The sequence below is a fragment of the Pseudomonas duriflava genome (genome assembly GCF_007830155.1).
In the GTDB taxonomy this organism is placed as follows: Bacteria; Pseudomonadota; Gammaproteobacteria; order Pseudomonadales; family Pseudomonadaceae; genus Chryseomonas; species Chryseomonas duriflava.
Map to the genome: position 1 here is coordinate 1 of NZ_VLKY01000001.1, position 115343 is coordinate 115343.

Sequence of the window (115343 nt, forward strand, 5' to 3'; positions counted from 1 at the left end):
ATAGGTCGGGTGTGTAAGCGCTGTGAGGCGTTGAGCTAACCGATACTAATTGCCCGTGAGGCTTGACCATATAACACCCAAACAATCTGTAAAGATTGCCTACGGGAAGACGCCTAAAGCCGAAAGCTTGCGAACCCGCAATTACCTGATCACATACCCATTCGAGGAAGCAACTAACAGCGATTCCTCACCCGAATTGCTTGACGACTATAGAGCTCTGGAACCACCTGATCCCATTCCGAACTCAGAAGTGAAACAAAGCATCGCCGATGGTAGTGTGGGGCCTCCCCATGTGAGAGTAGGTCATCGTCAAGCACCTATACCCAAAACCCCCAGGCCTAACAGCCCGGGGGTTTTGTCTTTTCAGAGCCCAGAACTGAGCGGCAAAGACGGCTAACCTGGAGCAGGCTTGCTTCGGCTTTTAGAGAGAATTGTATGGCGATATCGGCACTTCTAATTTGTTTGGCTGATGGAAAGTTTCATTCTGGCGAGCAGTTGGGCAGGCTTTTAGGTATTAGCCGCAGTGCTGTTTGGAAGCAACTGCAAGCTATTGAAGAAAAGACCGGTCTAACCTTTTTTAAGGTTCCAGGTAAAGGTTATCGGTTGGCAGAGCCTCTTGAGCTACTAACTCCCCATCTTATTAAGTGTGTTGATTGGCCCGTCTCGATATTAGATACAATCGACTCTACTAATGCTGAGGCTTTACGGCGTGTATTAAATGGTGCTACGCAGCCTCCCTTTGTGCTTTTGGCTGAGCACCAAACGTCAGGTCGAGGTCGTAGGGGACGCCTATGGGTTAGCCCCTACGCCAAAAATATTTATCTTACCCTTGCGCTGTCTATTCAAGGAGGAGTTAGGCAACTCGAAGGGCTTAGCCTGGTTGTTGGGTTGGCTGTAGTTATTACCCTTCGGAAAATAGGGCTTAAAGACGTTGGGTTGAAATGGCCTAACGATATTCTTTTGCATAATCGCAAGCTGGCTGGTGTACTTGTCGAGATCTCAGGCGATCCGGCTGATATCTGTACCGCTATTATTGGCATTGGTTTGAATGTGAATATGCGAAGTGCCGAGAATATTGACCAGCCTTGGATATCCTTACATGAAGCCATTGGGCATCCAGTCTCACGAAACGAGTTGGTTTCTGGATTATTAGAGGAATTACGCGTCTTGCTAGGGCTTCACCAAGAGCAGGGTTTCGCTGAGCTTGGGAAAAGATGGGAAGAGAACCATCTTTGGCAAGGTCGTGAAGTGGTATTGTCTTCTGGAGTTCATCAGGTTAACGGAACAGTCCTAGGCATAGGCTTAGACGGATCGCTTAGGTTGAATGTAGACGGCCATGAAAAATCCTTTAGTGGTGGCGAGCTCAGTTTGAGATTGAATAATGATTCTTGAGCTTGATTGTGGAAACAGCTTAATTAAATGGCGTGTAGTTAACGCTGACAATAAAGTAGCTTCTTCGGGGGTTGTTCACTCGGATTCTGAGCTTGTTCAGGTGCTCCTAGAGTCGCCTTCCTTATCTCTAACGTCTTGCCGGCTTGTTAGTGTACGTAGTGAAGAAGAAACCGATGAGCTGATTGAGCAATTGAACAGTCAGCTTGGGCTTGTTTGTCTACAGGCCAAGCCCGCTGAAACACTCTTGGGCGTTGCCAATGGTTATGAAGATTACAAACGCTTAGGTATGGATCGTTGGCTGGCAGTACTAGGAGGTTTCAAGCTTGCTGGTGATAAAGCTTGTTTAGTTCTCGATTTAGGTACAGCCATTACAGCTGATTTCATTGATGCGGATGGACAGCATCGAGGCGGTTTCATCTGCCCGGGAATACCGCTGATGCGGCGTGAGCTTCAAACTCATACCCGGCGGATTCGATATGATCCACAATTCGAAGGTGCGAGCGGGCACCCCCTTCCTGGACGTACGACGGCTCAGGCTGTTGAGGGCGGGTGTGTTTACATGCTTAGAGGATTTGTACGTACTCAGCATGAGTTGGCTATCGAACTGCTTGGGTCTGATGTAGCTATATTTTTGACCGGAGGAGATGCTGAATTGGTAAAGGATGTGATTCCAGGTTCACGTATAGTGCCGGATCTGATTTTTGTCGGTTTAGCCTTTGCCTGTCCTGTTGGCTCAATATGATGAAATGGCTTTTCGTGTTTTTGTTAGCGTTAAATGTGTTTTATTACGTTTGGAACCAGCAACAGACACCTCTTCGCGCAAAGGAGGTTACCCCGCTAAGCTTGTACAAAGGTGATCAAAATAACATTCGTTTGCTGCACGAGCCTGAAACCCCTTCATCGGAAGCCATGCCTAGGCAGTGAGCAGGAAGAGTTTAATAGGTCTCTCTTAGTAGAGAGCTTGGAAGGCTTGTGCAGGTGAATATTCATGCTGACCTTGGGTAATCTGTTCATTTTCATGATGGCCGCTGCGGTGTGTGCTTGGCTATGGCATTCACATGGACTGCGCGAGCGTACTTTAGCTTTAGCTAAAGAGCATTGCGCCAAACGTGGCGTAGAGCTCTTGGACGAAAATGTGGCCTTTCGCCGTTTCGGTATTATGCGAGACGTTAAAGGACATAGGCGCTTTGCTCGATTTTACGATTTTGAGTTCACCTCAACAGGCGAGCAGCGCTTAGCAGGGAGCATAGTCATGTTTGGAGCAAGACTTGGTTTGATTGAGTTTGCGCCTTATGCAGTTCCAGATCAGCCGCATATACCCAATGATCCACGTATTGTAGATATGGCTTCATGGAGAGAAGCACGTGAAAAAAGAGGAGATGAACGCCGCCGAGTGGATTAAATAGTTCCCAATTGGCTGCGTATGTAGGAGCTGTTTCACGGTTTATGTTATTTACTTCCTCGTAACTAGCCTGCATCTCGCTTGCTATCTTCGCTATAGGCTTGGGGCTTCTGGTCTGTCTTCGTATCAAGAGTAATTTGCCTTAAAACGGATAAGTTGTACGGGTCCTATTTACCTGTGCAGATAGAAAATAGGGCGCGTCTATCCGATACGTTTGAAGAGTTTTTTTACCTTGTGCGACTATGCAGGGCGACTCGTGTGGTATCGCGCCAGCGATCGTATTCAGGACGAAGTCAGACTGTCTGGACATGACTGGGCAGAAAGAACAATAGCCCCTGACTGTGGAGAGCGCACCATTGCGTAACAATATCATTTCGATCAAGCCGCAAAACCAGGAAGACCGGGAAACACTTGAAGCCCGACTGAGCTTTCTTCAAAAAGCTTCACTACGTCTTTTACACCGTAATGGCAGCAAAGCGACGCTTCTCGTGTTGGAGCGATGGCGTTCGACAGAGGACGATATTCAAGTTGTCTTTACCCCCGGGATTGTCGAGGCATTAGGCGAGAAGTTGGACGGCCGACAGTTGTTAGACGCAGCCATGAGCGCTGCTCGGTAATCCGCTTGGCTTGATCAGTCCCGGTTTCTGGATTCGCTTGCCTTAGATGTATGGGCTATTGATTGATCATTCTGTTGGTTGGGCTGGAAATTATCCGTCTGGGCTCTGGATTCAGACAGGGCTCAGTTGGAGCGCTATGAAACTTTAAAATTGAGGTGTCGACGAGTAGTTGCTCCAGGCTGATTTTCCAGTGACAGCTGAATTTATTATGTGCCTACAGCAGGCCTCTCATTTTGAAGTTTTCTTATAGGCTACGCTCAGCAAATCAGCCTATTCGATTGTAAGCTGATGAAGCCATAATCGTGTAATGCTCTGGTATGTCTTGTGGGCACGGTCGAACCCAAGCGTCATTCATTAGTATTGTTTTTTCATACGATAGGGTTATAGCGTGAAGTCTTGGGCTAGAGCACATGTCTACCATTACTCCTCTAGCTGAATTCAAGGCGTAGAGGAATCTACTGCCCTTAATATCTGGATTTTCTCCAAAGCCTTTAGTTTGCCAATATTTTTCTAAAAAAATATTTTTAGAAAAATAATCCTTTATTCTAAGCTCAGTTTTTACAATTCTACTTTTTAAGAAATCTGCTTATTCTTTTGCAGATAACTGCATTTGCTGAAAAATGCACGCATTATCAAACGGTTTAGAGCGCTAACATCAATTGATGCGCTGCTGTAACGATTCATCAGAAAGGATACCAAATGCTTGATACTGATCCATCGCAGGCTTCCACGGTTATGGTTCCTGATAGCGTAGAGGCGTTACAAAAGTCGATTGCGGCGGAATATGAGTCTCTGCCTCGACAACTCAAACGCGTCGCCACTTACATGAGTCAACAGAGCGACCGTGTTATGGTTGATCGGATCAGCGATATTGCTCGGCAGTGTGAGGTTCATCCTTCGGCTATTGTCCGTTTTTCGCAGCGCTTTGGGTTCAAGGGCTTTAGCGAGATGCAGGCCTTGTTTCGTGAGGCCTATACGCACAAAGCAACACCGATTCAGAACTATCAGCAACGTATTCGGCGCATGATTGCCAATAAGTCACAGATGGCTACTGGCGTCGATTTGGCTCAGGAATGTATTAGCGCTACACGTTCTGGTCTAGATCGCTTGGCTGAAGAGCTGGATGACAAGGCCTTTGAGAAAGCGGTGGGTTTGTTAGTAAATGCAGAGAATATCTATGTGGTTGGCGTGCGCCGGTCGTTTGCCGTAGCACATTACTTTGTTTACAACTTGCAGCACACAAACAAGCGTATCCATCTGGTGTCAGGGCTAGGGGGCAGTTATCGCGAGCAAATGCGTAGTGTCAGCTCGAATGATTTAGTCGTAGCTATTAGCTTCACCCCTTATGGAAAGGAGAGTCAGCAGTGTGTTCGTATTGCCCAACATAACCAGGCGAAGACATTGATTATTACAGATAGCCAATTATCTCCTCTGGCGAAGCGGGCCAATGCGTTACTGCTAGTCAATGAGGGGAGCGCCTTTGCCTTTCGCTCGTTAAGTGCCACTCTATGCTTGTGTCAGGCCTTGTTCATTGCGTTAGCGTATCGTTTAGAAATGAAGGTTGATGAGATGCAGGAGCCCATTGGGTTCGATGATTGAACATCTTTCTTCAATAACTTGGCGTGGGCACTAAGTAGAGATGATATTGCCTAATGCTTACCTGTTCCTAACAAGACGAGGCATATCATGGCTACCGAGCACTCAAAACGTACGACTTCAGAGTCACCTGAAGAGGCAAGCAAAGTAGGAGAGGCTAATAAGACCTTGAATCAGCAAGGTGAGCAGCGCCGGACCAAGTTCAATGAGCCTGAAGATCCGCAGGCTCAGCGGTCGAAATGATTCTATGATGGCCGAATCTTTTACTCTTGAGCGCTTTGTAATGGCCCAAGACCCTTTATGGGGGCGGGTGCTTTCTGAGTTGCAGGCAGGCAGTAAACGCACTCACTGGATGTGGTTTGTTTTCCCACAGATTCAGGGCCTTGGTTATAGCGATATGGCGCGGCGCTATGCTATAGCCTCTGGTGAGGAGGCCAGGGCCTACTTAAACCATTCGATTTTGGGGTCGCGGTTGCGTGAGGCGACTGTAATTGTAAATAGCCTTGAGAACTTCAGCGTGGAGCAAATTTTTGGTTATCCGGATAACCTTAAATTTCATTCTTCCATGACATTATTTGCTCAGGTAACCGATGGCGACGATATATTTACTCGTGCGCTGGATATCTATTTTCAGGGTAAACAAGACAACGCTACGTTGATGCGCTTGTAACACGTCATGCGGGTATTTCCTGAATAGTTGAATCGCATGACAGGCGTTCGCTAAAGCGCTGATTGGTTGCAATATGTCGGAGGGAATGGAGTTAAGTGCGATGCCTGTTCGATCCCTTCCTCAGGTGCGTAGCCCTGGCGTATCGGAGGATTTCTGACCAAGCGTTTTCTCTATTTCAGGTTGTTCAATACCATCCACCCACCATTTTAAGTGCGCGCTTACTTGGGTCTGTGGGGCATAGCCGAGCTTATTACGTACCGGACACGAACCGTTTTCCGTAGCTTTGGCCTCTCCAGCCTGCCGAGAGCGATTATTACCCGCTTTACCGTTTGACTGAACGATCATTTCAAAGCGTATGCTTTCGCCCTTGCCTCGAAAGCATAACTCCACGGCAGCTTGTTGGGGCGTAACGGCCTCAAGGTTGAGTGATGCTTCAACATTGGGGGATGAAGTTGCAAGTAACCAAGCGGTCATAGGCAATACAAGTAATCTTGACATAATAGTAGTAGGGCCGAGATATGCCGACTGTTATTGAGGGCGGCTTAAGATGTCAGGCCACCTTTAGGTAAGGCTAGCGTTATTCAACGCTAGCCTGTGCAGCAACTGGCTTACTGTTGGGTAATGGTTGCGCTATTGCCATTGCCTGTTTGAGAGATAGTTGCCGCAGCGCCAAAGCCGAATTGACCACCTTGCGTAATCATGGCCTGGTTTGCTACACCATTCTGCGCCACGACTGCCATGGCCCCAAGTTGAGAGTCGAGCTGTTGTACTGTAGCAATGTTGTCACTGCCATTTTGCGTGACATCTACATAATTACTGTCTCCTGTTTGGGTGGCAGTAACAGTGTTGCCAGTCCCCGTCGAAGAGCCCGCCAGAACGTTTCCTCGTCCCTCAACTGTGCTGCTGAACGTGTTGCTAGAGCCATCCTGATCGAAGTAAAGCTCGTTGAACTTGCCGTCCTGCTGAATATTCATCACGTTATTGTCGCCACGCTGCGACAACGTTGCGAACTCAGGGCCGCTATAGCCATCCTGAATGAGGGATGCCGTGTTCGAGGTGCCTTCCTGGGTAATGGAAGCCGTCTGGCCATCACCGGTCTGCGTCAACGCAATGTTGTTGTTGTCGCCTGTTTGAGCCAACGTAGCTGAGTTGCCGATGCCGACTTGCGCGGTCTCGACGCGATTGTCGTTACCGGTTGCAGTTGCGGTGAATTGATTAGCGTAGCCATCCTGCGAAACGATATGGCTATTATTATCACCTTGCTGATAAATACTAGCGTAGCCGCCGGATGACATGCCATAGGCCGATCCACCGCCCTGAGTAACTTCGGCTAGGTTGTTATTGCCCACTTGCTCGATCTGGGCGATGTTATCGTTGCCAGTCAATTGATATATCTTGGCTTCGTTGACGTCGCCAGCCTGGGTGACCTGGGTTTGGCTGTTGTCTTGCGCCTCCTGATAGATAGAAGATGTGTTATCGCCGCCCTGCTGATACGTTGTAGCGGTGTTGTACGTACCGTCTTGATATTGATAGGAGGAACTGCGCGAGGCACCACTCTGGGTTACGGTGCCTGTATTACCAGTACCCAACTGCTCTTGGATGCTACTGCTTTGTAGAGATCCGTCGAGTTGTTCCAGTGTGGCCGAGTTGTTATCTCCTGACTGACGGGTTTCTGCCGTGTTCATTTCAGCAAAGGATTGAGCGCTGAAAGCGATCAGAATGGCAGCGGCGAGCGGCTTAAATGTATGCATGATTCTTCCTTTTTTTACTGCTTTAAAGCCCTGGCGAGGGCTTGATCCAATAAGATGCAAACGGGAGTACGGTTTTTAGGAACTCAGTACTGGCTTACTGTTACGCTCTGGTGGCTGCCGTATTGAGTGACATTAGCCTGCTGGCCTGTTCCGCTCTGCTCGATAGAGGCGTTGTTATAGGCGCCATATTGAGTAATCAGGGCAACATTTGTAGAACCGCTCTGGGTGATATCGGCGTTGTTTGCATACCCGGCCTGGGTAATGATTGCCGTGAGATCAGAGCCTTGCTGCAGAATAGCGGCCTGCTGATCGCTACCTTGTTGAGCAATGACGGCACGTGAGGCAATACCTTGCTGGGTCAGTGTCGCCTCGTTGCCATTACCATTCTGTGTTATGGCTGCCGTTAGACCAGTAGCTGAAGCATTAGCCAGGGCGCGCATGTCGATAGTGCCGGCGAGGTCTGAAGTAGAGGCAAGATCGAAATTATCGACTAGGTCAGCAGCATAAAGAGGGGAGAGGGCAAAGCTCATGCCACTTAGGGCGAGCAGTACTCTTGAGCATAACCGTTGCAATACTTTCATGGCTAAATCCCTATATAGCACTGGCTGAATTGTTGGCTTTGTTGCAATGGCTGGGTATCGCTCTAAAGATTGAAAAAGAAATGTTTTTGGTCTGTTAAAGGATTAATCCTTTGCTGGAGTGGTGTCGTGCTTCTATGTTTTAGAAACGGGCTATCCGAGTAGACTATTGCGTCCTGACAGCAAGGCAGGAAGATGATAGATGGCTAGATCGCCGAGGCCGGGCTTGGCTAGCACTCGGCGAATTTTTCGGTGCAACTCAGTTTTGAGTAATCAACGCTACGTTTGCAGTACCATCCTGACGTATGACGGCCGAGGCTGGAACGAGTGCGTTGATGTCCGACACCTGGGAAAGGGTGGCCTGGTTGGTTGTACCTGTCTGGATGATCGCGGCATCGCTGAAACTGTTCTCTTAGGTAACCGTGGCCTGGTTGTCATTACCGGTTTGCAGCACTTCAAGCGTGTTAAGCGATCCGCTCTGTACCAACTCGACTATGTTGTTATTACCAAGGGAAGAGCCCGTAAGGCCCAAGTTACGGCCTATGCTTTCAGCCGTTAGACTATTGCCATTCCCGTTCTGCTCGAAATAAAGCTCGTTGTTCAAGCCGACTTGACTAGTTGTAGCGACATTATCATCGCCAAATTGAAGTACGTTGGTCGAAGAGGCCTGGTAACCGGATTGGGTTATGGAGGCATCGTTGCGCTCGCCAGACTGGACTACGTCAGCCTGCGAGGCGATCCCGCTCTGGTTGAGCGCTACCGTATTTTGGTGGCCATACTGAGTTAATCGACCCATTTCGCCAGTGCCGGTTTGTGAGATGTCGATTCGGTTGAGGTCGCCCCACGTGGTATTGAATGCCCAGTTGTTTATGCCTGTCTGTACGGCGGTCAGTTCGTTCGAGCTGCCGCGATGGTAAAGGCCGATAGACCCGGACGTTGCTCCCTCGGGTCCACCTTGAGTGATCGTCGCTCGGTTGGCATAGCCGGTCTGGTCGACATCTGCTACGTTGGCCTCCCCATTGATTTGCTGCACAAATGCATAATTGAATGTGGTAGCGCTTTGGTCGACAGCAACCCGGCTATTGCTCTGGTCGACCTGTTCTACATGGGACTGGTTATCATATCCGCCAATCTGGTAGGTCTCTATTTGATTACTGGAACCGCTTTGATATTGATAAGAAACCTGACGGCTGCCCTCCGTTTTATCGACTACCGCCTGATTGCTTGACCCATGTTGCTCTTGGCGGCTGTAGCTGCCTTCTCCACCTTTACCCTGTAGCGCTGTGGCTGAATGATTATCCCCGGTTTGATAGATCTCAGCCGTATTGTTGGCCGTCAGTGCCTGAGCGCTTATGGCTATGAGCAGTGCTGCTGTCAGGGGGTTAATGTGATGCATGATGAATCCTCCGTTGATTTCATGAACATCGATTAACGCGTGAGAGGGCAGGCAACCGGCCTGCTAGCGGTGTTGACGGACGACTACGCTCTGGTAATTGCTGTATTGTGTGACCGTACTGTTAAGCCCATCACCTACCTGTTCTATATAGGCTTCGTTGTAGGTCCCGTATTGAGCAATCTGAGCGCTACTACCGGATCCTTGTTGAGAGATATAGGCGTCATTGCCATAACCTGCCTGAATGATGATGGCTGTAAGTTCAGTGCCATTCTGGAGAAGGGTGGCCTCATGAGAGCTCCCCAACTGAGAAACAAGCGCCTGGTTGTTGAGTCCGATCTGGTTCAGTACAGCTTGGTGATCCGCACCGTTTTGCACGATATAGGCGACACGATTAGCGTTTCTCAGATCGATGCCATCAAGGGCACGGGGAGTGCGATATTCCATCGGAACCAAGAGGTCCACATCGTCGCCAAGATCAGTCGCATACAGGCTTGTTGCGAGGCAGGAGGTGCAGATTAGTAGATGAATTGGCCAAACCAGACGCATGGCAATGTCCTATATCACGCTGTGTTAAGCGTTTTATAGAATACTTATCGCCAGGTTTATGGGTTTTGGCCATCGCCTAAAAGAGTGAAAATTATTTAAAGGGCGAGGAGAAGGAGTTAAGCCGAGCCTGTGCCGAAGGGTTCTCAATAGGCAGAGTGCGAATTTTTCTTGCTCATGCGCGGAGGAACCGGATCGAGTCCACCAGGATGAAAGGGATGGCAACGTGACAGGCGGCGCATGGATAGCCAACTGCCACGCACTACGCCATGGATTTGCAAGGCCTCGATGGCATAATGAGAACAAGATGGATAAAAGCGGCAGCGTGGACCAAGCAAAGGGCTAATGCCAATCTGATAACCACGCAGCAGGCAGATAAGGACTTTTTTCATCTTTATTCTCGGCAGAACAGAGCGGGGCGATCTTTGTTAGTCATAGTGTAATTAGTGTGCTGCGGCAATAGGCGAGCGGCCATATCCCCTGCAGCCAATAACCAGAAAGATATGTTACGGCAACGGCCTGTAGCGACAGGTCGGCGCTAGCGCGACAATGGCACCTCGCTCATTTTTAGTTGGCTGGCCATGAATATCGATACCCGAATCAAGTTCCGTCATCTCTTGTGCTTTCTCGAAGTGGCTCAACAGCGCAGCTTCGCCAAGGCCGCTCATGCAGTTTCGGTTTCCCAGCCAGCTATTTCAAAAACACTTAAGGAGCTCGAGGATATCCTCGAGGTGCGCCTGTTCGACCGTGCGAAAACTGGCGTGGTTTTGACTCAGTCTGGCCAGGACTTCATGCGTTATGCCGGGCCTTGTGTCCAGGCCTTGCGTGACGGAGTCAGTTCAGTGCGCAGTGGCAGCGTACAAGGTCAAGTGGTTAGGGTAGGTGTTCTGTCGACCGTTGAAAGCCAGGTCATGCCTGAGGTCATTCAGCGTCTGCATGCCCGCTACGCTGCGCTGACGATTAGTGTAACTACAGGCATGAGCGCCTATTTATTGAATCAGTTAAAAGTTGGTGAGTTAGATGTGGTCGTGGGACGTATGACCGACAGTCCGGAGATTCAGGGGCTTAACTTCGAACATTTGTATAGCGAGTCGATGACACTGGTGGTTCGCCCGGGCCATCCTGTATTACAGGATGAGAAAATCGATCGGCAGCGGCTGGCTGACTACCCCTTAATTTTGCCATTGTCAGGCACTACCATCCGTCAATATGCAGAAAGCTTCTTTGTGCAATGTGGTATTCCGCTCACTCAACAGCGTCTAGAAACGCTTTCTCCGGCCTTGAGTCGGCGGTATGTGTTGCAAAGCGATGCGATCTGGATCGCGCCACTTGATGCCGTGCAGATCGATATCCAGGCCAAGGCGCTGATGGAGTTATCGCTGGGTATTCAGGAGCCGGGAGGGTCGATCGGCTTGTGCCGTAACAGTACGGTACCTTTGCCGCTGGCTGGGCAGTGGTTCTGCGAGACGCTGCGAGAAGTAGCGACAGAATTAGTAGCGCACCGGGCCGCTATTCATAACCATTAGGTTATGGTGGTTTGACATCATTTCAATTGGCGAGGGCGTGACACTACGCCACACTGAGTTACCACCCGCCTGATGGGTGAAGCTCTCCGTGGAGTACATGATGAATAATAATTCCAATGATACGCGTTTTGTCGCCCGTGACCGTAGTTGGCATCCTCAGGCCTATACGCCGTCCTACAAATCTACCGTACCTCGTTCGCCTAGGCAGGCCTTGGTCAGCATTCAGCAGACTGTATCCGAGCGTACCGGTCCTGATTTTTCGCACTTGCAGTTTGGCAAGCACGACAATGACCTGCTACTGAATTTCAATAACGGTGGACTGCCGCAGGGTGAGCGGATCATTCTGTTCGGACGTATCGTCGACCAATTCGGCAAACCCGTCCCGAATACGCTGATAGAGATCTGGCAGGCCAATGCCGGTGGCCGTTACCGGCACAAGAACGACATTTATCTGGCACCGCTTGATCCGAATTTCGGAGGCGTAGGCCGTACCCGTACGGACAGCGAAGGAAATTATGTTTTCCGGACGATCAAGCCAGGCCCTTATCCCTGGCGTAACGGCGCAAACGATTGGCGTCCCGCCCATATTCACGTGTCGATCATGGGGCCGTCGATTTCAACGCGGCTGATTACCCAGTTGTATTTCGAAGGCGATCCGCTGCTGCCAATTTGTCCAATCGTGAAGTCCATAGCGAGCCCGGATGCGGTCCAAACGTTGGTTGCACGCCTGGATATGACCATGGCTAATCCCATGGACTGCCTCGCTTATCGTTTTGACATCGTCACTCGCGGCGCACGTCAGACCCATTTCGAGAACCTGTGAGGAGGCCATCATGACAGCGACTTTTCTGCCGGAAACCCCTTCACAAACAGCGGGTCCCTACGTTCATATTGGATTGGCACTAGCGGCTGCTGGCAATCCTACCCGCGAGTTGGAAATCTGGAACGAGTTGGCCAAGCCTGACGCGCCCGGTGAGCATATTTTGCTGACCGGACAGGTCTTCGATGGCAATGGCAACTTGGTACGTGACTCGTTCCTTGAGGTCTGGCAAGCCAACCATGAGGGCATCTATGACCCGATTTACGATCAGAGCAAGCCATTCAATGGTTTTGGTCGTACGGCTACGACGTTTGATTCGGGTGACTGGACTGTCAAAACAGTAAAGCCTGGCAAGGTGCTCGATAGTTTAGGACGTCCCATGGCGCCACATATCAATCTGGCGCTATTCGCTCGGGGCATTAATATCCATTTGCAGACCCGTATCTATTTCGAGGATGAAGGCGAAGCGAATGCGATTTGCCCGGTGTTGAATTTCGTCGAACCTCCGCGGCGTCCTACTTTGATGGCCAAGCGGTTTGATGATAATGGGCAAGTGGGCTACCGTTTCGACATCTATCTGCAAGGTCCGCAGGAAACTGTCTTTTTCGACTTCTAATGGCTACGCCTGAGCTTCTTAATATTGGTGAGCGGGTTCGGCAGCATTTTGCTGCTGAGCTGGCCTCTCGTAACTACACTGCCGATGCCGCCCAACAGGCGGCATCGGCGCATCTGGCTGATTGGTTGGAGCGCTTTCTATCCTCCCGTAAATCTTGGCTTCGGCGCCACTCGGCTGGTGTTTATATCTGGGGCGATGTCGGCCGTGGCAAGAGTTTTGTCATGGATGCCTTTTTTGCAGCCGTACCAATTGCCGAAAAGCGTCGCGTGCATTTCCATGCTTTTTTACAAGAGCTGCAACGGCGAATGCGTGATTACGCTGGCCAAGCCGATCCGTTAGCCCTGGTCGCCCGGGAGATCGCTCGCGATGTGCGGCTGATGTGCTTCGATGAGTTCCATGTGCATGACATCGGCGATGCCATGCTATTGGGGCGCATGCTGAAGGTATTGGTTGACGAGGGAGTTGGGCTAGTCATGACGTCCAACTACAAGCCTGAGCGGCTATGCCCTAATCCCCTTTACCGAGAACGCTTCAAGCCTGTTATTGCTCTCATCGAACAGCGTTTCGATATTTGCGCTCTGGATGGTGGCATCGACTATCGGCAGTGGACTAACGAAAATACCGTCTGGGGGCGCTATGTGTGGCCGGAGTCTAAGGGTGGGCAGGCGCGTGTGCAGGCATTACTGGATTTTTCGGAAAATGCCGTGACCGATACCACCTTAAATGTTAATCATCATCCTCTAAAAGTAAGCGCCTATGAGGGGGAGCGGATCTGGTTCGACTTTCATGATCTTTGTGGTCAACCCCATTCAACGGCTGACTATATATGGATCATCGAGCAGTTCCCGCAACTGGCGATTAGCGGCCTGAATACCCTGGCAGGCGAGACCGAAGCGGTTCGCCAGCGCTTCTTGAATCTGGTGGATATCGCCTACGACCGAGGGGTCTATCTCATTTTATGTAGCGAAGTGCCTATGGATGAGTTAGCAGGGGAAAAGACTATCGACTTTTCTCGCACACTGAGTCGTTTGAGACAATTAAAGCCAGAGGCGCTCTAGTCCAAAGACAAGTGAGACGCTGTGTGACCGCGCCACAAGCGAAGCCTCTACCCATTTGGTGAAAAACGTACGCTCATATATAGCGTCTCTTACGTCTTAGCCAGATAAATCCGAAATTTCTCGAAATCCTATGGTAGATCGAAACGCCAGACGCTTATAGCAACCAGTTTTGCAAGCGTGAGGCAATCTCTACAAACGGATCTTATTGCGATTATCGACCAGTTGATTCGATAATCGCCCAACTGATTTTGGCTACTGACTGGAGCGATACGTGATGGATAACACGCGTGATTCCTATTCCTTTGGCGCTCCACCCATTATCGCTTCGCCTGCGAAGCGTATCGACGCGTTTACGGGCGATCCCAATTTCATGACTTCACTGGCGCGTGGACTGGCGGTCATTCACGCCTTTCAGGAGCGTAAGCGGCATCTCACCATCGCTCAGATCAGCCACCGCACCGAAATTCCCCGTGCTGCCGTACGGCGATGCCTGCACACCTTGATGAAGCTAGGTTACGTCACTACAGATGGGCGCACCTATTCGCTTTTGCCCAAGGTGTTAACGTTGGGCCATGCTTATTTATCGTCCACACCCATGGCGCTGACCGCCCAGCCGATTCTGGATCGCCTGAGCGAGCAGTTGCACGAAGCCTGTTCGGTAGCCACGCTGGAAGGAGATGAGGTGCTCTACATTGCTCGTTCGGCTACTCCTCTACGGCTGATTTCAGTTGACCTTAGTGTAGGTAGCCGGTTGCCTGCCTATTGCACGTCAATGGGGCGCATTCTGCTGGCCGCATTGGACGATGCGGCGCTGAGCGACTATTTAGAGCGGGCCGATCTGCAGATCAAGACCAGTCGGACTTTGCATACGCCGGAAACCCTGCTGCCCTGTTTGGCACAGATTCGGCGACAGGGTTGGTGCATTGTCGATCAAGAGCTGGAGGTTGGGCTGCGTTCGCTGGCGGTTCCCATTCTTGACGCCTCTGGCCAAGTCATGGCCGCTATGAACGTTGGCACACATGCCAGTCGTATTACACGACAGGAGCTGGAGAGCCGCTTTTTGCCGCTTCTCTTGAAGGCCAGCCAGGAGTTGAGTGCCCGGCTATTTCATTAAGAACGTGTCGAGTACATGGGCGGTCCGCTGCCTATGACGTTATTGAAAGCAAGAGCGCTTGAAGATTATTGAATCGAATTTACTAGGGCATGCTGATTTATTCAGTCAGGCTTTCGGCTGGCCTGCTTACCCTGGGCTGTCAGCCACAATCAAAGAGGCTTCCAGATCCTATTAGTCATAGGTCCGATCTGTCTGTGCGATAAACGAACAAATATTCGATTATCGCATTGTCTGGTTGCGCCAAGAAGCATACTGTTCCTTCCATTCTGCATTCAGCTGTAAGTCGACTAAGCCGGCTCTGCTTTTTGAAGCAGACGCTCGATTTCGTTTACCCGCCTGAAGAAGATTTTATAACAGCTAACGGTCAGTGACGCTTCCCGGCACTGACTTGAGCCGCCAAACCGGGCGTTGGCCTGCGCCTGTATACAGGCACAGACGACTCGTCTCGGGACCAGGAGACCTATGATGCGTGACGTATTCATTTGCGATGCCGTTCGTACCCCTATTGGCCGCTTTGGCGGTTCGCTATCCAGTGTGCGTGCCGATGATCTGGCGGCTATCCCCCTGAAAGCGCTGATGGAGCGCAATCCCGGGGTGAACTGGGCAGAGGTCGATGAAGTGTTTATGGGCTGCGCCAACCAGGCCGGGGAAGACAACCGCAACGTGGCACGTATGGCATTGTTATTGGCAGGCCTGCCTGAAAACGTGCCGGGTGTTACGTTAAATCGCCTGTGTGCCTCAGGTATGGATGCGGTTGGTACTGCGTATCGTGCTATTGCAACGGGTGAAATGGAGCTGGCCATTGCGGGTGGCGTAGAGTCCATGTCACGTGCTCCCTTTGTCATGGGCAAGGCCGATACGGCGTTTTCACGTAATCAGAAGATTGAAGACACCACTATTGGATGGCGTTTCGTCAATCCGCTGATGAAGCAGCTGTACGGTACTCACTCCATGCCGGAGACAGCTGACAACGTGGCGGAAGAGTACAACGTGTCCCGCGCCGATCAAGACGCCTTTGCTCTACGCAGCCAACAGCGCACCGCGGCATCCCAGGAGAGCGGCTTCTTTGCCGAGGAAATCGTACCGGTCCGCATTGCTCACAAGAAAGGCGAAACTATTGTTGATAAGGACGAGCATCCACGTCCTGACACGACGCTGGAAATGTTAGCCAAGCTCAAGCCGGTCAATGGTCCGGATAAGACGGTGACCGCTGGTAATGCTTCGGGCGTGAATGATGGTGCGGCCGCTATGATCATCGCCTCGGCTGAGGCAGTGCAGAAGTACGGTCTTACGCCCCGTGCCCGTATCCTGGGCATGGCCAGTGGCGGCGTGGCGCCTCGTGTGATGGGTGTTGGCCCGGTGCCAGCCGTACAGAAGTTGCTTGCCCGTCTGGAAAAAACTATTGATGACTTCGACGTGGTTGAACTTAATGAGGCCTTTGCCAGCCAGGCACTGGCTGTAGTACGCGGCTTGGGCCTGCCGGATGACAGCGAAAAAGTGAATCCCCAAGGAGGCGCCATTGCTTTAGGCCATCCGTTGGGTATGAGCGGCGCACGTCTGGTCATGACAACCGTACATTGGCTTGAGAAGAACGATAAGAAACGTGGTTTGGCCACTATGTGCGTAGGAGTAGGGCAGGGCTTGGCCCTAGCTGTAGAGCGACTGTAAGACTGTTCGTGACATGGACTGAGCAAAGCGTCTTGTGATCTTGCAAGGCGTTTGTTTAACCCGTGTCGATGGTAATGCGTCTGAGCAAGGAGCGAAATCTTTTGTAACAGGTCACATCAAAGCTCGCAGAGCCAGTATTGCTCTGGTTCTGCCTGTACGGTGGCCAAGCCGCTGCTATATGCAGGCTAGGCGACTCGAGTTGGTACGCATGGTAATGCCATGCAGCACCAAGGATTACTCACCTATTACAAGAGTGCATAAATGACTACTTCTTCTTACACGTTGGAGGAGCGCCGAAAGCGAATCTTCGCTATCGTTGGTGCGTCGTCCGGTAATCTTGTCGAGTGGTTCGATTTTTACGTCTACTCGTTCTGCTCCATCTATTTCGCTCACGCCTTTTTTCCTTCTGACGATCCGACTGTTCAACTTCTGAATACGGCAGGCGTGTTTGCTGCCGGCTTCCTAATGCGCCCAATCGGTGGCTGGATTTTTGGTGGTGTCGCAGATCGCTACGGTCGGCGTACATCCATGATGATTTCCGTACTGATGATGTGTGCAGGCTCCTTGGCGATCGCCTGTCTGCCTACCTACGACAGCATTGGCTTCTGGGCGCCGCTCCTGTTGCTGTTGGCTCGTTTATTCCAGGGGCTCTCGGTTGGCGGCGAGTACGGGACGACAGCTACCTACATGAGTGAGGTAGCTCTAAAGGGTAAACGTGGTTTCTACGCGTCTTTTCAATACGTCACCCTGATCGGGGGACAATTGCTGGCCGTGCTGGTTGTTGTCGTCCTTCAGCAGCTTCTTACTGAAGAGGAGCTTCGCGCCTGGGGCTGGCGAATTCCTTTTGCCATTGGCGCTTTCGCTGCCGTCATCTCTTTACTGTTGCGCCGTTCTCTGGAAGAGACCGCAACCCAGGAGAGCCGCTCTGCCAAAGAAGCCGGTTCCCTGGCCGGCCTCTTCAAGCATCACAAGGCGGCGTTTTTTACCGTGCTGGGGTATACCGCCGGCGGCTCGCTAATCTTTTACACATTTACTACGTACATGCAGAAGTATCTGGTAAACACGGCCGGTATGAATGCCAAGACAGCCAGCGGCATCATGACGGGGGCTCTGTTTGTCTATATGGTCCTTCAGCCATTATTTGGAGCCTTGTCCGACCGTATCGGCCGGCGTGCTTCGATGCTATGGTTTGGTGCGCTGGGCGCATTGTGTACTTATCCGATCCTGCTCACCCTGAAGTCTACTAGTAACCCCTTCGCCGCCTTCGGCCTGATCATCGTGGCTCTTGCCATCGTCAGCTTCTATACCTCGATCAGTGGTCTGGTGAAAGCTGAAATGTTCCCACCAGAAATCCGTGCGTTGGGCGTAGGGCTGTCCTATGCCGTGGCTAATGCGCTGTTTGGCGGTTCAGCCGAGTTCGTGGCACTGAAGTTCAAGTCCATCGGCCATGAGGAGCTGTTCTATTTTTACGTGTCCGGAATGTTGGTAATCGCCTTCCTGGTGAGCCTGCGTCTGCCACGCAAGGCCAGTTATCTCCATGACGATCATTAACAACTCATAAGAAATACCTGAGGAAAGCTCATGACGCACAGACCTGGCAATTACCTGTTTGACGCCTACTTTACCCAGGCGGCCATGCGGGACGTGTTCAGTGATACCGGCCGTATCCAGGGAATGCTTGATTTCGAAGCTGCTCTGGCACGTGCCGAGGCGTCCGTAGGGGTGATCCCTCAGGACGCTGTAGGCCCGATCGAGGAGGCCTGCCGGGCTGAGCGTTATGACTTCGACGCGTTGCGTGAAGCTATCCTTAACTCAGGTAATTCAGCCATTCCGCTAGTGAAAGCGCTCGGGCGTGAAATCAAGCGTCAGAGCCCCGAGGCTGAGCGTTATGTGCATATGGGTGCAACCAGCCAGGATGTAATGGATACGGGGCTCGTCTTACAGTTGCGCACGGCTTTGAAACTGCTCGAGGTTGATCTGGCAGAACTGGCCGAGACGCTGGCAGAGCAGGCGCAGCGTTATGCCGAAACGCCTCTGGCAGGACGGACCTGGTTGCAGCATGCCACGCCGGTCACCCTGGGTATGAAGATTGCCGGTTGGCTGGGGGCTCTTACACGCCATCGCCAACGGTTGGTGGAGCTCGAGCCACGCCTGTTTACGCTTCAGTTCGGAGGGGCGTCGGGTACTCTGGCGGCACTCGGAGAACAGGCGATGCCGGTAGCCGAAGCGTTAGCCAGAGAGTTGGACCTTTCTCTGCCCGAGCAACCCTGGCATACCCACCGTGATCGTCTGGTCGAAGTGGCTAGCATATGCGGAATGATTGCCGGAACATTGGGTAAATTTGGCCGTGATCTAAGCCTGCTGATGCAGACCGAGGCAGCCGAAACCTTCGAACCGGCAGGGCAGGGACGTGGCGGCTCCTCGACCATGCCGCACAAACGCAATCCGGTTAGCGCTGCGGTGCTGATCAGTGCCGCTACGCGCGTGCCGAACCTAGTAGCAACAATGTTTGCGTCTATGCCCCAGGAGCACGAGCGCAGCCTGGGGCTGTGGCATGCCGAATGGGACACCCTTCCTGACATCGTCTGCCTGACCTCTGGCGCTTTGCAGCAAGCCTTGCTGGTAGCGAAAGGGCTCGAAGTCGACGCCGAGCGGATGCGCCAGAATCTGGAGCTGACCCATGGCCTGGTTCTGGCTGAAGCCGTCAGCATTGCTTTGAGTCAGCGGATTGGGCGTGAGCAGGCGCACCATTTGGTAGAGCAGTGCTGTCGCCGTGCCGTGGCTGAACGGTGCCATCTACGTGAAGCCCTGGGCCGAGACGAAGAAGTTTCGGCTGAGTTTTCTTCTGAAGAACTGGATCGTTTACTTGATCCTGCCCATTACCTCGGCCAGGCCCGTACATGGGTAGAGCGTGCTTGTGCCGAGCATCAGTCATTCATGCGTGCGCGCTAGGAGAAATAATCCGTGGCAACTATAAAAATCGCCGGGGGCGAACTGAATTATCGTCTTGATGGACGCGAAGATGCACCGGTTCTGGTGCTCTCCAACTCGCTGGGGACCGACCTGCATATGTGGGACGACCAGATTCCAGCCTTTACCGAGCATTTTCGTGTCTTGCGCTATGACACCCGCGGGCATGGCAGCTCTTCCGTGACACCAGGGCCCTATACCATTGAGCAATTGGGCAAAGATGTAATTGCCCTGCTTGATGCATTGAACATCCAGAAGGCCTATTTCTGTGGCCTTTCCATGGGGGGATTGATTGGGCAATGGCTGGCAGTGAACACAGGTGACCGCATCCGGCGAGTAGTGCTCTGTAACACAGCAGCCAAGATCGGTAATGACGACGTGTGGAACACTCGGATCGATACGGTACTAAAAGGTGGTCAAAAGGCCATGCTTGATCTGCGCGACGCTTCCATTGCTCGCTGGTTCACTACAGATTTCGCTGAGGCCGAGTCTATTAAAGTCAAACGGATTACAGACATGCTGGCGAATACGTCGCCGGAAGGTTATGCCGCTAACTGTGCGGCAGTTCGTGACGGCGATTTCCGTGACCAGCTTACAAGCGTCACGATTCCTGTGCTCATCGTAGCCGGCACGCATGACGCGGTGACCACGCCTGAACATGGTCGCTTCATGCAGGAGCACATTGCTGGTGCCGAGTATGCTGAGTTCAGCGCGGCGCACCTTTCCAATGTACAGGCTGGTGATGTATTTACTCAGCGAGTATTGGCTTTCCTAACTGCTTAAAGGTAAATCACCATGGATGAACGCGAACGTTATGAAAAAGGCATGGAAGTACGCCGTGCCGTCTTGGGCGATGCTCATGTTGATCGCAGCCTCAAGAACCTGACGCCTTTTAATGAAGAGTTTCAGGAAATGATCACCCGGCATGCTTGGGGGGATATCTGGACCCGTCCTGGCTTGCCACGTCATACCCGGAGCCTTATTACCATTTCCATGCTGATCGGTATGAACCGTAGCGAGGAATTGAAGCTGCACCTGCGCGCAGCGGCCAACAATGGCGTCACGCGTGACGAGATCAAGGAAGTGATCATGCAGAGTGCGATCTACTGCGGAATCCCTGCGGCCAATGCTACTTTTCACTTGGCCGAGTCCGTATGGGATGAGTTAGGCGTAGAGTCGCGTTAGTCTTGAAGTGAAAAGGCCTCGCCAAGAGGGCGAGGCCTTTTCATTACAGTAAGGGGTTCATTTGCCGGTCCAGCTGATCCAGCAAGCGCATGGCCGGTAGGCAGCTTTCAACAGATGATTCAGGCTGTCGTCCTTCTCTAATCGCTGCAAAGAACTCACGATCCTGCAGGGCAAACCCATTTCCTGACAGTGGAATTATATGGCCCTCGTGGTTCTTCAATTCGTCACGAAACACATGCAACGTATCTTCTTCGCCAATATAGCGATAGAAGCTGCCAAACGGCCCACGGTTATTAAAGGATAGGCTCAATGTTGCCATAACGCCTGACACCGACCGCATACCAATAGTCATATCCATAGCGATACCCAGCGTCGGATGGCGCGGACCTTGAATCCCCCAGACCTGAATTTCTGAATCCTCAAGTAGCCAGGCGAACAAATCCACGGTATGACAAGCATGGTGCCATAACAAGTGATCCGTCCAAGTGCGCGGTTGGCCATGCATGTTGCGGTTATCGCGCCGGAAAAAGTAGGTTTCGGCTACCAGATGCTGAAGGTGAAATTCGCCTGCCTGGATACGTCGTCTGATTTCGCGGTGTGAAGGGTTGAACCGACGCGTATGCGCGATCATACAGATCTGGCCGGAAGCGCACGTCTGTTTTGCCAGTGCTTCGGCCTCCGACAGACTTAGGCTCATGGGTATCTCAACCAATACAGGCTTGCCGGCCGACAGCGCTTGTGTCGCCTGTTGCGCATGCAAGGGGCTGGGTGTGGCAAGAATAACGGCGTCGAGGTTTTCTCGTAGAAGACAGAGCTCATAATCCAACGAGTAGTTTGGAATGCCCCATTCGGCTGCAAAGCGAGCCGTATCATCTGGCAGTCCGCCGGCTAGGCAAACAACCTCAACATCGTCGAGGCCTTGCAATGCCTGCATATGGGTGGCAGCGATGGCGCCTTCGCCTGCCAGCAGGACACGTATAGGGCTGGATGTCGTCATCAGTTATTTCTCCCTGTAAGGCCTGAATAAAAAAAGCCTGTCACAGGGACAGGCTTTTTGTGGCACAGAAAACCTTACAGCAGGGACAGCGGGTAGCTGAAGATCAGGCGGTTTTCGTCGATGTCGTTGTTAGAGCCGAAATCACGACGGAGCATGGTGTTTCTCCAGCGCATGTTCAGGTTCTTGAGCGGACCGCCCTGGAAGGTATAGGCCAGGTCAAAGTTGCGTTCCCACTGAGAGCCATCGTCTGTAGTAGACGTATGGATATTATCCCCATGACCGTAACGCGCCATAAGCGCTAAACCGGGGATACCCATCGCTGCAAAGTTGTAATCGTAGCGGAGCTGCCAGGAACGTTCTTTGGCATTGTCGAAGCTCTGTACGAACATATCGTTAGCTAGAGTGCCGCCGCTGGTTCCTGCAAGGCTTAACCAGCCGTCGTCACCGCTAACTTTCTGCAGGCCCACGGAAACTTTGTGACCACCGATACCAGCGGACAGCATGGCGGTAACAAGCTTGTTATCCAGATTACCGGCGAGAGCACTGCCCTCTTCTTTGCCTGTAAAATAACCAAGATTTGCGCCTAAAGTCCAGTCACCAAATTTCTGAGCATGGGTCAGGTTATAGAAGTTTTGCTTATATACATCTTCTAGTCGTGCATGCCACAGGCCGACCATTGTCTTTTTTTCATTAAAAGTATATTCACCGCCAACATAATTAAAACGATCTGATTCTGCATTGGTGAAACGGCCAGGAGTCATATCTTGCATATCAGATGAGTTACGCAAACTCACCTGACGGATCTGGGCACCATAGAAGGTAAAGCCGTCTAGCTCTTTGGACGTAATGGTTGCGCCCTGGAAGGTCTGAGGCAACAAGCGACCATCGTTAAAGCGCAGAACCGGAACGTTAGGCATCAGCTCGCCTACACGCAGTTCGGTCTTGGAAACCTTGGCTTTAAAGGTGGCGCCTACACGGCCGAAATCGTCGGCTGCTTCTCCTGCCAGCTGTCCGGGGCGACGTGTACTTGTAGGTAACAGCTGTGTTCCAGAGCGATCAGCACTACTATCAAGTTTGAAACCGTATAGCGCAGTAATATCAAGACCAAAACCAACCGTACCCTCTGTGAAGCCAGAATTCGCTGTGAAAATGAAGCCCTGGGCCCATTCTTCCTGCTTGCTCTGCTGAGTACTGCTGCTATTACGGAAGTCCCGGTTGAAATAATAGTTCCGGGCCATCACATTGACTTTGGCATCCTCAACGAATCCGGCGGCACTAGCAGTAGCCGGTAGGCCCAATGCGAGAGCAAACGGTGCGAGGCCTAGTAGGGTAGGGGCGGAAAGATAGCGTAACGTCATTTTTATATACTCCCATGAGTTTTAATAACCGCGCCTGAGCGAAATTTTTGAACTTGATATACTTCAGGAGCGGAATGGCCCTCCCTCAGGGCCATCGTGTTCGGCATTAACGCGCAGCCGAACCTTGGCAGTAGCTGTAGGCTATCTGCAAAGTTGAAAATACGTCGAGGATATAATGCAAGTATGAAGGTAATGCTACAGAGTTCATGATGAGCATTCAGGGATGATTCCATTATTAGTCTTGTTGGAATTCAACCGAGCTGGCGTGCTAGCTAAGTTGGTCATGTGATGGTGGCGATAATGCAATCGCTTCGTCAAAAAATGCAAGACAGATATCTGCGTTAAATGCCCCTAAGTTAACCGTTTGGTCTATTCAATAGAATATATATCCACATAAAAACGGCATATAGGACAGTGTCTTGATCAGCATCACCTTCTTGGGCGGTTATCGAACGCGATTAACCGTTTGGTACATTTTGCCGTTGCGGCCTATAGTTACCCTAAGAATAATTCCGGGCTACTTCATATTGAGTCATGAAGACTGGTCTTGACCTAGAGGGTCTTGTCCTTCCCGCTGTGACTCCGTCGCGTTGACGTATTGGATTTGTCCACCAAGAGGAGCTGAACATGCAACGCTCGATTGCCACCGTCTCCCTGAGCGGCACCCTACCTGAAAAGCTAGAAGCTATCGCGGCAGCGGGTTTCGACGGGGTCGAAATCTTCGAAAACGATTTGCTTACCTTTGGCGGCAGTCCTCGAGAGGTCAGGCAGCTCTGTGCGGACCTTGGCATCGCAATTACACTGTTTCAGCCTTTTAGGGATTTTGAGGGATGTCGTCGTGATCGACTAGCACGCAATCTAGACCGGGCTGAGCGAAAGTTCGATCTCATGCAGGAGCTAGGTACCGATCTTGTGCTGGTGTGCAGCAACGTGGCAGCAGACTCTCTGGGTGACGAGAGTATCCTGATTGATGATCTGCGACTTTTGGCCGAACGCGCAGGCGCTCGCGGGTTGCGGGTGGGATACGAAGCGCTGGCCTGGGGGCGTCATGTAAACACGTGGCAACAGGTCTGGAGCATTGTGAGGCAAGTCGATCATTCCAGTCTGGGTGTGCTGTTAGACAGTTTTCATACCTTGTCGATCAAGGGCGACCCTTCGGGTATCGCCGAGATTCCGGGCGATAAGATCTTTTTTGTGCAAATGGCCGATGCTCCTGTTCTTGCTATGGATGTCTTGGAGTGGAGTCGGCATTTCCGCTGCTTCCCAGGCCAGGGGGAGTTCGATCTTGCAGGTTTTCTCGTACCCATCATCCGTACGGGCTATACCGGGCCGCTATCGTTGGAAATATTCAATGACGGCTTCCGTGCAGCGCCACCGCGAAGCAATGCAGCGGATGGTCTGCGTTCGCTGCTGTATCTTGAAGAAAAGACTCGTGAGCGTTTAGCCAGTGAGAATGCAGCCAAGGCCATTCCAGATATCTTGTTCGCGCCAACGCCAGCGCTTGAACTGGATGGCGTCGAGTTTCTCGAGTTTGCTGTAGATGATCCGCTGCGAGCCGATCTTACCCAGTGGCTGACACGCTTAGGATTTGCCAAGGCTGGAGAGCATCGTTCAAAGAAAGTATCTCTATTGCGGCAGGGCAGTACCAATATTGTGCTGAATGCCGAACCCTATTCGTTCGCGCATAACTTCTTTGATGTCCACGGTCCGTCTCTGTGTGCCATTGCACTGCGTGTCAGTGACGGCGCTACAGCCCTGGAGCGCGCCTGCCAGTATGGCGCTCAACCTTACCGCGGGCTGGTTGGCCCTAATGAGCGTGAAATTCCGGCCGTACGTGCGCCGGATGGCAGCCTGCTCTACTTTGTGGATCCGGGCATGGATGGACGGTCTATTTATGACACCGACTTCAACTTGGGCGAACCGGCTGTTCAAAATGGCCTCAACCGAGTCGATCATGTAGCCATGGCATTACCGTCCGAAAGTCTTGACAGTTGGGTGCTGTATTACAAGAGTCTGTTCAATTTCAAGGCGGATGATGAAGTCGTCCTGCCGGATCCGTATGGGCTGGTCAAGAGCCGTGCATTGCGCAGCCCGTGCGGTTCGGTCCGTCTGGCCTTGAATATTTCGGAAAACCGCAATACGGCAATCGCACGAGCTTTATCTAGCTATCGCGGGTCGGGCGTTCATCATGTCGCGTTCGAGTGTGACGATATCTTTACTGCGGTTAACCGGGCGAAGGATGCCGGCGTACCTCTGCTGGAGATTCCACTCAATTATTATGATGATCTGGCAGCCCGCTACGACTTCGATGATGACTATTTAAGCAAGCTAGCCTATTACAATGTCCTTTACGACCGTGACGCGCAAGGCGGTGAGCTGTTTCATGTCTATACCGAGCCGTTTGCGGAGCGCTTTTTCTTTGAACTTTTGCAGCGCAAGAACCAATACAGTGGCTATGGTGCCGCCAATACTCCGGTTCGCCTCGCTGCCATGGCGCAGGCGCATAGCCACAAGAGTCAGCCACGTTTTTAATAGGCGGGCCGCCTGTTTGCCTTATAGCGTGCGGCCTATTTAATAATAAAATTTCCATGTTTCTTTTTGAGCTCCGCCCATGACGGAAACCCTAATTGTTACAGAGCCTGCTGATGTACGACCGGCTGCTGGTCGCCTGCCACGTAAGAACAATCCTGAAGAGACCAAGCAGCATATTCTTTTGGCTGCTGTGGCCGAATTCTCAGCGAGCGGGCTCAGCGGAGCACGTGTCGATACCATTGCCGAGCGTACACGTACATCTAAACGCATGATCTATTACTACTTCGGTAGCAAGGAGCAGCTGTATTTCGCTGTGCTGGAAAAACTCTATGGAGAGATACGCTCCACCGAATCGCACTTGCATCTTGATGAACTACCGCCTGTAGAAGCGATTCGCCGTCTAGTCGAGTTTACGTTCGATCATCATGATCACAATGTGGACTTCGTACGGATCGTCAATATTGAGAACATTCATCACGGTAACCATATTCGGCAGTCGGAAGCCATCACATCGGTGAACTCTTCAATCGTTCAAACGATCGCGCGCATTCTTCAGCGTGGGGTAGAGGAGGGCGTTTTCAGGTCAGACTTGGATCCGCTTGATGTACATATGATGATGAGTTCGTTCTGCTTTTACAGGGTCTCGAACCGCTACACTTTTTCTACCATTCACCAGACCGACCTCACTGCGCCTGCGACCCGTGATCGGCACAAAGCGCTGATCTGTGAAGTGATTCTGCGCTACGTCTGCCTGTGATGCAGAAACGCTTTTTCTGACCTTAAATGAAAAGGCCGCAGTTTAAACTGCGGCCTTTTTGTATCAATTACGCGAATATTACTGACCCCGTACTTTGGCGACTTCCTCGTACATGGTCTTGACCAGTGCAGGATCTACATCAACAGACAGTTTCTCGATAACTGGCTTGGTCTTCTCGCGGAAACGATCCATCTCGGCAGGAGAGATTTCATTTGTGGTCATGCTGCCCTTCAGGGTTTCGTAGGCCTTGTCCTGTGCCTCGGCCGATACGCTGCGTTGGTATACTTGCGCCTCGGCAGCCGCCTCGGTGATTACCTTGCGTTCGTCTTCGTTCAGCTTGTTCCAAGACCTTTCACCGATGATGAAAGATTGCGGGTTGTAGATGTGACGGGTAACGGACAGGTACTTCTGTACTTCATAGAACTTGGTACCGAGGATAACAGTGTTGGGGTTTTCTTGCCCGTCGACGGTCCTTTGCTCGAGACCGGTATAAACCTCGGGGAATGGCATAGGAACAGGGTTGGCGCCTAGGGCAGAGAAGGTTTCCAAATAGCTGGGCGACTGGATGACACGAATCTTCAGACCTTGCATGTCTTCCCACTTGGTTACCGGACGCTTGCTATTAGTGAGGTTACGGAACCCAAGATCCCAATAACCCAAGGTGCGAAGCCCCTTGCTTTCCAGGCGTTTGGACAGTTCCTGGCCAACAGGACCGTCAATAACGGCCTGGGCTTCCTTGGCATTGTTGAACAGGAATGGGAAGTCCAGGATCGCATAGTCTTTGACCTGGGCGGATAAAATACCGGCGTTAAGCACGGTCAGGTCCAGCGTACCGCCTTGCAGGGCCGATACGGTCTGAAGGTCACCGCCCAACGTACCGCCAGGAAAGAGACGCACCTTAATCTTGCCGCCGCTCTTTTCCTTCACGAGATCAGCAAATTTCTGTGCACCCTGGCCTTGGGGGTGCTCTTTCACATTCTGGAAGGCAAAGCGCAGCGTCTGATCACGCACTTCAGCAACTGCCGCTCCGGCAAATAACAAGCTGGCAGCACAGGCACTGGCTAGCAGAGTCTTAATTGTTCTCATGTGAAACTCCTTCATTGTTTTTCTTCTACACAAGTGAATGTTACCGGGCATGGCTACCCGGCCAGGAATTTGAGTGGGCCTAACACCAATTGCGGGAACAGGACCAGCAAAACCAGAACGACCAGTTGCGCTAGCATGAACGGCCAGACACCGCGGACGATTTCATTCATCTGCAGTTTCGACACACCGCAGACAACGTTGAGAACCGTGCCGACCGGCGGCGTAATCAAACCGATGGCAGTATTGATCAGGAACAGCACACCAAAATACACCGGGTCAATGCCTGCCTGAACCACAGCGGGCATCAGGACTGGAGTCAGGATTAGGATGGTAGGCGTCATATCCATCACGGTCCCTACCAAGATAATCAGCAGCATGACCAGCAGCAGTAGAAGTGTAGGGTTGTCCATGAACGGTTCGAGCAGGTCGGCCAGTTGTCCGGGTAGGTCAGCAATGGTGACCAGCCAGGACGACACCATGGCTGCGGCGACCAGCAGCATAACCACAGCGGTGGTTTTGGCAGCGCTCAGTACTAGTTCATACAAGTCGCTCAGTTTAAGTTCACGGTAAATAACTGTGGCCACGAAGAGGGCGTAGACGGCTGCCACGACGGCTGCTTCAGTCGGTGTGAAAATACCGAACTTCAAGCCGAAGATGATGATGAAAGGCAGGCCCATCGCCCAGCTACCATCCAACATCGCCTTGAGGATTTCCTTCTTCGATCGCTTGGGTGGTGTCTCAACCGCTTCCTTACGCGCTACCCACCACCAGGCTACCGCCAGAGCCGCGCCCAGCATGATGCCGGGCACAATACCCGCTAGGAACAGCTTGGAGATCGACACGCCAGAAGCTACGCCAAAGACGATGAAACCAATGCTTGGCGGAATGATGGGGGCAATGATGCCTCCCGCCGCGATAAGACCGGCGGATCGCTCGCGGCTGTGACCGGCCGAGACCATCATGGGTACCAGCAAGGCCGCCAGGGCAGCGGCATCGGCCACGGCAGAGCCGGAGAGCGAAGCCAGCAGGCAGGACGCGATAATAGCGACGTAACCCAGGCCACCTCGTTTGTGGCCGACCATGGCCATGGCAATATTTACGATGCGCCGCGACAGGCCGCCAGCGTTCATGATCTCGCCGGCCAGCATGAAAAAGGGGACTGCCATAAGGGGAAAGCTGTCAGCTCCATTAAGCAGGTTCTGCGCGATGATCTGGGCATCGAACAGATCCAGGTAATACATCATGGCCATACTGGCGAGCAGTAGGGCAAAGGCGATGGGCATGCCAATCGCCATACCGCCAGCGAGAGAACCCAGGAAAATAGACAGAATCATCAGTGAGTCTCCCTGGAGGCGGTTTTAGGCGTCGTAGCGATATGAGTATCTTGTTGATCGGTTACAGGCTGAGAGACGTAATGATCGAGAGGGTGGAGCAGAACAACATAGAGTTCATACAGCATGATCCCGAACGACGTCACTCCAAAGATCAGGCCAGCCGCGTAAAACAGCGCCATCGAAAGACCCGAAGCAGGCGCTACAACATCCTTGTTGATCACTGCCTGTTGCCAACTGCCCTGAACCACCAGCCACAATATGTACAGGACCAAAAGGTGGGCTACGGTGAGGCAAACGCGCTTTCCAGCCGTAGGCAGTGCTCGAATCAGACTGTCCATACCGATATGGGAGCGCTCCTTCAGGCCGAGAATGGCACCGAGGAATACCATGTAAACGAAGAACCAGCGGGATAGTTCTTCCGAGACACTGATACCGGAGTTAAAGGCATAGCGTAGGACGACGTTGCCGAATACCAGTATCACCATGCCGAGCATGCAGATGACTAGTAGTACCTTGATCAGGTGAAAATACAGGTCGACTAGTTTTGTCATGATTTAGCTCGCTTACATAACGGCCTTGCCAGCCGCCCGGTAGATACCGGACAGGACCCAATGAGCATAGAGATGGCATATATCATAGGCATCATGACACTCATATACCCTGAGGCGTTCGGGAGGGGTTCGCTCTAAGCACAACGGCAGCACGATCATGACATTGGTAGCCGGTAAGACGACTTAGGAATTTGACGGCATTCATTTTTATTGTCCTGTCTAAAACGAGGCGCTGCGACAGGGCAGCGCCTCTGTATGGCATTATTTGCCCATGCTGGCGAAATGCGCCTGCATGCGCTCGGCGTTGGCCTCCGTGCCGGTAAACAGTTCAAATGCCTTTACGGCTTGAAAAACGGCCATACGGCTACCATCCAATGTACGGCACCCTAAGGCGCGCGCTTGGCGCAATAGTTCGGTTTCGAGTGGGAAGTAGATAATTTCTGCTACCCAAAGGTCTGCTCGCAGCAAGTCGGCGGGAAGTGGCATGCCGGGAAGTTTAGCCATGCCGACTGGCGTTGTGTTGACCAATCCCTGAGCCGCCTGCATAGAAGCAGGCAGATCAGTACCTAGCTTGGCGCAGGTGGGTCCGAAAATGGCCTTTAGGTTGTTGACCAGCTCTTGGGCCTTGGTGATATCCACGTCGAATAGGGTCAGCTCCTGCACGCCTTCACGAATCAAGGCATGCGCAACGGCCGCGCCAGCACCGCCTGCGCCCATTTGCACGACCCGCTCGCGGGCTGCATCAGGCAGGCCACGGCGAAAGCCTTCGGCAAATCCCAGGCAGTCGGTATTATGGCCGACCCGCTTACCGTCTTTAAGGACGACGGTATTGACCGCGCCAATACCCAGTGCCTCTTCAGACAGCTCATCCAGCAGGGGAATAACGGTCTGCTTGCAGGGAAACGTAATATTCAGGCCGGTGAAGCCCATTCGTTCGGCAGCGGTTAGCAAGTCTGGCAACGCCTTGGGTTCAAGGCCCAGGGCATCCAGATCGATCAGGCGATACAGGTAGCGGATGCCTTGTGCATCGCCTTCGTGTTCATGCATGGCAGGTGTGCGCGACGACTGAATACCTGCACCGATCAGTCCAGCAAGAACGGAAGAAACGTGTTTTTCAGACATAGCTGCTACTTACTCTGTAATTGACCAAAATACTCGACCGCCATGCGGTATCCCTGGATGCCGAATCCACAGATGACACCGAGCGCAATGGGCGATACGAAGGAGTGATGACGGAAGGCTTCACGCTTGTGGACATTGGAAATATGAACTTCGATGACAGGCAGCTCCGCAGCGGTCAGTGCATCGCGGATGGCAACTGACGTATGGGTCCAGGCCGCCGGATTGATAATGATTCCGGCAAACCGGCCACGTGCCTGATGAATCCAATTAATGAGTTCACCTTCATGGTTTGTCTGGCGAAACTCGAGGGTCATAGCATGCCGGGCTGCGGCTGCGTGGCAGAGCGCCTCGACATCGGCAAGAGTTTCGTGACCGTAGGTAGCAGGCTCACGCATACCGAGCATATTGAGATTAGGGCCGTTAAGCACCAGAAGAGCCTGTGGCATCTAAACAACTCCGTCTTATTTTTATAGTGAACAAGGGCTTGATACAAAATGTACTAACTGGTTAATCCAGTCAATAACCTTGCGCGCTGAAAAAACTGGCTTGGCCTACATAAAAGATGGGTGATGCAAAAGGAAGGATTGGAAGGAGTTCAGTAACTCATTGAGAATAGAGCCGTTTTGTAGTGTAGAAGCAATACGTTACGAACTGTGATAGGTTGCATTAAATGTTCGTTTATCGCGCAGATAAAGCAACGAGAAACAGGTATAGGGAGCCTCGCCAGAGGGCTAGCTGTCGAGACTCCCATAGGTTTACTAAATAGTATTCGTTGCCTTGGGCGTGTCTTCTCGACCTCCCCATTCCGTCCAGGAGCCATCATAGAGCGCACCATCCGGCAGGCATGCTACCGCCATGCCTAACAACAGCACGGCGGCCGTCAGGCCACTACCACAGCTGGTTACTACAGTACGCGTCCCGTCGACACCCGCCTGGATAAAGCGCTCTCTCAGCGCTTCTGGCGATTTGAATGTTTGATCAGCTTCCAACAGTTCATTGAACGGTAGATTAGCGCTGCCGGGAATATGCCCCGCAGCCAAGCCTACACGTGGCTCGGGTACACGGCCTTCGAAGCGGGCTGCTGCACGTGCATCAAGTACATGCTCGGCGCCGCTAACTAGGTTGGCCTTGAGATCACCCAAGCCGCGTAGCAATCCCGTACGCAGGCTGGCATTGAAGTGGGCTGGAGCGACAGGGGCGGCTTGCCCGCTGTCGAGGGAACGATTTTCCGCTCGCCATTTGGGTAGACCACCGTCCAGCACAGCCACTTGGTCATGACCAAATAACCGGAACATCCACCAGACCCGCGCCGCTGAAAACAGGCCTTTTTGGTCATAGACGACGATACGGGAGTTGTTGCTCACACCAAGCTCGCTGACCATACGGGCGAAGCGGCCTTGAGACGGAGCCATATGCGGTAGAGCGGTATCCGGATCGGAAAGGGCTTCTATGTCGAAGAAACGCGCGCCTGGAATATGGGCGGCGGCGTATTCGACCTGGGCATTCTGGGGTTCGCTCGGCAGATAGGCACTGGCATCGAATATCACCATGTCTTCAGCGCCAAGTGTATCGGCCAGCCAGGTGGTACTGACCAGAGGACCAAATGTCATAAATCGTCTCCATGCAAATGAGCAGACCCGGCAAGCGAGGTCGCCCCTTACCGGGAATCCATTGGCATCCTATCCTGAAAGAAGGCTAGAGGGTCGCAGGACTACCTTCAGCCGGACGCAGGGGATGTTTCACGTCAGTGCAGACGATGGGGTAAGGTAGGCGTATGGTCGAAAGGGACTCTAGTCCCTTCGTATTGTCGAATCCAGGAGCGGCAGGTGTCGCCCTTTTTCAGGAATGCGGTAATGAGTGATTCAAACGCGAGTCAGGGCAGGGCTCCGGCCATCAAATGGCAGCTGGGGCGTATCGTCGATGAGTTGCAGGAAGCACGCAATGAGTGGCGGAGCCAGTATGGCCGAACGCGTGAACTGGGCAGCCGTGAGCTACCGTCACGTGTTGTTATCAGCGAAATCATGGAATCCTTGTGCAGTGCCCTGTTTCCGTTGCGTTTGGGGCCGAGCGATCTACGGGCGGAAAGCGAGAATTTCTTCGTAGGGCATGTGCTCGACCGCGCACTTAATGCCCTGCTGGGGCAGGTTCGGCTGGAACTCTGCTATGCGGCGCGGCAGCAAGGCATTTCAGAGTGCTCTGTTGATGAACCGGCCCAGCGTATCGTGCAGGATTTCGCCCTGGCCTTGCCAGACTTGCGTCGCTTGCTCGATAGCGATGTGCTGGCCGCCTATAGCGGTGACCCGGCAGCGCGCAGTGTGGATGAGGTACTGTTGTGCTATCCCGGTATCCTGGCGGTAATTTATCACCGGTTGGCGCATCAACTGTATAGTTCCGACTTACCTCTACTGGCACGTATCATTGCTGAACTGGCGCACTCCGCAACAGGGATAGATATCCATCCGGGCGCAAAAATCGGACGTAGCTTTTTCATCGATCACGGCACAGGCGTAGTGATCGGGGAGACTGCAATCATTGGGGAACGGGTACGGATTTATCAGGCTGTGACTCTGGGAGCCAAGCGGTTTCCAGCCGATGAGTCGGGTAACCTACAGAAGGGACATCCGCGTCATCCAATTGTAGAGGACGATGTGGTTATCTATGCCGGTGCGACCATTCTTGGCCGGATTACTATCGGTAAAGGTTCGACGATCGGCGGGAATGTCTGGTTGACTCGGAGCGTGCCGGCTTACAGCAACGTAACGCAAGCCAATCTGCAGGGGTGCTCTAGCGTAGACCAATAAGTGGATAAGGGCTGGTTATACGTTGCCGGCTGGCATCATTTCTTATCGATGGTGTTGTCATTTGTTCGACTATTGCTAAACAGTCGCGGAACGATAAAGAAGATGCAAAGGGCCATTACAGTACAGTATATGGCTGACAGCTCGCGGCCTGTACCGGCTGCCATGCCAATGGCAGCCGTCAACCAAATGCCGGCTGCCGTAGTCAGGCCCTTTACGTGGTTCGGGCTTTGGCTCTTGATAATCGTTCCTGCACCAAGAAAGCCTACGCCAGTAACCAGCCCTTGAATAACCCGACTTAAATCCTCGCTGTCGATACCTGCTAATTCCGGCGCTAGTACAAATAAGGCTGAGCCGAGAGCCACCAGCATATGGGTACGAACACCTGCGGCCTTGCCAGCTTGCTCGCGCTCAAGGCCAAGTATTGCCCCTAACATCGCCGCCAAGGTCAATCGCAAAACGAGTCGGGTCGCCTGCTCGGGATCGCCGAGGTCAGCCAACTCTTCTTTCAAGGTATTCCAGACGATTTCCCTGGTGTCAGTCATGGGCATTCCTTCTACACGGTAAACTATCTGGACCTGACCTTAGGCCGGTTAAAGCACCTCGCTTTATTCAGGGAACAGGTGTGAGCCGGTTAAGTGTATTGAGCGTAAGAACCTGACACACTCAACCGGCGCGGCTGAGGCCTCTCACGGTGATATGGGGTCGCTGGCCGGAAAGGTTTCTTCTACCGCCTCGTCCAATTGATCCTCATCGACCTCTCGATTATCAAGGTCTTCATGCTCAATGTTCTCATTGGCAGGAACTTTCTGATCGTCGCTCATAGATACTTTCTCCCATACAGACCCTTTCAAGGGCATTACCGGATTAGGCTCTATGGGAGGGGTAAGGTTCTTTCCGTCCATCATTCCCTAACGATTCATGCCATGCTGGCGATACGCACGTTGGCCCTTGTCTTTTAGAGACAGCGTCCACACGTCTATGGACATGTTGAGGCTTTTCGCTGGCACAGATAAGCACTTGGCCGACATGACGCCGGTAGCTTTCTGTAATAGCCACCCCGGTCATGCTCACGATGTTGGATGCCTTGATGATGGGGTGATCTGTAATCACCTGTTATCCATTTTTAACAAGACGGTGGGGATAGATGGAATTCAAAGATTATTATGCGGTACTGGGTGTGGACCCAGGAGCAGATGAGAAAGCCATCAAGACGGCTTACCGCAAGTTGGCTCGCAAATACCATCCGGATGTAAGCAAGGAATCAAATGCCGAGAGCCGGTTCAAGGAGATTTCCGAGGCGTATGAGGTTCTGAGAGATCCGGGTAAGCGTGCCGAGTATGATCAGCTCCGGCGCTATGGTCAGGCAGGTCAGGCGTTCGAGCCGCCACCTGGATGGCGGCCCTCGGGTGGTTTCGAGGATCTGGACGGCAACGTGCATTTCTCAGAGTTCTTTGAGTCTGTTTTTGGCGCACGCCCCGGAGCGTCGGGAAACACTCGTTGGGAGCATTCTGGCGGACGTCGAGGGCAGGATATGGAAATGGAGTTGCCGCTGTTTCTAGAAGATACCTTGTCTGACGAGCCAAGAACCCTGAATTATCAGGTGCCTCGCTACAGTGCAGACGGGCGTCGCCTGGAAAACGTGCAGAAAACCCTTAACGTACGTATTCCAAAAGGCGTGGCTGATGGAGAGCGCATACGGCTTAAAGGGCATGGCGCACCGGGGCGAGGTGGGGCACCGGCCGGTGACCTGTATTTAGTTGTTCGCCTTGTGCCACATCCTCTCTTTGATGTTGACGGTCACGACCTGATCCTGACTGTTCCGCTGGCACCGTGGGAGGCTGCGTTGGGTACCCGGATCACGATTCCTACCTTGAGCGGCAAATTGCAAGTCACCATACCGGGCAACAGCCAATCCGGGCAACGGCTAAGGCTTAAGGGCAAAGGGCTACGCAACCGCGCCGGCGGTGCGGGCGACCTGTATGTCGTCATCAAAATCGTAATGCCGACAACTCAGGACGAGGCAACCCAAAAACTCTGGAAGCAACTCGCCGATAAGGCTTCGTTCAACCCCAGAAGTGAATGGAGGGATTAAGATGACAACCGTGATCTTGGAGTTTGGTCTGGACGAACTCAGCCGTCTGGTAAATACACCACCGACCCGGGTCATAGAAATCGTTGAGCATGGGATTGTCGAGCCGAGCGGACAGGGTCCTGACCGATGGATGTTTGATCTGTCAGCGTTGCACACCGTGCGCCGTGCCGTGCGGCTTCAACGGGAACTGGAGCTGGACTGGGCGGGGATTGCACTGGCTATCGATTTGCTAGACGAGGTAGAGCGGTTACGTACCGAAAACCAGCGGCTCAGGCAGCGACTCGCGCGGTTCATGCTTCAGGAGTGAATCAGGGCAGGATAAAGGGCTGCGGTAACGGACCGCAGCCCAGCCATCAGGTTAGAACCAGCGGTCGTTGCGTTTGCGTCGTCCGGCAAAGGACGGCAGGATCAGACCGGCAAGCAGACCGGCCCCAGCAATGCTGCCGCCATAAACAAAGTAACGCATTAGAGCATCTTGATTCTCATCGCCAAGACGTGCCTTGACGCTACGGAGTTCTGATTGGGCCTCGGTTAGTTCATTGTCCAGTTTGCGGCGAGTATCTTCCAGTTCGTCAATGCGCGCCTTTCTGGCTTCCAGGGTTTCCTGCATACCTTGAACGCGGCTTTTCCAGCCGTCGTCGATAGTCTTGAGCTGGGCACTGAGTTCGTTAACCTGCTGCTGCAGCTGTGGGACGTATTCGCGCGGACCTGGCTGTTCTTGCAAGTCTGATGAGCGAATCCAAACCAGATCACCACCTTCCCCGCGGATCTGGCTGTAATCCCCTTGGGTACTGACCAGCTCGACTTTCTGGCCGGACTTAAGCGCCCCGACGATTCGATAGCCATCGGTCGGTCCGCTTCTGACATAGGTGCTCAACGTGTCGCTTACCCAGCGATCACCTGGGACGGCATTTTCCTGTGCATGGGCTTGCCCCAATCCACCAAGCAAGGCAGCACTTAGCAAATAGGTGCTGAATCGGGTTCGTGTTGCCTGCATGCGTGTACCCTGGGAAAGCAGGGGAAAGCGAGAAACCAGGCGGGATAGAAAAGTTTGCATAGGCATGTGAACGGTCATGTTTTCGAAATAGAAAAGGCGCTCAATAAGAAGAGCGTCCTCATAAAAAGTGGCCGTACCCTAACAAGGCCTGTCTATACCATCAACGTAACGCGTTAGCGTTCGTGATTGGTGATCCAATTCAAGCTTTGAATTGAGAAACCGCTAGCAGCTGCCAAGCTCGTAGTACGCCTTTTTGTTTCAGCATGAATCCGGCTTGCCTGTGACAGGAACTGCATGCAGTGAGGCAAGCGAAAAGAAGGCCATGGTAATCGCTTGGGGCGGTGGACGAAAGGCGTCGTCCGTCATAAGAGCCTTACTCATGATCTGCTGCAGGTCAGTGATACCGTACCTCGACGGCTGCTCAGGTGAGCCGCCGAGGTCTTGTTCCGGTCCAGTCGGCCGGATGTTGAAGAGGCTCTAAGGCCTGTTAGTGCCGACGCCGCCGACGCTGCATCCATACGATCAAGGCAAATAGGGCAAACCCTGGAACCCACATAAGCTCCTTGGGCCAGCCCTCGGTAGGAACGCGTACAGCCATGATCTGCTGGTCGAATTCCAGCCCTGCCGCAGCGGCCGGACTGCCGAAGGCCACCGTGTCGATCAGTATTTTGCCGTCCTGTTCGTAATACTCGATACCGAGATTTTCCAACCGCTCCTGGCCGTTGCTACCCTCCGGAATTGTCAGCAGCACGCTGAGTTCACGGGGATCGCCTACCGCATCCTCACCCAGGATACGTAGCCGCACCTGAGTTCCAGCATGGGTATCGTCCAGGGCTTGTACCAGTTGCGTAGGTTCGAAGTCCTGATAGGGCGGATGTACCATATCCATCCAAAAACCAGGGCGGAACAGGGTGAATGCCACAAGCAGCAGCAATACACTTTCATACCACCGGCTTTTGACCAGAAAGTAGCCCTGTGTACCGGCTGCAAAAATCAGCATGGCAATGGTTGCGACGATAAAGATCAATACGCCATGCCAGAAGTCTACGTTAATCAACAGCAGATCTGTGTTGAAAATGAACAGGAACGGTAGCGCGGCGGTTCGCAAACTGTAGTAAAACGCGGTAACACCGGTTTTGATCGGGTCACCTTTGGACACAGCGGCCGCTGCGAACGAGGCGAGACCTACCGGCGGCGTCACATCGGCCATGATGCCAAAGTAGAAGACAAACAGGTGGACCGCGATGAGCGGTACGATCAAGCCGTTCTGTTGACCCAGGGCAACAATAACTGGCGCTAGCAGGCTAGAGACTACGATGTAGTTTGCTGTAGTCGGCAAGCCCATGCCCAGGATCAGGCTGAGGAAGGCGGTAAGCAGCAACATCAGCAGCAGATTGCCCATCGACAGGAGTTCGACCAGATCAGCCAGTACCAGGCCAACACCGGTCTGCGAGACAGCCCCGACAATGATCCCCGCTGCGGCCGTAGCAATGCCAATACCGATCATGTTGCGCGCCCCGGCGATCAGGCCTTCCCGAAGATCTACGAGACCGTCAGCAAACGTGCCGTGATCGTGACGACCATCCTTGCGTAGCCAATTGAGTAACGGCCGCTGGGTCAACAGAATGATGACCAGAATGACGGAGCCCCAAAAGGCTGAAAGGCCAGGGGAGAGCCGCTCGATCATCAGGCACCATACCAACACGATGACAGGCAGCAGGAAATGCAGGCCGGACAGCAGGATAGGTTTTGTCTGAGGCAGGGCTTCCAGCGGAGTATCCGGGTCCTCTGGCGGCAGCGGCGGATTACTCGCCGCTATCTTCAACAGGCCCAGGTAAACCACGGCAACAAGCCCGCCGATTACCCAGATTGCCGCGTCGCCTAAGGCCGGCTTAAGCCAGCCGAGCCCGTAGTAAACCGCCAGAGAAAGTCCGCTGATCAGCGCGACGCCAAAGGCGAAGCCCATCAGGCGTTGGAGCCAGGACCGCGTTTGTTGATGGCGAGGCAGGCCTTGAAGTCCTAATTTAAGGGATTCAAGGTGAACAATATAGAAAAGGGCAATATAGGAAATCAGCGCTGGCAGAAAGGCGTGTTTGATAACCTCCGTATAGGGAATACCCACGTACTCAACCATCAGGAATGCGGCGGCACCCATGACTGGCGGCATGATCTGCCCATTAACCGAGGAGGCTACTTCCACGGCGCCGGCCTTTTCGGAGGAAAAGCCTGTGCGCTTCATCATTGGGATAGTGAAAGTACCGGTAGTAACAACGTTGGCGATAGACGAACCGGAGATCAGACCCGTCAGGCCGGACGATACGACTGCTGCCTTGGCTGGGCCTCCTTTCAGATGCCCCAGCAGGCTGAAAGCCAACTGAATGAAGTAATGCCCGGCGCCTGCACGCTCAAGCAGCGCACCAAACAGCACGAACAGGAACACGAAGCTGGTGGAAACACCCAGGGCTATGCCGAAGACGCCTTCCGTCGTGATCCATTGATGATTGGCCAGAGCAGTGAAACTCACTCCCCGGTGTGCCAGCAGGCCAGGCATATAAGGGCCCGCCAGGCTATAGATCAGGAAGGTCAAGGCAATGATGGCAAGGGCCGGGCCGAGGGCACGGCGGGTGGCCTCCAGTAGCAAGGGCAGGCCAATGCAAGCTGCGACTAGATCGGCTGTTGTCAGATTACCAGGACGTTGCGACAGTTCCTGATACATGACAAAGAGATAAGCTGCACTGGCGGCTGCGATGAGCCCGAGCGCGAGATCCACCATGGGTACGCGGTTGCGTGGCGAGCGTTTGAAGGCCGGGTAGGCCAGAAACGCCAGGAGCAGGGCGAACGTTAAGTGAATCGACCGGGACTCGGTGTTGTTGAATACGCCAAATCCCAAAATGAACGGCAAGGGAGAGGCAATCCAGAGTTGAAACAGCGACCAGAGTAAGGCAAGCCCGGCAATAACGCTGGCCATGAAACCCTGCGGACTCCGGGCGCCCACATCCTGAGCGACCAGTTCTTCCGTAGAGAGGTGTTTTTCAGACATAGGCTAACCTGTTTGTAGCATTCGGACATAGAGAGCCCTTCCAACCTGCGTTGGAAGGGCTCTCTTGACTGTAGTGTGTCTAGCGCCCTGCAATTACTGATCAAGGCATAGAATAAACACACCCATTCGATCAGGCGCTAAAAACGAAACCGCGACATAGGCCGCGGTTCGTTGGCGCAGTCTGACCTTAGAGCCAGCCGCGCTCCTTGTAGTAGCGCTCAGCTCCCTCATGCAAAGGAGCAGTCAAACCGACCTTGATCATGTCTTCGGCCTTCAGATCGGCGAAAGCTGGGTGAAGCTTCTTGAAGCGATCCAGGTTCTCGAATACAGATTTGACCAACTGGTACACCACTTCCGGATCCGTTTTGGCGCTGGTGGACAGCACGGCCTTGCCGCCAATGGATGGGGTGGCTTTGTCACTGCCCTTGTACAGGCCCGCTGGAATCTCCGCCTTGGTGTAGTAGCTTTTTTCGGCCAGTAGCTTGTCGATATCCGGGCCGGTAACAGGTACCAGGACAGTATCAACTGTTGTGGCCGCTTCTTGAATAGCACCGTTGGGATGACCTACGAAGTAGGTCATTGCATCGATATTGTTATCGCCCAAGGCGGCGGCTTGCTCGGCAGGCTTGAGTTCGGAAGCCAGGGAGAAGACCGATTTATCCCACCCTTTTACGCGCATGATTTCTTCGATCGTATCGCGCTGGCCGGAGCCGGGATTACCAATATTGACGCGCTTGCCTTTAAGGTCGTCGAAGCCGTTGATATTGGCCGACTTGCGGGCCAATACGGTGAACACTTCGCTCTGCATGGAAAAGACGGCGCGGAGATCTTCCATCGGACCTTCGTTCTTGAAGGGTTCGAGGCCTTTCATTGCCTTGAACTGATGGTCCGATTGCATGATGCCAAAATTGAACTCGCCGTTGCGGATACCGTTTACGTTGGCAACGCCGCCACCGCTGGACGGAGCGTTGCACTTGATGGTTTCTTCAGCAGCACGATTGAGGAAGCGGCAAATGGACTGGCCTGCAACATAGTACACACCTGTCTGGCCCCCCGTACCGATCGTAACGAACTGCGTGGCGGCCTGGGCGACACCGCCAAGAGATGTACCAGCCAAGACAGCTGTTAAGGCCCATGCCAAGGATTTGCCTTTCATGCGAAGTGCTCCTTTTCTTAAGATTCTACTTTTGATCGTTCTTGTGAAGCGACCAAGGCGTTTCTTTATAGTGCAATCGGCACCGTTGAGGAATCGTTTTATCGCGTATCGTCAAACAACGGCCTACTTGAGAGCAAACTTTCAGGTAGGCCAATACCCTCGCCAACCATGACTTATAGCCGGCACGGTGGTACGCATCAGAGTTTGAAAAAGTAGTAGAGTGCAGTGGCAGATGCACGAAATACCAAGGCCCGCATAGTGGCCTGGTCAGTGCCAAAACGTGCGCTGGTGAGATGATTTCTGGCGTTTCCCGTATAGGTGCGATCTCTTCTGAAAAAAGCAGGCTTCGATCCGCTAGCGTTTGGACCGCTTGGCAATGTCAGCATCGCCTCTGGACTCATGACTTCACAACTAGCCGGAAAGCCTAGCACCTCAAAGCCACTGGCTCGCTTGGCTTGGTAGAGCTTTCCAGGGCCTCCAGGTGTGGGGCCAGCCCGCACCTGGAAACGACTTTTATAGGGCACCAGTATGCAGGCGGCCCCGTCAATAGCTTTAGGGGAGTAGGATGAAATGTCGCGCTCAAGTGATATATCCAGAGTGCACCGCGGGAAGCGGCGTGTTCTCAACGCTGCGGAAACAGGTACAACGCAGCGTAATGCAGAAGCATGATGGTCTTGCCATCCTGAATCTCGCCGTTACGAATCATGGCCAGTGCCTCGTCGAACGGTAACTCCAGCACTTCGATATCTTCACCCTCATGGGCCAAGCCGCCACCGGCGCTTTTTCTGGCGTCAATGTCGTATTCGGCCGCAAAGAAGTAGAGTTTTTCCGTCACCGAACCGGGACTCGTGTAGGCCTCGAAAAGTCGGGTGACGTCATGCACGTGATAACCCGTTTCCTCCTCGATTTCTGCGCGAATACGCTCTGCCGGGTCGGCGTCGTCGAGCAACCCGGCAGGCGTCTCGATCAGAAGGCCCTCGGTACGCGGATCCATCTGATAGACCGGAAAGCGAAACTGGCGGATCAATACAACTGTCCGGCTCGTCAAGTTATAGAGCAGGACAGTTGCGCCGTGGCCGCGGTCATACGTCTCGCGAGTTTGCTGTTGCCAGGTGCCATCGCTGCGCAAAAAGTCGAAGGTGTTCTTCTTGAGTACACCCCAATCATCGGAGAGCAGCTTGGTAGAAGTCAGGCGAACACGGGAGGGAGCATTGGTCATCGGAAATTCTCGTAAAGGCTCTATGGCAGAGCATAGCGGGATTACCAGAGTAAGCCCAAGACGATACCACCTTATGCTATGTCATCAGAGAACCAAGGAAATCCAGCCCTAAAGTCAGGAAAGCAGCGATTCCAAGAGAAATAACGGTAAGGGTTTTGCCCCACCAAACACTCCATTTCATCAAGCCTGCAACGATGCCGACGGCACAAAACAAGAGGCCGAGTTTAAGCAACGCTGCTGCCCAGACGATGACTTGCTCAAGTAGATGCCACAATTCATTCAAGTCGATATACATCATAAATTCCGTCGTGTTTCGACGGATATACTCTATCGAACTCTAGCTTTGGCTGCTGATAACTACTGCCTTCAGGCGGCACTGATCGCTCGTTAAGCAAGCGGTAAGGAAACTCTGCGTATGCTGTCTTGAGATATTGACAGGTTTACATACGGAGAAAGCGGCATGGGAATGGGTGACGAACTCATGGCGGCAGGGCAAGCCCGTATGCATTATCAGCAAAGCGGGCAAAAGGTACTGTTTGTGGATCGTGACGGGGCGCCGCGCTGGTCAGAGATCTGGGAGCACAACCCGTATATTCTTAGGCAGGCAGAAGCCGGGTGTATTCAGCTATGTAACGCGCCGAAAAGCCGCCCTTACATTCGGGACAAGAATAAGAAAACCTGTGCCTGGCAACCGTTTCCCCTTGTAGCCGCCGAGGTGTTTTTTACGGAGGAAGAATTAGCCTTTGGTCAGGCGCAAGCGCAAGGAGCCATTGTTGTCGAGCCGCATACCAAAGTGCCCGACTCGAACAAGGCATGGCCCTGGGAGCGGTGGGAACATCTCGTTAGCTATGGATTCGATTTTGTACAGCTTGGCCCAGTGGGTACGCGTGTTCTGCCAGGTGTTCGGCATGTCGTGACCTCAACCTTTCGAGAAGCTGTTGCAGTACTGGCCCATGCCCGCGCTTTCGTAGGGGCTGAGGGTGGACTCCATCATGCGGCTGCAGCCGTTTCCACGCCGGCTGTCGTGCTGTTTTCCGAGTTCATCTCGCCACGGATTACCGGTTATCCAGAGCATATCAATCTGTATGAGGGAAAGAGCCTCTACGGCAACGGTGCGCGGTTACCCTGCAAGCAATGCCGTCATTCGATGCTGGCTATTTCGGTCGAGCAGGTCGCCCAGGCTATAGAAAGTATCTTGCGATCGACACGCCCGGCGCAGCCATTCGGTTCTCAATATGCTCGGCTTGAATCATCCGATGCCTGACGGAAACGTATGGTCTAAACAATCGACCATTGGCTCACCCAATAGCGCATAACGTCCACTACCAGTGGTGTTTGCCTGAAAAACTCGGTGTAGTACACGATTTCCTTTCTGGATGGGCTGTGATGCCAACCTGTAGGCTGGCAGACTGCCCGTTCGTCATCGGCTCGTTGGGCATCATGCAATTACTCAGTTCACGTCAGATTCTCTTATCGAGTTGGTTCGTTATTCTTGCCAGTCTCATGCTCGTCTTTCCGCTGGGCCTGGTTCCCAGCCTGTTTGCCGGGCTGCTGGTTTTTGAGCTGGCCAATATGCTGGAGCCGCGTCTGCAACTCCTGATTCCCGGTAACCGGGCGCGGATTGTGGCAGTTGCCTTGCTCGTTACGCTGGTCGTCTGTGTGCTGGCTGTCGGCTTTGCCGGAGCGATCAGTTTCGTACTGCATGAGGTAAGGAATCCCGGCAGTCTGATTGACAAATTCATGGTGCTGACTGAGCGCGCCCGGGGACAACTGCCCCTTTCTGTCGATAAGTACTTGCCGGCCAGTGCCGAAGAGCTGCGCCGTGCTGTCAACGAGTGGCTGGTTGCGCATCTGAGCGAGTTGCAGATGGTCGGAAAGGGAGCAGTACATACCTTTGTGACCATGCTGATCGGCTTGATTCTCGGGGCAGCGGTGGCCCTGCAGCGCAAGCGCAGTGTGGCGGACGAGCGCCCGTTAGCGTCGGCCCTGCTGGACCGAGTGTCGCTGCTGTCCCAGGCTTTTCATCGCGTAGTCTTCGCTCAGGTCAAGATCTCCGCCATTAATACAGTGTTGACAGCCATCTTTCTGGCAGGCGTGCTTCCGTTGTTCGGGATTCACTTGCCACTGACCAAGACCCTGATCGTGCTGACCTTTATCGTCGGGTTGCTACCCGTGATTGGAAATCTCATTTCCAATACGTTCATCCTGATCGCTGGGTTGTCCGTGTCGTTATGGGTTGCGGTCGCGGTGGGCTGTTACCTCGTGACCATTCACAAGTTGGAATACTTTCTGAATGCCCGCATTGTGGGCGGCCAGATCAATGCCCGCTCCTGGGAGCTGCTCCTGGCGATGCTGGTATTCGAGTCGGCCTTTGGTTTGCCGGGGCTGGTTGCTGCGCCAATCTACTATGCTTATGTGAAGAGTGAGCTGATACGAGCCGAACTGGTGTAGCTGTTTCCTGTACTAAAGAGAACGGGTGTTACACCCGGGCGGCTATAGCCCTTGTAAGGGAAATTTCGATGCCCAGGCGCAAGGCTTGGAAAGCTGGAAGTAAAAACCCATATGTAGCTGTAGACGAATCAACAGGAGGTCGACATGGCCAGCGGTTGGGCGAACGACGGTGCAGTACAGGAACAGATCGACAGTACGATTGAGGATGCCATCCAGCGGGCCCGCAGCCAGCTGGCGCAAGGCGAAAGCTTGACCCATTGCGAAGAGTGCGACGCCGAAATTCCCAAGGCGCGCCGTGAGGCTGTTAAAGGCGTGCGGTTGTGTATCGTCTGCCAGAACGCGCACGATCATGAACAGGCCAAATTCAGCGGCTACAATCGGCGCGGCAGTAAGGATAGTCAGCTGCGCTGACCTAACAGCGCGCCCGGCATTCTCTTTCTAAAAGAGGATGTATCTGCGTGTCAGCCTGGTTATGGCTTGGCTACATGCCAGACGCCGCCCTTGCCCTCACCGTCCCGATCACCTGGCTCCATGTCCCTGGCGTAGGTGTAAAGTGGCTTGCCTTTATAAGACCATTGGCTTATGCCGTCTTCTCGCGTGACCACACTCCACTTTCCAGAGCCTGTTTCGCCCGCCATAGCCTCTAGTGGAGGCCAGTTTTCGGCACAGGTGGAATGGCAGGTCGATATACCCTCTGAATCCTTATCGTAGGTATAAAGCGTCATGCCCTCGCTATCGACCAACATGCCATCTTTGTCCTGGGCCGGAGCGGCTATCAGGACAGTGGAGGCTGCAAACAGGGTTGCCGCAAAGAGGTAACGGATAAACATGACAGGCTCCTGACGTCGGCTGCGAGTTGGAAGCAGCCTTCGCCTCAAGGATAGGAAGGGACTTGTTCATTCGGTCACGACCATTCACTGTTTCAGTCTAGTTCATCGTGCAGTCTGTATAGGGTGTTGCCTTTGTATAGGTTGTGATTGAAGGCGTAACGCATCACTCGAAAAGATACAGGGCGGCGTGATACAGCAGGGTGATGGTCTTGAGGTCCTGGATCTGCCCTTGTTGAATAAGGCCGAGCGCTTCATCGAGTGGCATTTCTAATACCTCGATATCTTCTCCTTCATCAGCCAGACCGCCGCCCTCATCCTGGCGCTTACTCGCGTCATATTCCGCTACAAAGAAGGATACTTTTTCTGTTATCGAGCCGGGGCTGGAAAACGCGTCGAATAGGGGAGTGACGTGTCCAATGTCGTAACCGGTTTCCTCTTTGATCTCGCTTCGGATACGCGTGTCAGGCGATTCGGCCTCGTTCTTGCCTGCTGGCGTTTCAAGTAGCATGCCGTCTGGGACACCATTGACATAGGCGGGAAAGCGGAACTGCCGGGTCAGGACAACCGTGCGGCGTGCCCGGTTATAGAGCAGGACAGTTGTGCTGTCGCCCCGGTCATAGGTTTCGCGCGTCAACTGCTGCCATGTCCCATCGCGGCGGCGGTAGTCAAAGATGGTTTTCTTGAGTGTGGAGAAGTCGTTGGAAAGCGTTTGGCTGTCCACGATGCGAATGAAGTCAGTGTTATCGGTCATGGCGCGCTCCCGTAAAACCCTTCAGACCGTGGCGAATGGAAAACGGCGTAGGCAGTCGTCGGAAACCGGTGCGCTTAACGGCGTGCATGGCTGACTGGATCGTAAGCTATGCACGCCTGCGATGCGTTAGAACAGGAAATACCGCTGGGCCATCGGTAGTACCTCTGCCGGCTCGCACCATAGCAACTGCCCATCCGCCTTTACCTGATAATTCTGGGGATCGACCTCAATGGTAGGCAGATACCCGTTGTGGATCAGGTCGGTCTTTTTCACGGTACGGCAGCCTTTCACTACCCCAATCTGCTTTTTGAGACCCAGCTCGACGGGAACGCCTGCATCAAAGGCTGCCTGGCTGATAAAGGTCAGGCTGGTGGAATGACGCGCGCCGGCAAAGCTTGCGAACATTGGTCGATAGTGCACCGGTTGTGGCGTAGGAATAGAAGCATTGGCATCGCCCATGAGGCTGGCTGCGATGGCGCCACCCTTTAGAATCAGCGAGGGCTTTACGCCAAAGAAGGCGGGACGCCAGAGAACCAGATCCGCCCATTTTCCTACTTCAATGGAGCCTACCTCATGACTGATACCATGGGTAATCGCCGGATTGATGGTGTATTTGGCGATGTAGCGCTTGGCTCGAAAGTTATCGTTGCCAGGACCGTCTTCCGGTAAAGCGCCGCGCTGCTTTTTCATCTTGTCAGCAGTCTGCCAGGTGCGGGTGATCACTTCGCCTACGCGGCCCATGGCCTGGCTGTCAGAGCTGATCATGGAAAACGCGCCCAGGTCGTGAAGAATGTCCTCGGCAGCGATGGTCTCGCGGCGGATGCGGCTTTCGGCAAAGGCCACATCTTCAGCGATGCTCGGGTCAAGGTGGTGACAAACCATGAGCATGTCCAAATGCTCGTCGATGGTGTTCCGAGTGAAGGGGCGCGTCGGGTTAGTGGAGCTGGGTAACACATTGGGGAAGCCGCAGGCCTTGATGATATCCGGCGCATGACCGCCACCCGCTCCTTCGGTGTGGTAGGTGTGGATGGTTCGATTCTTGAAGGCGCCCAGGGTCGTTTCGACAAAGCCGGATTCGTTCAGTGTGTCGGTATGAATCGCGACTTGAATATCGTATTGGTCCGCCACCGCGAGACAGTTATCGATGGCTGCCGGTGTGGTGCCCCAATCTTCGTGCAGCTTGAGGCCGATGGCGCCGGCCTTGATCTGCTCTACTAGCGGCAAGGGCAGGCTTACGTTGCCCTTGCCGGTAAAGCCTATGTTCATGGGAAAGGCATCTGCTGCCTGAAGCATGCGCGCCATGTGCCAGGGGCCGGGCGTTACCGTAGTGGCATTGGTGCCGGTGGCCGGGCCCGTGCCGCCGCCGATCATGGTGGTTACACCGCTCATGAGCGCTTCTTCGATCTGCTGAGGGCAGATGAAGTGGATGTGGCTGTCGATGCCGCCCGCAGTAAGGATCATGCCTTCACCGGCGATCACTTCGGTCGCGCCGCCAATGGCAATCGTGACGCCAGGCTGGATATCTGGGTTACCGGCCTTGCCGATAGCAGCGATGCGGCCATTCTTGAGGCCCACGTCAGCCTTTACGATGCCCCAGTGATCAAGAATCAGGGCGTTGGTTATAACGGTATCGACTACATCGGCCGCACAGCGCTGGCTTTGGCCCATGCCATCACGGATGACCTTGCCGCCCCCGAACTTAACCTCCTCACCGTAAATCGTGTGATCTTCTTCCACCTCGATCCACAGGTCCGTGTCGGCCAGGCGAACCTTGTCGCCTGTGGTGGGGCCGAACATGTCGGCATAAGCTTGGCGGGAAATTTTCATATCGCTCATCCTGATCCTGTTAGAGGCGGCGCTATGCCGGACCCTTCCTGTACTTCATGTATGAAGAAAGACAGATATCGCGTGGCTCGGGCTATGCGCTCCGGCTCATGTTGCGAAGCGCATCCTCCGGGTGAGCGCAGCGATACCTGTCACACCAGATCACGGCTTACAGCCGTCCCATTACGCGTCCGGCAAAACCGTATACGGTTCGTTCGCCCGCTAGCTCTACTAATTGCACATCTCGGGACTGCCCCGGCTCGAAGCGCACCGCCGTTCCGGCAGGGATGTTCAGGCGCATACCACGGGCCTGAGCTCGGTCAAAAGCGAGCGCATCATTGGTTTCGAAAAAGTGATAGTGGGAGCCCACCTGAATGGGGCGGTCACCCGTATTTGCCACGGTCAGGCTCAGCGTACGGCGACCAACGTTGAGCTCGATGTCGCCATCGGCAATTTTATATTCACCCGGAATCATGCGGTGCTCCTATGAAATAGAGAGAATAGAGTCCGGTGTCTACTCACCAAGAGGCTCCAGTTTTAACTGCATGAACGTCAGATCCAGCCAGCGGCCGAATTTCTTGCCAACTTCCGGCATCTGCCCGGTGGTAACGAATCCGAGGCGCTCGTGCAGGCGGATCGAGACGGCATTTCCACTTTCAATGGCTGCCACCATCATGTGCAGGTTGACGTTACGGGCGCAGGTGATCAGTGCCTGCATGAGCTGGGGACCAATCCCCTGACCGCACTGGTCGCTGCGCACATACACCGAATGCTCGACGGTATGGCGAAATCCTTCGATCGTGCGCCAAGTGCAATAGCTGGCGTAGCCGATCACCGCACCGCTGGCATCATGGGCAACCAGTACCGGAAATTTCTGGGCCGTACGGTCCGCCAGCCAGGCGCGGCGGTTATCGAGGTCTACCAGCGTCTCGTTCCAGATGGCTGTGGTGTTTTCCACAGCATCGTTGTAAATCGCCAGGATGCCGGGCAGGTCGGCCTCGCTTGCCGGTACGATGGAGCAGGTCATGGCTACCTCAGGCAATGGGTTGGTGTACGGTCACAAGTTTCGTGCCGTCAGGAAAGGTGGCTTCTACTTGAATTTCCGGGATCATTTCTGGCACGCCTTCCATAACCTGGTCGCGGGTCAACAGGGTAGTGCCGTAATGCATCAACTCGGCTACGGTCTGGCCATCTCGAGCGCCTTCGAGCAGAGCCGCAGAAATGAGCGCCATGGCTTCCGGGTAGTTGAGCTTGAGCCCACGAGCCAGCCGGCGTTCGGCAACAAGACCAGCCGTGAAAATAAGCAATTTGTCTTTTTCGCGAGGTGTCAGGTCCATCAGGTACTCCAGATTCTGGGAGGGACGGCACTGCGGCCCAGCAGGGCGGGGCGTAGCAGGGTCCAGAGTTCGATCAGCCAGGCACGAGCCGCCAGTGCTTCATGGCTAAGGCAGCGGGCTACAAGCAGGCCGGGTAGTTGGGTCAGGTCGCCGCGGCCATGACAAGATACCTTGCGGCAGTCCTTGAGTAGGGCTTCGTCAATGTCGCCGGTTATCAGCAGCGTGGCGAAAACCGGATGACCATCGAGACCGATAGGTGAGTCGAGTAGTCGGTCGCCGCCCTGGAGGCGCTGGCGCTCATGCCAGAGCGGTTGACCCTCTCGGTAGATATCCAGATGCGCCTGGAAATGCCCCTCGGCAAAGCGCTCCGTGCTGGCAGGACGGCCAAGCGCTACCATGTCCCAGTACAGGAGGCGGGCGTCACCCTGAAGGTGGATTCGGGTCGCGAGTTCAGCGCGGGCGCCAGAGAAAACAATGGTTTCCTGCGGTAGCCATTCCAGCGTGGCTCCCGGCTCGACATGGAAGTCGAGTTGCTGAAAGGCTGCTCCGGGCGCGCGATACCACTTGGCCGCCCCTGGACTGGTTAGCTGCGTCCAGGCGTTTTCGCCTACGCGAACAGCTATGTCCAGCCGGTCGCCGCCGGCAATGCCACCCGGAGGGTGAACAATGATGTGCTGGCAGACCTCGGGTCCTTCGGCATGCAGGTGTTTCTGTACGCGCAAGGGGCCGCTATGACGTCGGGTGACCGGGCGCGTCCAGTCATCCTGGCGCGCATAGGCGAGCTCAAGCTCGGCATGCCACGCAGGGGTAAACAGGGCAGGAGCAATAGCTGAATTCATCGGACTCGGTCAGGGGCAAGGAAAGGGCAGTGTATAAGTTTCATCCAGACACTCACATCAACCTGGCGAAGATTGCCGCCATTGCCGTGGGCTGACGCCAAACCAGCGGCGAAACGCACGGGAAAAGGCGCTGGTTTCAGAATATCCGAGGAGCGGGGCTAATTCGGAAATAGGCAGTCGCTGGCGCAGATAATGCAGAGCTAACTCACGGCGTTCGTCTTCGATAAGGGTCGTGAAGCAAAGATTACGCTCACGCAGGCGGCGTTGCAGCGAGTGGCTGGAAAGCCCTAGCGATTCGGCAATTAATTCCAGGCTCGGCTCGCCTTGAATGAGTGCATGGCGCACCTGCGTACGGGTTTCCTGCACCAGATCGGGTGCGCAGCGGCCACGGATACCCAGTTGCCGAATGGCGTCCTGGACAACGCTTAACAAAATGGCATCCCGCTCAGGCATCCGATGTCCTGCCAGGTCGCGTTTAGGCACGACCATGGCATTACAAGGTTGGCTGAACAAGATGGGGGCATCGAATAACCGGCGATGCTCTTGCCAGGCTTCCGGACGGGAGTGTTCGAAATGAACGGCACGCGGCGCCCAGGTGGGACCGAGCACATGGCGAATCAGGTTGAGCACCATGCCCATGGTCAATTCGGCATCCTGGCGTTTACCCAGAATGGCCTGATGGCGGACCTGATACTCGAAGCGGTAACACTCGCCAAAGTCGACGAGGCGGATCAGGGTGCTCTGCTGATGAAACGGAAAGGCCAGGGCGAAATTGCGCAACGCCTGTTCGAGAGTGTCCGAGCAGAGCCCGACGTAACCCAGCAGACCCAAGGCATGAGGCTTGAATTGCTGACCGTAATAGAGCCCGAAGTTGTCGCAGCCGGATTGTCCGGCGGCCTCTTCCAGTACTCGGCAATAGCTAACCAGATCAAGACTCAGCGCGGGGTGGAGCAGTTGTTCCGGGTCGATACCCGAGACGCCAAAGATCCGGTCTACATCACCGCCATGGCCTGCAATAAAAGTGTCCAGTCCGCTTGCCGCTGCCGACAGAACGCCAATGTTGCCGGCCGAAGCGGTGAGTGCATCGGAAAGGGGCGCATGTCGGGTGAGGGGCAGGGTCATACTGGCGAGCCATGGATGCCGATAATACGGACACGTAGCAATTGTCATGCCTCGCTTGGCAGGCATGAAAGCTGCGCTGATAACTTGATCAGATTCAATGGCTTGGCGCCATTTCGGTGCAAAAGCGAGGCGCTTATGCGGTTCTGCACGACAGTGGTGCACGAGCAAGTGAGACGGTGCGTAACACCTGACGCAAGTTGACCGCACGCATCAGAAGCTGTCTTTTACGGTCAAGTCGTACGCGTTTGACGTGGTTATGCTCGAAAACAGGGTAGACCTATGTCCCTTTCCAGGAGACTGACGCAATGACAGCAGCACAACTCAAACCCACCTTGGGTACGCTTCATTTATGGGGTATCGCCGTAGGCCTGGTGATTTCAGGGGAGTACTTCGGCTGGAGCTACGGTTGGGGCGTAGCCGGTACGCTGGGCTTTCTGGTCACGGCGTTAGTCGTGGCGGTTATGTACACCTGCTTTATCTTCAGTTTTACGGAGCTGACCACCTCCATTCCCCATGCCGGCGGTCCGTTTGCCTACAGTCTGCGTGCTTTTGGCCCCACCGGCGGCATGATTGCCGGTTTGGCCACGCTGATCGAGTTTGTCTTCGCACCGCCTGCCATTGCCATGGCTATTGGGGCTTATCTGAATGTTCAGTATCCCTCGTTAGACCCGCGTTGGGCGGCGGTGGGGGCCTATGCGATTTTCATGACCCTGAACATTCTGGGCGTAAGCATTGCAGCAACCTTCGAGTTGATCGTGACCGTACTGGCCGTGGCTGAACTCCTGGTCTTTATGGGCGTGGTAGCGCCCGGCTTTAGTTTCAGCAATTTCGTTCTGAACGGCTGGGCCGGTTCCGATACGTTTGGAAGCGCCGCCATTACCGGCATTTTTGCGGCGATTCCCTATGCTATTTGGTTCTTCCTGGCAATCGAAGGCGCTGCCATGGCGGCTGAAGAAGCTAAGGACCCGAAGCGAACTATTCCCAGGGCTTACATTGCGGGCATTCTCACATTAGTGACCCTGGCCATTGGTGTCATGGTCTTTGCCGGCGGAGTTGGTGACTGGCGTGAACTGTCGGGTATCAATGATCCATTACCGCAGGCAATGAAAGCGGTAGTAGGTAATGACTCTACCTGGCTTCACATGCTGGTATGGATCGGCCTGTTTGGTCTCGTGGCGAGCTTTCATGGAATTATCATGGGCTATTCTCGGCAGTTCTTTGCCTTGGCCCGTGCCGGTTATCTGCCAGCAGGCCTGGCCAAGCTGTCGCGCTTCCAGACCCCACACCGCGCCATTTTAGCCGGCGGCGTGATTGGCATCGCGGCGATCTTCAGCGATGGAATCGTGAACCTGCAAGGCATGAGCCTGACCGCCGCCATGATCACCATGGCTGTCTTCGGCGCGATCGTCATGTACATCATGAGCATGCTGAGCCTGTTCCGTCTGCGCAAAATCGAGCCGAACCTGGAGCGCACCTTCAGGGCGCCGGGCTATCCAATCGTGCCGGCTATTGCATTGGTTCTGGCCATTGTCTGTTTGATTGCCATGATCTGGTTCAACGGGACCTTGGCCTTGGTCTTCCTGGGGCTAATGACAATCGGTTTCGTGTATTTCCGGTTGACCGGGCATCAGCGCCAGGCTGCCATACCGGACAGTCTGTTGTCACAGCCTTGAGCAGGACGCGCCCGTCAACAGCTGGCGGGCCTCTTTCCGCGGTAAAGGAGGAGTGGGTGAATGGCTGATTTTGTACATACCATCGGGCAGCAGACCTGGCGATTCGATAGTCTCAAAACGCTTATGGCCAAGGCCACCCCGGCACGATCCGGCGATTACCTGGCGGGTGTCGCTGCCAGTAGCGATGTGGAGCGGGTGGCCGCACAAATGGCGCTGGCCAACGTACCGCTCATACACTTTTTGAACGAAGCGCTTATTCCCTACGAGACCGACGAAGTCACGCGCCTGATTATGGATACCCATGATGCGGCCGCGTTTGCGCCGGTACGTCATCTCACCGTAGGCGACTTTCGTAACTGGCTGTTGAGCGATGCCGCTGACGAGGCCAGTTTACGTGCACTGGCACCAGGGCTCACGCCAGAGATGGTAGCCGCCGTTTCAAAGATCATGCGGGTACAGGATTTGATCCTGGTTGCGCAAAAGGCCCGGGTCGTCACCTGTTTTCGTAATACGCTGGGGCTGCGCGGACGGCTGTCGACCCGCCTGCAGCCCAACCATCCCACGGACGATCCCGCCGGGATTGCTGCCAGCATTCTGGACGGCTTGCTCTACGGCAATGGCGATGCCGTCATTGGCATCAACCCGGCTACCGACAGTACCAGTGGTATTTGTGAGCTGTTAAAGATGCTGGATGCGGTCATTCAACGGTATGAGATTCCCACGCAGTCATGCGTCCTGACTCATGTCACGACGTCTATTGAGGCCATCGAGCGCGGCGTACCGCTGGATCTGGTGTTTCAATCCATTGCCGGTACCCAGGCGGCCAATGAGAGTTTTGGTATCAGCCTGGAGTTATTGCAGCAGGGCTATGAAGCCGGGCTTTCCCTCAAGCGCGGCAGCGTAGGCGAGAATCTCATGTATTTCGAGACGGGGCAGGGCAGTGCGCTGTCAGCCAATGCCCATCATGGTGTTGATCAGCAGACTTGCGAAGCGCGAGCCTACGCCGTAGCCCGCCAGTTCAAGCCGCTACTGGTAAACACAGTGGTTGGTTTCATCGGCCCGGAATACCTTTACAACGGCAAGCAAATCATTCGCGCCGGGTTGGAGGATCATTTCTGCGGCAAGCTCCTGGGTGTGCCCATGGGCTGTGACATCTGCTACACCAACCACGCCGAAGCGGATCAAGACGACATGGACACGCTCCTGACGCTGCTTGGCACGGCGGGTATCAATTTCATCATGGGCATTCCCGGTTCCGACGACGTCATGCTCAATTACCAGACCACCTCTTTCCACGACGCGCTCTATGCCCGGCAGACCCTTGGGCTGCGCGCCGCTCCGGAGTTCGAGGCCTGGCTGGAAAAAATGGATATCCTGCGCCTGGATAATGGCCGCTTCCGCCTGGGGGATGCCCTGCCACCGCCTTTTCGCCAAGCCCTGGCTCAGTTGAGTTAAGGAGAAGAATCACCATGGCCAAGCCTGATAAGAGTGCCGCTCAAGCCGATCCCTGGTTGAAGTTGCGTCGATTGACGCCTGCTCGCATTGCCTTGGGCCGGGCCGGCACCAGTTTGCCGACAGCCGCCCAATTGGACTTCCAGTTTGCTCACGCCCAGGCGCGTGACGCCGTGCATTTGGCATTCGATCATGCCGCCTTGAGGGAGCGTTTAAAGCAAAAGGGACACGACAGCCTTGTGCTGCATAGCGCAGCGGCTGACCGTAACGTCTATTTGCAGCGGCCAGATCTGGGGCGGCGTTTGAACGCAGAGTCTGCACAGCGGTTGCATGAATATGCCGCTGCACATGTAGGAGGCGTTGATGTTGTTTTCGTCATTGCCGATGGGCTTTCTGCACTCGCCGTGCATCGCCATGCCCTGCCGTTTCTTGAGCGGCTGGATGAGCAGGCCAGCCAGGACGGTTGGTCGCGCGCGCCGGTTGTGCTGGTAGAGCAGGCGCGGGTCGCTATTGGCGATGAGATCGGAGAAATACTGGGCGCCCGGATGGTGGTCATGCTGATCGGTGAACGGCCCGGCCTTAGCTCGCCGGATAGTCTGGGTTTGTATTTCACCTATGCTCCCCGCGTCGGCCTCACCGATGCCTACCGCAACTGCATCTCTAATGTTCGTTTGGAAGGTCTGAGCTATGGCTTAGCGGCGCACAAGTTGCTCTACCTGATGCGCGAAGCCTGTCGTCGCCAGTTGTCCGGTGTGAAACTCAAGGACGAAGCCGACGTGCCCATGCTGAACATGAATGATACCGAGCCAACGCCAGGAAACTTCCTGACAGCGTTCTAATCAGCGGCCCTTGCGTCTGAGCTGGGCGGCTAACCGTAAGAGCCGCTCGGCTGAAATGCTAGAGCGTCTTACTAAACCATTCAATAAATGAACTTTGCTGCCGAATCCTTGATACAGCCCGCTTATTTGGAGTCGAGGAATGAATGTGTTGCCTACGCGGATTGCCCAGCGAATGACGCTTGGCATTCTGATGTTACTCATGCTGACCGCTTTGTCGATCTATGGCGTTATGGCTCTGCGCGGCAAGCCTCAATTGGTTGAAGCGGGTACAGTGGCTGCCGAGCAGTCGGCTACGGCTATTGCACGCCAGCTGGAATTACAGTTGATCCGGATCGAAGGAACGGCTGCTGCCATGGCACACCTGGCCGAAACGCTTCCCCGTGATGAGGCTTTGATAAAAAGCAACTTACCCAATGTGATCAACAGCCAAGGCGATAATGCTATCGCAGGGGGCGGTATCTGGCCTGAGCCAGGCGCTTTCACGGCAGGTGTGGAGCGGCGCAGCTTTTTCTGGGCACGCAATGAGCGGGGCGGCCTGGATTATTCCGACGACTATAACGCCGCCGATGCGACACCCTACCAGAGCGAATCCTGGTACACCGGCGCCAAAACGGCCCCTGCCGGTCAATGCGTCTGGTCCGATGCCTATCAGGATTCGGTGACCGGTGTGGCGATGACTACCTGCAGCGTTCCCTATAAAGAAAATGGCCGCTTCGCCGGCGTTTCTACTATCGACCTTAAGCTCGACGGCCTCGCCGCCTTTCTGAAGGCCGAGGGTGGTGTCACTGAAGGCTACGCCTTTGCCCTGGATCGCTCCGGGAATCTGCTGTACTTCCCGGACATTTCTACTCAGCAAGGCTTGCCAACGTTAAGCAGCCTTGGTGAAAAGCATGCCTGGCTAAAACCGGTCATTGAGGCGGTAGCCGCTTCCGGGCAAGAGCAGCGCACCGTCTTTTTACCGGAAGATGGCCGGTTGGGCGCTCCGGCTTATGTCAGTCTGAAGCCGATGGGGTCTACCGGCTGGTATGTTGCTCTGGTAACACCGGAGACGCACGTAACGGGCTTGGCTAATCGGCTAACCGCTGAAATCCTGATGTTCTTGCTACCGCTGTTAGGCATACTCCTGGCTCTGGCCTGGTTTGCCTGCAAGCGTCTGCTTGCCCAGTTGGAAGAAACCACGGCGCAAATCGACGCCTTGGGTGAGAGTGGCCAGGGCAATACCGAGTTGGAAATCTACCGCGCGGATGAAATTGGTGCGCTGCGTGGAGCTGTTAATCGTTATGCGGGCTCACTGCGGCAGATGCTTAATAGCATTGCTGAGGAATCGACCCTGCTTGAGCGCCAGGCATCTGAACTGGCCAGCCTGTCATCTGGGCTGGCCGTGCGGGCCGAGGCGCAGCGCGAAGACAATACCTTGCTCGCCACCGCCATTACCGAAATGTCGGCCAGCGCCCAGGAAGTAGCGTTGAATACCACAGACTGTTCGGATACGGCCCGGCATTCGCAGCTTGCTGCTCGGGAAGGGCAGGCTCATGTGCAGAGTAACAACCAGTCCGTAGAGGCACTGGCGGGCGAAATTACCAGTGCCGCCTCCGCGATTACCCGCTTGGGTGAAGATATCGAGCGGGTCGGTAGCGTTTTGGACGTTATCAAGTCCATTTCTGAACAGACCAACCTGCTGGCGCTCAATGCGGCCATTGAAGCGGCTCGCGCAGGCGAACAGGGACGTGGCTTTGCCGTGGTGGCCGATGAGGTCCGTACTCTTGCAGGTCGTACTCAGACGTCGGCCAACGAGATTCAGGAGATGATTGGTCAGTTGCGTCAGGCTTCCAATCAGGCCGTTACCACCATGCAGACCAGTGCTGACCGTACCCGGCAAGTCGTTACGCAGGCCAGTAAGGTCTCTGGCACGTTGGTCAATACGGTGAGCAGCTTCGACGATATCGTTCAGCGTGCTCAACAGATCGCCGTTGCCGCGCAGGAGCAAAGCCAGGTTACCCAGGAAATTAACGAGCTGGCTGTGCGAATCCACGCGTCCAGCGAAAAGGGCGCTCAAGATGCACACGTGCTTCGCGAGCTGGGACAAGGGATGCATGCGTTGTCCGGGCGGCTTGGTCAGATGAGTCGGAGCAGCTAGATAACGTGACGCGGCGCATCAATCGCAACGATTGGCGTGCCGCGTCAGCTATGCTCGTTTAGCACTTACTAGATAGGTAGCGCGGTCGGTATGAAGGCGCTCCGTGCTCAGATTGCCATCAGCCCACGTACTCCTTCTGCCTCCATATCAGTCCCTTTGCCATTCTGAACGATCTCACCGCGGGCCATGACGATGTAGCGGTCGGCCAGCTCGGCAGCAAAATCATAAAATTGCTCGACCAGCAGAATAGCCATGTCGCCGCGTTCCGCCAGGCGCTTAATGACAACTCCGATTTCCTTGATGACCGAGGGTTGAATACCTTCGGTGGGCTCGTCAAGGATTAGCAGGCGTGGTTGACTGGCCAGCGCGCGACCGATAGCGAGTTGCTGCTGTTGCCCACCGGACAGGTCGCCACCGCGCCGATGCTTCATCTGTTTGAGCACCGGGAACAGTTCATAGATGAATGCAGGTACTTCCTTTGCCTGACTGGCAGGAAAGCGGGACAGACCCATCAACAGGTTTTCTTCAACGGTCAGGCGTGGAAAGATCTCCCGGCCCTGAGGCACATAGGCGATACCCGCCTGGACGCGCTGGTGAGGTTTGTAGCGGGTGATAGGATTGCCTTCCCAGGTCACGCTGCCTTGTTTGGCAGGAGTCAGCCCCATGAGGCACCGAAGTAGTGTGGTTTTGCCGACCCCGTTGCGGCCTAGAACGCAGGTCACTTCGCCGATCTTCGCGTCGAAGGAAAGACCGCGCAGGATATGACTGCCGCCATAGTATTGATGAAGTTCGTTTACCTGAAGCATGACTGTGTTTCCATATAAGGCGAGTGACGCATCCAATGCTTTGCGTACCGTCGGAAGGGCCTCTGCAAACTCAGGCGCGGCCCCATTATGCTGGCGCTATCGGCCAAGATAGACCTCGATAACTTGTTCGTTCGCCTGGACTTCCGCCAGAGAACCTTCAGCCAGCACATGCCCTTGATGCAGTACAGTCACATGATCTGCGATGGCTTCGACGAAGCCCATGTCATGCTCTACCACCATGAGCGAATGCTTTCGCGCCAGTGAAGTGAACAGCTCGGCGGTAAACTCTGTCTCGGCATCGGTCATTCCAGCCACCGGCTCATCCAGTAACAAAAGCTGGGGCTCCTGGGTCAATAGCATCCCGATTTCCAGAAACTGCTTCTGCCCGTGGGAGAGCAGCCCGGCTGGCCGATGACGGGATTCGGCGAGCCGGATTGTAACCAGTACCTCTTCGAGACGGTCTTGTTGTTCGCCTGTAAGTGTGGCGCGCAGGCTAGCCCAGACGGACTTGTTGGTCTTTTGCGCCAGTTCCAGATTTTCGTAAACGGTCAAGGCTTCAAATACCGTGGGTTTTTGAAACTTTCGACCTATTCCAGCCTGGGCGATCTCGACTTCGCTCAGGCGGGTCAGGTCGAGCGTTTCACCAAAATATGCCTTGCCGGTGTCTGGGCGGGTCTTGCCGGTAATCACGTCCATCAGGGTGGTCTTGCCGGCACCGTTCGGTCCGATAATGCAGCGCAACTCACCCACGCCGATATAGAGTGTCAGCGCGTTTAGCGCCTTGAAGCCATCAAAGCTGACGCCTATATCTTCCAGGGTCAGAATGGTCCCGTGGCGCGTGTCCAAGCCACCGGTGACCTGATGACCCAATCCGCTGGATTCGCTGCTAAAGGAGGCATCGACCAGGTTAGGTACGGGAGTGGCCTTCATGTCTCTTTGTCCTTACGGATCAGTCCGATCACGCCTTTAGGCAGGAACAGGGTCACCACGATAAACAGCAATCCTAGAAAGAACAGCCAGTACTCGGGAAAGGCAACCGTAAACCAGCTCTTGGCGCCGTTGACGATACCGGCACCCAAGACCGGGCCGATCAGCGTGCCGCGTCCGCCCAAAGCCACCCAAATGGCTGCTTCGATAGAATTAGTGGGCGCCATTTCGCTAGGGTTGATGATGCCTACTTGCGGTACGTACAGCGCACCGGCCAGCCCGCAAATGACGGCCGAGAGCGTCCAGACGAACAGCTTGAATCCTCTTGGGTCATAGCCGCAAAACATCACCCGGTTTTCAGCATCTCGAATCGCCGTCAAAATGCGGCCGAACTTGCTTCGCGCCAGCTGCCAGCCGAGCAGCAGGCTCGCCACTAGCAGGGCAACGGTCAAGAGGAATAACAGGGCGCGCATTCCTGGCGCTGCGATGGGAAAACCAAGCAGTGTTGTGAAGCCGGTAAAACCATTATTGCCGCCAAAGCCTGTTTCGTTGCGGAAGAACAACAGCATGCCGGCAAACGTCAGCGCCTGGGTCATGATTGAGAAATACACGCCCTTGATCCGTGAGCGGAAGGCAAAAAAGCCAAATACAAAGGCCAATAGGCCCGGTGCCAGTACTACTAGGCACAAGGCCCAGAGGAAGTGCTGCGTGCCAGCCCAAAACCAGGGAATTTCCGTCCAGGACAGAAAAGTCATGAACGCTGGAATGCCCTCGCCAGACGCCTGACGCATCAGATACATGCCCATGGCGTAACCACCTAGCGCAAAGAACACACCGTGGCCCAGGGACAGGAGACCGGCGTAGCCCCAAACCAAGTCCAACGCGAGCGCGACGATGGCGTAGCAGAGAATCTTGCCCACCAGAGTCAGCGTATAGGCAGAAACCTGTAGCGGGTGGTCGTTGGGTAGAAGAGACAGCAAGGGCAGGGCGATTAATATGGCCAGCGCCACCGCGGCGATACCCAATGTCCAGCGGGGCCCTACGGTGCGGGCGGCAGTCAGAGTAAGTGGCTGGTTCAATCGAGGACCCTCCCTTTGAGCGCGAAGAGGCCCTGGGGGCGTTTTTGGATGAAGAGAATGATGAGAGCCAGAATCAGGATCTTGCCGAGAACGGCGCCGATCTGGGGTTCGAGAATCTTGTTGGCGATGCCCAATCCAAAAGCAGCCAGTACACTGCCCGCTAGTTGACCAACACCGCCCAGCACCACTACAAGGAATGAGTCAATAATGTAATTTTGGCCTAGATCCGGGCCAACATTACCCACCTGTGATAGCGCTACTCCCCCCAAGCCTGCAATGCCTGAACCGAGGCCAAAGGCCAACATGTCGATGCGTCCAGTTGGAACTCCACAACAGGCAGCCATATTGCGATTCTGCGTCACGGCGCGGATGTTTAGGCCCAGACGTGTCATGTTGAGCAGCGCCCAGGTCAGAATCAGTACGAAAATCGCGAAGCCGATAATGATGACCCTGTTGTAGGGCAGGAGCAGATTCGGCAGTACCTGAATGCCGCCGGACAGCCAGGCAGGATTGGCCACCTCAACGTTCTGCGCGCCAAATACGACCCGTATCAGCTGAATCAGCATCAGACTGATGCCCCACGTGGCTAGCAAGGTTTCTAGCGGTCGGCCATAGAGGTGGCGGATCACGGTACGCTCCAAGACCATGCCGATCACCGCGGTAACAAAGAACGCCGCCGGCAGGGCCAGTAACGGATAGTAGACCAACATATCCGGTACGAAACGTTGGAGCAGTGTCTGCACAAGATAAGTTGTGTAAGCCCCTAGCATCAGCATTTCGCCATGGGCCATGTTGATCACGCCCAGCAGACCATAGGTAATGGCCAAGCCTAGAGCCGCGAGCAGCAGGATCGAACCCAGGGACAAGCCGGTAAAGGCCTGCCCGAGCAGATCGCCAACCAACAGGCGACGCTCTACTTGCGCAAGGCTGGTCTCCGCAGCCTTGCGCACTGCTGCGTCGGGCTCATTCGCCGGATCGGTCAAGGCTTGCAAGCGCGCACGCGCCTGCGGCTCGCCGGTATCGCCCAGCAACCGGACCGCTGAGAGACGAGTATCTGGACTGGCATCGGTCAGCTGCAAATTCGCCACGGCAAAGCCCAGGGCGCGTCTGACTGAATCATCCGCCTCGATATTCAAGCGCTGCTCAAGGAAGGCTCTCTGCTCGGGCTTAGCGTCCTGGCGCAGCGTTTGTGCGGCGGCAAGGCGTACACTTGCCTCGTCGGATAAAAGCTGGTGGCTAGCCAGGGCGTTGTTAATGAGGATACGCAGACGATTGTTCAGGCGTACCGGCTTTGGAGTGCCCGCTGGAGCTATAGAAGGTTCGCCTTCAGCAGCGCTCAGGGATGTCCCCTTTACGTAAAATGCCCGCTTTTCACCATCAATGACAAAGCGGTTACTGTGTAATGCCTCAAGCAGCGGTAAGCGCTCAAGTGCGGGTTGAGCAGCCCATTGCTGCAACAGCGTAACTTGCCCGGCAGGGCTGGCAGCGGCAAAGTCGCTGGCAGGCCCTGCCTGGACGGGAATCGCAAAACTTACTAGCAAGGCAGATACTAAAAAGAGAACTAGGCGCATGGTCTTTCTCATGGATGCTGATTCGCATCGTCGGGTGCGTCGTGCGCGGGATGGCATGCTGCAACCAACCGCAGGCACTCGTGGCGTCTGCGGTTGGCAGAGGTTTAAAACGTGCCTTTCACCGGCTGGTCCGGCTTTTTGTCGTTCCCAGGAATATACGGACTCCAGGGTTGCGCACGAATCGGTCCCTCGGTCTGCCAAACCACACTGAACTGACCATCATCCTGGATCTCACCGATCATGACGGGTTTGTGCAAGTGGTGATTGGTCTTATCCATGGTCAACGTGTAACCGGAGGGCGCATTGAAGGTCTGGCCAGCCAAGGCGTTACGGACTTTACCCACATCGGTGGACTGGGCTTTTTCAACGGCCTGTGCCCACATGTGAATGCCGACATAGGTCGCCTCCATTGGATCATTGGTAACCGCCGTGCTGGCACTCGGCAGGTTATGGGACTTGGCGTAGGCCTTCCAATCGGCTACAAACTTTGCGTTGACCGGGTTTTCCACGGATTGAAAGTAGTTCCACGCAGCCAGGTGACCGACCAGCGGAGCGGTATCGATACCGCGCAGTTCCTCTTCGCCTACAGAAAATGCCACAACGGGTACATCCGTTGCCTTCAGCCCTTGGTTGGCCAATTCCTTATAGAAGGGAACGTTGGAGTCGCCATTAATGGTAGAAACCACCGCGGTCTTGCCACCCGCGGCAAACTTCTTGATGTTGGCCACTATGGTCTGATAGTCGCTATGGCCAAACGGGGTATAGACCTCTTCGATATCCTTGTCTTCTACACCCTTGCTATGCAGGAACGCCCGCAGGATCTTATTGGTCGTCCGTGGGTAGACGTAGTCAGTACCTAGCAGGAAGAAACGCTTGGCTTCGCCTCCGTCTTCGCTCATGAGATATTCCACGGCGGGAATGGCCTGTTGATTAGGTGCTGCGCCGGTATAAAAGACATTGGGCGACATTTCTTCACCCTCGTACTGGACCGGATAGAACAGGAGACCGTTCAGCTCTTCAAAAACTGGTAATACCGATTTGCGTGATACGGATGTCCAGCAGCCAAAGACGACGGCTACCTTATCCTGGGTCAACAGCTGACGCGCCTTTTCCGCAAACAATGGCCAATTGGACGCAGGGTCGACTATAACCGGCTCTAGCTTCTTGCCATTTACACCGCCCTTGGCATTGATTTCGTCGATGGTCATCAACGCCATGTCTTTAAGCGATGTTTCGGAAATTGCCATGGTGCCTGAAAGGGAATGCAGGATACCGACCTTGATCGTATCGGCGGCTTGGGCCGCGCTGATATGAAACAGTCCGCTGACTAAGAGGGCGCTAGCGGCCAGAGTAGTTTTCAGTAAAGGGCGGCGCTTCATGCAAAGGCTCCTGGATGGCGATGCTCGATTGTGGATAAGCCTTCATGGCTTTGATCGATGCTTATCACTATCCATGCCAAATGCCTGGAGCGCCTGTGTTTCCTGGGGTGGCTGCTTGGCATTGGCAAACGCTCTGTAAAACATGACCTTTTTTAGTGCCATGCTTCACAGTGCATAATCGGAGAGGCGCTGTTTTAGGGCGTTCTTTATTAAGAGAAAGTCCTATCGGGCAACTACATCTGAAAAAACTGATGTAGCTGCCGTCTTACTTCTTTATGTCGAGCCCGTTTCGCTCTCGGGCCCAGTACTGCAACAAATCCCTTAATTGGGACAGCTCGATCGGTTTGGCCATATGGCCGTCCATGCCCACTTCTCGAGCTCGTTCCTTGTGCTCGGAAAGAATATGCGCTGTTAGCGCCACGATAGGCGTATGAGGTCGGTTTTCACGCTTTTCCCAGGCGCGTATCCGCTCGGTTGCGGTAAACCCGTCCATCTCCGGCATCTCACAGTCCATCAACACCAGGTCGTAGGCAATCTGCTGCATGGCGGCCAATGCTTCCAGACCGTTGGCTGCTGTATCTGGCTCGATATTAAGCTTTTTGAGCATGCCTCGAATAACCTTGGTAGAAATACTGTTGTCCTCAGCCACTAGCACTTTGAAGTTACTTGGCAGAGAAAGAGTTTGCGTTTCGCGGGGCGTATCGCCCAGAGGCCGGCTGCGCCGGGCCAGCTCATTAGCCAGCGTAGCCTTTAAGGTGTAACCCGCTACTGGTTTTGTCAGGACGCGCTTGATACCCGCATTTCGGGCAATAATTTTGCTAGGCGCGTTGGTAATACCGGTAAGCATGATCAATAGCAGATCATGGTTCAGGTTCGGATCCTCATTAATCCGGGCGGCCAGCTGCATGCCGGTCATGCCCGGCATTTCCTGATCGAGCAGGACCACGTCAAAGTATTCCTGCAAATTCGCCTTGGTACGCAGTAGGGCCAGAGCTTCCCGTCCAGAGGCTGCGGTCGTAACGTTCATCCCCCAGGCACTGCATTGCAGCTGAAGCACCTTACGGCAGGTCTCGTTATCGTCAACCATCAGCAGGCGAATACCCTGTAACGGCTGGTCTAGGTCAGCGACCGGATTGTCTATCAAGGCTTTGGGAACAGGCAGTGTAAGCGAGACCGTCGAACCGGTTTCCGAACCGCTTTCAATGCCCAGTTCACCTTTCATGAGCAGGATCAGGCGGTGAGTGATGGCCAAACCGCGATGAGCCCCGGACACCCCTGAGGCCAGAAAATCACGGCTGTCTAGCCGGTTCGACGTGAGTCGCTTGCGAACCTCCGGTTCGATGGGGGTGCCACTGTCTTGCACGGCAATACGCAGATGTGGGTTCGGCGTATCTTGACCTTCGAGGGCAACCACTAAAAGGATTTCGCCTGATTCGGTACGCAGGAAAGCGTTATCCAACAGGCTGAGCAGTACTTGCCGCAGGCGCGTCGGATCACCGGTCATCATGCGCGGCACCTGCGGCTGAATAAAGCTGATCAGCTCTACTTGGCGGTGTTCAGCCTTGGCGCGGAAGATATCCAGGCTGTCCTCAATTAGGGCGTTCAAATCGAACTGGACATCTTCCAGTTCGATTTTCCCCGATTCAAGCCGTGAAATATCCAAAATTTCGTTGATCAGTGCCAGTAACTCATTACCGGCACTGTGAATGGTCTGAACATAATCCCGCTGCTTGGGCGACATCGATGTGCCCATGAGCAGTTCGGTCATGCCCAATACGCCATTCATGGGCGTCCGGATCTCATGACTCATCCGTGCTAAAAAGTCGGCCTTTCCCTTGATCTCGGCCGTACTGGCCGCCTGGTCACGGCTGCTGGCAAATTGCTTTTCCTGCAGGTAACGCTGGCGCTCACCGACCGCAATGCTCATCAAAAAGCCGGTCACTACACTTGTGAATACAAGGGAACGGCCCAGCCATTCTGGAGACGGCCAGTACCCTAGCAGGCGTGGCATAGCAAGAAGACCTGCCACGATCAGTAATAAATAGGCGAGCGCAAGCCAGCGCGCCGGCTTAAAACCTTGGCGCCAGAACCTCAGGCTGATGCCGCATAGCGTGATGATGGTCAGGCCTTCCAGCACATACAGCACCTCGCCGATGTAAATATCTTTTGTAAGCAGGCGGAAAGCTGCTGCCAGAAGCAGGGCAAGGAACAAAATGCAAAGCAGCAGATTCAGCCTTAGCGTTACCTGCCGGCCATTGAAAAAGGCACTGGTAAAGTAGATACAGCATGCCACCGTAGCCAGCGAGCAGAGGTCCATCAGCAATGGCGTCAGGTAGATTTTGTCTACCAGTACCATGCTTGCCAGGCCAAAGATATTGAACGCCACGCTAATCTGCAGGCCCAGCAACAACGTGAGCGCAATGCCGGTGTTGCTGCGGCGATAGAACAATTGCAGTAGATTAAACAGCATCAGCATGCACAGGCAGCCCATGAGTATGCCAAACATCAGCAGCCGGAAAGCAATCGTGATCTCGGCATTAGGTGCTATTTTCACAAAGGCGCGAATAGGCGTCCGGCTTTCCAGCCGAATAAATACATCCAGCGCACCAGTCGTCGCAGGTAGGGTGAACAGAAAGTCGCGGCTCGGTTGTTCGCGATAGCTGCCAGGGCGGGCTATTCCAGTTCGATTGATCGCCAGAACCTTGTCGGCACTGATAGCATAGAAGTCTATATAGGCCACATTGGGAGCAATAGCTCGCAGTATCCGAGTGGTATCGGATGCTGGTAAGCGGCTATAGAGCCAGATGGCGCCTTCGCTCGCCGGCCGGTGCGTCTCCTGTCCGGGAAGCGATCGAAACTCGGATAGCCGCTCTCGCACATCGTTGAGCTGCAGGCTGCCATCAGCATCATCCAGGCGTGACCAGGCCGCCAGTTCTTGAGCGTCGGCAGGCGGCAGTGCATACAGGAGAACCAGCATTACGCTGGCAAGGAAACCAAAGGCGGTCCTGAGCCGGCACACAAGAAATCCCTTCTGAAATAGAAGACAGAGTATAGCGGGCCGGCTAACGCGGATAAATGCTATCAAGCGGCCTATGGTCGCTTGATAGCATTGTTTCAATGACGTTCGCGAGCTATGGCACGATAGCCGATATCGAGGCGGTAGAAACAGCCCTTCCACGTAATTGATTTAGCCAAAGCGTAAGCATTAGCCTGTGCTTCAGAAACTGTCTCGCCTAGTGCTGTAGCACAGAGTACACGGCCGCCGCTGGTCACCACATAACCTTCTTTCAAGGCAGTACCTGCATGGAAGACCTTGCCTTGCATTGAAACCGCTGAGGTAAGTCCTTCTATGGTGTCGCCCTTGGCATAGTCGCCCGGATAGCCGCCAGCTGCCAGTACCACGCCCAGGCTCGGCCGGGGATCCCAGTTCGCCTTGGTTTCGGCCAGCCGTTCATCCAGCGCCGCCTCGACCAGGCTGACCAGGCTGGACTGCAGGCGCAGCATGATAGGTTGGGTTTCCGGATCACCAAAGCGGCAATTGAACTCAATTACCTTGGGGGCGCCTGTCTTGTCGATCATCAAGCCCGCATACAGGAAACCGGTGTAAACGTTTCCTTCGGCAGCCATGCCTTTGACGGTAGGGTAGATCACCTCAGCCATGATACGGTCATGGATATCAGGCGTGACCACAGGTGCTGGAGAATAAGCGCCCATGCCACCTGTGTTGGGGCCCGTATCGCCATCGCCGACCCGCTTGTGATCCTGGCTGGTAGCCATGGGCAGAACGTTCTGTCCATCGACCATCACAATAAAACTGGCTTCTTCGCCTTCGAGAAATTCTTCGATAACCACACGTGCGCCAGCATCGCCAAAAGCATTGCCAGACAGCATGTCACGAACCGCATCTTCAGCTTCCTCCAGGGTCATTGCCACAATGACGCCCTTTCCAGCTGCAAGGCCATCGGCCTTGATTACGATAGGCGCACCCTGTTCGCGCAGATAGGCGAGGGCGGGCTCAACCTCGGTAAAGTTCTGATAAGCCGCTGTTGGAATCTTGTGACGTGCCAGGAAGTCCTTGGTAAAAGCCTTCGAGCCTTCGAGTTGGGCGGCACCTGCGGTGGGGCCAAAGCATTTCAATCCGCGGGAACGAAACAGGTCAACCACGCCTTTTACAAGAGGCGCTTCCGGGCCGACGATAGTCAATGCCACGTTCTGCTCGGCAAAGTCAGCCAGTTGGTCCAAAGCCAGTGCATCAATGGCTACGTTCTCGCATTTTGCTTCGGTAGCCGTACCGGCATTGCCGGGAGCGACGAAAACCTTTTCGACGCGAGCGTCCTGGGCCACTTTCCAGGCTAGGGCGTGTTCGCGTCCGCCGCTGCCGATAATCAATACGTTCATGTTCGCTCCTTCTAGCGATCAGGCCGTTTCTAGGCCTCATCTAGCGGGTAGAGGCAAGAAGCCCAGAGCGCATCGGCTAATGCTTTAGGAAGCGGAGCCGATGATTTTCACTCTGGGCACTATAAGAGGATGGTCCGATCCCTGCTCAGCCGTTAGTGACGGAAGTGCCGCATGCCAGTAAAGACCATCGCCATGCCAGCCTCATCGGCAGCGGCGATCACTTCGCCGTCACGCATCGAGCCGCCTGGCTGAATGACAGCTGTAATGCCTGCTTTGGCAGCATTATCGATGCCGTCGCGGAACGGGAAGAAAGCATCGGACGCCATGACCGCACCTTGTACGGCAAGACCAGCATGTTCGGCCTTGATGGCAGCGATTCGGGCCGAGTTGACGCGGCTCATTTGACCAGCCCCTACGCCTACGGTTTGACAGTGTTTGGCATAGATAATGGCGTTAGATTTCACGAACTTGGCTACTTTCCAGGCAAAAAGCAGGTCCTGGATTTCCTGCTCGCTGGGCGCCCGCTGAGTCACGATTTTCAGGTCCGACTCCGTGATCATGCCAATGTCACGACTCTGCACCAGCAAACCGCCATTGACCCGCTTGAAGTCCCAACCAGCAGTTCGCTCAGCGGTCCATGCACCTGATTCGAGCAGTCGTACGTTGGCCTTGGCCGCAACGACTTCTCGGGCTGCCACGGATACTGTTGGAGCGATGATGACTTCAACGAACTGACGCTCGACGATTGCTCTGGCCGTTTCCTCGTCCAGTTCACGGTTAAAGGCAATAATGCCGCCAAAGGCAGATTCACTGTCGGTGGCATAGGCCTGGTCATAGGCCTTGCGAATGCCGCCTTCTTCTTCTGAAGCAACGGCTACGCCGCAAGGATTGGCATGTTTGACGATCACGCAGGCAGGTGCAGCAAAGCTTTTTACACATTCCAGCGCGGCGTCGGTGTCAGCAACGTTATTGAACGACAGTTCCTTGCCTTGCAGCTGGACCGCTGTAGCAACGCTGGCTTCCTGCGGTTTGGCCTCGACATAAAACGCCGCGCTCTGGTGCGGATTCTCACCATAACGCATCTCTTGCGCCTTGATGAACTGGCTGTTGAACGTACGAGGGAAGCTACCGCGGTTCTGCGTAGACAGCGTATCCGCTGCCTGGTCAATTGTGCCCAGGTAGTTGGCGATCATACCGTCATAGGCTGCTGTATGTTCGAAGGCTTTGAGTGCCAGGTCAAAACGCTGGGCATAGGTCAGTCCACCGGTTTTCAGGCTTTTAATGACGCTCTTGTAATCACTGGCATTGACTACGATGGCAACATCTTTGTGATTTTTCGCCGCCGAGCGCACCATGGTGGGACCACCAATATCAATATTCTCAATCGCGGTAGGCAGATCACAATCTGGTTTAGCTACCGTGGCCTCGAACGGGTACAGGTTGACTGCAACCAGGTCAATCGGCTGAATGCCATGCTCATTCATGACAGTATCGTCTGTACCGCGACGGCCCAGAATGCCGCCGTGGATTTTTGGATGCAAAGTCTTGACGCGACCGTCCATCATTTCGGGGAAGCCCGTGTAGTCGGCTACTTCCACAGCTGGGACAGCATGCTCGCAAAGCAATTTGTAGGTGCCGCCGGTAGAGAGGATCTCCACCCCCAGCGTAGCGAGTTCGCGGGCGAAATCGACGACGCCAGTCTTGTCGGAGACGCTAATCAGCGCGCGGCGGACGGGGAGGCGGGTGGTTTGGTCGGTCATCACAAAGTCCATCGGTCAGGCGAGAGAAAAGGCCGCCTGGTGCCGATCTGGATGACCGGCTCCAGACATCATGTGTCGGTCAGAGCAGGTCGTACTGCTTTAGTTTTTTGCGTAGGGTGCCGCGATTGAGCCCTAGCATTTCAGAGGCTTTGGTCTGGTTGCCCTTAACGTAATTCATTACGCTTTCAAGCAACGGAGCTTCGACTTCGCAAAGTACCATGTTGTACACGTCAGTGACGGGCTGGCCGTCCAGGTGAGCGAAATAGTTGCGCAGGGCCTTTTCCACACTGTCGCGCAGGGTCTGGCCTTCCTGCAGCGGTGCGGTCAGGTGCTGCTTGAGATTGGCGTTATCGCTCACAGGCGTGATTCCAGTCATAGAATTATCGAACAACGAAGTCATGCCACTTCCTTCCCATCAGCTGGGCATTGTGCGAAATATGCACGAATGCTGGCGTGTTGTGCGTCCATCTCTTGTAGACGATTGAACTGGGTACGAAACCCTTGGGCCTCGGGCAGGGCGGCGAAATACCAGCCCACGTGCTTACGGGCAATGCGTACGCCCATCTCTGCACCGTAGAAATCATGCAGGGCTTTTAGATGGCCTAACAGGATACTTTCCACTTCTTGCAAGCTTGGTGCCGGTAAATGAGCGCCGGTACGCAGGAAATGATCGATTTCACGAAAGATCCAGGGACGACCTTGGGCGGCGCGGCCGATCAACAGAGCGTCGGCGCCGGTATAACTCAGAACATAGTGGGCTTTTTCAGGCGAATCGATGTCGCCATTGGCAAATACCGGAATCGAAATGGCTTGTTTGATCGCGGCTATGGTGTCGTATTCCGCCTGGCCAGTGTAGAGATCTGCACGGGTACGACCGTGAACGGACAAAGCGGCAATGCCGGATTGCTCGGCAATCCGGGCAATGCTGACACCGTTACGGTGATCACGATCCCAACCGGTGCGAATCTTGAGCGTAACCGGCACGTCAACGGCTGCCACAACAGCCTCAAGGATTTCGCGCACCAATGTCTCGTCTTTCATGAGTGCAGAGCCAGCCGCCTTATTACAGACCTTTTTAGCGGGGCAGCCCATATTGATATCGATGATCTGAGCACCGAGTTCAACGTTGTGTCTGGCAGCATCGGCCAGCATTGCCGGGTCACCACCCGCGATCTGTACGGAGCGGGGCTCGGGATCATCAGCATGAATCAGACGCAAGCGGGACTTGCGGCTACTGTACAGGCGCACATCACTAGTGGTCATTTCCGATACGACCAAGCCTGCACCAAGCTGACGACACAGCTGGCGGAACGGTCGATCGGTCACCCCGGCCATCGGCGCGAGGATCAGGGAGTTAGGCAATGTATAGGGGCCGATGCGTACCACCGACATGGATTTACCCTGGCCGAAAATTACCTCATCCGGCAACAATGGCGCACGTTGCGGATGGACAGATGTACTAGAAAAGGGGCAGCAATGATACCCGCTAGAAGTGTCCGGATAAAGGCTGAGTTGAACAAAATCTGAACAATTCAGACGGTGCTACCACTGGTCGCTCGATTATTTCCTTTTGGAAATACCTACTCTGGCGAATGAAAGCTCAAGCTGTAATTCACCGCTCGGCTGCCAGGATCAAGAATATCCAGCGAAATATGGATAGGAGTCTGGGGCGGCATTTCAGTTTGCCCTTTCAACTCGCCACCTAAGTATTCCCACGGCTTGAAACGTCGACTGGCCAGCAACTGGCCATTCAAATCAGCAAAGCGCAGTTCCAGTAAAGGGAAGGGCTGAGAGAAGGTAGCCCGGTTGTAGAGGATCGCGTCAACTTGCAGGGCCCCTGGAAATTCCGGATGACTACGGACAACCAGGTTACTGCTACGGATTTGTTTGACGTCGACCTTGGACGGTACCTTGCAGCCTACAGAGGCACAAAACTGAATGAACCATGGGCGATACTGATCCTGGCGGGCCAGTTCATCGAAGTGAAAGCCTATGTATTGAGCGACAAGCGCCAGGAGCGCAACTATGTTCAGGGCAATCCAGCCCAGGCGCTTGCCCCAGGATTTCTTTGGGGGTTGCCAATCGAGCTGTAGGGGCTCGTCGTGCAGATCCAGCAGTGTCTCAACATGCAGTCCCGGCTCGGCACGTGCATCGGTAGCTCTCTTTGGTGCGGCAGAGTGAGCGAAGGCATCGTGCTCATCTGGAGACGTTTCCATGTGGAGAATAGGTTTGGCACTGTCGGTCTGCGGCAGCTCTTCACTAGTCTTGTCTACAGGGCCCAGTGCGGGTTCAGGGGAGGCATCGTCCTCAATCGATTCCAGCGTCAAGGTTGGCTCATGACGCTGCTCGCTGCGAAGAGCATCTTCTTCCTCTCGAAGCAAGGCTTCTGCCCAGCTTTCATCATAGCTAGGCTGACGTGAAGGCTTTTCCTCATGACCGAACGTAGGCAATGGCGGAAGGCGCTGAGCGGACTCGAGCGCATCGAGCTTGGCCAGCTCTTCATCCAAATCCAGGCCGTCGAGATCCAGATCGTCATGAATCAATAAGGTGTTCGAGGCTGTTGGTTCAACAGACGATGCTTGTCCAGGTGCTTTAGCGTTCTGGAGTGCCATGTCTTCCGTAGCGGTCGAGCCTATATCAGTTCCTGACTCGGCAGGTGCGTCTGCTGCAGTCGCATCGGCTCCGGTTGTAGCCGGTAAGGCTTCAGTAGAGGGCGCCGTCCAGGTTGTTGAGGAAACTGCATATTCTTCAGAGTAGGCAGATTCCGTCAGAGGCGAGGAATCCTCCAGGTATTCGTTGGCATTGAAGGTTTCCAGGCAGACGCCGCAGCGCACAGTGCCATGAGCGGCCGTCAGATGAGCAGGGGTGACTCGAAAGCGAGTGCTGCAATGCGGACATTGGGTGACGTAGGTGGCGGTCATTGCGGCGATCTGATCGGTCCTGCTGAAAACGGATTAGTGTACTCCAACACTCAGCGCAGAAAAGTGGCTCTTTGCAGCCACTTTTCGCCGCACGTCTGTTGTCGTGAAGAGGATTAGCGACGCACGCCGGTGATCCGTATCCAGCCTTCACGTTCCGCAGTAGGATCAAGAAGGAAGGCCGACTCATAAGCGGCGCGTACTTCTTCCGCCTGTTCGGCAAGTATGCCAGACAGAGCCAGGCGTCCGCCGGGCTTTACGAGATTGCTTAATTGTGGAGCAAGACTAACCAGGGGACCAGCCAGGATATTGGCTACCAGCACGTCTGCTGGTTCGGTCGGAAGTGATTCGGGAAGATAGACCGGAAAGCGTTCCGGAGCAATGCCGTTGCGCCCGGCATTGTCTCGCGAGGCCTCAAGTGCCTGGATGTCAATGTCGGTACCTATTGCGCGCTTGGCCCCTAACAGCAGGGCAGCAATAGCTAGGATGCCTGAGCCGCAACCAAAGTCGAGTACCTGGCAGTCTTCTAGCGGTTGTCCATCAAGCCATTCCAGGCATAGTGCCGTGGTGGGATGCGTGCCTGTACCAAAAGCCAGACCAGGATCCAGTAGCAAATTGACGGCGCCCGGCTCGGGTGCTTCATGCCAGCTCGGTACAATCCACAAGCGTTGGCCGAAGCGCATCGGTTGGAAGTTGTCCATCCAGCTGCGCTCCCAATCCTGGTCTTCGATATGCTCCAGCTGGAAAGCTTTCTCGCTCCCTGCCAGCAGGGTCAGGTGTTTGGCCAGATCATTTTCATCAATATCCGCCTCAAACAGGGCCAGCAGATGGGTATTGCTCCACAGCGGCGTGGTTCCCAGGTCCGGTTCGAAGATCGGTTGATCCTCGGCATCCATGAAGGTCACGGAGACAGCGCCCAGATCGAGCAGGGCATCTTCATAGGGCTGGGCTTGTTCGGGCGTGATGGCGAGTCGGACTTGCAGCCAGGACATGGCGAAACCTTTCAGCGTCGTAGGATATTTCGGGTAGAAAAAAGCAACGGGCCGCATAAGGCGGCCCGTATTTCAAGCGTGGCTCTTAGTGTTTCAAGCCTAGCTTGTTTTCCAGGTAATGGATGTTCACGCCACCTTTGCTAAAGGCTTCATCGCGCGTCAGCATGCGATGCAGATCGGCATTGGTTTTGATGCCATCGACAATCAGCTCATCCAGGGCGTTGCGCATCCGGGCCATGGCCTCGTCGCGGGTCCGTCCCCAAGTGATTAGCTTGGCGATCAGCGAGTCGTAGTTCGGCGGAACCTTGTAGCCACTGTACAGGTGCGAGTCGACCCGCACGCCATTGCCACCCGGCGCGTGGAAGTGCTTGATCAAGCCCGGAGAGGGCATGAAAGTCTTCGGGTCTTCGGCATTGATCCGGCACTCAACGGCGTGGCCAGTGATCTTGATGTCTTCCTGCTTGATCGACAGCTTGTTACCAGCCGCGATGCTCAGCATTTCCTTGACGATATCGACGCCCGTAATCATCTCGGTGACAGGGTGTTCCACCTGAACGCGCGTGTTCATCTCAATGAAGTAGAAACGACCGTCTTCGTACAGGAATTCGAACGTACCTGCACCACGATAGCCAATTTCAACGCATGCCTTCACGCAGCGAGCCAGCACTTCAGCACGGGCCTTTTCATCAATCTGCGGAGCTGGGGCTTCTTCGATAACCTTCTGGTGACGACGCTGCAGCGAGCAGTCGCGGTCGAACAGGTGCACGGCATTGCCCTGGCCATCGGACAGAACCTGAACTTCCACGTGACGCGGATTGCCCAAGAACTTCTCCAGGTAGACCATGGAATTACCGAAGGCAGAGCCTGCTTCAGTCTGAGTCAGCTTGATCGACTTGATCAGGTCGGCCTCTTCATGAACCACGCGCATGCCACGACCACCACCGCCGCCAGCAGCCTTGATGATCACCGGATAACCTACTTCACGGGCGATGCGCAGGCACTCGGCCTCATCGGTCGGCATGGCGCCATCGGAGCCAGGTACAGTCGGCACGCCGGCCTTCTTCATGGCGTCCTTGGCGGATACCTTGTCGCCCATCAGACGAATCACGTCTGCAGTAGGACCAACAAAGGTAAAGCCGGAGCGTTCAACCTGCTCAGCGAAGTCGGCGTTTTCAGCCAGGAAACCATAACCTGGATGAATAGCGGTAGCGCCGGTCACTTCAGCTGCGCTGATAATGGCCGGAATATTCAGGTAGGACTGCGGAGACGGGGCGGGGCCGATGCAGACCGATTCGTCGGCCAGGGACAAGTGCATCAACTCACGATCGGCGGTGGAGTGAACGGCCACCGTCTTGATGCCCAGCTCCTTGCAGGCACGGACCACACGCAGGGCAATTTCCCCGCGGTTGGCGATCAGGACTTTTTCCAGCATCGCGGACTCCCGTCGATCAGACAATGGTGAACAGCGGCTGGTCAAACTCAACCGGCTGGCCGTTTTCGACCAGGATGGCGCCAACGGTACCGCTAGTTTCGGCTTCGATGTGGTTCATCATCTTCATGGCTTCGACAATGCACAGAATGTCGCCTTTCTTCACGCTCTGGCCAACCTCAGCAAAGGCAGGAGACGCGGGAGAGGACGCACGATAGAAGGTGCCAACCATCGGCGAGCGGACAACAGTGCCGCTCAATTGCGGTGCAGCGGCAGGTGCTTCGGCGGCAGGTGCTGCGGCAGGAGCCGGAGCGGCAGCAGGAGCAGCGGCTACCGGCGCAGCGGTATAAACGGCAGTTTGCACGGCGCGCTGGCTTTGGCGGCTGATTCGAACGGATTCTTCGCCTTCACGGATTTCCAGTTCATCGATTCCGGATTCTTCCAGCAGTTCGATCAGCTTCTTGACTTTACGAATGTCCATTACCGTTGGCACTCCCCACGGGTTTATACGTTTACGTTTTTATCGGGCGAATCACGTTGATTCGCCGTCCTGTCATGCAAGAGCAAGGCGGTATGTCGCCTTGCCAATCTTTTCAATGCCGGGACAACGCCAGGGCAGATGACCTGACGCAACCCGCACCGTGATAGCCGTGAAAGGGATACGGCCATCCTAAATGTCTGTACGCGTCCTATGACGGAGCGGTTCAAGCACATGGGATGCTCGTTATCAGCGATGCGTCACGTCGTGAGTGTTTCTGTTCACAACAACCTGCCAGCGCTTACAGACGAGGTAATGGCGGCGGACTATGCCGGATTGATTGCTGACTGTCTAGTCGCCTGACGTTTGCCGTAAATGTCAGCACGATGGCCGAAATTTTATCTTATTACTCGCTACAGGCTTTCTTTGAAGCGTTGCAGTTTGTTAAGGAAGGTGGAAGCGTCTATTTCGCCAATAACCCTTATATCGCGGCGCTCCTGCCCATTGCGGTCAAAGAACTGGATAGCCGGAGGGCCGAACAGGGCGTAGCGATCCAGCAGTTGTCGCTGAGCAGCGTTACTAGCAGTGATGTCGAAACGAATCAGACGAAAGGTAGCGAGTTCATGTGCGACGGAGGGAGTATTGAAGACGTCGCGTTCGATGACCTTGCAACTGATACACCAGTCGGCATACCAGTCGAGTACTACTGGCTGATGGTTTACTTCTGCCTCTTTTAGCGCTTGGTCCAGCGCTGCAGGCGTTGTCACGGTCTGCCAGCTTTGTGCAGGCTCTACTGTAGAAGTGGCTGTTGTCTGTACTGGCGGCAAGGGGCGAAGTGGGTCCGACTGGCCTTGCAGCGCACCTATCCAGGAACTGATGGCATATACAAGCAGCGCGATGCCCGCTAGTTGGGCGAGCCGTTGCCGGGGTGTTTTTACGGTAAATTCAAGCGCGCCCAGGAAAAGCGCTGTGCCGGCAGCCAGCAGGCCCCAGAGAGCCAGGGCCAGCGGGCCAGGTAGCAGACGCTCCAGTAGCCAGATTGCTACGCCGAGGAGCAATACCCCAAAGGCATTGCGGACGCCTATCATCCAGGCTCCGGAGCGGGGCATCAAGGCACCGCCACCGGTTGCGAACAAGACCAGCGGAGCGCCCATTCCAAGGCCGAGCGCAAACAGCTTTAAACCGCCGCCCACTGCATCGCCGCTACTGCTGATATAGAGCAGCGCACCAGCCAGGGGAGCAGATACGCAGGGTGAAACCAGCAAGCTGGACAGTACACCCAAGGTTGCAGCGCCTAGCACTGAGCCGCCTTTGGCCCCGCTGGCTAGGCGGTCAACAGGATGACGAATGAAGGCAGGCAGGCGCAGCTCGAACAAACCAAACATGGCCAGAGCGAAGAGTACAAAAAAGGCGGCGAACGGAATCAGTATCCAGGCGGATTGCAAACGGGCCTGAAGATTTAACCCCGCACCGAATAGTCCCATCAGTGAGCCTAACAGAGCAAAGCAGGCAGCCATGGGCAGGACGTATGCCAATGACAGTAGTAATCCACGCCCTACGGTAGGATGTTCGGCGTGGCGGCTGCGCAGCACTATGGAAGACATAATAGGCAGCATGGGCAGTACGCAGGGTGTAAACGTCAAGCCCAGGCCAGCCAGAAAGAAAAGGGCTAGATCGCGCCACTGCCAGCCGGGAGCAACTGGCTTTGTATCACCAGAAGCAACAGACACCGATGATGGAGTTCCCAATGATTCGCTCAGGGCAATCCGCTTGGTTTCGGGGGGATAGCACAAGCCTTTGTCGGCACATCCCTGGTAGGTCACAGATAGCTGACCGACTGCATCCGGTGCAGTCAGTGGAATATCGATATCGACGACCGCATGGTATACCTCGACATCGCCAAACCATTCGTCGTGTTTCGGCTCACCGGTTGGCAAGGTGACGTCACCAATCAGCCCCGGCGGAGTTGTGCTGAACTGGAAGCGTTGACGATACAGGTAATACCCTTCGGCAATGATGAAACGCAAAGTAAGCCGATCCGGGTTGGAAGTAAGCCGCTCGATACGGAAAGCCTGATCCACCGGAAGAAAATCCCCGGCACTGCTAGAAGCACTCAGGCTCGCAGGAGGGCGATTGCTATCGAACAGACCAGCAGAGGCTGCGGTGGAAAACAGAAGACAGATCAGTAATAGCAGGCGGAGCATAGCGATCTCAACAGGCGGAACTGCTGTGCATGATACCGAATGTCCTCTGCTATGAACGGACCGATTGCTCCGATCTATGTGTATCAGCCGATGTCAGCCCGCTCATGCTTGAACTGTTGTAGGGTTCGTTGCAGTTCTTCGCTCAAGCTCAGAAGCTGCTCGCCCTGCTGCTGTCCTTTGGCGATCAGCTGGAGATTGGTGTTGCCCTGACGATGAATGCGCTCGCTGTGTTCACGAATTTGGCTGACCGTATGAGTCTGCTCCGCCGTGCTGTTCGCGATACGCTGAACTCCCTGGGTAATCGTTTCAATCGCCCGGATGGTCTCGTCTAGGGCTCGCTCGGCCGCTGCGGCGCGGCTGGCTGTCTGCTTGGCCTGTTCCACCTGAGCATTCATGGCCTGCAAGGACTGGCGTGCCGCCTGCTGTAGCCGCTGAGTCAACAGACCGATCTCGCCCGTTGCATCGGCGCTGCGTTGAGCAAGAGTACGCACTTCGTCAGCAACCACCGCGAAGCCTCGTCCCTGTTCGCCGGCACGTGCTGCTTCGATGGCGGCATTGAGAGCCAGCAGATTGGTTTGTTCGGCGATACTACGGATCACACCCAGTACACTATCGATTGTGGCGGTTTCGCCAGCAAGATGATCGACGAGGCGGGCATTATCCTGAACCTGGCCTACCAGATGATGCAGCCCGGAAAGGCTATCTGCGATGACTGCTTGTCCTTGTATAACCGTGCGACTGGCCGATTGACTGGTATCGGCTGTGTGATGGGCGTCGGTGGCAACCTGCTGTATGGTTGCCTCCATGCCGGTCAACGCTGTTCTGATTTCACCGGTGCCTTGTGCCTGTTCTTCTGCGCTGTGATGCAGATTGGTGCTCAGCGCCGCCAACGTTTGACTGCTACCGCCCACGTGGCCGGCATGGGCATGAAGCGTACCAACTAAGCCGGTCAGGTACTGGCGTAGCTGGTTAAGGTTGTTCTGGAGAATATTGAGTTCGGTGGTTCGGGTTCTGGTTTGCAGTGGCTGGGAAAAGTCGCCTTCGGTCCACCTTGCCAGCGTCGGTACCCAGCGTTCTAGCGTGTGGGCCAACCTGCGTTGAAGTCTATCGACCGCCAGCGCTGTAAGCAGGATGAGCATGATGATGCTGCCTTGAAGCAAGCGCACCTCATGCTGAATGCGGGCGTGTTCGGCAATGACGGCTGGTTGTAGAGCTGCCAGCGCAGTGTTTACGGCGTGCAGGCGTTGCTCAGTCGTTTCGATTAGTTCAGCCCGATGCCGGATCAGCGTGCGGGTGTTGGTCAGCTCTTGAGGATAGCGCCGCAACAAGCCAAGCAGCTCACGCTTTAGCGCAATACCTCGGTCCTCGACCTGAGCGTCTGCCGTATCGCTCTCCAACCCCATGAGCGCAGCGAAATCATTGGCTGAAGAAGAAGTTTCTTTTACTTCCAGTAAAGATAACTGCTCCAGACGCTGAGCCGTTGCGGTCAGCATTTCCAGTTCGCGGACGACTTCAGCCCCTAACTCATCGCGGCCGCTTGCTATCAGCTTTTCCCTGGCCAGAACAAGGCGGACTAAATGCTGCGAGGCCACGGCGAGCGGGGCAGCGTACCGCTCGGCTTCTGGGTGAAGGTGGCCTTCTTCAACGTAATGGCCCAGTTGTTCTAGAGTAGCCAGCAGATCACGCTCGGCCTGGATCAGCAATGCCTGTGGGTCGGCAGCCAGTTTGCCTGCGGCCAGTAAATCCTGAGCGGTAAAGGTGCGCAGGGCTTGAAGGTCTGGTGTGAGACGCTGCGCCAAGCTGCTCGGCAGTTGATTGAGGTCGTCCTGAAGCTGATCCAGCGCTTGCAAGGCTGCCTCATGCTGGAGCGCATTGCCGCTGGACAAGTACATTTGGAGATTATGACTGACACGTTGCGTTACGGTGTTGGATAACACCAGATAGCGCTCCATCAGTTCAAACGGGCGCTCCAGTGCACGCTGCGACCAGACGAGCGTAATGCCCAGGGCGCAGCAAATGGTTACCAGGAGCAGGGTGTTAAGGTTCGTCAGCGACTTCAGGCGCACGGAGAGCACTCTATGCTTGGCGAGAGAGCTGCCAAGCATAGCGAAGCGATATGACGCTTTTATGGCTTGTGTGATCTAGGTCACGTTTCGAGGGCGGGTGGAATCACCCAGCCAGATTAGCTCCATGAATTTCTACGCGGTTACGACCGTTACGCTTGGCGCTATACAAGGCTTCATCCGCCTGCCTGGCCAGGTCATTGATATCCTGGTCAGGGCTTAGCTGTGCAATGCCAGCGCTGAAGGTACACGCCAAACTGTCGCTCTGTGTGGGGTAATGAATCTCGGCGAAGCGTTTGCGAATCTCTTCAATCAGACGCAGGGCGGCCTGGGCATCGGTATCCGGGAGTACAACAGCGAACTCTTCACCACCGTAACGGCCAATATGGTCGGTCTTGCGCAGACGCTGCTTTAAAAACAGGGCCAGGCTCTTGATGACTCGATCACCCATGGGGTGACCGTAGCGGTCATTGACCTGTTTAAAGTGGTCGATATCAAGCATCACGAAAGTTAGCTGCTGTCCCATACGGCGCGCATGGTAGCTGGCGTCTTCGAGTAGCTGCAGGGTGTGGGTATGGTTGTACAGGCCGGTCAGGCTGTCCTGCACCATACGGGCCTTAAGGCTACGGGCTCGGGCTGCCCGGGTTCGCACTGTCGCGATCAAGTGATGTGGACGGATCGGCTTGGTCAGGAAGTCGTCACCCCCTTCGCTCATCGCGTCCAGCTGCTTGTCCAAATCCCCTTCGGCCGACAGGTAAATGATCGGTACGCTAACGTAACGCTCATGCTGCCGAATAACCTTGGCCAGCTCAGTGCCGGTGCATTCAGGCATGTACATGTCAAGGATAATCAGGTCCGGATTGAATTCGGCCAGGTGAGACATCACGGCAGTTGGGTTGAGCAGGGTGCGAGTCAGGATACCTGCGCTATTGAGCGACATTTCAGTATGCAGTGCCTGCGCGCGTGAGTCATCGACCACTAGAACCCGGATAGGATCGTAATAGGCTACTCGCGTAAGATTTTCGATCTTCTCAAGCAGGTGCGAGGCATCCAGGGTACCCGTGTAAAACTCGTGGCCGCCTGCGCGAACGGCAGCCAGGCGTCGATTGGTATCGGCTTCGTCGCGGCTAAAAAATAGGATCGGCAGTTTGGTTGGTAAATGGGTCTGGATCTCGGCGGCCAGTTGTAATCCTTGGGCTGGTCCATCGAAATCAACTTCCATCACAATGACGGCCGGATGCCGCTCGGCAACAGCACGACGAAAAGATTCGGACTCCTCGAAGACCTGGATCGTGACGCCAAAATATTCCATTTGCATGGCCAGGCGCTGCGAACGGGCCATGTCCTGAAGGGCGATGTAGATTGGTTTGCGCAAGGGCGGCAAGGCCATGCTGTCTAGTTGGTCGCCATGGCGTAGGCCTGTGCGCGACAAGCTTTGCATGAGCTGGCTGAGATCGGAAATGACGGGGCTGGTTAAACGGCCGCGGTTAGCTGCTACCTGGCGCAGGGAGTCACCGATCTGTTCCGCTATATGTGCATGTTCGGTCTGATCGAAGCGCTGAGCGTATTTGAGCAGGCGGTCATTGGCCTCTGTCAGCTCCTTGAGCGTCATGGCATTCCATTCTGTCCGATGCAGTCTTTGCCAGATCTCCAGTACCTGCCGGGCCTGGGTTATAACCCGCTGGGCAAAGTGGTGCTTGATACGGTCCAGACCAGGATCGTCATGCTCGCTCATAAGTTACCGTTCTTCCGTTGATGGTAATTGGTGGCTATGTGATATCAGGGGGCGTAAGACTATCAGTAACGTCTCGCTAGGTCATCGGCTGGCAGATGTATGACATTAGGCCTTCTATCAGCGGCTTCGGTACACTGTGGTTGCTTCATCAGCAACCCCTTGCCATCGAGAGGGTCGAACCTGAAATTCGACTATAAGGAAAAATCACTATGCTGGACTGGAAGAACCGTACAAGCAGTTGGCGCCAGCGGACAGGCGGTGCCTCAGCCGCGAACGGTAAACCCTGGCTGCGTATCGTGGCGGCCATCATTATCCTCTACCTCCTTGTGACCTTTGTCATGGGCTGGTTCTGGAGCCGGGAACCGGCTTTCTTCCCCGTCCAGCAGCGCGCTCAGGAACACGCAACGTCCGCTCAACGGCAACTGGTGTTGGGCTATACCACGGTAGAAACTCTGAAAGGAGTGGCCGGGACTTTGCTGGACAAGCCGGGCGGATACCTGTCCAACGATATTCTGCCGCCCGGTTTGTGGCTGGATGACATGCCTGCCTGGGAGTACGGCGTACTGGTTCAGGTGCGTGACCTGGCTCGGGCGCTGCGTAAGGATTTTGCTCGTTCGCAGTCACAGTCAACCGAAGACACTGACCTTGCACGAGCCGAGCCGCATTTCAACTTTGATAACCGCAGCTGGGCAGTTCCTTCCTCAGAGTCAGAATACCGTGCCGGTATTCGGGATCTGGACAGCTACCTGTCCCGCCTGGGGGCGCAGGGTCAACAACGTGCACTGTTCTATTCCCGTGCGGACAATCTGCGCAACTGGTTAGGCGATGTTGAGACGCGCCTGGGCTCGCTATCTCAGCGGCTATCGGCCAGCGTAGGCGGGGTACGCCTGGATGCAAACGTCAAACCGGACCAGGACATCCCTCCGGGGCAGATGCCTGAGGTGCAGGAGCGTACTGTCAAAACGCCCTGGTTGCAGATCGACAACGTGTTCTATGAGGCGCGCGGGCAGGCATGGGCGCTATCGCATATCCTGCGTGCCATTGAAGTAGACTTTGCCGATGTGCTGGCCAAGAAAAACGCGACGGTTAACATGCGTGAGATTATTCGCGAACTGGAAGCCGCGCAGCAGCCGGTCTGGAGCCCGATGATCCTTAATGGCAGCGGCTTTGGTGTCCTGGCCAATCATTCACTGGTGATTGCCAATTATATTTCTCGTGCCAACGCGGCCATTATCGACTTGCGCCAGTTGCTGGAGCAGGGCTAAGCGTTCCTGCCTGGCGGTATATAAGCCGCCAGGCAACTTTAGGTTTCCCTTCCGCTCCAATCTCCTTACGTTCCGATTCTTTCATGCACTGTTAAGCGTGTGAAATCCCTGAGCACAGGAGGTTTGTCATGTCGGTCGAAACACTGACCATTGCCGGTATTAGCCAACCCGTTAGTCGTATTGCTCTTGGTACCTGGGCTATTGGCGGCTGGATGTGGGGCGGCAGTGATGAGGCAAAGGCTATCGCCACGATTCGCAGCGCCGTGGAGCGCGGTATTAACCTTGTCGATACGGCGCCTGTCTATGGTTTTGGCAATTCCGAGGAAATTGTCGGTAAGGCTTTAGCCGGCATACGGGACAAAGCTGTTATCGCTACCAAGGTTGCCCTGGACTGGGATGACAATGGGCCGTTCCGCAATGCAACCCCTGCACGTATTCGCCAGGAGATCGAAGACTCGCTGCGGCGACTGAAGACCGACCATATTGATCTCTACCAAGTGCATTGGCCGGATCCGCTAACTCCTATCGAGGAAACGGCGCGTGAGCTTGAACGGCTTTGTCAGGAGGGCAAGGTCTTGGCGTTGGGCGTAAGCAATTTTTCACCCGAGCAGATGGAGGCGTTTCGTGCCGTGGCGCCATTGGCTGCCGTACAGCCCCCCTATAACCTGTTCGAGAGAGAGATCGAAAAGGATGTGCTGCCCTATGCCAAAGAGAAGGGCCTGACCGTATTGGCGTATGGCGCGCTTTGCCGAGGCCTGCTGGCCGGCAAGATGTCCGCCTCGACCGCCTTCGATGGCGATGACCTGCGTAAGGTCGATCCGAAATTCCAGTCGCCCCGTTTCGAGCAATACCTCTCTGCTGTTTCTGCCTTGAAAGATTATGCGCGTGCCCGGCACGATAAATCGGTTCTGGCTCTGGCTATTCGTTGGATTCTCGACCAGGGTCCTACCATTGCCTTGTGGGGCGCACGTAAGCCTGAGCAGATCGAGGGGGTTGAGGAGGCTTTTGGCTGGTCTCTAACGGCAAAGGAGCTAGCTGAAATCGATGGGATACTGAACGCTTTGGTTACCGATCCGGTCGGTCCCGAGTTCATGGCTCCGCCCACCCGGCAAGCCTGATGGCCTTCGACAGGCAGTATCCAGTGCTGCTTGTCGAAATTTTTTCCTAATTGCACTTTTTCCTGCTTAGCATTTGCTCGCAATGCTGGTAAATTGCGCGACCTTTTTATGCGCAGCCCCTGCCAGAGTGGGGCGCTCTCGGTTGGTCAGCCAACCTGTCGCTATCCTGACCCTGTGAGGAATTGCCCGGTGGTCAAGAAAGCCTCTTCCTTTGCCGGTCTCGGCGGCCTGGTGTACTCCACCGACAGCGGTCGTCATTGCCCGGAATGTAGTAAGTCCCTCGTCGATTGTCTTTGCAAGCAGGCCGTTGTGCCAGCAGGTGATGGCATTGCCCGGGTTCGTCGTGAAACGAAAGGCCGTGGCGGCAAAACTGTCACGACCGTCAGCGGTGTTCCGTTGGCACTCGATGAATTGAAAGAATTGGCCAGCACACTTAAACGTCGTTGTGGTACAGGCGGTGTTTTGAAGGACGGCATCATCGAAATTCAGGGCGATCACGTCGACCTGCTGATCGACGAGCTGACCAAGCGTGGCTTCAAGACCAAGAAGTCCGGCGGCTAGGTAGCCGCTCTTTCACTCATCCCATTCCAACCCAAACTTACCGCAGCGTGCTGCGGTCAATATTTTCATATCCTTGAACAGGAGAAGCCGGCGGATGTCACCAAGACGTACGCGCAAAGACGATGGAAGCCAATGGACCGTAGCCGATAGCCGTAGTGTGTACGGTATTCGCCACTGGGGCGCTGGCTATTTCGCAATCAACGAGGCGGGCAATGTGGAAGTCCGCCCCCATGGTCCGGATGGCGAGCCCATCGACCTGCATCTGCTAGTTGGACAATTGCGCGAGGCAGGACTGTCCTTGCCGCTGCTGGTGCGTTTCCCGGATATTCTTCAAGGGCGCGTGCGTGCATTGACTGGAGCCTTCGATAGCAATATCGAGCGTTTGGATTATTCGGGGCGTTACACCGCGCTGTATCCGATCAAGGTTAACCAGCAGGAAGCCGTGGTTGAAAACATCATCGCCACGCGCAACGTTTCCATTGGTCTTGAGGCCGGCTCCAAGCCTGAACTTATGGCCGTACTGGCTCTGGCGCCTAAAGGCGGCACTATTGTCTGTAACGGTTACAAGGACCGCGAATTCATTCGCCTGGCGCTGATGGGGCTCAAGCTTGGTCACAATGTTTTCATTGTTATCGAGAAAGAGTCCGAGGTTCAGTTGGTAATCGAGGAGTCGGAAGACCTCAAGGTCATGCCTCAGGTTGGCTTGCGGGTGCGTCTGTCTTCATTGGCCTCGAGCAAATGGGCGGATACTGGCGGTGAGAAGTCTAAGTTCGGCCTGTCGGCAGCGCAGCTCCTTTCAGTGATCGAGCGTTTCCGCAACGCTGGCCTGGAGCAGGGGGTACGCCTGTTGCACTTCCATATGGGGTCGCAGATCGCCAACCTGGCTGATTACCGCCAAGGATTCCGCGAGGCTATCCAGTACTACGCTGAGTTACGTGCGCTGGGTTTACCTGTAGACCATGTTGACGTCGGTGGCGGTCTGGGCGTGGATTACGATGGTACCCACTCGCGCAATGCCAGCTCCATCAACTATGACATGGACGATTACGCGGGGACGGTGGTCGGCATGCTCAAGGAGTTCTGCGACCGACAAGGCCTGCCGCATCCCAACATCTTCTCCGAAAGTGGACGCTCCATGACGGCTCACCATGCGGTGCTCGTTATGCAGGTAACCGACGTGGAGCGGAACAACGATACGATGCCGGATATCGAGAATTTCTCAGATAAGCCGGAGGTTGTGCAGTGGTTGATCGAGCTATTGGGTGATACCGATCCAGAAATGGTGACTGAGACCTATTGGCGGGCTACACAGTACGTCAGTGAGGCGTCAGCTCAATATGCCTCTGGGCGCCTTAGTCTGTGCGACAAGGCTCTGGCCGAGCAGTGCTATTTCGCTATCTGCCGTCGCTTGTATAACCAGCTGAAGGCACGTCAGCGCTCGCATCGTCAGGTGCTGGACGAACTGAACGACAAACTGGCCGACAAGTACATCTGTAACTTCTCGGTTTTCCAAAGTTTGCCGGATACCTGGGCGATCGGTCAGATTCTGCCTATCGTTCCATTGACGCGTCTCGACGAAGAGCCTATGCGGCGTGCCGTCCTGCAAGATCTGACCTGTGACTCTGACGGCAAGATCAATCATTACGTTGATGAGCAGAGCATCGAGACCAGTCTACCTGTCCATGATGTACGGCCTGGCGAGGATTACATGCTGGGGGTTTTCCTGGTAGGTGCTTACCAGGAAATTCTGGGCGATATGCATAATCTGTTCGGCGATACCGACTCGGTAAACGTCTATCAGGATGCTGACGGCTCGGTGCGTCACGGCGGGATCGAAACCCATGACACCATCGAGGACATGCTGCGCTACGTGCACCTTTCGCCTGAAGAGTTGATGACCTACTACCGTGACAAGGTAGCCGGCGCGAAGCTGACCGCGCGCGAGCGTACACAATATCTGGATGCCCTGCGCCTGGGGCTTACCCGATCGTCCTACTTGGCAGGATGATCGTTAACGGCTCCGGCTAACCGCCGGAGCCGTTATTTCAGCTGCAGTAAATACTGACTCCCTCCTAACTGGCGAACCTGCTGACGAATCCAGTTGGCGCGTCGACTGACATGGCTGCTCGGTCGAGTAGGGCTCCACTGACGCGGATTGGGCAATATGGCTGCTAGCAGACTGGCTTGCCGGGCCGACAGATAGGGTGCTCCCACCCCAAAATGGTGCCGTGCTGCGGCTTCTGCACCGAAGACTCCCGAATCCCATTCCACGCTATTGAGATACACCTCTAGGATTCGCTGCTTTGGCCAGAAAGTTTCGATCAGGACGGTAAACCAGGCCTCCAGACCTTTGCGTAACCAACTGCGGCCCGACCACAGAAAAACATTCTTGGCGACCTGCTGACTGATTGTGCTGGCACCCCGCAGCGAGCCGCTGGCTTCGTTATGGTTTAACGCTTGTTGAATTGCTTTAAAGTCGAAGCCCCAGTGTTCAGCAAAATGCTGATCTTCTCCGGCAATGACCGACATCTTCAGATCATCGGGTAGCTCCTCCCAAGGCCGCCAGTCACGCTGCAGATCAATGGGCCTACCGTCAATCCAAGACTCGATCTTGCGCTCGACCATGACCATCGAGCCTGGCGGCGGAACCCAGCGAAACAGCAACACGAGTACTACGCTCGCAGCCATGAGGATGAGTAGATAACGGAACAGACGACGAAAAAGTGAGCGCAGCATGCGACTTGGTCTTTGCGGATGAACGGTCCATTATAACCCCCGCTTCGATTCTGTCCGGGAGTTCGCCATGTTTCGTATGTTTCTCATGTTGGCCGCCGTGTTCGGCTTTACTGGCGTTGGGCTAGGTGCCTTTGCAGCACACGGCTTGCGTAACCGGCTTAGCCCGGAGCATCTGGCAGTATTTCAAACCGGTGTCCAGTACCAGTTGGTACATGCTCTGGCATTACTAGGCGTTGCTGTTCTGGCAACACACTTCCAGGGGCGTTTGGTTGGGTTGGCCGGCTTGTTTTTTACCTTGGGCATTGTGCTGTTCTCGGGCAGCCTGTATGTGCTGACGCTATCAGGTTTCAACAAGCTAGGAATTATCACGCCTTTTGGCGGCCTAGCCTTTCTCGCCGGCTGGTTTTGTTTAGGCTTAGTGGCATGGCGCCTCGCATGAAGGCGACAAAGACGGTTGGTCATCTCGTCGGAAGGGCTTAGAATGCAGGTCCTTCTGTCTAGACCGCTTCTGCCATGCGCATTCAACTGAACGGCGAACCTTTCGAACTACCCGACGGTGCTACCGTAGCGGATTTGCTCGTCCGGCTCGACTTGACCGGACGGCGAGTGGCCGTAGAACGAAATCTCGATATCGTACCCCGCAGCCAGCACGCCGAGACCACCCTGGTGGACGGCGACAGCCTGGAAGTGGTTCACGCCATTGGTGGCGGTTAGACCGCCGAGGATCTGCCATGCACAGCAATCGCCATGATACGCCCCTGACCCTGGCTGGCCGCACCTATCAGTCGCGCCTGCTGGTAGGCACAGGCAAATACAAGGATCTGGATGAGACGCGCCGGGCTATCGAGGCCTCAGGGGCCGAGATCGTTACCGTTGCGGTCCGCCGTACCAACATCGGTCAAAATCCGGGGGAGCCAAATCTGCTGGATGTTATTCCGCCGGATCGCTATACCATATTGCCCAATACCGCCGGCTGCTATGACGCAGTTGAAGCGGTACGGACCTGCCGTCTGGCGCGCGAGTTGCTAGATGGACATTCCCTGGTCAAGCTTGAGGTATTAGCTGACCAGAAAACCCTGTTCCCAAATGTTATCGAGACCCTCAAGGCTGCGGAAACGCTGGTCAAGGATGGCTTTGACGTCATGGTATACACCAGCGACGATCCGATCATTGCCCGGCAGCTGGCTGAGATAGGTTGCATCGCCGTCATGCCGCTGGCCGGCCTGATCGGTTCGGGGCTCGGAATCTGCAACCCTTACAATCTGCGTATTATCCTTGAGGAAGCCACCGTACCCGTGTTGGTGGATGCTGGCGTTGGTACGGCTTCGGACGCGACCATTGCCATGGAGCTGGGCTGCGACGCTGTATTGATGAACACGGCGATTGCCCATGCCCAGGATCCGGTACTGATGGGTGAGGCCATGAAGCATGCCATTGTTGCCGGACGTATGGCTTACCTCGCTGGACGGATGCCACGTAAGCTGTATGCGTCGGCTTCTTCTCCGCTGGAAGGTTTGATCAACTGATTCAACCTTCCCATCCTGTTTCAACCCTAACGACCCGGTACTCCGCCGGGTCGTCTTGTCTTTGTGAATAGCCATGAGCGACCAGGAACTCGATACCTCTCACGCGCGCCCGATGCGCACCGTTAAAAGCTTTGTTATGCGTGCTGGACGTATGACCGAGGGTCAGAAGCGCGGCCTTGAGGTGGGTTGGCCTCGGTTCGGCATGGAATTAGCGGATGGGCTCCAGAATTTCGATTCCGTATTCGGTCGTCAGGCACCGCGTACTGTCGAAATTGGCTTTGGCATGGGGCACTCGCTACTGGAAATGGCTGCGGCGGCACCTGAGCAAGATTTCATTGGTGTAGAAGTGCATCGGCCGGGGGTCGGAGCACTACTCAATGGTTTGCTTACCGAGCAATTGAGCAATGTTCGGGTCTATAGCTGCGATGCGCTAGAAGTGCTGCGTGAGTGTATTGCTGACGCCAGCCTGGATCGCGTGTTGTTGTTCTTTCCTGACCCTTGGCACAAGTCGCGTCATCACAAGCGTCGTATTGTGCAGCCGGCTTTCGCAGAATTGATCCGCAGTAAGTTGAAAATTGGTGGCATTCTGCACATGGCAACCGATTGGGAGCCCTATGCCGAGCATATGCTGGAGATTATGAAGGCAGCCCCGGGATACCGGAATCAGGCTGAGGATGGTACTTACGTACCGCGTCCGGAGGAGCGTCCTGTCACCAAGTTCGAGCGGCGTGGCGAGCGGCTCGGTCATGGAGTGTGGGATCTGAAGTTCGAGCGAGTCTAATAAGGCAGCTTCTAGAGGCTAGGATTGATCCTAAGCCTCTACTCAGGTCTTTTTTAACGACGTTCGGCCAGGACGCCCAGCAAGCAGACGCCAATCAGTAGGACGGGAGCCAGGCTATAGTTGTTAAATTGGCCCAATCCCTTAACAACCCACGGTGTCAGATGCGTTGTGGCTGCGCCATAGATCGCGACAGTGGCTGCAGCCAGGGCAGGTACGCGAACAAGAGTTGGCAAACTGCCTAGGCGTTGCTTGACCCAGCCATTGATCTCGGTACCAAACATCACCAGCAGCGTGGAAATCAGCGCCAAGGCGATTTCGCCAAGATGGCCACGGCACCAGCGAGAAGCGTCTGCGACGATACTGAGTACATAGTCCACGCGTCATATCTCCTTAATCAGGCAAAAAATGCTGTAGCAGGTCGTTCAGAAACAACTGGCCTTTAGCTGTGGGTGCCAGGCGCTGCGGATCCCTTACCAATAGGCCTTGGTCTCGTGCTTGGGTAAGGGCGGTGTTCAGCTCATCTAGGAGCTGTCCGGTTCTCTGAGAGTACAACTCAGCGGGCACGCCTTCGACTAGACGAAGCACATTCATCATGAACTCAAAGGGTAAATCGGCCGGTTCCAGATTGCGCTCGCCCGCCTGAAATCGTTTCGTCGGATCTAAATAGTCCTTGGGTAAACGTGTTTTCCAGGTCCGAATAATTTGCCCGTCGGGGCGGCTCAATTTGGCATGTGCACCGGCACCGATGCCCAGGAAGTCACCAAAGGTCCAGTAATTAAGGTTGTGCCGGGCTTGGCGACCCGTTTGAGCATAAGCCGATGTTTCGTACTGGCAATATCCGGCATCTGCCAGACGCGCCTGCCCGGCTTCCTGGATGTCCCATAGCGTGTCGTCTTCAGGCAATTCAGGTGGTTTGCTCCAGAACACCGTATTCGGCTCCATGGTGAGTTGATACCAGGAGAGATGGGTTGGGGCTAGAGCGATGGCCTGTTCCAGGTCGGCCAGCGCATCGTCAACACTCTGGTCCGGTAAGCCATGCATAAGATCCAAATTGAAATTATCAAAGCCGGCCTGTCGTGCCATATCAGCCGCTCGAACAGTCTCATCGCGCCCATGGATACGACCCAGAGCCTTGAGCTTGGCTTCCTGAAAACTCTGAATGCCGATAGAAAGTCGATTGATGCCCAGGCGACGGTAGGCTGCAAACTTTTCCTGTTCAAACGTGCCGGGATTCGCTTCGAGCGTAATTTCAATATCCCGGACGAAAGGGATGCGCTGTTCGACGCCAGTCAGCAGGCGGTCTAGCGCTTTGGCTGAAAATAAACTGGGCGTGCCACCCCCAAAGAAGATCGATGTCAGCGAGCGACCGTGCACATGCTCGAGATCAGACTCAAGATCAGCCAAGAGCGCATCGACATAGGCTTCTTCCGGCAGCTCCGGCCCGGCGGCATGAGAGTTAAAGTCACAATAGGGACACTTACGCACACACCACGGGATATGGATATATGCCGCCAGTGGCGGCATTACCAGCATGTCGTTCTTGATCAAAGGCCCAGCCGCTCACGCAGGATGGCCATCGCCCGAGCGCGATGGCTGATTTGGTTCTTCTCCTCGGGAGCAAGTTCGGCACTGGAGCAGTTCCGTTCAGGTACCCAAAACAGAGGGTCATAGCCAAAGCCATTCTCGCCACGGGCTTCAAACAGGATACGTCCATGCCATAAGCCTTCGCATACAATCGGTAGAGGATCTTCTGCGTGACGCACCAATGCCAGCACACTAACGAATTGAGCGCCACGCTCAGCCTCAGGTACATCCTTTAAGGCTTCGAGTAATTTGGCGTTATTAGCCGCATCGCCTCGTCCTTCAGCATAGCGCGCTGAATAGATTCCGGGAGCGCCGCCCAACGTATCGACGGCTAGACCTGAGTCGTCTGCTAGGGCAGGCAGGCCCGAAACGCGTGCCGCATTACGTGCCTTGAGAATGGCATTTTCAATGAACGACAGGCCGGTCTCTTCAGGCTCGACCTGGCTGAACTCACCTACGGAGCGAACCCGTACGGCATCACCCAGCATGGCTTGGAGTTCTTTTAACTTACCGGCGTTATGACTGGCCAGTACCAGTTCAGAAAATTCGATCATTGGTCTGATCCACTGAAAAATAATATCGACAGAGCGCAGCACTGGCGCTGGGCTCGTCATGATAGGGGATGTCGAACGGCTTGGCGGATGAATCGGATAATGGGTCACCAGATCGACAGCTGTTGGGATGCGCGGAGCGAAACACTAACATTAAGCGATCTGCTCCTGGAGGCTTACATCCCAGGGCCGCTGACCCGATAGATACCAATCTCGCCCAGCAGGTTAGGCCATAGGCGACTGGCTATGCCATGGCGGTGTTGACGATCCACGGCGAGCCGGTCAAGCACCTTCACCTTCAGCTCATGGCACAAGTGTTCGAAATCCTTAAACGTGCAGAAGTGAATATTCGGCGTGTTGTACCAAGTGTAAGGCAGGAACTCTGAAACGGGCATACGGCCATTGCGGACTAGATACCAGCGGCATCGCCAATGGCCGAAGTTAGGGAAAGTAATGATGCACTGGCGGCCTACCCGCAACATTTCCTCGAGGATACGATCAGGAAAATGCACAGCCTGTAATGCCTGGGTCATAACCACAACATCGAAACTGTTGCTGGCAAAGTTACCCAGCCCTTTGTCCAGGTCCTGCTCGATTACATTTACGCCTTTGCGAATGCATTCGGCGATGTTCTGCGGGTCGATTTCCAGGCCATAGCCGGCAACCTGTTTGTAGTCCCGAAGATAGGCGAGTAATTCTCCTGTGCCGCAGCCCAGGTCAAGAACCCGGCTACCGGCCGGAATCCACTCTTGAATGATTTCCAGATCAGCACGCATGTCTAGTTCTTCATACCGTTATACGATTCATGTAATTACCGAACGCATCTAAATAACGTGGTATCGGTATGAGGAAGGCGTCGTGGCCCTGCGGAGCATCAATCTCGAGATAGCTAACATGCTTTTTCGCAGCAATCAGCGCATCCACGATCTCTCTTGAGCGTGCTGGAGAGAAGCGCCAATCGGTAGTAAAAGACATGATGCAGAAACTGGCCTGAGCGCTCTCGAATGTTTTGGCCAAATCGCCGTTATGAGCGCTGGCAGGATCAAAATAATCCAGTGCCTTGGTCATCAGCAGATAGGTATTGGCATCGAAGCGGCCGGAAAACTCTTCGCCTTGATAGCGCAGATAGCTCTCTACCTGGAATTCCACGCTATGGAAATCGTAGTTAAGCTTGTCCGTCTTGAGCTCACGGCCAAACTTCTGTCCCATGGCATCATCGGACAGGTAGGTGATATGTCCTACCATCCGAGCGAGCATTAGCCCGCGCTTAGGTATTACGCCCTGCTCGTAAAAGCGACCGCCGTGAAACTCATCGTCTGTCAGGATAGCCTGCCGTGCGACTTCGTTAAAAGCGATGTTCTGAGCCGACAATTTAGGCGCCGACGCGATAGCGAGACAGTGCCGAACGCGCTCGGGGTAACTGATAGTCCATTGCAGAGCCTGCATGCCGCCCATGCTGCCGCCGACCACGGCGGCCCATTGATGAATGCCCAGCATATCGGCCAGACGTGCCTGGCTATGAACCCAGTCCTCAACGGTGATTACAGGGAAATCGGCCCCATAAGGCCTTCCTGTTAGAGGGTTGGCGCTGCCCGGGCCGGTCGAACCATTACAGCCGCCCAGGTTGTTGAGCGAGACGACAAAAAACTTTCGCGTATCGATGGGCTTGCCTGGACCGATACAGCTGTCCCACCAGCCGGGCTTCCGGTCGTCCATGCTGTGATAGCCCGCAGCATGATGATGACCGGACAAGGCATGACAAATCAGCACCGCATTGCTGCGGCTTTCGTTTAATTCGCCATAGGTTTCGATAACCAAGTCGTATTCGGCTAACGATCGGCCGCACGCCAGGGGTAACGGCTCGGCGAAATGCAGGGCCTGAGGGGTAACCAGACCTACGGAATCAGGGGGTATTACACTAGGCATTGACGGCTCTTGTGCGTGAGAGGGCGTCAGTCTAAAGAGGGCCGTTGCAGGCGGCAAGCACAGTGCACAGTTGCACAGTACTTGCCACCTATCAGGTTATATGCCTTTAGGCAAAGCTGACACCTGGCAGTGCTACAACTTTGGCCTGTCGTTGCACGGGAGCAGGCCTGCGCAATTGGCGAAGGATGTCATTGGCTTCGTCACACTGGCTTTCCAGAGCCTCGCAGTAAGCGGCAAGTCTGGATTTCTGCTGGTGTTGATCCAATGTTTGCTGGGTCAGTGATTTAAGTTCGAGCATATTGGCTTCAAGCAATTGCTTGTGCTCGCGGGTGAACTGAATCAATGGCAGCAAGGCAGCTTCGTTCCAGCGCTTGGCTTCTCGGCAGGTTTCCTCATGGATATGAACAACTTCCTTGACCAACGTTGCGAAAAAACGTCGGGTCAGCACACGTTGTTCGGTGAAGAACGTTTTCATCTGCTTGCGGAAGTGATCGGCCTTGAGCTGTAGCTGGCGTAGCGAACGGATATGTGCCTTTATACGTAATCGGGGCGGTTCCAGACGGTATGCAGGATTTTCCTCATTGTGACGTTGGTAAATGTTCTGCAACACCTTGTTCGCACGTTCACCCTCGTAATAAAGACCAAGCATGTCGTGTTCGATATTTTGGAAGAAGCGATGAATCGCCTCGCTAATGCCTAATGTCGTCCAGCTACCTGCTAAATTATGGCGGACGTCAGTCAAGTGTCGCTCCATTCTGGCTGGATTAAGAACCTCGCTGAGTAGAACAGCTTGGCCTTGTAACATCCGCTGAGTCGTACGCAGGTTCAAGAGGCGCTTATGATATTGGGCATGCTCTTCACGGGTACGGTCGATCTGCTCGGCCAGAACTGCACTACTTGAGGTAGCTTCATCTAGGTGCCGATACTGCTGACGTACTTCTTCCAGGCGCTGCGTAAGCAGGCTCTGGCTGCTAGCCAGCAGGGCAATAACCTGATTGATCACCTGGTTTTGCAGCAGTTTCTCCTTCTGGCCGATGATCCGCTCGCACAAAAGATGTTCCAAGGCTGCTAAGTGGCTGCGTTGGAGAAGCTCAGGCTCGGCGCGTACCTTTCCGAGGAGAGCCTGTTTGGCTGATAGCGGAAGTACATCGGCGGTTGAAATACCCAGCTGGCGTGCCGTCGTTTCACGGACCCGAAGGATGGATTGTTCAATAGAGTCTTCTCCATTGAGATCATCCCAAAGAGTGTCAATCTTGTTAAGTATGGCGAACAGCCCATCTGCTGACTCGCCTCGAGTAGGTTTAATGTGCTGTTCCCAGAGTTGCAGGTCGGATGCCGTCACACCCGCGTCGGCAGCAAGCAGAAAGAGGATGGCTTGTGCCGAAGGCAGCATCGACAGTGTTAATTCCGGCTCGCTGCCAAGCGCATTAAGACCCGGTGTATCCAGAATGCGTAAGCCTTGGCGCAGTAGAGGGTGATCGAAATGAATGATCGCGTGACGCCAGGCTGGGATCTCTACCTGATCGTGAGCGTTTGGTCTGTCCAGGTGGGCAGCATCGAATCCCAGCGCTAAAGCGGTTTCCAGTGAAACCGTCTGCGTCTCAGCCACTTTCTTCAGTGCTGCAGCCATGCTTTCAGGCTGGCCGTAATCCAGTGTGATCTGAGTCCACTGCTCAGGCATCGATCGCCACTCGGCTACGGCAGTCTCATCCAGGCGAGACTCAATTGGCAGTAAACGGATGTACGGTGCATCGGCATCAGCATCGTAAAATAGCTCAGTCGGACACATCGTCGTCCGTCCCGCTTGCGACGGCAGCATTCGCTGCCCGTAGTCAGCGAAAAACAGAGCATTAATCAGCTCAGTCTTGCCGCGAGAGAATTCGCCGGCAAACGCAAGCGTAATGGTGTCCTCGCGGAGAATCTGTCGGCAGCGCGCCAACGTCTCATCAAGACTAGGGGTACCCAGTCGATTGCGTGCTAGCCAATCGCTGTATCGGTCAACCTGCCGTATGAGTTCGAGCTTCCATGTCGAATAGGCATCGACATGTCGAGAAAGACGCTCCATACCTCGTCCCTGTTCTACCATGGGCGTAAAAGAAGGCGGTACGGTGACCTAAGGTCGGCTTACAGTCAATCAGCCGCTGAAAGGATTCTCTAGACGGTCAACTCAACTATGTGAATGGCATTGAAAAACGTGTCGAAATCTTATTTGGATTTCGACACGTGGTTTTTACAGGAAGGGGGCCAGTACGGAAGGCATACCCGTCATCATGGCTAGATTATTAATTACCAGCATGTCGATTAGCTTGATTGCAATGAAGGCGAAGATGGGTGAAAGATCCAAACCGCCCATGTTAGGTAGCAACCGACGGAAGGGAGCCAAGGCCGGCTCGCAAATCTGGTTGATCAGCTGTGCACCAGGGTTATAACTACCCGGAGCGACCCAGGAAAGGATGACGCTGATAATCATTGCAAAGAAAAAGACCTTGAGAAACAGGGAGGCCACGGCAATGACCGACCAGATCACTAAGTGCAGTAAGGCACCGCCTGTCCCGTATTGCAGAATGACCAGATTGAGCCCGTTCATGCCTTCCACGCGGGTAAGCAGCAACAGCAGCAGCATGAGCACGAGCTGAACCAAAATTGCCAGAACCAGCGAGGCGAGATCTACGCCGCCAAAGCCGGGGATTACGCGGCGCAAGGGGCGTACCAGCGGTTGTGTGGCACGTACGATGAACTGGCTCAGTGGGTTATAAAAATCCGCACGCACCAGCTGCAGGATGAAGCGTAGCAACACGATGAGTAGATAAAGGCTACCCAGTGTTTGCACGATAAGAATCAGGGCGGTATTGAGACCGTACATGGTAACTCCTTATTGACCTAGTTCTGTCGCCAGCTCCGCTGAGCGACGGGACGCAGCTGCGAGAGCCTTTTGGACCAGTGCCTCGAAGCCATCATCCTGAAAAGTCTTGATGGCCTGCTCGGTCGTTCCGCCGGGTGACGTGACCCGGCGCCGTAGTTCAGCAGGCGATACGTCACTGGCTAATGCCATCTGTGCCGCCCCCAAGGCTGTTTGCAAAGTAAGACGTGAAGCGGTATCGCGATCCAGGCCCAGGTGTTCCCCGGCGCGAGTCATGGCTTCCATCAATAGAAAAAAATAAGCCGGCCCGCTACCTGATACTGCCGTGACGGCATCGAGTTGGGCTTCAGTATCAACCCAGACCGTAATTCCCACAGCCGCTAGCAGTTGTTCAGCTTGTTGCCGCTGGGCTGCGCTCACCTGCTCGTTGGCGAACAGGCCGCTCGCTCCCTGACGAAGTAGGGCGGGAGTATTGGGCATACAGCGTACCAGCGCTCGTGCGCCTAACCACTGGGTCAGGCTGGTACAGGTAATACCGGCTGCCACCGAGACCACTAATTGCTCGGGTTGAAGCGAGGCTGCAATTTCCTGGCAGACACGTTGCATAATCTGTGGTTTGATAGCGAGCACTACGACATCGGCATCTTTGAGCGCATCAAGGTTGGATTCAAATGTTCTAATGCCATGGTCGCTTTGTAAGGCGGCGCGCTGGTCGGCCAGCGGGTTGCTTGCTGTGATAAGGTCGGCAGCTACGCCTTGCGTGCGCAAGCCGCCAATCAGACTGGCAGCCATGTTTCCAGCGCCGATGAAGGCGATGCGAGTATCGCTCATGTACATAAATTCCTTAATGAGAAGCAGAAGAGGGAGCCGCGCCGTAATCTCTGGCACCAAACAGAGCTGTACCGATCCGGACCCAGGTGGCCCCTTCGGCGATAGCGACTTCCAGGTCATGGCTCATGCCCATGGACAGGGTATCAAGATTCAGGTTCATCGCCTCGCTGAGTTCGCGTAGTCGTGCAAATGCGGCCTGCTGCGCCTCGACAGCTGTTGTGGCTTCGGGAATTGCCATTAGGCCTCGTAGCGTTAGGCGTGGTAACTGGGATACAGCGTGGGCCAAGGCGGGCAACTCATCGGGAGCACATCCTGATTTGCTGGTTTCTCCGCTAATATTGACTTGGAGACAGATATTTAAGGGGGGCATGCCTTCCGGACGCTGTTCGGAGAGGCGTTGGGCGATTTTCAATCGATCCACCGAGTGTACCCAGTCAAAATGACTGGCAATAGCGCGGGTTTTGTTCGACTGAATAGGCCCGATAAAGTGCCAAACTAGCGGCAGATCTTTAAGCTCGCTCTGTTTGGTTAGCGCCTCCTGTAGATAATTTTCGCCAAAATGCTGTAGGCCACAGGCAAACGCTTCCCGCAGGGCTGCGGCTGGTTTGGTCTTACTCACGGCTAGCAGACCAATGGTAGCTGGCTCACGACCACAAGCCTGTGCAGCGGCTTGGATACGAGTGCGTACTGTTGCGATATTTTCGGCTATCGTGGACATTCAACCTCGTTCTCTTTGGCCCGCCGCAGATTGCGGCATTCTACCCGCTTGTTTGTATTAAGGGAGTCCTCATGGATATCACGGAACTGCTGGCGTTTTGTGCCAGACAGGGCGCATCCGACCTTCATCTTTCTGCCGGCTTGCCACCCATGATCCGTGTCGATGGTGACGTTCGGCGCATCAATCTGCCTGCTTTTGACGATAAGCAGGTACATGCGCTCATCTACGACATTATGAACGATAAGCAACGCAAAGATTTCGAGGAGTTTTTCGAGACTGATTTCTCGTTTGAAGTGCCTGGCATCGCGCGCTTCCGAGTCAATGCGTTCAATCAGAACCGTGGGCCTGGCGCCGTTTTCCGAACCATTCCTTCCAAGGTGCTATCCATGGAGGAGTTGGGCATGGGCGATGTGTTTCGCAAGATAACCGATGTTCCCCGCGGGCTGGTGCTGGTCACCGGTCCGACTGGTTCCGGCAAGTCCACTACCCTGGCAGCCATGCTGGACTACCTGAACAACACGAAATATCACCATATCCTCACAATTGAGGATCCTATCGAGTTTGTTCACGAGTCCAAGAAGTGTCTAGTCAACCAACGTGAAGTACACCGCGATACCTTGGGCTTCTCTGAGGCCCTGCGCTCAGCACTTCGTGAAGACCCAGACATCATCCTTGTAGGGGAATTACGTGATTTGGAAACTATCCGGCTGGCCTTGACAGCGGCAGAGACCGGTCACCTTGTCTTCGGTACGCTGCATACCACTTCGGCGGCCAAAACCATCGACCGAATTGTCGACGTGTTCCCTGCTGAAGAAAAATCCATGGTGCGTTCGATGCTGTCTGAATCCTTGCAGGCGGTGGTTTCGCAGACCCTAATTAAAAAGGTCGGCGGTGGTCGCGTGGCGGCTCATGAAATCATGATTGGTACGCCTGCCATTCGGAATCTTATCCGGGAGGACAAGGTGGCACAGATGTATTCAGCTATCCAGACCGGTGGTGGTATCGGTATGCAAACTTTGGACATGTGCTTGAAAGGCTTGCTGGCCAAGGGTTTGATCAGCCGCGATAGTGCTCGTGAAAAGGCCAAGACGCCGGAGAATTTCTGATGGAGTTCGATAAGTTTTTAAGGTTGATGGTGGAGAAGGGTGGGTCTGACCTCTTCATCACAGCTGGCGTTCCGCCTTCGATGAAGGTCAACGGCCGTGTTTTACCTGTGATTAAGGAACCACTCTCGCCCGAGCAGACACGAGAAATTGTCTTGGGTGTGATGAATGAGCAGCAGAGAGCCGAATTTGCTGAAAAGCGCGAGTCCAATTTTGCGATCAGTGCACGAGGTATCGGGCGTTTCCGGGTTAGCGCCTTCTATCAGCGCAACTTGATAGGTATGGTGCTGCGGCGTATTGAGGTCAATATCCCGACACTCGATCAGCTGCGTCTACCTGAAACACTCAAGAAGCTTTCGCTCACCAAGCGAGGACTGATCATTTTCGTGGGTGCGACCGGTACGGGTAAGTCCACTTCGTTGGCGGCCATGATTGGACACCGCAACAAGAATTCGACGGGTCATATCATCTCTATCGAAGATCCTATCGAATATATTCACCAGCATCAGAACTGCATTGTTACTCAGCGTGAAGTCGGCCTGGATACAGAGTCGTTCGAGGTCGCGTTGAAAAACACGCTGCGTCAGGCTCCGGATGTCATCATGATCGGTGAGGTGCGTACTCGGGAAACCATGGAATATGCCGTGGCGTTCGCCGAGACGGGACACCTGTGCCTGGCTACGCTGCATGCCAACAACGCCAACCAGGCTCTTGACCGGATCATCCATTTCTTCCCGGCGGATCGGCATCAGCAGATCTGGATGGACCTGTCGCTCAACCTGAAGGCAATCGTAGCGCAGCAATTAGTGCCTACGGTGGACGGTAAGGGGCGGCGTGCCGTGATTGAAGTACTGATCAACACGCCGTTGGTAGCGGATCTGATCCGCAAAGGTGAAGTACACGAACTCAAGCCGTTGATGAAGCGTTCCACTGAATTGGGCATGCAGACTTTCGATCAAGCGCTCTATCAGCTCTATCGGGACGGCGAAATCAGTTATGAAGATGCTCTGGCTCATGCGGACTCGGCCAATGATCTACGCCTGATGATCAAGCTGGGTTCGGAAACCGATGCGGATCATCTGACAAATATTTCTCAAGGTCTGTCGTTGGATATGACGGATGACACCACGCGTTTTCGTTAGGTCTGTTTTTCCCTGTACTTGTCAGGTTCAAGCAACTCTCTAGCCTGGCGCAGGGTAGATACGATTTCCTGGAAAGCCGCTTCGCGCTGAGCGGCTTCTTGGATACGAAGGGGATAAGAGGGGTGATAGGTTACAATCAGCCACCCTCCCTCCAAGGGTAGGGGCCGCGCCTTATAGTTGGCCAGAGCTTCAGGACGATATCCCAGCAGTGCCTCAAAAGCCGTGGCGCCTAGTGCAACAATGATTTCCGGGCGTACATCCGCCAGCTCCTGAAGCAACCAGGGGCGGCATGCCGCAATCTCCTTGTCAGGCGTGACGTGTTTTCTACGCAAGCCTTGAGGTGTCCATTTGAAGTGTTTGACGGCATTGGTGAGGTAAAGTGCATGCCGATCAAGGCCTGCTTCATTCAGTGCTCGGTCCAGTACCTGTCCCGCTGGTCCAATGAAAGGACGACCAGCGAGATCTTCCTGATCTCCAGGCTGTTCACCAATCAGCATGATGCGAGCCGTTACCGGACCTTCTCCAGGTACCGCTTGGGTTGCCTGTTGCCATAGCTCGCAACGGCGACATTCATCGAGCGCCGTAACGGGTTCACGCTTTGGCTGGGCACGCTCTGCAGCAATCAACACGGTCTTTCCAGCCTGGGCGCCTACCGCCTCAGCCTGGGCCAACTGCTGGGCGCCTATACGGGCATCACTCAGTAAAGTAGGAATCAGCGGACCTTCCGGCAAGTCTTTCCAGAAACGTCTGGGCATATGATTGGCTAGCGCACGTGAATTAACACGCGCCGGATTGAAGGTGCTTGCATAATACGCCTGCCACAGAGAATCGCCCTCATCACGTTGCTGCTGAGCGATTGCTTTTAACGCATCCGGACACGGTCTTTCGAATCGCAGGCTCTTCCCATCCCATAGAGCGGCGGCATCCGGGGTCGCGATCAACCATGATAGGTTGCCCATCCGATCACAGAAGTGCGGTGCCGCCAACTCCAGCACATCATGGGCCGGTTCGTGCCAGGCTACGTAGGCTGGCAAAGCATTCCGTTCATAGGGTCGAAAGCGCAGGAAGGCGTGAAGATGGTGAACTTCACGGTGGACCGCTTTGATACGCCGATGTAGTTCGCTGCCGTCCTCATCACCTGCCAGCATGGCTGATGGATCACCCTGGACAACCCGCCAAAGGATTCGATACAGCAAGGCCCAGCGGTCATCGCTGCGAAAGCAGACGGCCGAAGCCAGCAGATCTGCCAACTGCCTAGGGACTCGTATGGTATAAGTCGATTTTTCGGCTAGAGAGGGCTCTGCCTGGGCAAACAAGTCGCTAGATCCTACTGAGTCATGCCAGTTGATCTTTTCAGGCGGAACCGCTTGCTCTAGTAGCTGGCGGGCACAGGCGCGCCAGCCAGCGAAAGTACCATCAAAGACCACACTGTGCATGGCTTACCAGAGCGCCAGTTGAGCAGGCTGCTCGCTCAACTGGTAACGTAGATGCTGAGAGTCTGCCAGGGCTAGCGCAGGTCGATAATCCTGCACGATGATAAACGGCTTGGCTTTTTCCAGGCTGCAGCGTAGACGGATCAAGTCCGCATAACGAATGCGGCGCTGTTGCCGAAGTGTAGCCAAGCGTTTTGCCGTCAATACGCCAATCCCTGGTACTCGGGCAATCAAGCTCGGCTCGGCACGGTTCAAATCTAGCGGAAAGATGTCCCGATTACTCAGAGCCCAGGCCAGTTTGGGGTCAATATCGAGCGGTAGATTACCGGACTCGGTTGGTAGCTCCGCAGCGTTAAAGCCATAGCCCCGCATGAGAAAGTCCGCCTGATAGAGTCGATGCTCACGCAGTAAAGGCGGAGGAGTCAACGGAACGGAGCGAGGGCTGTCCGGGATAGGACTGAAGGCGGAATAGTACACGCGTTTGAGGCGGTAGGCACCATACAGGCGCTGGGCCGTATCCAGAATAACGCGATCATTTGTAGCGTCGGCGCCAACAATCATTTGAGTACTTTGCCCAGCAGGTGCGAAGCGGGGAGATTTTCGTTCAGTTTCCGCTTCCTCAACTCCTAGGCGAATGGTACCCATGGCTTTCTTAATACTCTGGCCGTTCTTTTCAGGAGCCAAACGCAGCAATTCAGTTTCCGTTGGCAACTCGATGTTGACGGACAGACGATCAGCATAAAGACCCGCTTGGGCAATCAGCTGCGGGTCAGCATCGGGAATAGTCTTTAAATGAATATAGCCGCGGAAATGATGTTCTTCACGCAGCAGACGGGCTACCTGAATCAATTGCTCCATCGTATGGTCGGAGGAGCGAATGATTCCAGAGCTTAAAAACAGGCCACTGATCATGTTTCGACGATAAAAGTCGAGCGTGAGCCGGACAACTTCTTCTGGTGTGAATCGCGCTCGCGGAACATTACTTGAGCGCCGGTTTACGCAGTATTGACAGTCGTAAAGACAAAAGTTGGTCAGCAGAATCTTGAGCAGCGAGACGCAACGGCCATCCGGTGTGAAGCTATGACAGATGCCCATGCCATCAGTCGAGCCCAACCCTTCCCGGCCTTTTGAGCTGCGCTTGGGCGCGCCGCTACTGGCACAGGAAACATCATATTTAGCCGCATCGGCCAGAATGATGAGCTTGTCAGTGAGTTCCACGCATTACTCCGTAGATACTGTATATAAGAACAGTATCTACGGAGGCGAGCCACTATACAAATCTTTTAAAAACTATTCGTAGGTCAACAGCATGACCGTTACGATTTTCGTGAAGTGGCTGGACGGGTACGCGCTGTTTCACTACTAGCGATCGTTTGTGGAAGAACGCGTTTGGCTGAAGCAAAGCGCTTTTGCCAATAGGGTTTGCTCAAATGATCAATGCGGACGTTTTCACCACGACGAGGCGCATGGATAAAGCGATCATGGCCCAAATAAATAGCTACATGATCGATACCACGGCCATTGATCTTGAAGAAAACAAGATCGCCCGGCTTAAGGTTCTTACGCTCAACCTTGAGCCCTTTGACCCGAGCCAGTTCTCTTGAGGTGCGAGGTAGATCCAGATTCTTTACATCGCGATAGGCATAGTTAACCAGGCCGCTACAGTCAAAGCCTTTTTTAGGCGTAGTGCCACCCCAACGGTAGGGGGTACCAAGCACATTAATAGCACGATTGACGACTTTCGTGCTTTCCTTAACTGCCGCATGCTGACGGTTAAAACGTGTTTGGCTCTTTACACCTTTCTGAGGGTGCGCAGGAACATACACATGTTGCACCCGGTAAGAAGTAGACGCCACGGTGCGAGAAGATGATTTGGCATGAGCCGGAGCGGCAGTGCGAGCACTATCGGCTTCTTTAGCCTGGACAGCTGCAACAGGCAGCATCAAACAGGCGGAAAGCCAGGTAATGAGAAAGGAACGCATTGTCGATTAACCTAATTGTTAAAAACGCGCAACTTTATATCAGAACATTTGTGACTTTTCCGCTCCGCTGGTCGATACAAGCTTTAAAAAATCAGCAGTTCATGTCGCAAAACGTTTCGTTGGCAGTTGGAATCACTGGCAGAATGTGGCTTGAAACTTAGAAAATCGCGCTTATTTGAAAGGCATACAAGCCTCTTAGGGAGTCACCATGCGGTTCCAGAACGATACGCATAGCAAAATGCTGGGTTACTTGTTGTGGATTTTCGGGTTTTTAGGTGCCCATCGTTTCTATTATGGCAAGCCCATAACCGGCACAATTTGGTTTTTTACGCTGGGGTTACTAGGCATCGGTTGGATCATCGATCTTTTCCTTATTCCATCCATGGATCGTGAGGCCGATTTACGCTTTTCCGGAGGTCAGACTAATTACAGCATTGCCTGGATCCTATTAACCTTCTTGGGCATATTTGGGGCTCATCGCCTATACATGGGCAAGTGGATAACGGCATTGCTTTATCTTGTAACGGGCGGATTCTTTTTGCTGGGTGTTCTATACGACTTCTGGACGTTGAATGACCAGGTTTCGATGAAAAATCGTCAGCAGAGCAGCGGCCTTCTTCGCTAGGCTGTCTAGAAAATGCCCCTTATGAAGGGGCATTTTGTTTTAGCGTGAATAAGTCGGTTTTCCGCCTAGAAGTGTCCGTTGTACGCGGCCGGGCAAAGACTGACCTAGGAATGGATTATTGCGCCCTTTGGAATGCCACTGCTCACCGGCTATCGTAGGTTCCGTAGGTGAGAACAAGACCAGATCGGCTGCTTCACCGGTAGTCAATCGGCCAGCCTTGAGGTTGAGCGCTGCAGCCGGGCCGCATGTCAGTCGGGCCAGTAGCGTAGGCAAATCCAGCAGGCCATCCTCGACGAGAGTCAAGGCCAGCGGTAGCAACAGCTCGGCACTACTGATACCTGGGTCTGTAGCAGCGAAAGGTGCGAGCTTCGCATCGGCTTCATGAGGCTGATGGTGGCTGGCGATAGCTTGAATCACCCCAGTCTTAACTCCTTCACGCAGCGCTTCTCGATCCTTTTGTGTCCTTAGTGGGGGCATTACATGGTAGAAGCTTGAGAAGCCTTGTAGTCGTTCATCGGTCAGCAGAAGCTGATACAGAGCGACGTCTGCCGTCACAGGAAGGCCTCGCGCCTGGGCATTTGCAATCATTTCGACCCCCCGTGCGCTTGTCAATTGACTAAAGTGCGCACGAACACCGCTTTGCTCGACAAGCAATAGATTTCGCGCTAAAGCAATAGTCTCGGCCGTCTCAGGAATGCCGGTTAATCCTAAAAAGCTGGCGGTTGGCCCCTCATGGGCAAGTCCGCCTTCGGCCAGGTCGGCATCCTGGGACGTGAAAACTACTGTCAGATCAAATGTGGCAGCGTACTCGAGAGCTCGACGCAAAACTCGGGTATTGGCCAGCGGTTCCAGGCCGTTAGTAAAAGCTACGCAGCCAGCTTCACGTAAAGCTACTAGTTCCGCAAGCTGCTCGCCTGCTAGGCCTTTGGTCAGCGCACCGATGGGAAACACGCGGGCGTAGCCTGCCGCCTGAGTGCGGTCAAGAATCAACTCCGCGACGGCTGTTGTATCCAGGACAGGCTTGGTAGACGGAGGGCAGCACAGGCTGGTTGTTCCTCCTGCCGCTGCAGCCAGGGTTTCGCTTTCAATAGTACCCTTGCGGGTATAACCCGGCTCGCATAGCGAAACGTTCAAATCTACCAAGCCGGGCGCAACGATCCAGCCCGTTGCATCGATAACCTGCTCCGCTTCGAAAGCAACGGGCGCCTCGCCTATTGCTTTTATCGACCCATCTGCAATATGAACGGCGCAGATTTCATCAAATGATGTAGCAGGATCAATTACTCGGGCGTTTAGAATACTAAGGGTCATTTACGCGCTCTCTTGTTCGAACTGACGCTGGGCGGTTTGTCCGCTCATGGCCATGGACAGCACTGCCATGCGAACGGCAATGCCATAGGTGACCTGGTTGAGAATGACGGACTGGCTACCATCAGCAACTGCTGATTCGATTTCAACGCCCCGGTTGATCGGGCCGGGGTGCATAACAATGGCATCAGGTTTGGCCAGCGCAAGGCGCTGCGTCGTCAGGCCGAACAGTTTGTAATACTCGCCTTCGCTCGGCAGGAGCCCGCCCTGCATGCGCTCACGTTGAAGGCGTAGCATGATCACAACATCAACATCCTTAAGGCCTTCTTCCATTCGAGTAAACGTACGCACGCCGTACAGTTCTTCAAGCCCTACAGGGATTAAGGTACGCGGCGCGACGACACGGACATCCGGGCAGCCCAATGTCCGTAGCGCCAACATATTTGAGCGGGCTACGCGAGAGTGGAGGATGTCGCCTACGATAGCTACCGACAGGTTTTCAAAGCTGCCTTTGTGACGTCGGATAGTAAGCATGTCGAGCATACCCTGGGTAGGGTGTGCATGACGTCCGTCCCCTCCGTTAATTATGGCTACTTGGGGGCAAACGTGTTCGGCAATGAAGTGTGCTGCCCCTGAGTCGGCATGACGAACCACAAACATGTCGGCTGCCATAGCCTCAAGGTTGCGTAAGGTATCAAACAGGGTTTCGCCCTTACTTGTAGACGATGTCGAAACGTTTAACGTAATAACATCGGCAGAGAGGCGTTTGGCTGCTAACTCGAAGGTTGTCCGGGTGCGAGTCGAGTTTTCGAAAAAGACATTGCATACCGTCTTGCCACGTAGCAAGGGGACTTTTTTAACCGCACGAGCTCCTACTTCAAGAAAGGAGTCGGCAGTGTCCAGCAATTCGGTTAAAAGCTCGCGCGGCAGGTCATCCAGCGAAAGAAAATGGCGCAACTGTCCCTGGGCGTTGAGTTGCAAAGAACGCGTAGCGTCGGTCATGGGCGGCAGGCCTTGAGTATTAGGATGCAGAAGAAAAGTCTTTTCGTTCGAATGCCAGCGGGGCAGGGCCTAAAAGTTTGACACGCTCCGTAGGTGCTAATGACAAAATCTGCCCTACGATGTCAGGGCGGATCGGCAGTTCTCGTGCTTCAAGATCAAGCAGGCAGGCCAGAGTAACGCTCGCCGGGCGCCCATAGTCGAAGAGTTCATTGAGAGCGGCGCGTATGGTGCGGCCGGTCATCAGAACATCGTCTACCAGTACCAAATGCTGTCCTTCGATTTCGAAAGGAAGAGCAGAGGGTTGCACCTGAGGATGCAAGCCTTTTTGCGTGAAATCGTCACGGTAAAACGACACGTCCAGCGTTCCTAGAGGAAGGTCACGCTTGAGCTCCTGTAACAATGCCTGCGCAACCCAGATACCGCCGGTACGGATACCCACGAAGCGGGGTTCAGCAATGCCTTTATGTTCAAGGTAGGCAGCCAGGTCGCTGGCCATGCGAGGAATCAATTCATCAGGATTAGGCAGGTTCATGAGATTTCCTTAGGTGGCTGAGGCGCAGTGGTATCGGCTTGGGCAGCTAGCCACCCCTCGAGTAACAGCGCAGCAGCCAGGGCATCGACAGGGTGATCCCGGTAGCCGTCGCGTTGACCTTGAGTCAAACGTTCACCTTTAGCGGCAAATGTTGTTAAACGCTCGTCATGGGTATGCACTGGTAGGTTGAAACGACCATTAAGTCGACGAGCGAATTTTTCAGCACGCGTACTCATCTCGCTAGGGGTTCCGTCCATGTTCAGGGGGAGGCCGACTACTAATGCATCCGGTTGCCATTCCTTGATCAGGTTTTCAACGCGGCCCCAATCGGGCACACCATTTTGTGCTTTTAAAACACAGAGTTCACGGGCTTGGCCCGTAATGGGTTGACCTACCGCAACACCAATCTGGCGAGTACCGTAGTCAAAGCCGAGCAGCAATTTCAGAGGCTTGTCCATTTAGGCATGGCCCGATTGGTTAGTTAAAAGGGAAAGGTTTACGCCAAGCTGAGACGCTGCTGCTTTTAGGCGCTGTTCACTAGAGACATCAAACAGTAGGGCGGGGTCAGCCTCGCAGGTCAGCCAAGCGTTTTCAGCCAATTCGGTTTCGATTTGGCCGGAGCCCCAGCCAGCATAACCTAAGGCGATCAAATGCCGTTCCGGGCCATGGCCATCGGCAATTGAAAACAGGATGTCTTGGGAAGTAGTCAACGAGACTTCACCCAATTCCAAGGTAGCTTGAAATTGGGAGCCAGTAGGGTGCAGGACGAAGCCGCGCTCTGTCTGTACCGGGCCTCCTGCGTAGATAGCTACATTATGGCACCCTAGAGGAGTCGGCTCGTCAGGTCGCAGTTGCTCTAGTACGTCTTCGAGATTAAGACCGCTGGGACGATTGACAATCAGCCCCATGGCACCCTCTTCGCTATGCTCAATCAAGTAGATGAGTGTTTGTGCAAAGTTAGAGTCGGCCATGTGAGGCATGGCGATTAGGAAATGATTTTTAAGGTAGTGCTGAGTGCTCGCTTTCATACCAGTAGTTTCTAGCTTCACGCTTGAAGCTTCAAGCGTGAAGCACCTTGATCACTGACTGGCCAGACGATCGCCCCGCTCGAAGCGCCAGGTCCGGATGATTTCGAGCCGGTCGATATCACTCAGATCACCACTGAAGGGCGCAAAAGGTGCGGCGAGTCGGACGATGCGCAGCGCTGCTTGATCAAGCACGGTCTGACCGGAAGACTCGAGGATCTGCACTTCATAAAGCGAACCGTCCCGGTTGATGGATACCAGCAGACGCAAACTGCCATACAGGCGCTGGCGGCGAGCCTGCTCAGGATAGTTGAGATTGCCGACGCGCTCGATTTTCTTGCGCCAGTCTTCCTTATACCATGCGCCCTTATCTTTCATGGTCGAAGCGGCATTGATGCGATAAATCTTTGGTCGCTTGGCATATTGCTGCCGCTCTTGATCCAGTTGCGCCTCCAGGCTGGCGATTTCGCTAGATAATTGACTGCTATCGAAATGGGGTGTTTCCCGTGCAATGGCTTCGGGTTCTGGTGTTTCTCGGCTGACTGAAGCCTTTTCCTCACGAGAGGCTCGGGTCGTTACAGCAGCCTTAGGAGTTTTAGGCTGTGTCGTCTGGCGAGGCGAAGTTGGTTTGGTAGCCGGCTTGATCTCGTTGTCCTTGAACGGAACGTCTTCGGTCGTGCTCGGCGCGACGGCTTTATCGAGCGTACCGCTACCTTGCTGGTTTTCCTGGGCCAGGAAGTCCGCCTTTTCCGGCGCTTTATCACTATTGAATGTGGCCAGGGTTACTTCCAATGATTTACTAACCTGGCTGGGTTCGGGCATAGAAAACCCTAATCCTACTATCAGTACGATATGCAGGAGTGCCGCAATGAACAGCGTGAAGCCCAATCGGTCTGCCGGGCGGACGACGGAAGGGGAGGGCGGCATATATTTGGTGGCGGCATTCATGATAGATGACTAGGTAGCTTTACCATGTGAATCCACGACCTGCATTGAAACTCAACGCAGGCCGACTCCGGATAAAGGAGGGAAGTCTGAAGAGACTGCGAGCAAAAGTCTATTGCGCACGTCTCACTGACACGCTCTTTTCAAGGACATCCATCAGGCGATCAGCGATATTTGTGCCGTAGGCATTATCTATTTCGCGGATACAGGTCGGGCTCGTGACATTAATTTCGGTAAGGTGTTCGCCAATCACATCGAGCCCTACGAATATAAGCCCACGTTTACGTAGCTCTGGCCCGACTGCTGCAGCAATTTCTCGGTCGCGTGAGGATAATGGCTGAGCCACACCCCGACCGCCCGCTGCCAGATTGCCGCGGGTCTCGCCTTGCGCTGGAATACGGGCAAGGCAGTACTCTACCGGCTCGCCATCTATCATCAGGATCCGCTTGTCACCATCTTTGATACCCGGTAGATAACGTTGAGCGATGATCTGGCGTTTACCATGATCGGTCAACGTTTCTAGAATGACAGATAAGTTTGGATCACCCTCACGATGACGGAACACCGAGGTGCCTCCCATACCATCAAGCGGTTTGAGAATAATATCGCCATGGGTCTTGGAGAACTCTCGAATCAAATCGGCTCGGCGGCTTACAAGAGTAGGGGGTGCCAATTCTGGGAACAAAGTGGCAAAAAATTTCTCGTTGCAGTCTCGTAAGCTTTCAGGTTTGTTAACGATAAGGCAGCCTTCACGCTCTGCCTGCTCTAACATATAGGTAGCATAAATGTATTCATTGTCGAACGGCGGATCCTTGCGCATCAGAATGATATCAAGGTCGCCAAGCGGTAAATCCTGCTGTTCGCCCAGGTCAAACCAGTGCTCTGGATCCTGGTGAACTGTCAGTGATCGGCAACGAGTTCGCGCTTTGCCGTCAAGCTGGTACAGGTCCTGCATCTCTATGTAATGCAGCGCCCAGCCGCGGGCTTGGGCTGCCCACAGCATGGCCAGTGAACTGTCCTTCTTATAGGAAATGTGGGCAATGGGATCCATGATTATCCCGATGCGTAAGCTCATTGATCGATTCTCCAAAGCAACGGTTTGACGGCCAGATGCAGCCGAGGCTGATGAACGCTCAGAGTGGCGATAGCGCACCTAGTTATCAAGAAAAAACCGGCAGTCCGGTGATTAATAGATTGGCCCTGTAGAGTGTGCTAAAAAGGCCCGGTTTCCAGCCGACACTCTAATATAGGCTGTAACGCATTGTTAAAGGCGTTGTCACTCGCCGATGTGGTGGTAGATCAAACATGGAACAGTACTCCGAAGGGCTGAAAGTGATGGTAATCGACGATTCGAAAACGATTCGTCGAACGGCCGAGACGCTACTCAAAAAAGTGGGTTGCGAAGTGATCACTGCGGTCGACGGATTCGACGCGCTCGCTAAAATTGCCGACAATCATCCTAATATCATTTTCGTTGATATCATGATGCCGCGTCTGGATGGTTATCAGACGTGTGCGCTGATCAAGAATAACAGTGCTTTTAAGTCGACGCCGGTCATCATGCTTTCATCCCGTGATGGTCTGTTTGACAAGGCCAAGGGCCGGATCGTCGGGTCCGACCAATACCTCACCAAGCCATTCAGCAAAGAAGAGCTGATAGGCGCAATTAAAACTCATGTTCCCAGCTTTAACCCCGTCGAGCATACGTCTTAAGACGTCTTCGTGGTGCTGACAACGTAGGATCTCAATTATGGCCAGAATATTAATCGTTGATGACTCTCCAACGGAAATGTACAAGCTGACTGCAATGCTGGAAAAGCATGGCCATCAGGTGCTTAAGGCTGAGAATGGGGCTGATGGCGTTGCCTTGGCTCGTCAGGAAAAGCCTGATGTCGTCTTGATGGACATCGTCATGCCAGGCCTCAATGGTTTTCAGGCGACTCGTCAGCTGACTAAAGACAGCGAAACTAGCCAAATCCCAGTCGTTATCGTTACGACGAAGGATCAGGAAACCGACAAGGTCTGGGGTAAGCGCCAGGGTGCGCGCGATTATCTGACCAAGCCTATCGATGAAGACACGCTCTTGAAAACCTTGGCGGGCGTATTGAAGGGTTGATTGGTTTCGTATCCAAGGCAGGATTCTCCCATGCGTAACACATATTCTCCTTATTTCATCCTTTCCCAGATGGAGGGGCGTTGCCGAGACCTGGCAGCGGGCTTACCTGCTCAACAGGAAATGGTGCGTTCTTGGAGCGGTATTGGATTTCGCATGGGAACACAGCTGTTCGTAGCGCCTATGGGGGAAATAAATGAGATTCTTCATGAGCCACGTTATACACAGCTTCCAGGCGTAAAACCTTGGGTGAAGGGCGTTGCCAACGTGCGGGGTCGCCTTTTGCCCCTTATGGACTTAAATGTCTTTCTGGGAGGAGAGTCGTCGTCATCACGTTTAAAGCGACGGATTCTTGTCGTTGATGTTGATGATATTTTTGCCGGTCTTATCGTAGATGAAGTGTTGGGTATGCAGTATTTCCCAAATGCCTCTTTTTCCGAATTGCCAGCAACATCAGCCGATTCTCTACAGCCTTTTATTCATGGCGCATTTACTCGTGAATCTGAGTGGCTGGTGTTCAGTCCTCATGCGCTAGTGAGGCATCAGCAATTTCTGAGCGTGGCTGCCTAGGTCACGGCATACAAAATAGAAGCCTGAACGATCATCGAAGGCTCAAGCCAACTACAGCGGTACTCATGTATGCGACTCTTCCAGTCAGCGGCTGGTCGAATAATTGCATACGTAAAAGGGAGTATGGGAGCCGGTGACGGCTTTTCTACAGGGAATATGCAATAAATCGGTCCAGGCGGGGGCCAATGATGAAGAAAACGAATGCAGGAAAAACCAGTTCTTTAATCGCGGGCCTTTTTGTCGCGTTGATCATTTCTATTGTCTTGCTGTTTGCAAACTTCGCTTACTTGAGTACGCAGGCAAACCACGACAAGCAGTATCTTGGACACGCTGGAGAGTTAAGAGTTCTCTCTCAACGGATTGCTACCAATGCTTCCGAAGCGGCTACCGGTAAGCCTGAGGCGTTCAGTCAACTTAAGACTGCGCGTAACGAGTTCGAAAAGCGTTGGGACATCCTTGTTAACGGTGATGATCTAGCGGGCCTGCCACCTTCATCCTCTAATGTCGCTCCGGAAATAGAGGCTGTACAGAAGGAGTGGGACACACTTCGCAAGAGCGCGGACGACATTATCGCTAGCGAGCAAACGGTTCTTTCTTTGCATCAGTTGGCGACTACCCTTGCTGAAACCATTCCTCAATTGCAGGTGGAATATGACGAGATCGTGGATATCCTCCTGGAGCGTAATGCTCCTGCACAGCAGGTAGCTGTAGCTCAGCGTCAGGCTCTTCTCGCCGAGCGTATTCTGGGATCCGTGAACAAGGTTCTAGCGGGTGATCAGTCTGCTGTACAGGCCGCTGACAGCTTCGGTCGTGACGCTAGCATGTTCGGTCGTGTTTTGACGGCAATGCTCGATGGCAACGTGTCCATGAACATTACCAAGGTTACCGATCCGGAAGCAGTGGGGCGCTTGAATGAAGTTAACGAGTTGTTCGAGTTTGTATCCGGAAACGTGGACGAGATTCTGGGCACTTCTGCAGAGCTGCTTGTAGTTCGTGAAGCATCTAACCAGATCTTTTCCGGTTCTGAACAGCTACTTGGTAAAGTTTCTGATCTGGCGCAAGGCTATAGCAACGTCACGGCAGAGCGTCGCATCAATGTACTCGGTGGTTATGTATTAGCCTTCATCGCTTTGGCTTCGATCATTGCCATTGGCTTGATTATGGTTAAGGAAACACGCCAGCGACTGGCCGAGACAGATGAAAAGAATCAGCGCAACCAGACTGCGATTCTTCGTCTACTGGATGAGATTGCCGATTTGGCAGACGGTGACCTGACCGTAGAAGCTACCGTAACGGAAGACTTTACCGGTGCGATTGCTGACTCCATCAACTACTCCATCGATCAGCTCCGCGAATTGGTCAAGACGATCAACCATACCGCTCAGCAGGTATCGGTTGCTGCCCAGGAAACTCAGGCGACAGCTATTCACTTGGCCGAAGCTTCCGAACATCAGGCTCAGGAAATTGCAGGAGCCTCGGCGGCGGTGAACGAAATGGCGGTCTCGATCGATCAGGTATCGGCCAACGCTTCGGAATCAACCGCAGTAGCGGAGCGTTCGGTATCGATCGCGAATAAAGGCAACCAGGTTGTACATAATACAATCGTGGGTATGGATAACATCCGTGAGCAGATTCAGGATACGTCCAAGCGAATCAAGCGTCTGGGTGAGTCTTCCCAAGAGATTGGCGACATTGTAAGCCTCATCAACGACATTGCCGATCAGACCAACATCCTTGCGCTTAACGCTGCTATTCAGGCATCGATGGCGGGTGATGCTGGCCGTGGTTTCGCCGTAGTAGCAGACGAGGTACAGCGCTTGGCTGAACGTTCTTCCGGAGCGACTAAGCAGATTGAGGCCTTGGTAAAAGCCATTCAGACCGATACCAACGAAGCGGTTATCTCCATGGAGCAAACAACTTCTGAAGTGGTTCGTGGAGCTGCTCTGGCTCAGGACGCAGGTGTTGCTCTGGAGGAAATTGAAAAGGTATCGCGTGCTCTGGCCGGTTTGATTCAGAATATTTCTAACGCAGCACGTCAGCAGGCTTCGTCTGCTGGTCACATTTCGAGCACCATGAATGTAATTCAGGAAATCACCACGCAAACGTCAGCGGGTACTACCACTACGGCACGTAGCATCGGTGATTTGGCAAAAATGGCGAACGAAATGAAGCGCTCCGTTTCAGGCTTTAAGTTGCCGGAAGACCAGTCTTCGGATCAGTAACCTCACTCATACAACGGAGCGGCAAGAGGTTATGGACGCTAGTGCAGTTCAGCTCGAGCGATCCGAGCAGCGGGTGATAGAGCCTCCAGTAGAGATGTTGCCAACGGAGTTTTCCGACTGGCAGCGTTTACTGGAGTCACGAGTCGGTATCGTTATTAACGACCGACGACGCTACTTTCTCCAAAGTCATCTAACCGCTCGTATGCGAGAGGTAGGAATTCGGGACTATGCCGCTTATTACCGCTATGTGACTCAGGGCGTCGATGGAGCTATAGAATGGACAAGCCTGTTGAACCATCTCACGGTTCAGTTCACTCAATTCTTTCGTCATACCCCTTCGTTCGAGGTAATGGAGAGTTACCTGAGCGAGCGGTTGAAAACGTCTCCCGGTAAGGTTTGGTCCTTATGGAGTGTTGGCTGCTCCAGTGGTGAGGAAGCCTACTCAATGGCTATTACTGCATCGGAAGTGCTTCGTCATGCGGGCCTACCGGAAACGTATGGGGTATTTGGCACCGATATCAGCTCGGAAGCTTTGAATCGCGCCCGGCTGGGTTTGTACATGGCTCAAAAGGTTCAGTCTGTGGAAGCTTCGCTTCGCAAGCGGTACTTCCAGGATCATGCGGATGGCCGCCTGTCCATCGTTCCTGCATTGAGGAGCCGCTTATGTTGCGCGCGTCTAAATATGCTGGAGCTTGCTAAGGCGCCATTGTCTGGCATGGATGTCATTTTCTGTCAGAACGTACTTATTTATTTCCGTCGATGGCTTCGTAAGGACATCCTCAACCAACTGGTGAATAAATTGACGCCAGGGGGATTGCTGGTCATCGGCGTGGGTGAAATGAGTAATTGGACTCATCCTGAGCTCGTTCCGCTCGGGGATGAGCGCGTTCTGGCTTTTACCCGCAGGGTAGCTTAACGGTATGAATGGAGTGGATATGGCGGATCGGCACGATTATGTCGCTCTGGAGTGGGTCAAGGGCGAAATCGCCGAAACACTCAAGCAGGCTCAGCATGCGCTCGAAGCGTTCGTCGAGAATCCCCAGGATAGTACGCGGATACGGTTTTGCCTGACTTATATCCATCAGGTTCATGGCACTCTACAAATGGTAGAGTTCTACGGTGCGGCCCTGCTCGCCGAAGAAATGGAGCGTTTGACAGAAACGCTTCAAAGCGCTACGGGACATGATAGAGGCGAGGCGCTTGAGGTTCTGATGAGGGCTATCCTGCAGCTGCCCTCCTATCTTGACCGTATACTAAGTGCGCGGCGCGACTTACCCATGATGGTACTGCCGCTGCTCAATGAGCTGCGAGCGGCTCGGGGTGAAAGACCACTCTCGGAAGTCAACTTCTTCTCGCCTATCGCGCCTCCCGTTATTCCGTCATTGACCCCGGAAGAGGTAAGCCACCGAAATACTGCTGAATGGTCAGCCATGATCAGAAAGCTACGGCAGGTATTGCAGGTTGCACAGGTCAGTCTGTTCCGTAACCAGGGCGTCTCCAGTCATCTTGTCTATTTGACTCGTGTTTTTGGTCGTCTTGAGCAGTTGTGTCATGACAGCCCCTTAGGCGAACTTTGGCCTATGGCTTCCGCCATGATCGAAGGGCTGACAGTCGGGACACTTGAAAATGACAGCCGTGTACGTGTTTTTCTGCGGCGTATCGATCATGAGGTGAAACGACTCCTGATCAATGGCGCCGCAGCGATGAACCAGCCGGCATCCTATGATCTAACGCGGGATCTATTGTTTTATTTGGCCAAGGCGCCAAGTCAAACACCCCGAATAGCCGCGATCAAGGCGCAATACCGTCTTGAAGAGGCCTTGCATATATCAGGACAGTCTGCTGCAGATGAAGCAGCAGGGATAGGTCCTGATCGTGATGCAATGCGCTCAGTGGTTACAGCGCTGCGTGAAGAGCTTGTCCGCATTAAAGATAGCCTGGATCTG

General features: G+C 54.3%; 110 protein-coding genes, 1 rRNA gene and 2 pseudogenes (1 of these 113 running past the window's edge). 47 read left to right on the plus strand and 66 right to left on the minus strand.

The genetic code is table 11. The features are described from left to right. Positions 1–199 precede the first annotated feature (199 nt). The 7 genes from rrf (at position 200) to IQ22_RS00045 (ending at position 5677) form a co-directional block, all read left to right on the plus strand. A 5S ribosomal RNA gene (rrf, locus tag IQ22_RS00010) occupies positions 200–315 on the plus strand. Positions 316–441: 126 nt separating this feature from the next. Then, on the plus strand, positions 442–1392 hold the full coding sequence (gene birA, locus IQ22_RS00015; RefSeq protein WP_145137494.1) for a bifunctional biotin--[acetyl-CoA-carboxylase] ligase/biotin operon repressor BirA: 951 nt from the start codon (positions 442–444) through the stop codon (positions 1390–1392). Continuing rightward, positions 1382–2134 carry a type III pantothenate kinase gene (locus tag IQ22_RS00020; RefSeq protein ID WP_145136162.1) on the plus strand — a complete coding sequence of 251 codons (753 nt, stop codon included), beginning with the start codon at positions 1382–1384 and terminating at the stop codon, positions 2132–2134. Before birA ends, IQ22_RS00020 begins: the two co-directional genes overlap by 11 nt. A gap of 246 nt (positions 2135–2380) precedes the next feature. Further along, positions 2381–2794, plus strand: coding sequence for a DUF3301 domain-containing protein (locus IQ22_RS00030; RefSeq protein WP_145136168.1), 414 nt, complete (start codon positions 2381–2383; stop codon positions 2792–2794). A 356-nt stretch (positions 2795–3150) separates the two neighbouring features. Further along, positions 3151–3411, plus strand: a complete 261-nt coding sequence (locus tag IQ22_RS00035) for a hypothetical protein (RefSeq protein WP_145136171.1) — start codon at positions 3151–3153, stop codon at positions 3409–3411. 735 nt (positions 3412–4146) lie between these two features. Further along, positions 4147–5010 carry a MurR/RpiR family transcriptional regulator gene (locus IQ22_RS00040; RefSeq protein ID WP_244308870.1) on the plus strand — a complete coding sequence of 288 codons (864 nt, stop codon included), beginning with the start codon at positions 4147–4149 and terminating at the stop codon, positions 5008–5010. A gap of 202 nt (positions 5011–5212) precedes the next feature. After that, positions 5213–5677 carry a DUF1810 domain-containing protein gene (locus IQ22_RS00045; RefSeq protein ID WP_244308843.1) on the plus strand — a complete coding sequence of 155 codons (465 nt, stop codon included), beginning with the start codon at positions 5213–5215 and terminating at the stop codon, positions 5675–5677. Positions 5678–5797: 120 nt separating this feature from the next. On the opposite strand, the gene IQ22_RS00050 is transcribed toward IQ22_RS00045, so the two are convergent. The 6 genes from IQ22_RS00050 to yidD all read right to left on the minus strand — a co-directional run bounded on the left by IQ22_RS00050 (position 5798) and on the right by yidD (position 10337). Beyond that, positions 5798–6151, minus strand: a complete 354-nt coding sequence (locus IQ22_RS00050; protein ID WP_145136178.1) for a hypothetical protein — start codon at positions 6149–6151, stop codon at positions 5798–5800. 134 nt (positions 6152–6285) lie between these two features. Further along, entirely contained in the window at positions 6286–7428 is a 1143-nt protein-coding gene (locus IQ22_RS00055) for a hypothetical protein (protein ID WP_145136181.1), read from the minus strand. 83 nt (positions 7429–7511) lie between these two features. Then, complete coding sequence (locus IQ22_RS00060; RefSeq protein ID WP_425298826.1) at positions 7512–8009, minus strand: hypothetical protein; 498 nt, start codon at positions 8007–8009, stop codon at positions 7512–7514. Positions 8010–8418: 409 nt separating this feature from the next. Continuing rightward, on the minus strand, positions 8419–9402 hold the full coding sequence (locus tag IQ22_RS00065; RefSeq protein WP_145136182.1) for a hypothetical protein: 984 nt from the start codon (positions 9400–9402) through the stop codon (positions 8419–8421). A 63-nt stretch (positions 9403–9465) separates the two neighbouring features. Beyond that, positions 9466–9948, minus strand: coding sequence for a hypothetical protein (locus tag IQ22_RS00070; protein ID WP_145136183.1), 483 nt, complete (start codon positions 9946–9948; stop codon positions 9466–9468). Between the two features lie 143 nt (positions 9949–10091). Further along, positions 10092–10337, minus strand: coding sequence for a membrane protein insertion efficiency factor YidD (gene yidD, locus IQ22_RS00075; protein WP_145136184.1), 246 nt, complete (start codon positions 10335–10337; stop codon positions 10092–10094). 189 nt (positions 10338–10526) lie between these two features. Here yidD and pcaQ point away from each other — a divergent pair, with 189 nt between their 5' ends. From pcaQ to pcaC, 10 genes are all read left to right on the plus strand, one after another. Then, positions 10527–11471: a pca operon transcription factor PcaQ gene (gene pcaQ, locus IQ22_RS00080; protein ID WP_145136185.1), complete on the plus strand. Its 945-nt coding sequence runs from the start codon at positions 10527–10529 to the stop codon at positions 11469–11471. A gap of 100 nt (positions 11472–11571) precedes the next feature. Then, positions 11572–12294: a protocatechuate 3,4-dioxygenase subunit beta gene (gene pcaH, locus IQ22_RS00085; protein WP_145136186.1), complete on the plus strand. Its 723-nt coding sequence runs from the start codon at positions 11572–11574 to the stop codon at positions 12292–12294. Positions 12295–12304: 10 nt separating this feature from the next. Continuing rightward, positions 12305–12907: a protocatechuate 3,4-dioxygenase subunit alpha gene (pcaG, locus tag IQ22_RS00090; RefSeq protein WP_145136187.1), complete on the plus strand. Its 603-nt coding sequence runs from the start codon at positions 12305–12307 to the stop codon at positions 12905–12907. Then, positions 12907–13965 carry a cell division protein ZapE gene (gene zapE / locus IQ22_RS00095; protein WP_145136188.1) on the plus strand — a complete coding sequence of 353 codons (1059 nt, stop codon included), beginning with the start codon at positions 12907–12909 and terminating at the stop codon, positions 13963–13965. Before pcaG ends, zapE begins: the two co-directional genes overlap by 1 nt. A 274-nt stretch (positions 13966–14239) precedes the next feature. Continuing rightward, positions 14240–15079: an IclR family transcriptional regulator domain-containing protein gene (locus IQ22_RS00100; RefSeq protein ID WP_145136190.1), complete on the plus strand. Its 840-nt coding sequence runs from the start codon at positions 14240–14242 to the stop codon at positions 15077–15079. A gap of 462 nt (positions 15080–15541) precedes the next feature. Then, complete coding sequence (gene pcaF, locus IQ22_RS00105) at positions 15542–16747, plus strand: 3-oxoadipyl-CoA thiolase (protein ID WP_167654139.1); 1206 nt, start codon at positions 15542–15544, stop codon at positions 16745–16747. 261 nt (positions 16748–17008) lie between these two features. Then, positions 17009–18298, plus strand: a complete 1290-nt coding sequence (locus IQ22_RS00110) for an MFS family transporter (RefSeq protein WP_145136197.1) — start codon at positions 17009–17011, stop codon at positions 18296–18298. Positions 18299–18328: 30 nt separating this feature from the next. Then, on the plus strand, positions 18329–19699 hold the full coding sequence (locus tag IQ22_RS00115; protein WP_145136200.1) for a 3-carboxy-cis,cis-muconate cycloisomerase: 1371 nt from the start codon (positions 18329–18331) through the stop codon (positions 19697–19699). Between the two features lie 12 nt (positions 19700–19711). Next, entirely contained in the window at positions 19712–20500 is a 789-nt protein-coding gene (pcaD, locus tag IQ22_RS00120; protein WP_145136202.1) for a 3-oxoadipate enol-lactonase, read from the plus strand. A 12-nt stretch (positions 20501–20512) separates the two neighbouring features. Next, the gene (gene pcaC / locus IQ22_RS00125) at positions 20513–20902 is read left to right on the plus strand and encodes a 4-carboxymuconolactone decarboxylase (RefSeq protein WP_145136205.1); all 390 of its coding nucleotides are present in this window, start codon (positions 20513–20515) and stop codon (positions 20900–20902) included. A gap of 43 nt (positions 20903–20945) precedes the next feature. Here pcaC and IQ22_RS00130 read toward each other — a convergent pair whose 3' ends face one another. Beyond that, positions 20946–21899, minus strand: coding sequence for a Gfo/Idh/MocA family oxidoreductase (locus IQ22_RS00130; RefSeq protein WP_208733582.1), 954 nt, complete (start codon positions 21897–21899; stop codon positions 20946–20948). Between the two features lie 74 nt (positions 21900–21973). Beyond that, entirely contained in the window at positions 21974–23257 is a 1284-nt protein-coding gene (locus tag IQ22_RS00135; protein ID WP_145136208.1) for an OprD family porin, read from the minus strand. Positions 23258–23884: 627 nt separating this feature from the next. Between IQ22_RS00135 and quiC the strand changes: the two genes are divergently transcribed. Together quiC and IQ22_RS00145 are read left to right on the plus strand one after the other, a co-directional pair. After that, on the plus strand, positions 23885–25789 hold the full coding sequence (quiC, locus tag IQ22_RS00140) for a 3-dehydroshikimate dehydratase QuiC (protein ID WP_145136211.1): 1905 nt from the start codon (positions 23885–23887) through the stop codon (positions 25787–25789). Between the two features lie 79 nt (positions 25790–25868). Then, entirely contained in the window at positions 25869–26546 is a 678-nt protein-coding gene (locus IQ22_RS00145) for a TetR/AcrR family transcriptional regulator (RefSeq protein WP_145136213.1), read from the plus strand. A 78-nt stretch (positions 26547–26624) separates the two neighbouring features. Here the strand turns inward: IQ22_RS00145 and IQ22_RS00150 are convergent, their stop codons facing one another. The 6 genes from IQ22_RS00150 to sseA all read right to left on the minus strand — a co-directional run bounded on the left by IQ22_RS00150 (position 26625) and on the right by sseA (position 32249). Beyond that, complete coding sequence (locus IQ22_RS00150) at positions 26625–27632, minus strand: TRAP transporter substrate-binding protein (protein ID WP_145136217.1); 1008 nt, start codon at positions 27630–27632, stop codon at positions 26625–26627. Positions 27633–27685: 53 nt separating this feature from the next. After that, positions 27686–28966 carry a TRAP transporter large permease subunit gene (locus IQ22_RS00155; protein WP_145136219.1) on the minus strand — a complete coding sequence of 427 codons (1281 nt, stop codon included), beginning with the start codon at positions 28964–28966 and terminating at the stop codon, positions 27686–27688. Next, the gene (locus tag IQ22_RS00160) at positions 28966–29517 is read right to left on the minus strand and encodes a TRAP transporter small permease (protein WP_145136223.1); all 552 of its coding nucleotides are present in this window, start codon (positions 29515–29517) and stop codon (positions 28966–28968) included. Before IQ22_RS00160 ends, IQ22_RS00155 begins: the two co-directional genes overlap by 1 nt. A gap of 261 nt (positions 29518–29778) precedes the next feature. Then, the gene (locus tag IQ22_RS00165) at positions 29779–30639 is read right to left on the minus strand and encodes a shikimate dehydrogenase (RefSeq protein WP_145136226.1); all 861 of its coding nucleotides are present in this window, start codon (positions 30637–30639) and stop codon (positions 29779–29781) included. Positions 30640–30644: 5 nt separating this feature from the next. Next, positions 30645–31085, minus strand: a complete 441-nt coding sequence (gene aroQ, locus IQ22_RS00170) for a type II 3-dehydroquinate dehydratase (protein ID WP_145136229.1) — start codon at positions 31083–31085, stop codon at positions 30645–30647. 312 nt (positions 31086–31397) lie between these two features. Next, positions 31398–32249 (minus strand): 3-mercaptopyruvate sulfurtransferase, encoded by an 852-nt coding sequence (sseA, locus tag IQ22_RS00175; protein ID WP_145136233.1) that lies wholly within the window; start codon positions 32247–32249, stop codon positions 31398–31400. A 243-nt stretch (positions 32250–32492) separates the two neighbouring features. Here sseA and epsC point away from each other — a divergent pair, with 243 nt between their 5' ends. Beyond that, positions 32493–33440: a serine O-acetyltransferase EpsC gene (gene epsC, locus IQ22_RS00180; RefSeq protein ID WP_145136236.1), complete on the plus strand. Its 948-nt coding sequence runs from the start codon at positions 32493–32495 to the stop codon at positions 33438–33440. A 35-nt stretch (positions 33441–33475) separates the two neighbouring features. Here the strand turns inward: epsC and IQ22_RS00185 are convergent, their stop codons facing one another. Together IQ22_RS00185 and IQ22_RS23800 are read right to left on the minus strand one after the other, a co-directional pair. Then, a complete protein-coding gene (locus IQ22_RS00185; RefSeq protein WP_145136241.1) occupies positions 33476–33982 on the minus strand; it encodes an MgtC/SapB family protein in 507 nt (168 codons plus the stop codon). Between the two features lie 144 nt (positions 33983–34126). Then, the gene (locus tag IQ22_RS23800; protein ID WP_280177072.1) at positions 34127–34261 is read right to left on the minus strand and encodes a hypothetical protein; all 135 of its coding nucleotides are present in this window, start codon (positions 34259–34261) and stop codon (positions 34127–34129) included. A 323-nt stretch (positions 34262–34584) separates the two neighbouring features. On the opposite strand from IQ22_RS23800, the gene cbpA reads away from it, so the two are divergent. Both cbpA and IQ22_RS00195 read left to right on the plus strand, forming a co-directional pair. Next, positions 34585–35532, plus strand: coding sequence for a curved DNA-binding protein (cbpA, locus tag IQ22_RS00190; RefSeq protein ID WP_145136243.1), 948 nt, complete (start codon positions 34585–34587; stop codon positions 35530–35532). Between the two features lies 1 nt (position 35533). Next, positions 35534–35839 carry a chaperone modulator CbpM gene (locus tag IQ22_RS00195; protein WP_145136246.1) on the plus strand — a complete coding sequence of 102 codons (306 nt, stop codon included), beginning with the start codon at positions 35534–35536 and terminating at the stop codon, positions 35837–35839. Between the two features lie 51 nt (positions 35840–35890). Here the strand turns inward: IQ22_RS00195 and IQ22_RS00200 are convergent, their stop codons facing one another. From IQ22_RS00200 to IQ22_RS00220, 5 genes are all read right to left on the minus strand, one after another. Continuing rightward, positions 35891–36529: a TIGR04211 family SH3 domain-containing protein gene (locus tag IQ22_RS00200; RefSeq protein ID WP_425298829.1), complete on the minus strand. Its 639-nt coding sequence runs from the start codon at positions 36527–36529 to the stop codon at positions 35891–35893. Between the two features lie 487 nt (positions 36530–37016). Then, positions 37017–39569 (minus strand): TRAP transporter permease, encoded by a 2553-nt coding sequence (locus IQ22_RS00205; RefSeq protein ID WP_145136252.1) that lies wholly within the window; start codon positions 39567–39569, stop codon positions 37017–37019. A gap of 187 nt (positions 39570–39756) precedes the next feature. Continuing rightward, entirely contained in the window at positions 39757–40725 is a 969-nt protein-coding gene (locus tag IQ22_RS00210) for a TAXI family TRAP transporter solute-binding subunit (protein ID WP_145136255.1), read from the minus strand. Positions 40726–41347: 622 nt separating this feature from the next. Beyond that, the gene (locus tag IQ22_RS00215; protein WP_145136258.1) at positions 41348–41944 is read right to left on the minus strand and encodes an NUDIX domain-containing protein; all 597 of its coding nucleotides are present in this window, start codon (positions 41942–41944) and stop codon (positions 41348–41350) included. 76 nt (positions 41945–42020) lie between these two features. Then, a complete protein-coding gene (locus IQ22_RS00220) occupies positions 42021–42242 on the minus strand; it encodes a hypothetical protein (protein ID WP_208733583.1) in 222 nt (73 codons plus the stop codon). A gap of 162 nt (positions 42243–42404) precedes the next feature. Here IQ22_RS00220 and IQ22_RS00225 point away from each other — a divergent pair, with 162 nt between their 5' ends. The 3 genes from IQ22_RS00225 to IQ22_RS00235 all read left to right on the plus strand — a co-directional run bounded on the left by IQ22_RS00225 (position 42405) and on the right by IQ22_RS00235 (position 44806). Continuing rightward, the gene (locus IQ22_RS00225) at positions 42405–43208 is read left to right on the plus strand and encodes a glycosyltransferase family 9 protein (RefSeq protein WP_145136261.1); all 804 of its coding nucleotides are present in this window, start codon (positions 42405–42407) and stop codon (positions 43206–43208) included. A gap of 176 nt (positions 43209–43384) precedes the next feature. Further along, positions 43385–44395 (plus strand): AI-2E family transporter, encoded by a 1011-nt coding sequence (locus IQ22_RS00230; RefSeq protein ID WP_145137532.1) that lies wholly within the window; start codon positions 43385–43387, stop codon positions 44393–44395. Between the two features lie 144 nt (positions 44396–44539). Beyond that, entirely contained in the window at positions 44540–44806 is a 267-nt protein-coding gene (locus IQ22_RS00235; protein WP_145136264.1) for a DksA/TraR family C4-type zinc finger protein, read from the plus strand. 59 nt (positions 44807–44865) lie between these two features. On the opposite strand, the gene IQ22_RS00240 is transcribed toward IQ22_RS00235, so the two are convergent. From IQ22_RS00240 to qhpR, 8 genes are all read right to left on the minus strand, one after another. Beyond that, positions 44866–45225, minus strand: coding sequence for a COG4315 family predicted lipoprotein (locus IQ22_RS00240; protein WP_145136267.1), 360 nt, complete (start codon positions 45223–45225; stop codon positions 44866–44868). 163 nt (positions 45226–45388) lie between these two features. Continuing rightward, on the minus strand, positions 45389–45976 hold the full coding sequence (locus tag IQ22_RS00245; protein WP_145136270.1) for an NUDIX domain-containing protein: 588 nt from the start codon (positions 45974–45976) through the stop codon (positions 45389–45391). Positions 45977–46102: 126 nt separating this feature from the next. Beyond that, on the minus strand, positions 46103–47803 hold the full coding sequence (gene ureC / locus IQ22_RS00250; RefSeq protein WP_145136273.1) for an urease subunit alpha: 1701 nt from the start codon (positions 47801–47803) through the stop codon (positions 46103–46105). A 166-nt stretch (positions 47804–47969) separates the two neighbouring features. Further along, the gene (locus tag IQ22_RS00255; protein WP_145136276.1) at positions 47970–48275 is read right to left on the minus strand and encodes an urease subunit beta; all 306 of its coding nucleotides are present in this window, start codon (positions 48273–48275) and stop codon (positions 47970–47972) included. Positions 48276–48314: 39 nt separating this feature from the next. Next, a complete protein-coding gene (locus tag IQ22_RS00260) occupies positions 48315–48827 on the minus strand; it encodes a GNAT family N-acetyltransferase (RefSeq protein WP_145136279.1) in 513 nt (170 codons plus the stop codon). Between the two features lie 7 nt (positions 48828–48834). Beyond that, complete coding sequence (gene ureA, locus IQ22_RS00265) at positions 48835–49137, minus strand: urease subunit gamma (protein WP_145136282.1); 303 nt, start codon at positions 49135–49137, stop codon at positions 48835–48837. Further along, complete coding sequence (locus IQ22_RS00270; protein WP_145136285.1) at positions 49137–49976, minus strand: urease accessory protein UreD; 840 nt, start codon at positions 49974–49976, stop codon at positions 49137–49139. The genes ureA and IQ22_RS00270 overlap by 1 nt, the downstream gene beginning before the upstream one ends. Before the next feature lie 57 nt (positions 49977–50033). Then, complete coding sequence (gene qhpR / locus IQ22_RS00275; protein WP_145136288.1) at positions 50034–51098, minus strand: AraC-like transcriptional regulator QhpR; 1065 nt, start codon at positions 51096–51098, stop codon at positions 50034–50036. A gap of 305 nt (positions 51099–51403) precedes the next feature. On the opposite strand from qhpR, the gene eat reads away from it, so the two are divergent. The 5 genes and pseudogenes from eat to IQ22_RS23975 form a co-directional block, all read left to right on the plus strand. After that, positions 51404–52771 carry an ethanolamine permease gene (eat, locus tag IQ22_RS00280; RefSeq protein WP_145136291.1) on the plus strand — a complete coding sequence of 456 codons (1368 nt, stop codon included), beginning with the start codon at positions 51404–51406 and terminating at the stop codon, positions 52769–52771. A gap of 60 nt (positions 52772–52831) precedes the next feature. Then, on the plus strand, positions 52832–54226 hold the full coding sequence (locus IQ22_RS00285; RefSeq protein WP_145136294.1) for an ethanolamine ammonia-lyase subunit EutB: 1395 nt from the start codon (positions 52832–52834) through the stop codon (positions 54224–54226). Between the two features lie 14 nt (positions 54227–54240). Then, a complete protein-coding gene (eutC, locus tag IQ22_RS00290; RefSeq protein WP_145136297.1) occupies positions 54241–55062 on the plus strand; it encodes an ethanolamine ammonia-lyase subunit EutC in 822 nt (273 codons plus the stop codon). A 352-nt stretch (positions 55063–55414) separates the two neighbouring features. Then, positions 55415–56083 (plus strand): annotated as a pseudogene (locus tag IQ22_RS23970) (PDC sensor domain-containing protein); the annotation flags it as partial. A 522-nt stretch (positions 56084–56605) separates the two neighbouring features. Further along, a pseudogene (locus IQ22_RS23975) lies at positions 56606–57199 on the plus strand (methyl-accepting chemotaxis protein); the annotation flags it as partial. A 107-nt stretch (positions 57200–57306) separates the two neighbouring features. Here the strand turns inward: IQ22_RS23975 and urtE are convergent. From urtE to IQ22_RS00380, 17 genes are all read right to left on the minus strand, one after another. Further along, on the minus strand, positions 57307–58005 hold the full coding sequence (urtE, locus tag IQ22_RS00300) for an urea ABC transporter ATP-binding subunit UrtE (RefSeq protein WP_145136305.1): 699 nt from the start codon (positions 58003–58005) through the stop codon (positions 57307–57309). A gap of 96 nt (positions 58006–58101) precedes the next feature. Further along, entirely contained in the window at positions 58102–58935 is an 834-nt protein-coding gene (gene urtD, locus IQ22_RS00305; RefSeq protein WP_145136308.1) for an urea ABC transporter ATP-binding protein UrtD, read from the minus strand. Continuing rightward, positions 58932–60011 (minus strand): urea ABC transporter permease subunit UrtC, encoded by a 1080-nt coding sequence (urtC, locus tag IQ22_RS00310; RefSeq protein WP_145136311.1) that lies wholly within the window; start codon positions 60009–60011, stop codon positions 58932–58934. Before urtC ends, urtD begins: the two co-directional genes overlap by 4 nt. Then, a complete protein-coding gene (gene urtB / locus IQ22_RS00315; protein WP_145136313.1) occupies positions 60008–61582 on the minus strand; it encodes an urea ABC transporter permease subunit UrtB in 1575 nt (524 codons plus the stop codon). The genes urtC and urtB overlap by 4 nt, the downstream gene beginning before the upstream one ends. Positions 61583–61686: 104 nt before the next feature. Then, positions 61687–62961 carry an urea ABC transporter substrate-binding protein gene (urtA, locus tag IQ22_RS00320; protein ID WP_145136316.1) on the minus strand — a complete coding sequence of 425 codons (1275 nt, stop codon included), beginning with the start codon at positions 62959–62961 and terminating at the stop codon, positions 61687–61689. Positions 62962–63226: 265 nt separating this feature from the next. Continuing rightward, positions 63227–65980, minus strand: coding sequence for a hybrid sensor histidine kinase/response regulator (locus IQ22_RS00325; protein WP_208733584.1), 2754 nt, complete (start codon positions 65978–65980; stop codon positions 63227–63229). Between the two features lie 95 nt (positions 65981–66075). Continuing rightward, positions 66076–67359: a phosphoribosylamine--glycine ligase gene (purD, locus tag IQ22_RS00330; protein ID WP_145136319.1), complete on the minus strand. Its 1284-nt coding sequence runs from the start codon at positions 67357–67359 to the stop codon at positions 66076–66078. Positions 67360–67511: 152 nt separating this feature from the next. Continuing rightward, complete coding sequence (gene purH, locus IQ22_RS00335) at positions 67512–69119, minus strand: bifunctional phosphoribosylaminoimidazolecarboxamide formyltransferase/IMP cyclohydrolase (protein WP_145136321.1); 1608 nt, start codon at positions 69117–69119, stop codon at positions 67512–67514. Positions 69120–69198: 79 nt separating this feature from the next. After that, entirely contained in the window at positions 69199–69519 is a 321-nt protein-coding gene (fis, locus tag IQ22_RS00340; RefSeq protein ID WP_145136324.1) for a DNA-binding transcriptional regulator Fis, read from the minus strand. Then, on the minus strand, positions 69516–70511 hold the full coding sequence (gene dusB, locus IQ22_RS00345; RefSeq protein ID WP_145136327.1) for a tRNA dihydrouridine synthase DusB: 996 nt from the start codon (positions 70509–70511) through the stop codon (positions 69516–69518). Before dusB ends, fis begins: the two co-directional genes overlap by 4 nt. 188 nt (positions 70512–70699) lie before the next feature. After that, positions 70700–72040 carry a DUF3426 domain-containing protein gene (locus IQ22_RS00350; RefSeq protein WP_145136329.1) on the minus strand — a complete coding sequence of 447 codons (1341 nt, stop codon included), beginning with the start codon at positions 72038–72040 and terminating at the stop codon, positions 70700–70702. Positions 72041–72153: 113 nt separating this feature from the next. Then, positions 72154–73029: a 50S ribosomal protein L11 methyltransferase gene (gene prmA, locus IQ22_RS00355; RefSeq protein WP_145136333.1), complete on the minus strand. Its 876-nt coding sequence runs from the start codon at positions 73027–73029 to the stop codon at positions 72154–72156. 85 nt (positions 73030–73114) lie between these two features. Next, on the minus strand, positions 73115–74461 hold the full coding sequence (gene accC, locus IQ22_RS00360) for an acetyl-CoA carboxylase biotin carboxylase subunit (protein WP_145136337.1): 1347 nt from the start codon (positions 74459–74461) through the stop codon (positions 73115–73117). A gap of 16 nt (positions 74462–74477) precedes the next feature. Further along, on the minus strand, positions 74478–74939 hold the full coding sequence (gene accB, locus IQ22_RS00365; protein WP_145136340.1) for an acetyl-CoA carboxylase biotin carboxyl carrier protein: 462 nt from the start codon (positions 74937–74939) through the stop codon (positions 74478–74480). A gap of 410 nt (positions 74940–75349) precedes the next feature. Further along, on the minus strand, positions 75350–77140 hold the full coding sequence (locus IQ22_RS00370; protein ID WP_145136343.1) for a protein-disulfide reductase DsbD: 1791 nt from the start codon (positions 77138–77140) through the stop codon (positions 75350–75352). An 83-nt stretch (positions 77141–77223) separates the two neighbouring features. Beyond that, on the minus strand, positions 77224–79206 hold the full coding sequence (locus tag IQ22_RS23910) for a methyl-accepting chemotaxis protein (protein WP_158635392.1): 1983 nt from the start codon (positions 79204–79206) through the stop codon (positions 77224–77226). A 103-nt stretch (positions 79207–79309) separates the two neighbouring features. After that, on the minus strand, positions 79310–80938 hold the full coding sequence (locus tag IQ22_RS00380) for a GGDEF domain-containing response regulator (protein WP_145136350.1): 1629 nt from the start codon (positions 80936–80938) through the stop codon (positions 79310–79312). A 209-nt stretch (positions 80939–81147) separates the two neighbouring features. On the opposite strand from IQ22_RS00380, the gene IQ22_RS00385 reads away from it, so the two are divergent. From IQ22_RS00385 to speA, 4 genes are all read left to right on the plus strand, one after another. Continuing rightward, a complete protein-coding gene (locus IQ22_RS00385; protein WP_145136353.1) occupies positions 81148–82203 on the plus strand; it encodes a DUF2333 family protein in 1056 nt (351 codons plus the stop codon). Between the two features lie 128 nt (positions 82204–82331). Then, positions 82332–83321 (plus strand): aldo/keto reductase, encoded by a 990-nt coding sequence (locus tag IQ22_RS00390; RefSeq protein ID WP_145136356.1) that lies wholly within the window; start codon positions 82332–82334, stop codon positions 83319–83321. 189 nt (positions 83322–83510) lie between these two features. Continuing rightward, positions 83511–83882: a translation initiation factor Sui1 gene (locus IQ22_RS00395; RefSeq protein WP_145136359.1), complete on the plus strand. Its 372-nt coding sequence runs from the start codon at positions 83511–83513 to the stop codon at positions 83880–83882. 94 nt (positions 83883–83976) lie between these two features. Continuing rightward, positions 83977–85890, plus strand: coding sequence for an arginine decarboxylase (speA, locus tag IQ22_RS00400; protein ID WP_145136362.1), 1914 nt, complete (start codon positions 83977–83979; stop codon positions 85888–85890). Between the two features lie 32 nt (positions 85891–85922). Here speA and mtgA read toward each other — a convergent pair whose 3' ends face one another. Then, on the minus strand, positions 85923–86618 hold the full coding sequence (mtgA, locus tag IQ22_RS00405; RefSeq protein WP_145136365.1) for a monofunctional biosynthetic peptidoglycan transglycosylase: 696 nt from the start codon (positions 86616–86618) through the stop codon (positions 85923–85925). A 67-nt stretch (positions 86619–86685) separates the two neighbouring features. Here mtgA and IQ22_RS00410 point away from each other — a divergent pair, with 67 nt between their 5' ends. The 4 genes from IQ22_RS00410 to trmB all read left to right on the plus strand — a co-directional run bounded on the left by IQ22_RS00410 (position 86686) and on the right by trmB (position 88925). Then, positions 86686–87057, plus strand: coding sequence for a DUF423 domain-containing protein (locus IQ22_RS00410; protein WP_145136369.1), 372 nt, complete (start codon positions 86686–86688; stop codon positions 87055–87057). A gap of 74 nt (positions 87058–87131) precedes the next feature. Further along, complete coding sequence (thiS, locus tag IQ22_RS00415; protein ID WP_145136372.1) at positions 87132–87332, plus strand: sulfur carrier protein ThiS; 201 nt, start codon at positions 87132–87134, stop codon at positions 87330–87332. Positions 87333–87349: 17 nt separating this feature from the next. Next, the gene (locus IQ22_RS00420) at positions 87350–88144 is read left to right on the plus strand and encodes a thiazole synthase (protein ID WP_145136375.1); all 795 of its coding nucleotides are present in this window, start codon (positions 87350–87352) and stop codon (positions 88142–88144) included. A 112-nt stretch (positions 88145–88256) separates the two neighbouring features. Next, positions 88257–88925 (plus strand): tRNA (guanosine(46)-N7)-methyltransferase TrmB, encoded by a 669-nt coding sequence (trmB, locus tag IQ22_RS00425; protein WP_244308876.1) that lies wholly within the window; start codon positions 88257–88259, stop codon positions 88923–88925. A gap of 53 nt (positions 88926–88978) precedes the next feature. On the opposite strand, the gene IQ22_RS00430 is transcribed toward trmB, so the two are convergent. From IQ22_RS00430 to IQ22_RS00470, 9 genes are all read right to left on the minus strand, one after another. Further along, complete coding sequence (locus IQ22_RS00430) at positions 88979–89302, minus strand: DUF3392 family protein (protein WP_145136381.1); 324 nt, start codon at positions 89300–89302, stop codon at positions 88979–88981. Positions 89303–89315: 13 nt separating this feature from the next. Next, entirely contained in the window at positions 89316–90458 is a 1143-nt protein-coding gene (hemW, locus tag IQ22_RS00435; RefSeq protein ID WP_145137538.1) for a radical SAM family heme chaperone HemW, read from the minus strand. 11 nt (positions 90459–90469) lie between these two features. After that, positions 90470–91063 carry an RdgB/HAM1 family non-canonical purine NTP pyrophosphatase gene (rdgB, locus tag IQ22_RS00440; RefSeq protein ID WP_145136384.1) on the minus strand — a complete coding sequence of 198 codons (594 nt, stop codon included), beginning with the start codon at positions 91061–91063 and terminating at the stop codon, positions 90470–90472. A gap of 173 nt (positions 91064–91236) precedes the next feature. Further along, positions 91237–91836, minus strand: coding sequence for a methionine biosynthesis protein MetW (metW, locus tag IQ22_RS00445; protein ID WP_145136387.1), 600 nt, complete (start codon positions 91834–91836; stop codon positions 91237–91239). A 10-nt stretch (positions 91837–91846) separates the two neighbouring features. After that, on the minus strand, positions 91847–92986 hold the full coding sequence (gene metX, locus IQ22_RS00450; protein ID WP_145136390.1) for a homoserine O-succinyltransferase MetX: 1140 nt from the start codon (positions 92984–92986) through the stop codon (positions 91847–91849). Positions 92987–93092: 106 nt separating this feature from the next. Further along, complete coding sequence (locus IQ22_RS00455; protein WP_145136393.1) at positions 93093–95051, minus strand: dynamin family protein; 1959 nt, start codon at positions 95049–95051, stop codon at positions 93093–93095. Between the two features lie 165 nt (positions 95052–95216). Further along, positions 95217–95849, minus strand: coding sequence for a YggT family protein (locus tag IQ22_RS00460; RefSeq protein WP_145136396.1), 633 nt, complete (start codon positions 95847–95849; stop codon positions 95217–95219). Between the two features lie 9 nt (positions 95850–95858). Beyond that, a complete protein-coding gene (gene proC, locus IQ22_RS00465; protein ID WP_145136400.1) occupies positions 95859–96677 on the minus strand; it encodes a pyrroline-5-carboxylate reductase in 819 nt (272 codons plus the stop codon). A 13-nt stretch (positions 96678–96690) separates the two neighbouring features. Then, positions 96691–97395 carry a YggS family pyridoxal phosphate-dependent enzyme gene (locus IQ22_RS00470; RefSeq protein WP_145136403.1) on the minus strand — a complete coding sequence of 235 codons (705 nt, stop codon included), beginning with the start codon at positions 97393–97395 and terminating at the stop codon, positions 96691–96693. A gap of 71 nt (positions 97396–97466) precedes the next feature. Between IQ22_RS00470 and IQ22_RS00475 the strand changes: the two genes are divergently transcribed. Both IQ22_RS00475 and IQ22_RS00480 read left to right on the plus strand, forming a co-directional pair. Beyond that, on the plus strand, positions 97467–98501 hold the full coding sequence (locus IQ22_RS00475; protein ID WP_145136406.1) for a type IV pilus twitching motility protein PilT: 1035 nt from the start codon (positions 97467–97469) through the stop codon (positions 98499–98501). Continuing rightward, positions 98501–99640 (plus strand): PilT/PilU family type 4a pilus ATPase, encoded by a 1140-nt coding sequence (locus IQ22_RS00480; protein WP_145136409.1) that lies wholly within the window; start codon positions 98501–98503, stop codon positions 99638–99640. Before IQ22_RS00475 ends, IQ22_RS00480 begins: the two co-directional genes overlap by 1 nt. On the opposite strand, the gene IQ22_RS00485 is transcribed toward IQ22_RS00480, so the two are convergent. From IQ22_RS00485 to IQ22_RS00495, 3 genes are all read right to left on the minus strand, one after another. Then, positions 99637–101076 carry a UdgX family uracil-DNA binding protein gene (locus IQ22_RS00485; RefSeq protein ID WP_145136413.1) on the minus strand — a complete coding sequence of 480 codons (1440 nt, stop codon included), beginning with the start codon at positions 101074–101076 and terminating at the stop codon, positions 99637–99639. The genes IQ22_RS00480 and IQ22_RS00485 overlap by 4 nt on opposite strands. A 3-nt stretch (positions 101077–101079) precedes the next feature. After that, positions 101080–102291: a putative DNA modification/repair radical SAM protein gene (locus IQ22_RS00490; RefSeq protein ID WP_145136416.1), complete on the minus strand. Its 1212-nt coding sequence runs from the start codon at positions 102289–102291 to the stop codon at positions 101080–101082. 98 nt (positions 102292–102389) lie between these two features. Then, positions 102390–103055 (minus strand): C40 family peptidase, encoded by a 666-nt coding sequence (locus IQ22_RS00495; protein ID WP_145136419.1) that lies wholly within the window; start codon positions 103053–103055, stop codon positions 102390–102392. A gap of 208 nt (positions 103056–103263) precedes the next feature. Between IQ22_RS00495 and IQ22_RS00500 the strand changes: the two genes are divergently transcribed. Next, positions 103264–103680 carry an NINE protein gene (locus tag IQ22_RS00500; protein WP_145136422.1) on the plus strand — a complete coding sequence of 139 codons (417 nt, stop codon included), beginning with the start codon at positions 103264–103266 and terminating at the stop codon, positions 103678–103680. Between the two features lie 39 nt (positions 103681–103719). On the opposite strand, the gene IQ22_RS00505 is transcribed toward IQ22_RS00500, so the two are convergent. The 7 genes from IQ22_RS00505 to gshB form a co-directional block, all read right to left on the minus strand. Then, positions 103720–104991, minus strand: a complete 1272-nt coding sequence (locus tag IQ22_RS00505) for a dihydroorotase (RefSeq protein WP_145136425.1) — start codon at positions 104989–104991, stop codon at positions 103720–103722. After that, positions 104992–105990, minus strand: a complete 999-nt coding sequence (locus IQ22_RS00510; protein ID WP_425298827.1) for an aspartate carbamoyltransferase catalytic subunit — start codon at positions 105988–105990, stop codon at positions 104992–104994. Between the two features lie 19 nt (positions 105991–106009). Next, on the minus strand, positions 106010–106522 hold the full coding sequence (gene pyrR / locus IQ22_RS00515; RefSeq protein ID WP_145136431.1) for a bifunctional pyr operon transcriptional regulator/uracil phosphoribosyltransferase PyrR: 513 nt from the start codon (positions 106520–106522) through the stop codon (positions 106010–106012). Then, positions 106519–106980, minus strand: coding sequence for a Holliday junction resolvase RuvX (ruvX, locus tag IQ22_RS00520; protein ID WP_145136433.1), 462 nt, complete (start codon positions 106978–106980; stop codon positions 106519–106521). The genes pyrR and ruvX overlap by 4 nt, the downstream gene beginning before the upstream one ends. Next, positions 106981–107550 (minus strand): YqgE/AlgH family protein, encoded by a 570-nt coding sequence (locus tag IQ22_RS00525; protein ID WP_145136436.1) that lies wholly within the window; start codon positions 107548–107550, stop codon positions 106981–106983. It lies immediately after the preceding gene. A 51-nt stretch (positions 107551–107601) separates the two neighbouring features. Continuing rightward, a complete protein-coding gene (locus IQ22_RS00530) occupies positions 107602–108495 on the minus strand; it encodes an energy transducer TonB (protein ID WP_145136439.1) in 894 nt (297 codons plus the stop codon). Positions 108496–108604: 109 nt separating this feature from the next. Next, positions 108605–109567 carry a glutathione synthase gene (gene gshB, locus IQ22_RS00535; protein ID WP_145136442.1) on the minus strand — a complete coding sequence of 321 codons (963 nt, stop codon included), beginning with the start codon at positions 109565–109567 and terminating at the stop codon, positions 108605–108607. Between the two features lie 230 nt (positions 109568–109797). On the opposite strand from gshB, the gene pilG reads away from it, so the two are divergent. The 6 genes from pilG to IQ22_RS00565 all read left to right on the plus strand — a co-directional run. Continuing rightward, positions 109798–110205 (plus strand): twitching motility response regulator PilG, encoded by a 408-nt coding sequence (gene pilG, locus IQ22_RS00540; protein WP_145136444.1) that lies wholly within the window; start codon positions 109798–109800, stop codon positions 110203–110205. A 37-nt stretch (positions 110206–110242) separates the two neighbouring features. Next, a complete protein-coding gene (gene pilH, locus IQ22_RS00545; RefSeq protein ID WP_145136447.1) occupies positions 110243–110608 on the plus strand; it encodes a twitching motility response regulator PilH in 366 nt (121 codons plus the stop codon). A gap of 30 nt (positions 110609–110638) precedes the next feature. Beyond that, entirely contained in the window at positions 110639–111175 is a 537-nt protein-coding gene (locus tag IQ22_RS00550; protein ID WP_145136450.1) for a chemotaxis protein CheW, read from the plus strand. Positions 111176–111363: 188 nt separating this feature from the next. Next, a complete protein-coding gene (locus IQ22_RS00555) occupies positions 111364–113397 on the plus strand; it encodes a methyl-accepting chemotaxis protein (RefSeq protein WP_145137541.1) in 2034 nt (677 codons plus the stop codon). A 31-nt stretch (positions 113398–113428) separates the two neighbouring features. Then, complete coding sequence (locus IQ22_RS00560; RefSeq protein ID WP_145136453.1) at positions 113429–114313, plus strand: CheR family methyltransferase; 885 nt, start codon at positions 113429–113431, stop codon at positions 114311–114313. Between the two features lie 19 nt (positions 114314–114332). After that, positions 114333–115343, plus strand: the start of a protein-coding gene (locus IQ22_RS00565; protein ID WP_145136456.1) for an Hpt domain-containing protein. It continues 6195 nt past the right edge of the window; 1011 of the gene's 7206 nt are visible here — the first part of the coding sequence; its start codon is at positions 114333–114335; its stop codon lies off the right edge, out of view.

Excerpts from the sequence above, each read along its gene's own strand:
- IQ22_RS00020 (WP_145136162.1), top strand. The coding sequence starts at position 1,382 with ATGATTCTTGAGCTTGATTGTGGAAACAGCTTAATTAAATGGCGTGTA.
- IQ22_RS00030 (WP_145136168.1), top strand. The coding sequence starts at position 2,381 with ATGCTGACCTTGGGTAATCTGTTCATTTTCATGATGGCCGCTGCGGTG.
- IQ22_RS00040 (WP_244308870.1), top strand. The coding sequence starts at position 4,147 with ATGGTTCCTGATAGCGTAGAGGCGTTACAAAAGTCGATTGCGGCGGAA.
- IQ22_RS00045 (WP_244308843.1), top strand. The coding sequence starts at position 5,213 with ATGAGCCTGAAGATCCGCAGGCTCAGCGGTCGAAATGATTCTATGATG.
- IQ22_RS00050 (WP_145136178.1), bottom strand. The coding sequence starts at position 6,151 with ATGACCGCTTGGTTACTTGCAACTTCATCCCCCAATGTTGAAGCATCA.
- IQ22_RS00055 (WP_145136181.1), bottom strand. The coding sequence starts at position 7,428 with ATGCATACATTTAAGCCGCTCGCCGCTGCCATTCTGATCGCTTTCAGC.
- IQ22_RS00060 (WP_425298826.1), bottom strand. The coding sequence starts at position 8,009 with ATGAAAGTATTGCAACGGTTATGCTCAAGAGTACTGCTCGCCCTAAGT.
- IQ22_RS00065 (WP_145136182.1), bottom strand. The coding sequence starts at position 9,402 with ATGCATCACATTAACCCCCTGACAGCAGCACTGCTCATAGCCATAAGC.
- IQ22_RS00070 (WP_145136183.1), bottom strand. The coding sequence starts at position 9,948 with ATGCGTCTGGTTTGGCCAATTCATCTACTAATCTGCACCTCCTGCCTC.
- yidD (WP_145136184.1), bottom strand. The coding sequence starts at position 10,337 with ATGAAAAAAGTCCTTATCTGCCTGCTGCGTGGTTATCAGATTGGCATT.
- pcaQ (WP_145136185.1), top strand. The coding sequence starts at position 10,527 with ATGAATATCGATACCCGAATCAAGTTCCGTCATCTCTTGTGCTTTCTC.
- pcaH (WP_145136186.1), top strand. The coding sequence starts at position 11,572 with ATGAATAATAATTCCAATGATACGCGTTTTGTCGCCCGTGACCGTAGT.
- pcaG (WP_145136187.1), top strand. The coding sequence starts at position 12,305 with ATGACAGCGACTTTTCTGCCGGAAACCCCTTCACAAACAGCGGGTCCC.
- zapE (WP_145136188.1), top strand. The coding sequence starts at position 12,907 with ATGGCTACGCCTGAGCTTCTTAATATTGGTGAGCGGGTTCGGCAGCAT.
- IQ22_RS00100 (WP_145136190.1), top strand. The coding sequence starts at position 14,240 with ATGGATAACACGCGTGATTCCTATTCCTTTGGCGCTCCACCCATTATC.
- pcaF (WP_167654139.1), top strand. The coding sequence starts at position 15,542 with ATGATGCGTGACGTATTCATTTGCGATGCCGTTCGTACCCCTATTGGC.
- IQ22_RS00110 (WP_145136197.1), top strand. The coding sequence starts at position 17,009 with ATGACTACTTCTTCTTACACGTTGGAGGAGCGCCGAAAGCGAATCTTC.
- IQ22_RS00115 (WP_145136200.1), top strand. The coding sequence starts at position 18,329 with ATGACGCACAGACCTGGCAATTACCTGTTTGACGCCTACTTTACCCAG.
- pcaC (WP_145136205.1), top strand. The coding sequence starts at position 20,513 with ATGGATGAACGCGAACGTTATGAAAAAGGCATGGAAGTACGCCGTGCC.
- IQ22_RS00130 (WP_208733582.1), bottom strand. The coding sequence starts at position 21,899 with ATGACGACATCCAGCCCTATACGTGTCCTGCTGGCAGGCGAAGGCGCC.
- IQ22_RS00135 (WP_145136208.1), bottom strand. The coding sequence starts at position 23,257 with ATGACGTTACGCTATCTTTCCGCCCCTACCCTACTAGGCCTCGCACCG.
- quiC (WP_145136211.1), top strand. The coding sequence starts at position 23,885 with ATGCAACGCTCGATTGCCACCGTCTCCCTGAGCGGCACCCTACCTGAA.
- IQ22_RS00145 (WP_145136213.1), top strand. The coding sequence starts at position 25,869 with ATGACGGAAACCCTAATTGTTACAGAGCCTGCTGATGTACGACCGGCT.
- IQ22_RS00150 (WP_145136217.1), bottom strand. The coding sequence starts at position 27,632 with ATGAGAACAATTAAGACTCTGCTAGCCAGTGCCTGTGCTGCCAGCTTG.
- IQ22_RS00155 (WP_145136219.1), bottom strand. The coding sequence starts at position 28,966 with ATGATTCTGTCTATTTTCCTGGGTTCTCTCGCTGGCGGTATGGCGATT.
- IQ22_RS00160 (WP_145136223.1), bottom strand. The coding sequence starts at position 29,517 with ATGACAAAACTAGTCGACCTGTATTTTCACCTGATCAAGGTACTACTA.
- IQ22_RS00165 (WP_145136226.1), bottom strand. The coding sequence starts at position 30,639 with ATGTCTGAAAAACACGTTTCTTCCGTTCTTGCTGGACTGATCGGTGCA.
- aroQ (WP_145136229.1), bottom strand. The coding sequence starts at position 31,085 with ATGCCACAGGCTCTTCTGGTGCTTAACGGCCCTAATCTCAATATGCTC.
- sseA (WP_145136233.1), bottom strand. The coding sequence starts at position 32,249 with ATGACATTTGGTCCTCTGGTCAGTACCACCTGGCTGGCCGATACACTT.
- epsC (WP_145136236.1), top strand. The coding sequence starts at position 32,493 with ATGAGTGATTCAAACGCGAGTCAGGGCAGGGCTCCGGCCATCAAATGG.
- IQ22_RS00185 (WP_145136241.1), bottom strand. The coding sequence starts at position 33,982 with ATGACTGACACCAGGGAAATCGTCTGGAATACCTTGAAAGAAGAGTTG.
- IQ22_RS23800 (WP_280177072.1), bottom strand. The coding sequence starts at position 34,261 with ATGAGCGACGATCAGAAAGTTCCTGCCAATGAGAACATTGAGCATGAA.
- cbpA (WP_145136243.1), top strand. The coding sequence starts at position 34,585 with ATGGAATTCAAAGATTATTATGCGGTACTGGGTGTGGACCCAGGAGCA.
- IQ22_RS00195 (WP_145136246.1), top strand. The coding sequence starts at position 35,534 with ATGACAACCGTGATCTTGGAGTTTGGTCTGGACGAACTCAGCCGTCTG.
- IQ22_RS00200 (WP_425298829.1), bottom strand. The coding sequence starts at position 36,529 with ATGCAGGCAACACGAACCCGATTCAGCACCTATTTGCTAAGTGCTGCC.
- IQ22_RS00205 (WP_145136252.1), bottom strand. The coding sequence starts at position 39,569 with ATGTCTGAAAAACACCTCTCTACGGAAGAACTGGTCGCTCAGGATGTG.
- IQ22_RS00210 (WP_145136255.1), bottom strand. The coding sequence starts at position 40,725 with ATGAAAGGCAAATCCTTGGCATGGGCCTTAACAGCTGTCTTGGCTGGT.
- IQ22_RS00215 (WP_145136258.1), bottom strand. The coding sequence starts at position 41,944 with ATGACCAATGCTCCCTCCCGTGTTCGCCTGACTTCTACCAAGCTGCTC.
- IQ22_RS00220 (WP_208733583.1), bottom strand. The coding sequence starts at position 42,242 with ATGATGTATATCGACTTGAATGAATTGTGGCATCTACTTGAGCAAGTC.
- IQ22_RS00225 (WP_145136261.1), top strand. The coding sequence starts at position 42,405 with ATGGGAATGGGTGACGAACTCATGGCGGCAGGGCAAGCCCGTATGCAT.
- IQ22_RS00230 (WP_145137532.1), top strand. The coding sequence starts at position 43,385 with ATGCAATTACTCAGTTCACGTCAGATTCTCTTATCGAGTTGGTTCGTT.
- IQ22_RS00235 (WP_145136264.1), top strand. The coding sequence starts at position 44,540 with ATGGCCAGCGGTTGGGCGAACGACGGTGCAGTACAGGAACAGATCGAC.
- IQ22_RS00240 (WP_145136267.1), bottom strand. The coding sequence starts at position 45,225 with ATGTTTATCCGTTACCTCTTTGCGGCAACCCTGTTTGCAGCCTCCACT.
- IQ22_RS00245 (WP_145136270.1), bottom strand. The coding sequence starts at position 45,976 with ATGACCGATAACACTGACTTCATTCGCATCGTGGACAGCCAAACGCTT.
- ureC (WP_145136273.1), bottom strand. The coding sequence starts at position 47,803 with ATGAAAATTTCCCGCCAAGCTTATGCCGACATGTTCGGCCCCACCACA.
- IQ22_RS00255 (WP_145136276.1), bottom strand. The coding sequence starts at position 48,275 with ATGATTCCGGGTGAATATAAAATTGCCGATGGCGACATCGAGCTCAAC.
- IQ22_RS00260 (WP_145136279.1), bottom strand. The coding sequence starts at position 48,827 with ATGACCTGCTCCATCGTACCGGCAAGCGAGGCCGACCTGCCCGGCATC.
- ureA (WP_145136282.1), bottom strand. The coding sequence starts at position 49,137 with ATGGACCTGACACCTCGCGAAAAAGACAAATTGCTTATTTTCACGGCT.
- IQ22_RS00270 (WP_145136285.1), bottom strand. The coding sequence starts at position 49,976 with ATGAATTCAGCTATTGCTCCTGCCCTGTTTACCCCTGCGTGGCATGCC.
- qhpR (WP_145136288.1), bottom strand. The coding sequence starts at position 51,098 with ATGACCCTGCCCCTCACCCGACATGCGCCCCTTTCCGATGCACTCACC.
- eat (WP_145136291.1), top strand. The coding sequence starts at position 51,404 with ATGACAGCAGCACAACTCAAACCCACCTTGGGTACGCTTCATTTATGG.
- IQ22_RS00285 (WP_145136294.1), top strand. The coding sequence starts at position 52,832 with ATGGCTGATTTTGTACATACCATCGGGCAGCAGACCTGGCGATTCGAT.
- eutC (WP_145136297.1), top strand. The coding sequence starts at position 54,241 with ATGGCCAAGCCTGATAAGAGTGCCGCTCAAGCCGATCCCTGGTTGAAG.
- urtE (WP_145136305.1), bottom strand. The coding sequence starts at position 58,005 with ATGCTTCAGGTAAACGAACTTCATCAATACTATGGCGGCAGTCATATC.
- urtD (WP_145136308.1), bottom strand. The coding sequence starts at position 58,935 with ATGAAGGCCACTCCCGTACCTAACCTGGTCGATGCCTCCTTTAGCAGC.
- urtB (WP_145136313.1), bottom strand. The coding sequence starts at position 61,582 with ATGCGCCTAGTTCTCTTTTTAGTATCTGCCTTGCTAGTAAGTTTTGCG.
- urtA (WP_145136316.1), bottom strand. The coding sequence starts at position 62,961 with ATGAAGCGCCGCCCTTTACTGAAAACTACTCTGGCCGCTAGCGCCCTC.
- purD (WP_145136319.1), bottom strand. The coding sequence starts at position 67,359 with ATGAACGTATTGATTATCGGCAGCGGCGGACGCGAACACGCCCTAGCC.
- purH (WP_145136321.1), bottom strand. The coding sequence starts at position 69,119 with ATGACCGACCAAACCACCCGCCTCCCCGTCCGCCGCGCGCTGATTAGC.
- fis (WP_145136324.1), bottom strand. The coding sequence starts at position 69,519 with ATGACTTCGTTGTTCGATAATTCTATGACTGGAATCACGCCTGTGAGC.
- dusB (WP_145136327.1), bottom strand. The coding sequence starts at position 70,511 with ATGTCGGTGGTACGCATCGGCCCCTATACATTGCCTAACTCCCTGATC.
- IQ22_RS00350 (WP_145136329.1), bottom strand. The coding sequence starts at position 72,040 with ATGACCGCCACCTACGTCACCCAATGTCCGCATTGCAGCACTCGCTTT.
- prmA (WP_145136333.1), bottom strand. The coding sequence starts at position 73,029 with ATGTCCTGGCTGCAAGTCCGACTCGCCATCACGCCCGAACAAGCCCAG.
- accC (WP_145136337.1), bottom strand. The coding sequence starts at position 74,461 with ATGCTGGAAAAAGTCCTGATCGCCAACCGCGGGGAAATTGCCCTGCGT.
- accB (WP_145136340.1), bottom strand. The coding sequence starts at position 74,939 with ATGGACATTCGTAAAGTCAAGAAGCTGATCGAACTGCTGGAAGAATCC.
- IQ22_RS00370 (WP_145136343.1), bottom strand. The coding sequence starts at position 77,140 with ATGCTCCGCCTGCTATTACTGATCTGTCTTCTGTTTTCCACCGCAGCC.
- IQ22_RS00380 (WP_145136350.1), bottom strand. The coding sequence starts at position 80,938 with ATGAGCGAGCATGACGATCCTGGTCTGGACCGTATCAAGCACCACTTT.
- IQ22_RS00385 (WP_145136353.1), top strand. The coding sequence starts at position 81,148 with ATGCTGGACTGGAAGAACCGTACAAGCAGTTGGCGCCAGCGGACAGGC.
- IQ22_RS00390 (WP_145136356.1), top strand. The coding sequence starts at position 82,332 with ATGTCGGTCGAAACACTGACCATTGCCGGTATTAGCCAACCCGTTAGT.
- speA (WP_145136362.1), top strand. The coding sequence starts at position 83,977 with ATGTCACCAAGACGTACGCGCAAAGACGATGGAAGCCAATGGACCGTA.
- mtgA (WP_145136365.1), bottom strand. The coding sequence starts at position 86,618 with ATGCTGCGCTCACTTTTTCGTCGTCTGTTCCGTTATCTACTCATCCTC.
- IQ22_RS00410 (WP_145136369.1), top strand. The coding sequence starts at position 86,686 with ATGTTTCGTATGTTTCTCATGTTGGCCGCCGTGTTCGGCTTTACTGGC.
- thiS (WP_145136372.1), top strand. The coding sequence starts at position 87,132 with ATGCGCATTCAACTGAACGGCGAACCTTTCGAACTACCCGACGGTGCT.
- IQ22_RS00420 (WP_145136375.1), top strand. The coding sequence starts at position 87,350 with ATGCACAGCAATCGCCATGATACGCCCCTGACCCTGGCTGGCCGCACC.
- trmB (WP_244308876.1), top strand. The coding sequence starts at position 88,257 with ATGCGCACCGTTAAAAGCTTTGTTATGCGTGCTGGACGTATGACCGAG.
- hemW (WP_145137538.1), bottom strand. The coding sequence starts at position 90,458 with ATGCTGGTAATGCCGCCACTGGCGGCATATATCCATATCCCGTGGTGT.
- rdgB (WP_145136384.1), bottom strand. The coding sequence starts at position 91,063 with ATGATCGAATTTTCTGAACTGGTACTGGCCAGTCATAACGCCGGTAAG.
- metW (WP_145136387.1), bottom strand. The coding sequence starts at position 91,836 with ATGCGTGCTGATCTGGAAATCATTCAAGAGTGGATTCCGGCCGGTAGC.
- metX (WP_145136390.1), bottom strand. The coding sequence starts at position 92,986 with ATGCCTAGTGTAATACCCCCTGATTCCGTAGGTCTGGTTACCCCTCAG.
- IQ22_RS00455 (WP_145136393.1), bottom strand. The coding sequence starts at position 95,051 with ATGGAGCGTCTTTCTCGACATGTCGATGCCTATTCGACATGGAAGCTC.
- IQ22_RS00460 (WP_145136396.1), bottom strand. The coding sequence starts at position 95,849 with ATGTACGGTCTCAATACCGCCCTGATTCTTATCGTGCAAACACTGGGT.
- proC (WP_145136400.1), bottom strand. The coding sequence starts at position 96,677 with ATGAGCGATACTCGCATCGCCTTCATCGGCGCTGGAAACATGGCTGCC.
- IQ22_RS00470 (WP_145136403.1), bottom strand. The coding sequence starts at position 97,395 with ATGTCCACGATAGCCGAAAATATCGCAACAGTACGCACTCGTATCCAA.
- IQ22_RS00475 (WP_145136406.1), top strand. The coding sequence starts at position 97,467 with ATGGATATCACGGAACTGCTGGCGTTTTGTGCCAGACAGGGCGCATCC.
- IQ22_RS00480 (WP_145136409.1), top strand. The coding sequence starts at position 98,501 with ATGGAGTTCGATAAGTTTTTAAGGTTGATGGTGGAGAAGGGTGGGTCT.
- IQ22_RS00485 (WP_145136413.1), bottom strand. The coding sequence starts at position 101,076 with ATGCACAGTGTGGTCTTTGATGGTACTTTCGCTGGCTGGCGCGCCTGT.
- IQ22_RS00495 (WP_145136419.1), bottom strand. The coding sequence starts at position 103,055 with ATGCGTTCCTTTCTCATTACCTGGCTTTCCGCCTGTTTGATGCTGCCT.
- IQ22_RS00500 (WP_145136422.1), top strand. The coding sequence starts at position 103,264 with ATGCGGTTCCAGAACGATACGCATAGCAAAATGCTGGGTTACTTGTTG.
- IQ22_RS00505 (WP_145136425.1), bottom strand. The coding sequence starts at position 104,991 with ATGACCCTTAGTATTCTAAACGCCCGAGTAATTGATCCTGCTACATCA.
- IQ22_RS00510 (WP_425298827.1), bottom strand. The coding sequence starts at position 105,990 with ATGACCGACGCTACGCGTTCTTTGCAACTCAACGCCCAGGGACAGTTG.
- pyrR (WP_145136431.1), bottom strand. The coding sequence starts at position 106,522 with ATGAACCTGCCTAATCCTGATGAATTGATTCCTCGCATGGCCAGCGAC.
- ruvX (WP_145136433.1), bottom strand. The coding sequence starts at position 106,980 with ATGGACAAGCCTCTGAAATTGCTGCTCGGCTTTGACTACGGTACTCGC.
- IQ22_RS00525 (WP_145136436.1), bottom strand. The coding sequence starts at position 107,550 with ATGAAAGCGAGCACTCAGCACTACCTTAAAAATCATTTCCTAATCGCC.
- IQ22_RS00530 (WP_145136439.1), bottom strand. The coding sequence starts at position 108,495 with ATGAATGCCGCCACCAAATATATGCCGCCCTCCCCTTCCGTCGTCCGC.
- gshB (WP_145136442.1), bottom strand. The coding sequence starts at position 109,567 with ATGAGCTTACGCATCGGGATAATCATGGATCCCATTGCCCACATTTCC.
- pilG (WP_145136444.1), top strand. The coding sequence starts at position 109,798 with ATGGAACAGTACTCCGAAGGGCTGAAAGTGATGGTAATCGACGATTCG.
- pilH (WP_145136447.1), top strand. The coding sequence starts at position 110,243 with ATGGCCAGAATATTAATCGTTGATGACTCTCCAACGGAAATGTACAAG.
- IQ22_RS00550 (WP_145136450.1), top strand. The coding sequence starts at position 110,639 with ATGCGTAACACATATTCTCCTTATTTCATCCTTTCCCAGATGGAGGGG.
- IQ22_RS00555 (WP_145137541.1), top strand. The coding sequence starts at position 111,364 with ATGAAGAAAACGAATGCAGGAAAAACCAGTTCTTTAATCGCGGGCCTT.
- IQ22_RS00560 (WP_145136453.1), top strand. The coding sequence starts at position 113,429 with ATGGACGCTAGTGCAGTTCAGCTCGAGCGATCCGAGCAGCGGGTGATA.